This window comes from Dinghuibacter silviterrae, from assembly GCF_004366355.1.
Taxonomy (GTDB): domain Bacteria; phylum Bacteroidota; class Bacteroidia; order Chitinophagales; family Chitinophagaceae; genus Dinghuibacter; species Dinghuibacter silviterrae.
This window is the reverse complement of the sequence record NZ_SODV01000001.1, coordinates 112316-227658: the sequence shown is the minus strand read 5'-3', so window position 1 is coordinate 227658 and position 115343 is coordinate 112316. Positions and strand designations below refer to the sequence as shown.

Genomic DNA, 115343 nt, shown 5'->3' with positions numbered 1-115343 from the left:
CCCCTGGTCACAACGGGTCTGGATTCGGTGGACCATCGTTTTCCCGCCGCGGGATCCTACACGGTCGTGCTCGACATGGTGGACACCGGTTTTTGTAATTCTCCCCAGGCGGACACGCTGGCGCTAAACATCTCCCCCCTCGTCAAGGCGGGTTTTACCACGCCATCCGCCGGTTGCGCACCCTATACCGCCATATTTAACACGATCATCCGGGGCGGCCAGCACTTCATCTGGACTTTTGGTGACGGGTTTGGCTCGACAGAGGTCATGCCCACACACCTGTACAGCAAACCCGGCACGTACCTGGTCAAACTGGTGGTGATCGACTCCAACAGCTGTAACCTCATCGATTCCACCAGCCAGACCATCACGGTAGAAGGGAGTCCCGCGGCGGCGTATACCTGGAGCCCTAATCCGTCCCAGCAAAATACGCCCACCGTGTTCACCAACACCTCGTCCCCCGACGCCACCCGCTTCACCTGGTTTTTTGGGGACGGGGATACCCTGGGGACCACCTCCCGGGACACGGTAGCCCACCAATACAATATTAGTGGTACCTTCAATGTCTGTTTGGTTGCGTACAACACAGCCGGCTGCCCGGATACCACCTGCAGCCAGATCTCAGCCCTCGTTCTGCCGCTTCTCGACGTGCCCAACGCGTTTACGCCGGGCCGGTTCGGGACCAATGGGGTGATCAGGGTAAAGGGATTTGGCATCGCAAAAATGGAATGGACGATCTACAACCGCTGGGGAAGGGTGGTGTTTGTGAGTACCGACCCGGACCAGGGGTGGGACGGGATGTATAAAGGAACGCTACAACCGATGGACGTGTATGCCTATACTTTGAAGGCCACCTTTACCAATGGGGTAAGCACAACGAAAACCGGGGATATTACGTTATTAAGATAGGAATGGAAACCTTGCGTGCTTTATATAAAGTTCAAAAGTCAAGAACTATGGAAAAGTTGATGCGGCATCCTGTCGCTGCTGTGTGCCTGATTTGGTTGGTCTTTGCGCAAGGGCCTTCCCCGCTGTATGCCCAGGACCTTCATTTCTCCCAATATTTCAACGCGCCCCTCCTGGTCAACCCCGCCAATACAGGTTTTCTGCCGGAGTCGGACTACCGCCTGGGCGCCAACTATCGCAACCAATGGAGCACCATCATGCAGGTGCCCTACCAGACCATGAGCATTTTTGGAGATGCCCAGGTTTTCCGGAACCGCATCGAGAATGGCTGGCTTGGGCTGGGGGGTGTTCTTTTGCGGGACGTGGCCGGGAGCGGCAGCCTGACCTCTACCGAGGCCTATGGCTCCATCGCTTACCACCAGATGCTGGGGCTTTCTTCCCTGCTGACCCTCGGCTTCAACGTCGGCTGGGCCCAGAAACGGATCGACGTCACCCGGCTGAAATTTCCAGACCAGTTTGACGGCAAGTTTTTCGACGCCGGCGTCCCCACGGGCGTCGCCCTGGACAATACCCAAACCAGCTACTTCGACATGCAGACCGGTTTGAACTATGCCTGGTTTCCGAACGAACGCGCTTACGTCAATATCGGCGTTTCCGTACAACACATCAACCACGCCCGGGAAACCTTTTTCGAGTCCAGCGACCTCGGCTTCGGGGAGATCCCCCGCCGTTACATCGCCAATATCGACGCCCGCTTCAAGACCAACGACAACATGTGGATCATCAACCCCAATATCTACTACACCACCGACGCCGGCGCCACCGAGATCATGCTCGGTACCAATGCCGAATACAACCTCGCCGGGGATGGGTCCAACCGCCTCATCGGCGGGTTGTACTACCGGACCGGGGATGCGGCCATTGTCATGGTGGGGTTTCAGGTGAAGAACGTAAAGCTGTCTTTTTCTTATGACGTGACGATGTCGTCGCTTAAGAATTACAATGGGTCGCGGGGGGCGTATGAGTTTTCGGCGTTGTATAATGGGTTTTATGATGAGTATAATGGGAACCGACGGGAGAGTTTGTGTCCGACGTTTAAGTAGGTAAAATCCATGCATCGCACCCTCCTTGCTTTATACTTCCTCCTCACCACAACCGTCTCCCACGCGCAGGAACTGGCTTATCGACAGTTCACGGTAAAGGATGGTCTGCCGGGCGCTATCGTCTACCATTGTATTCAGGACCGTAAAGGGTTTATCTGGTTTGCGACCAACCAGGGCGTCTGCCGCTTCGACGGCAGGACCTTCCATACTTTTACAAAGAAAGACGGACTTCCCGACAACGAAATCCTTCAGCTCTACCTGGACCGGTTTGACAACGTCTGGTTTATATCCTTTGTCGGTATTCCCTCGGTCATGCATGGGGATTCCATCATCCGTTTTGATCAATGCCCTGGCGTCAATGCCATTTGCGAGGACCAGCAAACCAATGCTATCCTGCTCATCGCGGACCTTCGTGCGTCCGATCAGGCCGGCTGTTACCGGTCGCCGGACAGCTCCGGCCGGTGGAAATTCAACGGCGATCTTCACCCGAGAGCGCTGTACGCACGGACCGGCATCCTGCGGGCCACCGCACCGGATAAGACCAACTTTTATTTTTCCAGCAGTCCGTGGGACCACCGGGGCAGTGTTCTGGTAGAGAATAGCCATGTCATGAACCGCTTCCCCTTCCAGTGCTCAAGAACCGACCCGCCTTTTACCCGGCAGCTTTTTTTCAGCCTTCTTCCCTCTAACAACTCGATCGTCTTTCTTACCTATGATTCCGCTTATTTGGCCGGTATCTCTCAATTATCCCCGCTTTTCTCCCTCCATACCCTGGGGCTCAACATGGGTGGCTACAACAACTTTGTCAATTGCGTCTATTACGAAAACGACTCCACGCTCTGGCTTTGCGCCCGGAGCCAGGGGTTGCTCCGGCTTACGAATTTCAGGAGCGGGCACCCTACCGTACGCCATTTTTTTCCCCGGAGCGATTGCACTGATATCCTAAAGGACCGGGAAGGTGGCTATTGGGTCACCACGTTGAGCGACGGGATTTTTTATCTGCCCAATCTTTGCTTTAGCACGCTTCCCGGCCCGCCGGACCTTAGGGGTGCCAATGTCCGGAGCCTGCACATTTTGGACAGCCGGCGACTCGTGGCTGGATTCGACGATGGCAACATCATGTTGATCGACAGGAATTCCGGGCACTGGCGACTATTCCCACACTGGTCGGCAGGCAATGAGAACAACCGCATTATGGATGTCAGGCCCTACCTGCACCAAAGCCTGCTTGTTGCCGCTGATATGGGGCTCCACCGCTTGTCCCCGGACGATACCCACACCGTCCTGAGCGCCGAAGCCTATAAAGAAACCTTTGTCAGGCCCGATCATACCATCGTTGCGGGTTGTTCGGCGGGGCTCTACTTTTTCGACGATACCGGACGGCAGCTCAACTGGATCGGGCCCGACCGCGTCACTTGTGTCGCAGGGCTGGGTAATGCTGTTTTTTGGGGCGGGCTCAAAGGCGTATACGCCTGGAACAATGGTCACATTACCCAACCCATCCCGGCATTATCGGGCGTCATCAACCATATCGATATCGCTCCCGACACGGCCCTTTGGGTCTCCACGGAAGACGGGCTTGTCATCTGGAAAGCCGGCGCCGTTCGCCGCATTACAAAGGCGCAGGATCTGGCGAGCGATCTCTGCAAACAGGTCAGCTTTGAGGACAATACCGCCTGGGTGGCCACCGACAAAGGTATTTCCCGTATCGACTATCGCTGGCAGGACACCACCATTCACTATGACATTTCCAACATCACCAATGAGGATGGCCTCCTGACGGATGACATCAACCGAACGGCCATTGCCGGCGGGTACGTATGGACCGCTACGTCAAGAGGCGTCTGCTTTTTCCCGAAAACCTATACCGGTGGCTCCGCCGCTCCGCCGGGTATCGTCATTACCCGCATCATAGAGGGAGGGCAGCCGGTCAATGTATCCGACATTCCCGTGATCAATTATTCCTCAGGGAAGCTGCTGATCGAAATGGCCTGTATTTCTTACCGCAGCGGTTTCCATGTTGGCTATGAATACCGGCTTAAAGGGGCAGACAGCAACTGGTTCCGGCTAGCCGGTAATACCATCGAATTTCCTGCCCTGCCTTTCGGCCGCTTCGTCCTGGAGTTGAGATCCATTGATCGCTGGGGAAGCAGAAGCCATCCCATAACGATCCCGATCGTTCATCCTTATCCTTTTTATTGGTCGCCTGTTTTTCTTTTGATGGCTTATCCCGTTATCGTCCTGCTTATAGGCGCCGGAATCCTTCTCTACTTCCGCCGGCGCCAGCGAAAAAAAGAAAAAATCCATGACCTGGAATTGTCGGCGCTCCGAGCCCAGATGAATCCGCATTTTATTTTCAATTGCCTGACGTCTATCCAATACCACGTCCTCAGAGCGGACGTGATGAATGCGAACGACTATCTTCATAAATTCTCGAACCTCATCCGCCTGACCCTGGATCACAGCAGTTCGGCGGTCATCCCCTTATACGAAGAGATCAAAATGCTCCACCTTTATCTTGAACTGGAGCAACTCCGGCTGGGCCCCCGGATGAACTACCGGCTTGTCCCGCCCGATCCGTCCGTAGCAGAGGGGCTCTCCATTCCGCCCATGATCATCCAGCCCTTTGTCGAGAATGCCGTTCAGCACGGCATCGCCCCGCTAAAAGATCGTACGGGGGAATTGTCTGTAGCCTTTCATCTCTCCCCCGGATACTTGCATTGCACCATCGAGGACAACGGCGGGGGCATCGATTCCAGCAGGGCCCGGCAGCGAAACGAAGGCCATATTTCCCAGGGTTCAGGCATTACCGGCCGACGCATCCAGACCCTAAACGCCATCCATAAACAACAGATTATTTTAGATATATTGGACAAAAATTCGGCTGGCCTTTCCGGCTCCGGAACCATTGTGAACCTGTCATTCCCCATCAATACCGATTGACCATGGCCATTAATACCGTCATCATCGAAGACGAAGAAAAAAGCACGTATGTCCTCCGCGAATTGCTCCGGAAAACGGCGCCCGATGTCGAAGTCACCGGTGTTGCGGGACATGTGGAAGAGGCGATCCGGCTCATCGAAGATCAGGAGCCGCAGCTCGTCTTTCTGGATATCCGTATAGGCGACGGTTTGGGCTTTGACGTGCTCAAGCGGCTGCAAAAACGCGCTTTCGAGCTTATTTGCATCACGGCCTACAATAGTTATGCCCTCGAAGCCTTCCGGTATTCTGCCATCGACTACCTCCTCAAACCCATTGGGATCAAGGATCTGGAGGAATCGGTCGACCGCGTACGGCAACGCCTGAACGGGCGCCAGGACTTGTCAGGGCAGCCCGCCGAAATGATCAGTATTCCCACTTCACAGGGCTGCGATTTCATTGATCCGGAAACGATCGTCTGGTGTCTTGCCCAAGGGTCTTATACCATTTTTCATCTCACCGATGGATCAAAACACACGGCCACACGGAACATGGGTTACTACGAGGAGCTGCTGTGTGCCGGGTGCTTTGTCCGTATCCACCACAACACCATCGTCAATATGCGCCAGATCAGGAGTTATGTAAAAGGCAAGGGCGGATATGTCATTTTGAAGAATGACACCAAACTGGAGGTGTCACAGCGTAGGAAAACCGAATTCCTTGAAAAGATGAAGGCGTGACTAATGGATCGACCAGGTGACTTCCAGTTTTGGCCGGCGCGTGGAATCCGCATTGCGGCTGCCTGCAAAAGCGAGGTCCCGGTAAATTTGCTCCGTTTGCAATTGCATACAGAACCCATAATTCTGTCCGCTGTTGACGATATCCTGCACCAGTTTTGTGACGTCGACCGTGTCATTGTTGTTCCATTGGGAGGTGGAGGCCGGGATCATGGCCTCGTCAATATCCGTGGTGGGCGGCATGTTATTCCATGTGATGGAATCCAGATTCCAGTTGCCAAGGACCCTTTTTAGCCAACAGGCATTACCCAGGTTCCCGTAAGGCGATCCGGGATAGTCGGAATTGCCCTGGACGATCGCCGACGCCTTATTGACGTCAAAACCATAAAGGTATAACCTGGCCGACTTGATCACTGCGCTGTCCGGCAGGCCGTCCAAGGCAACAAACTCGATATAGGAGCGCGTGTTGCCTTGCCCCCATCCCTGGGCATAGTCGGTCCATGAGCCGGCCAAAAAGTCCGGGTCTTGTTTTTGATTGGTGTTGATGCCGGGCGGCGCGTTAAAAACGGAGACGTCCTGGCCGTCATCCGGTCCCGGCTGCACGATCAGGGTTCTTGTGGCCGTGTCGTGGACGGTGACGGTGTCGGTGGTGTGTAGGGTGTTCTGCTTGACACACCTGGTCTGGCTGGACATAATGAGTACACACAGGGTCGGAAGGAGGAGTAGTTTTTTCATAGGGCAAAAAAATACAATTTGAATTTGCCGGGCAAGTTGTAGTTCACAAGTGCACCCATGGGCCAACAAGTGCACCCTGAATAACGGGGTCAACGCAATTAAGTAAACTGAAAATTAATTTTGAAATCCGGACTATTTATTTGGTAGTCCGGATTTTTTTATTTTAGATTTACGAAGTCCAAATTATCTAGCGTACCCTCCTTTTTTTTCCCTGAACCCAAAATGAAACTGCTTCATGCGGACCGGCTCTGCTTTGCTCTTGATATACCTTGTCCTCTTGTGTCATACGCCTGCCTTGGCGTCATTGGCAGGGGACAGCATCCGCCAGGTCTCCGTTCCTGTAGGTTATCTCGACCAGGTTGACAGCAAAGCACAGCGGTTGAACACCACCCTTTCCAAAAAGACGACGCAGTATTTGAACCGGATGGAGCGCTTCGAAGCGAAGCTGCTTGGTAAGCTGCGTACGGTTGATCCCAGTGTTGATACACGTCTGCCGGCTGGTCAGTATCAACAACTGGAGGCGAATATGCAACAGCCTGTCACCAGGGCTGCATCGACTTACGTTCCCGGGCTGGATACACTATCCACGACGCTACGGTTCTTGCAAACGCAGCCAGGTGGCCTTTCGCCAGGAGCCCTTGCCCAAACCGGAGCATCGGTTGGGCAACTCCAGTCACGCCTGGACGAATCCACCCTCATCCAGCAGTATATTACCCAGCGCAAACAAGAACTTGCGCAACTGATCAGTCAATATACCCAACTTCCACCGGGTGTCACCCAGGCGTTTGCGAACTTCAAACAGACGGCGTATTACTACCGTCAACAAGTGGAGCAGTACAAGACTATGCTCGACGAGCCAACCAAGATGGAGCGGGAGGTGGTGACGCTGCTTTCGCGGGTACCGGCTTATCAGGCGTTTCTTGCTAAAAATTCCCTGCTGGCCGCGCTTTTCCGGTTTCCCGCCTGGGATGGGGGCTCACTCCAGGGGTTGCAGACACAGAACCAGGTTCAGCAATTGCTACAACAACAGGTCGGTGGCAACGGGCAGGCCGTTCAGGGGCAACTCCAGGCGGCCCAAAGCCAGGTAGCCTCGATGCAGAACGGCCTGAGTAAATATGGAGCTGGTGGCCAGGACCTGGATATGCCGAATTTCAAACCCAACACCCAAAAAACAAAGACGTTCCTGCAACGGCTTGAATATGGCGCCAATATTCAATTTGGCCGGTCTTCCTATGATTTTCCCGCTACCGGAGACCTCGGGCTTTCCCTTGGCTATAAGTTGAGCGACAACGGTAGCTTGGGCGTTGGTCTTTCCTATAATGTAGGGCTGGGTACCGGCTGGAGCAACATCGCTTTTTCGAACCAGGGGCTTGGCTTGCGCGGCTATATTGACTGGAAGCTGTGGAAGACCTGGTATGTGACAGGGGGGTACGAACTGAATTATATGACGGCGTTTTCGGGGATCGCTGATTTGAGGGACCGGAGCGCTTGGCAACCCAGCGCACTCCTGGGTATCGAAAAGAAGTACAGGGTGTCCTCCAAAGTTCAAGGGAACGTGCAGTTGCTGTTCGATGCTTTGTACGCGCAAGAGATCCCCCAGGGGCAGATGATCCGTTTCCGGGTGGGGTATAATTTTTAAAAGAATCGTTGAATTATATGTTGAAGGCTTACCTGCTGCTCACGGCGTTTGTCGGTGCTTTTTTTCTGGATGGCACGGTGGATGCGCAAAGCTTGTCGCTGGGAACGAGTTTGTACCCGGGCTTTCCTTTTAAAAGCTCGGCCTATTCCGGGTCGAGCGGCCCGTTGTCCAGTGCCCAATTCCAAACGGACATCCTACCCCAGTCCCCCGAAGCGGAGGCCATGGTGAAGTATACGCTTCTGCCGGTGACGTTGTATAGCGGGCTACCCCAGGTGAGCATACCCATCTATGAGCTCAAAACGCCGAACCTGGATATTCCCATTTCGCTTAGTTACAACTACAACGGGTTCAAACCCTCGGAAACAGCCAGCTCCGTGGGGCTGGGATGGAATGTACAAGGCGGTGGTGTGGTGATGCGGCATGTAAAGAGTCGCGTGGACCATATGGATGTGCACGTAGTGGGCAATGACTATGACAACTATGTCAATATGAACTACCTGTCCAATAAGCAGGACTTTTTGCAGACCATGGGCCTGGGAGAGGCGGATGGGGAACCGGATCTCTATATTTTTAATGCACCGGGACTAAGCGGGAAGTTCATTTTGATGCAAGGGAAAGCGTATATGTTTCCCCATCAACAGATCCAGATCACTTCCCTTGGCTATGACAATGGGTTTATCATCACCAATGAAAAGGGCGATAAGTATTATTTTGAAGACGCCGAGCGAAGCCACCACAAACAGACCTCGCAATTCGGGGAATATGTACCCGACCATAATTCCGCCTGGTTCCTGTCGATGATCGTCAGCGCGGACCTAAGCGATACCATTCAATACAACTATACGACCTATGCGTTTCACCAGCCCCCGGTGTATTCGGAGACGCTTACCCTTACCCTGAACCAGAATGTAAGCCCCATTCCTTCGCAGAATTACCAAGAGTCGGCCGCTTCGGGAGACTCAATATTGTCGCTGTCATTAAGCTCCATTGTGTCGAAGAACGCGGAGGTTGATTTTTCACCTGCCGGTACACCCCGGACAGATGTCTGGATTACGGATAGCACCATGTATCCGCTTGGATCAGTCAGTGTTTGGGGAACAGGTAGTGTATTGGAGAGAAATTTTACCCTGCAACATCAATACTTTGCCGGGAAGCTTGGGCTTACGGAAGTGGATGAGACACTTCCCTTGACCGACAGTGGAGATGATACCATCATGCAGCGGTATACGTTTCAATACCAGAGCCCGGATACTAATATATCTACCATACCTGGTTGGAACACGCATTCGGTAGACTATTGGGGGTATTACAACGGCGCTCAGAACGAGACGTTGTTTGCGAATGCCGACGCCTCCTGGGTCACCAACCAGGGGTACACCGGCGCCAACCGTGCCCCCAACTTCAACTACTGCGTCCACAATACGTTGTCAAAGATTACCTATCCTACAGGCGGATACGATACCTTGATCTATGAACAGAATACAACCGGCAACTATCAGGTAGGGCCTTCCTATACCGCTGAAACTTCCAAACTTACCGTTGATTGGTATGACAACAGCAACCTGCCCGATAATCATGGAACAAGATCGTTATCCGGAAGCTTTAGCCTGAACGAAGGTCAGATGGTGCACATCAACTATACGTCGGTCGACAATGGATATCCGCAAACCGACCCATTTCTGACTATTTATAACGCCAGCAATGCCCTGGTTTATGCGTCAAATCCCCGGCCGCCCGTCCTCCCCGGTGTTGACAGCGTTCCCCTTCCACCGGGGGCTTATACCTATGTTGTCACCTGTGATTCCCTGAACGGTTGGGGGGTCGGCATCAACTATAACTCCTATACGGTGACCAATACCCTTGCTTTGGCGCCCGGTATCAGGGTCAAGGAAATCGATTCGTATGATAATAGTCATCCAGCCCCTGTTTTGACGAAATACTACACATACAACAATGGAACCAGTTTGTATAACATTGGAGCTCATGTCAGTTCGGTAAACCAGGATGCCTCCGGTTGCTATGCCAATGGGACGGGTAACTGCCCCACCGGGACCGTCTATAGCGTGTCCATAACCACGTTACAGGGCAGCCTCAACCCGTCGGTAAGCGATCTGATCAACAACCAATTCTGGTATGGTAATGTCGAAGAAACCGATATCAGCGGCGGCAGCAATGGGAAGACTGATTATAGCTATGGGAGCTTTACACCGGTCGATCCCGATGTTTTCCTGACCCAAAAGACGGACTATAAGTATACGTACGGACCCTACGGTGTACAATATGTACCGCTTCATCAAACGATGACCAATTATGGAATAAAGGATGTCATCGACTTTCAGACAATCACGTCTACCGTCACCGACCAGGTATTTCCGGCAAGCAGCTGTTATACCTGCTCCAACGTGGTCGCCACCCCGGATCAAACCCAGCCGGTCGTCGGCGTGCAGAACGTGTATTCCGCCACGCACAACGTGATGCAGTCGGGGTACAAATATGTCCAGTCAACTGTGGACATTGCCTGGGATAGCAGTGGAGCGAACCCCGTGACGAACGAAACGGATTATTATTACGACAACCCAAACCACATTTTCCCTACCCGTCTTATTACGCACAATAGTAAGGGCGAGCAAGTGACAACCCAGCTCAAATATCCCCTTGATTACCCGATAACAGGTATTAACGCGCCGCATACTGTAGATTCTCTTTTCAATTTGGGTGCATGGTATGCAGATTCCATGTATAACAATTGTTACGACAACCTGGTGGCCGCCCTTCAGCCATATCAGCCGTATGTGAACAATGAAACCAATTTTACAAATACTGTCAATTCGTATAACTGCGAGGGGAACTACGCGACCAACTCCCAAAATGCTTTCACAGCACGAAATACACTTTGGCAAAATTATCTGTTCAGTCTTGACTCGGCAGAATGGGCAGATGCCGTGGCATGGCATAAGGGGGTCTATTGGATGCAGGCCAATCATGTCGTCAGCCCAGTGATTGAGAAATACATCAGCGTGCAGAAAAGCGATGGGAATGACTACCTGGTCTCGGCCAGTAGGGACAATTATACGCTTGCTGTCAATACCGCGGGCGATACTGTGGCGAAACGGACGGGGATACAGGAAACAGAATTGACCGCGCCGATGCTTAAGACGGGTTTTCTGGCAAACATTGACTCTAATTATCATAATGAGGTATCTGTTACTTACGACAACACCAACCGGATGTCCTCCCAGTCGAAAGTCAATGATCTGGCTTATAGTTATTTATGGGGATATAGACACCAGCTCGTTGTGGCCGAAGTGGCGGGCTCTGACCCGGCAACGATAGCAAGTTTTGTCAATCAATCTGTATTGGATAACCCTTCGAATGACCAGACCTTGAGGACGGAGCTTAATAAGGTCCGGACCGGGCTAGCCGGGACAAAAGCCTTGGTCACGACAGTGACCTACGATCCCTTGATCGGCATCACCTCCAAAACGGACGCGGCCGGCCGGACTACTTATTACACTTATGATAATCTCGGCCGACTTGTCAACATCAAAGACCAGGACGGTAATATCGTAAAGACCTTCTTCTACCACTATGCCAACTAAGCTTACACTCGTTCTTTTTGTCGCGTGCGCCGTTCTCTTTTCGTCGCGGTTGCAGGCTGGGACACGACCGTTGCACTCAGGACCCATTACCGGGCAAAATCCGGTGACCCAGGGAGATACCTGGACCTATACGCTGACCTCCGGTTCCGCTACCAGCTGGACCTGTAGCTGTGGGACCATCCAGAGCTATACTACGACGAGCTGTACGGTCTATTTTAATCAGACCTCGTGCTCCAGCTCCACCATATCAGCCTTGAACGGATCCACGACGCTGGGAAGCCTGGTTGTTTCGGTCAATTCGGCGCCCGCCTTGGTGCCCGGGTCCATCTCCAACACGACACAGAGTATCAATTATAATACGGAACCGGCACAGATCAATGCATCGGCGTCTACGGGGGGAAGCTGCTCCAGCTATACCTATCAATGGTATTCTTCACCGGACAATACAACCTATACCGCTATTTCCGGGGCTACGGGGCAGAACTACCAACCCCCGGCGCTGACGGCTACGACCTATTATCAGCGACAGACCATTTGCTTTTTTGCGGGGTATACATCGAATTACGCCACTGTAACGGTATATCCACCACTGGTATCGGGAACGATCAATCCGTCGGGTCAGACCGTCAATTACAATAGTGCCCCTGCGACTTTGACAATTTCCCCGTCAGGAGGCAGTGGCAGCTATGCCTACCAATGGTACAGCTCACCTGACGGTAACACCTGGACAGCCGTATCCGGGGCAACAGGGGCATCCTACAGCTCGGGAACCTTAACGGCTACCACTTACTACAACGTGGTGACGGTCAGCAACGGGGATACTGTTACATCCGCTGCTGTTTCTGTGAATGTCCTTCCCCCACTGGTGGCGGGTAGTGCAAGCCCAAGCACGCAATCGATCAACTTTGATTCGGCGGCGGCTTCACTGAAAGCAACAGGTGTGAGCGGTGGCAATGGCAGTTATTCATATCAGTGGTATCGGTCCACTGATACAACGGGTACATGGACGGCAATTTCTGGAGCGACAAGCAGTTCGTTTGCCCCTGGAAATCTTACCAGTACGATGTATTACCACTACCAGGTGACCAGCAACACCGTCGTTGGGATCGGGAATTATGCCGCTGTCAATGTATACCCTTCCCTGGTGCCCGGTACGGTCAGTCCCGCCAGCCAATCGATCAATTACAATACTGTCCCTGGCACATTGTCCTCCACGGCACCTACGGGGGGCAATGGATTCTATACGTATCAATGGCTCGACTCGTCTGCATTAACGGCAGGGGCGTGGACGCCCATCAGTGGGGCTAGCAGTTCAAGCTATACGGCAGGGGCGTTGGTGGATACCACTTATTTCAAACTCGTGACAGGAAGCAATGGGGTTAGTGATACCTCTGTGAAGTTCGTCATCAATGTATATTCCCTGTTGGTTATGGGGACGATCAGCCCTATTTCCCAGGACATTGGCTATAATCTGGGATGTACTTTCACTATGCAGGCTGCCAAGGGGGGAAATGGGAGTTATACTTATCAATGGTATACGTCTACTGATTCGATAAACTGGACCTTGGTAGGTAATATTTTGCATAACGGGACTTCCATCGTCTCCCTTCTGGATTTGACGGCCAAAACATGGGCAAAAGCCGTGGTTACCAGTAATGGGGTTAGCGATACCTCGGCGCCGGTTGTTGTCACGGTTGACCCACCCATCGTAGGTGGAATTGTGAGCCCGGTTCATCAACTAGTTTTTACCAATACCCCTGTTACGATTACCTCGACCGCTCCGTCAGGGGGAACTGGCGTATTTAGCTATCAATGGGATTCCAGTTATGTTCGAGCTGGGCGGACTCTTTGGGTAGGTATGAGCGCGGATACAGGATTGATAGGGCATCCGGGGCCGTTCGCTGCAGCCGGCACGCACTATTATGAGATCATCTACTACAGTAACGGGGCCAGTTTAGTTAGCGCAACGGATACGGTAGTGGTCTACCTACAACTGGTCAGTGGGTCCGTAACACCGTCCACCCAGGTCATCAACTATAACACGGTTCCCGGTACATTGACGGCCACAGCAGCCACTGGTGGTAACGGTACCTATACTTATCAGTGGCGGGATTCTTCGGCGTCCACCGGGGGGGCGTGGGTGCCTGTCAGCGGTGCAACCGGCCTTACCTTTGCACCGGGCGCCCTGACTGCAACGACCTACTACGACCTTGCTTCCACGAGTGTAGGCGCGACGGTCTATTCACCTACCGTAGCCATAATCGTATTTCCCCAGCTCCTGCCAGGTACGATCACATCCGCCGGCGGTACCACCATGGGGTATGGGATCGATCCCGGCGACCTTATGGGAACCGCAGCCAGCGGGGGAAATGGTACCTATACCTATCAATGGAAGGACTCTTCCGCGTCCACCTCCGGCGTCTGGGTGTCCCTAAGCGGTGCGACCGGCCTGAGCTTAGATCCTGGTCCTTTGTATGATTCCACGTACTTTACCTTGCTCGTTACCAGCAACGGCGTCACGGTTAAGAGCAAAGTGCTGGCTCTTCTGCCCGCCCCTGCCAGCAATGGCCCCGGGACAGATACCCTGGTTGCAGGTACTGCGGCTTTTTTGGCCATGCCCGCCTATTCCGCCACCCTGACAGGCGACAGCCTGAATTATATCATTACCCGGACGATCACCAAATCCGGGGTAACCGATACGGTGACTGCCGATGGGTTGACGAGTCCCTACGATGTCCACCAGTCGACCGAATACTTTGACGGTCTTGGCAGGAGCATTCAAGTGGTTAACAGGCAAGGTAACCCCGCCCAAGCGGACCTGGTCAGCACGACTTTCTACGATCCTTTTGGCCGAGTATCCCAGCAATACCTGCCGTATACCGATGGGTTGTCCACGGGTACATTCAGGACCAACGCCGACTCCGTTCAGCCTTCTTTTTACAATAACTTCTATAATCATACCGAGAACTATTTCTATAGCAACGACACTTATGAGGCCTCTCCATTGGATCGCCCGACAAAAGTGACGCCTCCCGGTAACTCATGGACTGGGAGCAACCGGGGCAACAGCACCGCCTACCTCACCAACACGGCTGCCGATTCCGTCCGGATCTGGGAGGTCACTTATGGAGAGACAGATTATCCAACAACCACCGCAATCTATGCGGCCGGAACCCTGATGGTCACCCAAACCATTGATGAAAACGGGCACGCGGTCCGGGAATACAAGGATATGGACGGACACGTCGTGCTCAAAAAAGTCCAGGAGGCCGCTTCACCTTCGATGGCGCACGACGGCTGGCTCTGCACCTATTATGCGTATGATGACTTCGACAACCTCCGGTGTGTCATCCCTCCAAAAGCAGTGGCAACGCTGTCTTCTAACGGTTGGAACCCGACCCCGGTCCAAAACCTCTGTTTCCAATATGCTTATGACGGTCGGAAACGCTTGATCCTCAAAAAAGTGCCTGACGCGGCGCCGGTCTACATGGTCTATAACCTAAAGGACCTCCCTGTATTGACCCAGGATGGCAACCTGAGAGGCCAGAACCAGTGGGAAACTACTAAATACGATACCCTTGACCGTGCTGTCCAGACGGGGATCTATTCCGCGCCGTCCACCTATACCCTGGACCAGATGCAGGCCAATGAGAACGGAGATCAGAACTACCCCGAGAGCTTTACGCTGAATACCCAGACTTATTATGACAGTTACACGGTGTCCGGCCTGCCTGCATTTACCAGCTTGGATGTTTCCAAATTGACCTCCTATACCAACGCATATCCCGACCCCGTTGTCCAAAGCAGCATGACCACCGGTTTGGTCACGACGACGATGGTCCGCGTCCTGGAAGCCCCCACGACCACCTGGTTGACGACTGTCAATTATTATGATGAAAAAGGACGCATTATCCAGGCCATAGCCGGCAATGTCTCGGGCAGCCTCGATACCGCTACGACGATGTACGATTTTACCGGGAGAATGCTCTCCGCCTATGAACGGCACAACAATGCCTTTAGCATGTTGAATCCCCGGATGACGGTATTGAGCGCCTCGGTCTACGATCATATGGGCCGGGTGCTAAAGACAACCAAACAGCTGAACGACAATGGGGTAACCCGGACTATTGATTCGCTGACCTATGATGCAATCGGCCAGCTTGTGACAAAGACCCTTGGTAACAATATGGAGTCGCTAAACTACACCTATAACATCCGGGGTTGGCTGACCGGCATGAACAAAGGCTATATCAAGGGTAGTAGCAGCCACTATTTCGGGATGGAGCTGAATTATGACTATGGGTTCGGCACTCCCCAATACAACGGCAATATCGCCGGGATCAAGTGGAAAAGCATTGGGAACAGCACCCCCAGTGCATATGGCTATCTGTATGACAATATTAACAGGCTGGTGGGGGCCCCCTACCAGGAGAGCAACGATGGTGGCAATACCTATGCGGCCAACCCGAAGGTCGACTTCAGTGTCCCCCAGATTAGCTATGATGCCAATGGCAACATATTGACAATGAATCAAAACGGGCTGATGGTCACTAGCTCGGGTGCGATCGATCAGTTGAGCTATGCGTACAACTTAGGCTCCAACCAGCTTCAGTCCGTCACCGACGCAGCTCCCGTAGACTCCACGTATCATCTGGGCGACTTCCAGGATGGGAACACTATAGGAGCAGATTACAGCTATGATTCAAATGGGAATTTGCGGTTCGATAAGAATAAGAAGATCGATAGTATCCGGTACAACTACCTGAACCTGCCTGAATATATCCACATCACTGGTAAAGGCAATATCAACTATGTTTTTGACGCCGGGGGCGTAAAGCAGTTTAAGATTGTAACTGATTCGACGAGGGGTGGAGCACAGGATACGACGATTTATATTGGGGCCTTCGTCTATCATAGCGATACACTCCAGTTCCTGAGCCATGAGGAAGGCCGTATCCGGTATGTAAATAAGATCAACCAGGTATCGGGGACGTTGTTTTCGGGGTTGGTATACGACTATTTCCTGAAGGACCATCTGGGGGATACCCGGATGGTGCTGACGGAAGAGCAGGATACGACGATCTATGCGGCGACGATGGAAACTGCTCGCGCGTCGATCGAGGATGCGCTGTTCAATAATGTCAACACAACCCAGTATCCGACGCCGTCAGGTTTCGAGCCGACGTCCGGTGGGGACACCAGCAATCATTACGTCAGCCGGGTGAACGGCAGTACCGGTCAGAATCGCGTAGGTCCGGCGATCGTGCTGAAAGTAATGGCGCAGGATACGATAGGGGCTACCGTGTACGGCTGGTACCAGGGGGCGACCCAGCCGCCGCCATCCGGGGAGACGCCGCTGGCGAACGATCTGTTATCTTCATTGACCAGCGACGTAGTGGCCCAGGGAGGTGAACGATTGATCGCGGCAGCTTCCCCTGTGTCGGCAGCATTGGTTCCAGCGCTGGCAAGTTTCTTTAATACAGACCAAGCGCCGGATTACAATGCTGCCCAGCCAAAGGCGTTCCTTAACTGGGTGTTGTTCGACGACCAGATGAACTTTGTATCCGGAGGGGTAGTTCAGGTGCCTTCGATCACAGGGACGATGTCAAAACAAGCCTTGCAGGCGAGCATACCGGTGGTATCCAAAAATGGTTATATTTACATATATGTGAGCAATGAGAGTGCTCAGGATGTGTTCTTTGATAATCTTAATGTGCAGTATAGGCGGGGGCCGGTGACGGAGGAGGAGCATTACTATCCGTTTGGACTGACAATGAGCGGGATCTCGGATCACTCATTAAACTTCGGAGATCCGCAGAATAAATATCTGTTTGTTAAGCAGCTTTTGGATGATGATCTTGGATTGAACTGGTACCAATTTAAATATAGGAATCAAGATCCACAAATTGGCCGGTTTTTACAGATCGATCCGCTGGCTTCAAAGTATGAATATAATAGCACCTATGATTACGCTGAAGATCGAGCAACTAGTGGGATCGATCTTGAAGGGTTAGAGTTTTTGCCAGCTCCAAGCCTCACGACAATAACCAATGCTACTGCAGTTGCTTCTCTTACCAATTCATCAATTACAGATGATAAGTTTAAACAAATTGCTGCCGGAGACGCGCAGGGAATGGCGGAGGGAAGTGCTGCTGGGACGCCTTTAGCGGCGACGATTATGACGGGCGGATTCTTTGGGCCAGAAGCAGCAACGTTAACTGGTTTGACATTTTTGACAGGAGTTCCACTTAGTCCAGCACCTCAGGCGTTTGCAGAGTCTGTGGCGCCGGATGCCTTGGCTGTGAGTAGACCAGTAATGGAAAATTTGGCTTCTTCTGCTACTTCGGGCGAAGCGGCTACCTCAACGGAGGGAGTAAATTTGACAGTTTACGGGAAAACTAATTGGACTGGAGACCAAAACGCAGCCGCAGAGGCTAAAGCGAAATCTTTAACTGATGACCCTACTACTGTTGTTACAAAAACCCCAGTAGAACGGCCATCGAATCTAAGGAGAGAATTTATTAAGGCCGGCGGCGAGGTCTCTAAAGGAGAAGATGTTGATCACGTAAAAGATCTTCAATTAGGAGGGGATAACAGTAAGTCGAATTTGAAAGGGTTAGATAAAAGCGTCAATAGAAGCTTTGGTCCTCAAATTCAGAACCAAATCAAAAGTGTACAGGATGGAACTAAGGTTAATAAGGTCACATTCATACCAGCGTTTAAAAGTAGTTAGTTTATATGTACGAAAAATTCATTAAAGGTAATAAGGTTGAGCGGTTGGAGGGGTTTTTTCCTTCGAGTTTAAAGGAAATGCCAATTGAGCTTAATTCATTGTTTGACGAGTGTGGTGGCAATAGCTTTAATGATGGAGTATACCGGGTATACAATGAAAAACTGGCAATCTATTGGAAAGAGATAATAGAACGACATTTTAGCGAATATAAGGGGAGGATTTGGCCTTTTGCTTCTGATTGGATGGGAAGATTGTTTGCGATAGACTATCAACGAATAAATATCATAGTGGTATTTGACCCTGCAACCGTCGAAGTGTTCGAGGCATCAAATGAATTAAAAACATTTCACAATGTGATGTTGTTGAATAAAGATGATGATCTTTTAGAGGCGGCGAAGTTTCGAGAGGTGATGAGTTTTCTAGGACAAACGACTCTAGCATTCAATAATTGTCTTGGATTCAAAAAGCCACTTTTTCTCAATGGGCCTGATGAGCTGGATAATTTAGAGATCATTGATGTGGAGGTTTATTGGGAATTCCAGGTTCAAATTTATAATCAAATAAAGGACTTGCCACCAGGAACAAAAATTGATTTAACGAGATTTATTCGACGTTAACTTGCCCGCCGAATTCTTTTGATTTGACTATTTTGCATTAAAAATCATCAAATAATAGTTGTTCACTTGTTGGTTAAGGAACAAGAATTTTGCCTTTCAGGAAGGGTGGGGTAGTCAATTTATGACATCACTAAGGCGGTTTTTGGATCGTCTCTCAATGTAGGCAACACTCGGGGCTGCCGACTATCAATGGCGCTGCCGTTTGCCCACAATGTCATGCAGAAATACATCATGGATCATAACGAAAGACCTCTTTTCAAGAAATTGATTCAATCCAACATTGAACGATATGGTTTCCACATAACCATTGTCGGTAGTGGAATACAACCCAGATTTGCCTATACGATAGGATTAACCGAATTGCTCGGATTTGAATTGGTCTTTGCTGGGGGAGTAATTTATCTAAAAGATGAGTTGATAGTTATTTTTAATGAGATTGTCAAGGAGCTAAATGAAAGAAAAGATCTAGATCTCGATGAGATAAAAGTTAAGGAACTAGGAGCATTCTCTCTTTCAACTGTTGACCCCTCATGGAGCAAATTGATGCTTTAGGTGTAATTGACTATTATGAGACAAATGACATAAAGTCATTGCAGATTATTCCAGATTTCCATCATTATACTCTAGATGTACCAGATACGTCGCCAAAATGGGATGTTAATTTAAATCCAATTTGGCAATGGTTGGATCGTAAATGGGACTATAATGTTCCTGAAAATTCAACTGTCGTTACTAATATTAACGCACTATTAGGTGAGGCTATTACGGAGGTGATGCGATGGGAAGAAAATGAGTGGGAAATGTTTGCCGGCCCAGGCCCTGAGCGTGATAAAAAGGATATGCGGGTAGTGCCACTGGGTACCATGCTCGGCATTGATAAAATGCTTCTTCCAGCTATTGACCTAAGGATCGGCAAGGGATTATGGAGAGAAGGCGACAATTCTGAATGGAATGATTGGGGATGAATTATAATGATTGACTAATGGTGACAAGGTAGGTTGTCCATGTCTATCATTGTCAATGCCGATGTCAGAAGTCATTGTTGAAGTTGGGAATTTTCTAAGGTTGAAACGCCACAAATGCCAGCTCCACCTAGTTCATAATTTGAAAACGAAGAGGTGCCGCATTGGATTTTTACCTAAACAAACAAGAGCAACTTTTTATTTTTCCAATTCTTCATTGCCTTTGATAACCTTTCTTAACTCGTCCTGCAAAAAGCCCTTTAGACTAAGGTCCTCATCTAATAGTGCCCAGTGAATACCTAACCCCTCTCCGATAATCTCATACTGCATCAATTGGAATAGATCTGATCCGCGAAGAAGTTTGTAAAAGGAAATCGAACGAGTCAAAACCGCTTTGGTATTCAAATATATTGTCATCACGTCGAGCTCAGGATGAAAATCCAATGCTCGGATGCGTATGCCCTTCGTGAAGATTAAGTGTTCGATGGAATCGGATGCTTTATTCGCCAAAGTACTTATTCATAGACATTTTTTCTATCACCAATGGTGACAACAGTGACGATAAGCTTGGCATCTTGTATTTCATAGATAACACGATAGTCGCCGATCCGTATACGCCAAGCATCGCGCCCTTTTAGTTTTTTACACCCTGGCGGCCTGGGATCGTTTTCCAGTTCGAGCATTTTGTCCTCAATGCGGGTAGCTGTACTGTTAGGTAGCTTGGAGAGTTGTTTTTGGGCGGAGGGCAGGATCAGAACCGTGTAACCTCCTGCTTGCTTACTTTTTACGTCTTTGCTGGATGGCATCGCGAAGGGGTATAGGCTTCTCTTTTTTGGCTTTCACCTTGTCGTAGGCGCGTATATCTTCCAGCTCTTCGAGTTCTTCGAGGATTTGCTGGTACTGCTTGATGGGCAGTACGGCAGAGATTTTTTTGCCCTTGTCGTCAGTTATATAGGTGGCTGAGAGCATAGAAAAGTTTTGTCGATCGTCCCCAAATTTACGAAAAAAGTGTCTGATTTGAAAGACGCCCCGGAAGGGCGCGGAGCTGCGGGCAAAAAATAAGGCGCAGTAGAAACCGCGCCCGTTACAGACATGAGAAAACTAAATCAAATAACAACTTAGATGGCTATACCGTCACCCAGGTTTAAGTGGATGGATTCGTTATTTTGCTGGTATTGTTTGTATTTGTCGTAAACGGCCTTCGGTTGTTCCTTGCCGTTGATGTAGAGGTGGTCGTCGCGGAATTCGATGTGGACTTCTTTGCCTTTTTCGATGAGGTGGTCTTTGAGCATTTCGTCGGTCATTTCCTTCATGCGCGCCTGGACTTCGGCCTGGCGAACGCGGATGCGGGCCTGGAGCTTGGCGATGTCGACCTGGCGTTCGGCCATAGCGACGTCGCGTTGGGCCTCGCGCTGGGCGAGCTCGACCTGGCGCCGGACCATTTCGGTTTGGCGCTCGGTCATGACGGCGACGCGTTCTGCCTGGGCGCGGGCAATCCGGGCGTATTCTTCGGCGGCGCGGGCGTATTCGCGGGCGGAACGGGCGTAGTCTTCTTCGGAACGGGTGTAGTCGTCGGAGGGCCGGTTGTGGTCGGCGGGCGCGGCCGGCGCTGGAATGGCCGGCGCGGCTGAGGCCGGGACGGGGGTGACCGGCGCGGGGTTATGGACGCTGTCTGACGTCTGGGCGACGGCGGAGCCGGTGACCAGGAAACAGAGGGCGATGGGCAAGAGCTTTTTCATGGCAGGAGTGTGTCTTACGAATTTGTTCGTAAACGAATATACGATCAATTTCGTAACCTGAAAAAAAAAAGAAAACAAAAATTTTATCCAAAATTTGGCGGTTGTGGGGCGGCGTTGGTAAAATATTCGACTTTTGACGTCGTTATAATGAATACTTTATGAAAAATCTTCTGTTGCTAGTGACGTTAGCGGCCGCGTTGGGGGGACCCCTGGCGGCCGGCGCCCAAACCACTGATTCCACCCGTACCGATAGTACGTCTTCGGCGGCGCCGGCGGGTTCCCATTGGAGAACTTACCGGGCGGAGACGGGGCCCCGGAGGTATCGCTATAACAGCGATGACGATAACGGGTCGTTTAAACAGCACCTGATGGTGGGTGGGGGTTTGTCCCTGAGCTTTTATTCGGGGGAATTCCTGATCGGCGCGAATCCTTATGTGGGGTATGCGTTCACGAAGTGGCTGGACGCGGGCGTCGCGATCAACTTCCAGTATTATTCGGAAAGCCCGGAAGCAACCTACACGAATGCTTCCTACCATAATACCCTGCTGGGTGCGGGGCTTTTTGCCCGGGTGTACCCGATCAGCTTCCTTTTCCTACAAGTCCAGCCGGAACGGAACGAGATCTGGCAAAAGGAATTCGTGAGCGGGCAAACGACGGCGAGCCTGAGCTACGGGGTGAATAGCTTCCTGGTGGGCGGGGGTGTCAAGCTGGGCCCGCCGGATTCGAGGAGCTGGGGCTTTATTTCGGTCCTTTTCGACGTGGGCGGGAGCTCGCTGTCGCCCTATAACGGTCCGGCCAACAACATCCTGCCTATCCTCCGCTTTGGTTATAACATCGGTCTCTGATGATGGCCGCCTGGCTTTTGGGGATTGTCCTTGCGTACTTTCTGTTGCTGCTCGTGGTCGCCTACCGGACGTCCAGGCACTCGGATAACGACTCCTTTTTTATCGGAAACCGGCGGTCGAACTGGATGCTGGTGGCCTTTGGCATGATCGGGACGTCCCTGTCGGGGGTGACCTTTATTTCCGTGCCGGGGACGGTGGGCGCCACCGGTCCGGGGGGAATACCCCAGGCCTTTGGGTATTTCCAGGTAGTGATAGGCTACCTGTTGGGGTACATGGTGATCGCCTTTGTGTTGCTGCCTTTGTATTACCGGATGCAACTGACTTCGATCTACCGGTACCTGCGGGTGCGGCTGGGGGAAAGTTCCTACAAGACGGGCGCCTTATTTTTCATCTTGTCGAGGACACTGGGTGCGACGGCCAGATTGTACTTGGTAATCAATGTGTTACAGCTATTCCTTTTGGATCAGTGGGGGGTACCTTTTGCGGTAACCACGGTCGTGATCCTGGGGATGATTCTTTTATATACGCTGGAGGGAGGCGTGAAGACGATTGTCTGGACGGATACGTTACAGACGTCTTTTATGCTGATCGGCCTGGTGGTGGGGGTGGTGTATATCTTAGGTCACCTGCACCTGGGCGTCGGGGATGCCTGGGCGGCGTTAAAAGGGCATGGGTACACGAGGGTGTTTACGACGGATGTGCGGAGTCCGTCCTTCGTCCTAAAACAGATCCTGGGGGGCGCCTTTATCACGGTGACCATGACGGGGCTGGACCAGGAAATGATGCAAAAAAACATCAGCGTTCGTTCGGTGGGGGATTCCCAAAAGAACATGATGACGTTTAGCCTGGTGATGGTGCTGGTCTCGGGTTTGTTCCTGGTGCTGGGCGGCCTTTTATACCTGTTTGCGGCGGCCAGCGGGCAACATTTTGCCGGCGGGGACGACATATTCCCGTCGCTGGCCCTCCATTCATTTTCCCCCGCGTTTGCGCTCGTCTTTATCATCGCGCTGATCTCTGCGTTGTTCCCGAGTGCGGACGGGGCGATGACGGCGTTGACGTCTTCTTTTTGCATCGATATTCTACGGTTCCAGGAACGCACGGACATGGACGAGCGGACCAAACGGAAAAAACGGATGCTGGTACACGGGTGTGTGGCGGTTGTTTTCCTGTTGTGTATCCTGGTGTTTCATTGGGTGAACGACAAGTCGATCATCAATGTGATCCTTGCCCTGGCGTCCTATACGTATGGGCCGTTGCTGGGGCTTTTTGCGTTTGGCATTTTTACGGGCAGGCGCCTGAAATACCCGAAGGGCGTCCCCTGGGTATGTGTGGCGAGCCCGCTGGTTTGCTACCTGCTGAGTGCCGTTAGCCCGATCCTTTTCGGGGGGTATAAGATCGGGATCGAGTTACTGGTGATCAATGGTTTTCTAACATTTATAGGGTTATTTTTGCTGTCTGAAAAACCAAGAGTATGAACGAGACGCTGAGGGTGTCCAAACAACGGAAATGGACGGAGTCGGAAGCCCATTCGAGCTGGCAGATCTTTAAGATCATGGCGGAGTTTGTGGATGGCTTCGAAACATTGAATAAAATCGGTCCTTGTATCAGCATATTCGGGTCGGCCCGGACAAAGCCGGGGAGCCGGTATTATGAGCTGGCGGTTCAGACGGCGCACCGCTTGTCGGAGGAGGGTTTCGGGATCATCACCGGGGGCGGCCCGGGGATCATGGAGGCGGCCAACAAGGGCGCCCAGATGGCGGGCGGACGGTCGGTGGGGCTGAACATCGAGCTTCCTTTCGAACAAAAGTCCAACCCGTATATCGATTCGGATAAGTCCATGCATTTCGACTATTTTTTCGTCCGGAAAGTCATGTTTACCAAGTATGCCCAGGCCTTTGTGATGTTCCCTGGCGGCTTTGGGACCATGGACGAGATGTTCGAGGTGGCGACCCTGATCCAGACCCACAAGATCGAGCGGACACCGATGGTGTTGGTCGGTAAGGATTATTGGTCGGGTCTGCTGGCGTGGATCCGGACCAGCATGCTGGAGGCGGAAAACAACATCAAGGCGGAGGACCTGGACCTGTTTGTCCTGTTCGATACGGTCGAGGAGGTGGCGTCTTATATGGTGAGCTATTATGCAAAGAATCCGCTAAAGCCAAACTTCTAGGGCGGATTTTTATATCTTTGTCAAAACCACCCATTTGGAATTCATCCACCCATTGGGGGCCGCCTATGCCGAGCGGTTTTCCTCCCGGGAAACGCCCTTACTCCAGGAGATCGCGGAGTTTACGCGCACGCATCACGCCCAGGCGCATATGCTGAGCGGGCGGGCGCAGGGTGCCTTTCTCTCTTTTATTTCCAAAATTGTACGCCCCAGGCGGGTGTTGGAGATCGGTACGTTTACGGGATACAGCGCGTTGTGTCTGGCCGAGGGCCTGGCCCCTGACGGGGAGTTGCACACGCTGGAGGTCCGCAAGGAAGAGGCGGACATTGCCCTGGGATATTTTGCCCGGTCACCTTGGAGGGACCGCATAATCTTACACGAGGGAAATGCGTTAGATAGTCTCGACCGTCTTACGGAAACCTGGGACCTGGTGTTTATCGATGCCGATAAAACGGCTTATATTGCTTATTATGAAGCTGTTCTGCCAAATCTTCGCCCGGGGGGCGTGGTGCTGGCGGACAATGTGCTTTTTCATGGAGAAGTCCTGGAGGAGCCGGTCAGGGGGAAAAATGCCCTGGCCATCCAGGCATTTAACGAGCACGTGGCGGCCGATCAAAGGGTAAGCCACGCGCTGGTACCGATGAGGGATGGCATGATGTGCGTATATAAAAATTGATTATGAAGCAACTACGTATTTACCTGGCTCTTTTTGGGATGGGTCTTGTCTTTTCGGGCGGGGCGCAGAACATGACGGTGGAGCAGTACGTATCCACCTATAAGGGGTTGGCGATGTCGGAAATGCAGCGTACGGGGGTCCCGGCGTGTATCACCCTTGCCCAGGGGATCCTGGAGACGGAAGGAGGAAACAGCGACCTGCTGAAGGCCTCCAACAATCACTTCGGGATCAAGTGCAAGGCCAACTGGACGGGGGAGACGGTGTACCACGACGACGACGCCGCGGGAGAGTGTTTCCGCAAATATGCCTGCGCGGCGGATTCGTATAAGGACCATTCGGACTTTCTCAAGGGGAGCGACCGGTATGCCTTTCTTTTCCAACTGGATCCGCTGGATTATAAGAATTGGGCCTACGGGCTGAGAAAGGCGGGGTATGCGACGAATCCGAAGTATGCGCAGATCCTGATCAACTACATCGAGCAGTACCACCTCAACGACTATTCGTTGATTGCGATGGGGAAAATGAAGGATACGACGGAGACGCCCTATGTGGCTGCTGCCCCGGCCCCCGTTTTGGTGGCTCCGGTTGCTAAGCGCGCTGTTGTACAGTATCCCCAGGGCGAATTCCGGATCAACGAGACCAGGGTGGTCTTTGCCACCGCGGGGACATCACTTTTGGCCCTGGCGGACGAATACCACGTTTCCCTGTCGTACCTGGTCGACTTTAACGAATTAAAGGACAATAACGAGTTGCCCAAGGACCAGTTGGTCTATCTCCAGCGCAAACGCAAGGTGGGCAGTAAGGAGACGCATACGGTCGCTGATGGGGAAAGCCTTTACGACGTCGCACAGACGGAAGGAATCCGTTTGAGTGCGCTCAGGGAGTACAACGAACTGGACGAGGGCATGGAGCCGGCCGCCGGCGAAACCCTGTACCTCCAGCGGAAGGCGCCGACAAGGCCCCGGCTGAACGCGGATGGCGGGCTTACAAAAAATTGAATCTTTTGGCATGGCTATTCAGGTACACGACAAGAAATTTACCCCTTACCTCAGCACCGGCGACATCGACCAGGAGGTAAAACGGGTCGCTTCGGAGATCAACCGCGATTACCAGGGCAAACACCCCCTTTTTATAGCGATCCTGAACGGGTCATTTATGTTCGCTTCCGATCTTTTTAAGGAATTAACTATTGACACGGAATTATGTTTTATTAAATTAGCATCCTATAAAGGGATGAAGTCCACCGGCCATATCATCACCGCCATTGGCCTGGACACCGAGCTGTTTGGCAGGGATGTGATCATTGTGGAAGATATCGTGGATACGGGGAAGACCCTGTCCGAATTCTTGCCCCAATTGTACCACCAACAGCCGGCTTCTCTAAAGATCGCCGCCTTGCTCCACAAACCGGAAGCCACCCGGTACCCGATCCATATCGACTACCTGGGGTTTTCCGTGCCGGATAAGTTCCTGTTGGGGTATGGGTTGGATTACGATGGACTGGGCAGGAATTTGAAGGAAATATATCAGCTAGCCTAGGAAGGGACGCCTCCGGCAGGCGGACGGCCGCATGGTCGGCGTGCCCGCCGGGTGCAAACTTAAATCTAGGCTGCCATGAGGAAGTGGAAGGGCTTGCTATTTTGCTTACCGGTGATGTGGGTTGCGGCTTACGGCCAGTCTTCCTACATCAGGGGCCAGGTGTTGGACCAGTCCAATCAACCTCTTCTGGGGGTGGAAATCTATATCCCCTCCACTCAGCAATTCATACACACCGGCAGCACCGGCACTTTTGGTTTCCAGACACCTTATTCATCGGACAGCGTCAATTTTACCCTGGAGGGGTATACGCCTTTACACATACGGCTGGCCGGGAACCGGTTTAGCACGGTGGTCATGAAGATCCTGCCGAACGAGGCCCAGGCGAGGCGGCCAAAGCTGCTGTCCCTGGTGGGAAAGCAATCATACGACCAGCGCCGTAGTCTTTGGTCGGGCGGAGAAACGTACGCCAACCAGGTCGAGAATGACCCGATCCTCGCGGACCGGTACCCGGGGACGGGTTTTGCGTTGAACATAGACAAGGCTTCCTACAGCAACATCCGCCGGTTTATCCACCTGCAAATGAGGGTGCCTCCGGATGCGGTCCGGATTGAGGAACTGCTGAACTATTTCAACTTCGATTATACGCCGCCCGCGCCCCCGGGGCTTTTTTCCATACAATCGCAGGTGACGGACTGTCCATGGAACGCCGTCAAAAAACTGTTGATCCTGCATATATGTGGCAAAAAGCTGAACCTGGACAAAATGCCGCCCAGCAACTTCGTTTTCCTGTTGGATGCCAGCGGATCGATGGACATGCCCAACAAACTCCCTCTGATCAAGGCGGCTTTTCGCTCCCTGACGAACAACCTGCGGGACATCGATACGGTCAGCATTGTGATGTATGGAGGTACGGTGGCGCCGGTTCTGACCGGGGTGCCGGGGACCGCCCGGCAAAAGATCCTGGACGCCATCGATGGGTTGGAGGCCAATGGGGATACCCCCGGCGCCGCGGGGATACTGCTGGCGTATACGGTGGCCATGCAGCACTTTATCCGGGGGGGCAACAACCGGGTCATCCTAGCTACCGACGGGGATTTCAACGTGGGTCAGACCGGGGAAAAGGAGCTGGAAGACCTGATCAGCCGTCAACGCAATACCGGCATCTACCTGACCTGTCTGGGCGTGGGTATGGGTAATTATAAAGACTCCAAGCTGGAAGCGCTGGCCAAACGGGGAAACGGGAACTTCTCTTACTTAGACAATACCCAGGAAGCAGAAAAGGTGCTGGTCAAGGAACTTAGTCAAAACCTTTATACCGTGGCCAGGGACGTATACGCTTCGGTGGAGTTTAACAAGGACCTGGTAAAGGACTACAGGCTGGTGGGTTTTGAAAACCGGAAAGACGCCGTTATGGACAGCACCAGCGAGATCGACGGGGGGGAAGTCGGGTCCGGCTTTTCCATGATGGCCATGTTCGAGGTCGAAGGGCGTGGGGACCTGGCGGCACAGGGGCCGCCCCTGGCGGGCCTCCGGCTGACCTATCGTCTCCCCGACGATTCGGTGCTCCGGAGCGCGGTGTATCCCTGTGCCTCGAATTATCGAACCCTGGACAGCCTCGATAAGGCGTATTCGTTTGCGGCGGCGGTTGCCCTGTACGGGCTGATCCTTCGGGAGTCTAAATATGTCCCCGGGGCGTCCTTTACGGATGTGTTGTTCTTAGCGAACAAGGGGCTCGATCCCCAGAATTTCCTCGAAACCGACTTTGTCCAGCAGGTGGAAAAGACGATTAAGGTGTATGGGGTCAAGCACAAGCGCAAGGGGGAGGACTAGCGGCTGCCGCCAGCCGCCGGCGCTACGGTATCGCCCTCAGGCTGACGCCCGCACTTCTCGCGCTACACTGCGGCGCATAAAAGCTCTCCAGCGTGGCCATTCCCCCGCTGAATGTTCCCTCCATATTGACAAACTGGTCGTACTCCAGCACGGACGTGCCTTTGGGCAGCCAATCGAAAAAGAAGCTGGTGCTCAGGTCGCGTGGGCTGAGGTAATAGCTGAGGCCATTCCCGAAACGGTAACCGCTGCGCGTGTCCACCGGTTCCAGACAGGCGGGCCGGAGGTCCTTGAGGTGTACGAACTCCAGGGGCCGGTCGCTTCGGAGCACCAGGCGAATGCGTACCCGGTCGCCTAGGTGGATGGCATCGCCATCGTTGAGGGCGCGCATGGTGGCGCCTTTTAGGACGAAAAGTTGCTTTTGCACGGACACGGTGGTTTGCGCGTTCCCCACGGAGTCGAGGTCCCGGAAGTATTGATAGTAGACCGCGCCCCAGCCGTGGGGGGCGTCTTTGACGTGTACCTGGATGTTGCCCATGGAGGGCGTCAGGGCGTTGCCTTCCCATTGCTGTTTGAAAAGGCCGGGGCCGGTTTTTTGATCCATCCGAACGTCTCCGAGGCGGGCGGTGAGGACAGGGCTTTTGGCGGCTTCGGCGCTTTGGTTGATCAGCAACGCATAGCAGGCGTCCGCCGTGGCAGGGCCGGTAGGCCATGCCTGGGTTTGTTTTTGGGCAAGGAGCCAGGCACAAAGCTGGTCGATAAAAACCGGGTCTTTATGGGCTGTGGAAAAGGCGGTGATCAGCAGCGCCTGTGTTTCGACGGGCGCCTGTGTCCAGGACCATCCGCCGTCGTTCTCCTTCCAGTAACGGCCCCGGTCAGGCGACAGGATCGACCGTTGTTCCAGCGAGACGAGAATGTTATTGGCGGTGGCGGTGTCGCCCCAGCGATCACTGGCAAGGGCGATCAGGGCCTGATCATACAGGCTGGCGTGGACCCATCCCGCGGCGGCCTGTTGAAGACAGGTGTCGAGGGCGGCCCGGGTGGCGCTGTCAGGGGGGAAGTCTTTAAAAAATCCGCGGGCGTACAGATAGTGGAGGTCTTCTTCGGTCTTTTTACCATCGGCACGCAGACGGGCATCCAGGTAGTTCAGGGCTTTTCGAATGAGGGGCGCTGAACCGGGGACGGTCAAGCCCATGGACGACAATTTGCCAAAAAGGGTGAGGATATATTGTGTGGCGTAACGGCTTTCCGCCCCGCCTTCGAACCAGGGAAACGCCCCGGAGGGGAATTGCTGCGTCTCCAGGGTATGCAGGGCATCCTTCTGGTTGTGGGAGAGCCGGCCGGTGTCCAGAAAGGCCGAGAGGCGTTGAATGGACGCGGTTTCTTTCCCTGCGTCGAGGACCCAGGGCGTTTCTTCCAGGAGGGCATTTTTTAATTCGGTATCCTTATATAAAGGCGAGCTGTCCGCCGCCATGGCTGGCAGGCTTTTTTGAATGTCCGGAAGCCTTTGCAGCAATCCCTCTCCCAGGGTATTGGTGTACAGGCGTTCGGCGACCGTTTGCGGACAGGCGTTTTCGGTACCCTCCAAATAGGGAAGGGCCCGGAGGACATACCATACGGGGTTGGCGGTGTATTCAAGGGTAAGCCGGTAGGGTGAAATATTTTGCAACAAGGGAGTCACCTGGATAACCGGCGTCAAGGGATAGGTTTCGGTGAGCAGGATGCGACGGTTGAGGACGGGGATCGGCCCCTGCTCGCCATCGCTATAGTCACCGGCGGCGGCGGTCAGCCGGTAGACCAGGGGATGGGTGAACCTCACCGGGATAGCCAGGTGGAAACGCAAGGCTGTGTCGGAGCCCGCCTGTAGCGAAAACGGCTGGTCACCCCCCAGGCCCTGTACGGGTTGCATGTCCAGGGCGTCGAGGACGACGAGGCTTGCCCGCCCATCGAGAGGCCGGTCACCCGTATTGACAACTTTTGTGCTCAACCAGGCGTCGTCTCCTTCCCGGAGAAAGCGGGGGATGTTGGGCTGGACCATCAGGGTTTTCTGGGTGACCTGGGTTTGCTGGTCGAGGCCGAAGACGAGGTCGCGGGTATGAGCCAGCGTTTGGAGGGCCCACCGCGTAAGGGCATCGGGTAGGGTAAATGTAAAAGAGAGGCGGCCGGCGCTATCAGTATGCAGGTCGGGATAGAAAAAGGCGGTTTCGTTAAAGTCCTTGCGGAGCGGGACAAGGGGGGCCGGGGGCTGCCCGGACGTGCCGTAACCGATGGTCACCCTGTCTTCCCGGAGGGAGAAATGGTAGTTCTCCGGCAAGGGCGCAAACTTCTCCTTCATCAAATTCCACTGAAGGAGCTTATCGTTTCGAAGGAGCCGGGGGCCGGGGAAATCATCATACACCGGAAGGACCGGGGGCTGATACCCGAAACGGTTCTGCGAACGCACGCCATAGCCGGTTTCAAAGCCATAGGCCCTCCAGACCGGGCCGCGTCCGGTTTCTGCAAGGACGGGTAGCGACCAGGTATTCGGGGCAAACTGGTCCAGGGACGCATCGTACATGGAGGCGAGGACTTCGGCTTCGACAGCCTCGTGCTCCGGACCCCGGACACTAAGACTGAGGTGCTCAGCGCTACCTGGTTCGAGCTTGTCGCGGAAGGTGTCGTAGTGTATGGAAAGCGCTTTTTTCCGGGCGGGAAGGGTGACGACGGTGGTATAGACACGATTGCCGGCGACATAAGCCAGACCAAAGGAAGAGGCGCCCTGCGGGAAAGATAGGGTCGTGACTTCCGGGGATAAACGGATGTGTTTAATGTGGATGTGGCCCCCGGCGGACACCTGCTGGATCGCAAAGCGGGGGCCGCCGGCTGTCCCGGCAAAGTAGGTCACCGAGTCCTTTCCTTGCAGGTTACCGGACATGGTCCATGCATAAGTGGGGTAGGGAACCCGGGCTTCCCGGGGATTGTATACTTCCAGGAAGCTGCCGGTGGTGACGGTCCGGCCTTCGGGATCGGTCGCGGATACTTCGACCTTGTACACACCGGAAGGAAGGCTCCCCTTCCAGAGGGGCGTCACCGGCCCTTTCCCGGTTTTGAACTTATATCGTTGGACGGTTTCCGCGACGGGCCACCGGCCCCGGTCGGATTCCTGACCATAGGGATCATGGGGAAAGAGCCGGTGGAAGGTGTCCTCCGGAAGCGTAAAGACGTCGGGGGCGGCCCAGAGCCGGTCATGGGTCAGGCGTTCGGGCGGGGTCAGGCGGGAAATGGTGACCAGGGCGAGGGTGGGGCGGGGTGTTCCGGACAAGTTGGTGCATTGGATATCCATCTTGACCAGGCTGTCCGCGTTGACGGCGTTGGGGAGCTTTAAAGACAGGATGAGTGAATGATAGGCTGCCTGGAGTGTAAAAGTAGCGCTGTGTGTCTCCCCGTTGATGTCCGTGACATCGGCGTTGACGGTATAGGTGAACGTGGGATCGAGGTCTTTCCTGATCCCCGGGCCCGGCTCCAGGGGAAAATGTATCAAAAACGAACCGTCAGGACCGGTCTGGGTGCTGTCCCGGATCAGGGTTGTCGCCGACGGGCGTCGTATGGGGCCAAAAGAAGGACGGTCCCAGCGAACGGGGTAGTAGGCATAACGGCTGACTGTATACGAAACCTTTGCGCCGGACACGGGGTTACCGGCATAAGCCATGGCCGAACCGGTTACATCCAGCGTGTCGCCCAAACGGTACTCCCGGATGGGTTTGACAAAGGTGACCTCGTACTTCGGCCGTTTGTATTCTTCTACGGTCACGTTGGTCTGGCTTTGGGCGGCGGTGATGGTATAGATCCCGGTCCGGCCGGCGGAGGGCAGGACGAAGTGACCGTGCACCGACCCATATTCTCCCGGCTCCAGCCAAAGCGAATCGATTTTGAGACCCAGGGACTCCAGGTAAAACGGCACGGCTTTACCAGGCCGGTACGGTACTTCCCTGCGGGCGGCTGTATCCCGGATCATGCCGATGGCTTTAAAAAAGACAGTCTGACCCGGGCGGTATACGGATCGGTCGGTATAAAATGCAAACCGCGCAGCGGGGGCGGCATCCCTGACCCTGACTGGTGTCAGAAGGTCGCCGTTATCGACGGTGAGGCTGTCGTCCCCATAACGAATCTGCATGCGCAGCGTGCCCGTATTCAGTTTCCCATCCCATCTGAAGTGCCCGTCACTGTCGGTGACATAGTCTTCCACCTTCCCCGCACGGGTGTTCCAAAGGTGTACCCGGGCGCCCGCGAGCGGTTCCCCGCTTTCCCTGTCGAGCACAAAGAAGCTATAGGTTCCGGTTTCTATCCAGGCGATGCCGGAAACGGTAAAAGGAAGTGCATGCATGACCAGGCTGTCCTTCCCGAAACGGTCATTCGTGGCGGTGAGCAGGACGTAATCCCCCGTGGGTAGCGCCGGAAGGGCGATTTCCGTACGGTGGGGCTGGTGGTCGTGCGGGTCGGGCAGGCGCTGGGTCCAGGTTCGGAAGGGCCTGACGCTGTCCAGGTCTTGAGGCTTTCCATCCCTCAGGGTTTGTGTAACGGAGGCGGTTACCCTAAGCAGACGGAGGTGGAGCAACGGGCAGTTTGTGAACCCGACAGAGGCTAATATGGAATGGTTGGGGAGGTTGACGCGCCCGGTGAGGACATCGAGTTCGGGCTGGCGGATCTCCCGGGCCAGGAGGCGTGCGCCCCGGCCGGCGGTGCTGGAGGGGAAGGTGGACACGAGGGCGTCGCATAAGGCGAGGGCTTCGTTGAGCTGCCACCGACGGCTGGTATCGGGAGCACCTGGGGTGTAGGCCGAACCCTGTTGCCGGAGCCATTGGGCCAGGAGATAGAGTGGCATGGCTCCCGCTTCCCGGTGGAGATAAAGCGCGCACAGGTGTCTCAGGGCACCCTCGTAGCGATCATCCGCGTCATCCAGGGAGGAAGCCTGGCGGGCAAAATCCAGGCGATGGATGTCGGCGTCAGCAAAGGCATCGGGTTGGGCATCCCGCGCATGAAAACGCAACAGGGCCTGGTACAGGCGGAGCGCCTTATCCGGTGTTTGGAAGGTATGGGTCATAAACACGGACGCTCCCGCAAAAAGAACAGTATCGGGGCTGAAACGAGTCTCCTGGGAACTGTAAAAACGAATCGCCCTGTTGGTCAGGAGGTCCAGGAGGGTGGGTCTCAACTTGCGGTCGTTTCCTTTGTCAAGGACCGGCCCGACCTCAGACAGTGGCGTTCGCCCCAAACGGAGCGTATCCTGGAGGGAGGCGGAAAAAAGGCTGTCGATCCGCTGGCTGACATCCGTGACCTGGAAGCGATGGGTCTGTAGAAAATTCCAGTAGGCCTGGGCAGTAAGACTTTGTAGGATCGCCCGGTAGGGCTGCGGAAAAGAATCTATGGACGTTTCCAGGAGATGGATCGCCGAACTGTCTGCATTTTCTGTCAGCGGTTGGTCTATCCTGACGGTATAGAGCAGGGCCCGGATGGCCTGCGGCTGGTTGTGTTCTCTCCTGGCCCTGGTGTATAGGTCCTGGACGAGCGCCAGGGCGTCTTTGGGTCTGTCGAGGGTGTCGGCCAGGCGGTCAACCTGTTTCCAGGCCTGGTCGTAGGAAGTCTGGGCGCTGGAAGCCGTGGCGGCGAGCAGCAAGCCAAGCAAGAGGGCGGAACGAAGGTGGGTCAGCATAGAACTAAGTTATATAAAAACAAAAAAACCGCCCGGAGGCGGTTTGTATCAACGTTGGGTGGCGTTATTTTTTCTTGAAAACCCCGGCCATGGTCTTTCCGATGTCCGCGGGGCTGGCGACCACGTGGATACCACAGTCGGCCATGATTTTCATTTTGGCGGCCGCGGTGTCGTCGGCACCGCCGACGATGGCCCCGGCGTGACCCATGCGGCGTCCGGGAGGAGCCGTCTGGCCGGCGATGAAGCCGACGACGGGTTTGGTGCCGTTCTCTTTGATCCAGCGGGCGGCTTCTGCTTCCATGCCCCCGCCGATCTCGCCGATCATGACGATGCCTTCGGTTTCAGGGTCCTTCATCAGCAGTTCCACCGCCTCTTTGGTCGTGGTACCGATGATGGGGTCGCCCCCGATGCCGATGGCCGTGGTATGACCCAGACCGGCCTTGACGAGCTGGTCGGCGGCTTCGTAGGTAAGGGTCCCCGATTTGGAGACGATACCGATGGTGCCTTTTTTGAAGATAAAGCCGGGCATGATCCCCACTTTACATTCCCCGGCGGTGATGACACCAGGGCAGTTGGGCCCGATCAGGCGAACCGGCTTGCCTTCGAGGTAGTGGCGGGCTTTCACCATGTCCTGTACGGGAATGCCTTCGGTGATGCATATCACCAGGCCGATGCCTGCTTCCGCGGCTTCCATGATGGCGTCGGCGGCAAAGGCAGGGGGTACGAAGATAATGCTCACGTCTGCGCCTGTTTCCTTGACGGCATCCGCCACCGTATTGAAAACGGGACGGTCCAGGTGACGCGTGCCGCCCTTGGAGGGGGTAACCCCGCCGACGACCTGCGTGCCGTATTCGATCATTTGGGTGGCGTGAAACGTGCCTTCCGTACCGGTGAATCCTTGTACGATAATCTTGCTGTTCTTATTGACCAAGACGCTCATGTGGAGGAAATTGAGTGGATAAAGCCCCGCAAAAATAGGGGAAATTTCATTTCTCGCCTCTTTCTATCTCGATCATGCGCATCGCCTTGGCGTCCTTAAGGAATTCCGATGCAAATATGAAGTCATTGAGCTTTTGGTTCTTGTTGTAGATGATCTCTTTGTTATTTCCCTCCCATTCCTTCTGTCCCTGGTACATATACAGGATATGATCCCCGATCTCCATAACGGAATTCATATCGTGGGTATTGATGACCGTGGTGATCTTAAACTCCACGGTGATCTCGTGGATGAGCTTGTCGATCAGGAGGCTGGTTTGGGGGTCCAGACCGGAATTGGGTTCGTCGCAAAAGAGAAACTTCGGTTGCAGGACGATGGCCCGGGCGATGCCCACCCTTTTTTTCATACCCCCGCTGATCTCCGCGGGGAATTTCCGGTTGGCGTCCTTGAGGTTTACGCGGTCAAGGGTTTCGTTGACCTTTTTGCACTTTTGTTTATAGGTCAGGTTGGTGAACATGTCCAGGGGGAACATCACATTTTGCTGGACGGTCTGGCTGTCAAAAAGCGCGGACCCCTGGAAGAGCATGCCGATCTGCTGGCGGAGTTGTTTGCGCTCGTGCTCGTCCATCTCCGTAAAATTCCGCTTGTCGTAGATGATGCTGCCGGAGTCGGGTTCGAACAGACCCACCAGGCACTTCATCAGGACGGTTTTCCCGCTCCCGCTGGTGCCGATGATGAGGTTGCACTGCCCGCTTTTAAAGGTGGCGCTCACGCCGTTGATGACCGTCTTGTCTCCAAATCCTTTCTTTAAATCAATGGTTTCGATCATAGATGATGATTGAGTTGCGGCGGCGCCTTATTGTAGCAAAAGCGACGACACAAGGTAGTCCATTCCCAACAGCGCGACACAGCTGACGACGACGGCCCTGGTACTGGCCTTGCCGATTTCCAGGGCGCCGCCCTCGACGAAATAGCCGAAGTACGACGGAATGGTGGAAATGACAAAGGCGAAAGCATAGGCTTTCATTACGGCCACGAATACGTTATACGGCTTGAACATCTGGAGCAGTCCCTTGTCATATACGGTGGGGGAGATGATGCCTGCCGCAGACCCCGCGAGCCGGCCGCCGAGGATGCCCAGGACGGCGGCGACAATGACCAGCATGGGGATCGTCACCATGGAGGCGGCGATTTTTGGGAAAATCAGGTAAGAACGGGTATTGATGCCCATGATCTCCAGGGCGTCGATCTGTTCGGAGACCCGCATGTTCCCCAGTTCGCTGGCGATCTTGGAGCCCACGACCCCGGCCAGTACGATACAAATCAGGGTGGGTGCGAATTCCAGGATCACCGTGTCGCGCACGATCTGGGCGATGGTGGCCTGCGGGATGATGGGGCTTACCAACTGGTAGGCCGTCTGGACGGTAGATACCGCGCCCATAAAGATCGAAATAATGGCCACGATGCCCAGGGACCCGATCCCTATGTCGTTGCACTGACGCATGAACTCCTTCCAGTACATCTTTGCGTTCTCCGGTTTGGAGAACATGCTTTTAAGCATCAACAGGTAACGGCCGAAATGTGCGAAAAATCCCATCTGGTGTTATTTATACTGTGCGGCGCGCCCGGGAGGGCGCGCCGCGGGTGATTATACGTCGTGTGCTACTTTTTGAAACTTCTTCCACCACTTCGACCGGCTCACTTCTTCCTGAACATTGCAATCCTTGCATTTGAGCTGGGCGTCCACCACCGAAATGATCACCATGTTGACGATGGACTGCACGGAGCTGCCCAACTGGAGGACGTGGACGGGTTTATTCATACCCAGGAGAATCGGGCCGATGGATTCTGCACCGCCGATCTCCTGAAGCAGGTTATAAGCAATATTGCCGCTGGAAAGATTGGGGAAAATAAGGGTGTTTACTTCCCCGACGTCTATCAGCTCGCAAAACGGGTAATTGTCCTTGAGGATCTCCTTGTTAAAAGCCAGGATCCCCTGCATTTCCCCGTCGCAGATGAGGTTGGGGTCCCGCTTTTTGACGATCGCCCTCGCTTCCCGGACGAGGTTGGCCTCGGGGGAATTGCTGGAACCGAAGTTGGAATAGGACAACATGGCGATCCGGGGCCGCATGTTGAAGGTCCGGACTTCCTTGGCCACCATGAGGGTGATGTCCGCCAGCTCTTCCGCGGTGGGGTTGAAGTTCACCGTGGCATCGGCAAGGAAAAGCGGTCCTTTTTTGGTGAGCAGGATGTACATCCCGGCGATCTTTTTCACGCCGGCTTCGGTGCCTATGGTCTGGAGTGCGGGCCGTATGGTCTCGGGGTAGTTTTTGGTCAGACCGCTGATGACGGCATCGGCCTCCCCAGTGTCCAGCATCATGCAACCGAAGTGAATACGGTCCTTCATGCTTTTAAAGGCCTCGTACCGGTTGAGCCCCTTGCGTTGCCGCTTGGCGAAAAACAGTTCCCCGTATTCTTTCCGTTTTTCCGCGAGGTCCTCGTGCCGGGGGTCGATGATGGGCATGTTGTCGATGTCGATCCCCGCCGCATCCGCGATTTTGCGGATTTTCTTTTCCTCCCCCAAAAGGATGGGATAGGCGATGCCCTCGTCCATGACCTGCTGGGCGGCCTTGAGGATGCGGATATTGTCGGCTTCGGCAAAGACCACGCGTTTGGGGTCCTTGCGCGCCTTGTTGCCCAGGATACGAAGCAGGTGGTTGTCTAGGCCCAGCCGTTTGTTGAGGGACAGGCGGTAGGCGTCCCAATTCGTGATGGGGGACTGGGCGACACCGCTGTCCATGGCCGCTTTTGCCACCGCGGGGGCCACGGTCGACAGGAGCCGGGGATCGAGGGGCTTGGGGATGATATAGGTGGGGCCGAAGAGCATGTTGCGCTCGTTATAGGCCAGGTTGACGATGTCGGGCACGGGGCTTTTGGCCAGCTCGGCGAGGGCATGGACGGCCGCCAGTTTCATGGCTTCGTTGATGGCCGTGGCGCGGACGTCGAGGGCGCCGCGGAAGATATAAGGGAACCCTAGGACGTTGTTGACCTGGTTGGGATAGTCACTGCGGCCTGTGGCCATGATGAGGTCCTTGCGGGCCTCGACCGCCAGGTCATACGGAATTTCCGGGTCCGGGTTGGCCATGGCGAAGACGATGGGGTTTTTAGCCATGCTCCGGACCATGTCCTGGGAAACGACCCCGCCTACGCTGAGCCCGATAAAGACGTCGGCCTCCTTCATGGCGTCCGCGAGGGTTTTGGAAGACGCGCCCTCGCCTTTGATGGAGAATTTCCGCCGGACGTCATCCAGGTCCGTACGCCCATCGTGCAGGGGGCCGTCCTTGTCGAACAGGATGAAGTTTTCATATTTCGCCCCCAGCGAGACATAGAGCTGTACGCACGCCATGGCGGCGGCCCCGGCCCCGTTGACCACGAAACGAACCCTTTCAATCTTCTTTTTCTGGACCTCCAGGGCGTTGAGCAGGGCGGCCCCGCTGATGATGGCCGTCCCGTGCTGGTCGTCGTGCATGACCGGGATGCGGAGCTCCTCCCGGAGCCGGCGTTCGATGACAAAACATTCCGGGGCTTTGATGTCCTCCAGGTTGATCCCTCCGAAGGTCGGCTCCAGCGCCTTGACGATCTGTATGAATTTCTCGGGATCGTGTTCGTTGATCTCGATGTCGAAGACGTCTATGTCCGCGAAGATCTTGAAGAGAACGCCCTTGCCTTCCATGACGGGTTTTGACGCTTCGGGACCGATATTCCCCAGACCCAGGACCGCGGTCCCGTTGGTGATCACCGCCACCAGGTTCCCTTTGGCGGTGTATTTATAGACGTTCTCGACGTTGTCGTGGATGTCTTTGCAGGGTTCCGCTACACCGGGAGAGTAGGCCAGGGAGAGCTCCCGCTGGGTTTTTGTGCCTTTGGTCGGCACCACCTCTATCTTACCTGGACGCCCCTTGGCGTGGTATTCCAACGCCTGCTGACGCCTGAGCTCATTATTCTGCATATATGCGCGCAAATTACAAAATTAGGGCCTGGAATTTGGAAATGTCGATTTGCGTATTATCTTTGTAGTGTACTAGTACGATAGTACACTAAAACAATAGTCATGATCGATATTCAAAACCTGCACTTCGGGTACAAGAAAGGGAAGGTCTTTAACGGACTGAGCCTGCAACTGCAACCGGGGCACATTTACGGCCTTCTTGGCAAGAACGGGACCGGGAAGTCCACGCTCCTGCGGAACATTGCCGGGCTGTTATTCCCCGACAAGGGCTCGGTCCGTGTCCTGGGGCTGGACCCCTCCAAAAGACAACCGGCTTTTCTGAACCGGATTTTCCTGGTGCCGGAGGAATTCTATGTGCCCCCGGTGCGTCCGGCCCGGTTTATGGAAGTACTGGCTCCTTTTTATCCCCATTTCAACAAAGAATACTATACCCGGTTATTGCTGGAGTTTGAGATCCCTCTTGAACGGTCATTGCAACAAATGAGCTATGGGCAGAAAAAGAAGGTGCTCATCAGCCTGGCCCTGGCCTCCGGCGCCCAGGTGGTGTTGATGGACGAACCGACCAACGGGTTGGACATCATTTCCAAAAGCCAGTTCCGTAAGGTCCTGGCGGGGACGGCGGACGAGGAAAAGTGCATCGTGATCAGCACTCACCAGGTGCGCGACCTGGAGAACCTGATCGACAGGGTGACGATCATCGATGAAGGGAAAATCCTTTTTGACCAGACCCTGGACAACATTCAAACCCACCTACAGTTCAAGATCTCCTTTGACAGCGAAGAAACCAGGGGCGCGCTCTACAGCGAAAGTTCGCTGAAAGGGAATGCGCTGGTCGTAGCCAATACGACCGGGGAAGAAGGAAAGGTCGACCTGGAGCTTCTTTATAAAGCCATCATCATGAACCGCCCGGCCGTGCTGCACGCATTCCAGGCCTGACACAAAAAATCAATATGCAAGCAACATTTAGTTTTCAACGCCTCGGGCTGCTGATCCGTAAACAATGGGCAGAGCGTGCGCGTCTGTATAGTCTTATGATGGCGGCCGTCACCGGGCTGCTGATCATCGCGTTTATCCTTTGGTGGTGCGCCAGCGATCAGACGCTGTATGTCGAACCCCTGTTCATATTTTTCTTTGTCGGTCTTTTTCTGGGGGGGTGTATTATGGCGGGCATGTCCTTTTCCGAGCTTTCCGGGCGCACCACGGGGATCTACTATCTGGGTGTTCCCGCCACCCATGGGGAGAAGCTGGTCTGCGGCATCCTGTTCTCCCAGGTTTTCTTTAACGCAGCCTACATACTGATCTTCTTTCTGATCCGCGCCGCGGCTTTTGGCCTGGTGGCCACGAATCCCCGCCTTCACCTGGCACACCTGCCGAATTTTGTCGGAATTGGAATTCCTCTTTTCCGGTGGTATCTCTCTCTCCTCTATGTAGCGGTACAAACACTTTATCTCCTGGGATCGGTCTATTTCGAACGCTTTGCCTTTGTAAAGACTACCGTGACAGGGGCCGTTACCATCGTCGCTTTTGTCCTGTTCATGGGCTATGTGGTCTTGCCCATAACCAAAGGCGAAAACGTGAGTTTTGCCGACCTGGGGGTGGTGCGTATGAACAATGGGTATGGGGAGATGCTGTTTACGTTTCCCCTGTGGTTGTCCAAGGTGCTTCTGTTCGTGGGGCGTTATATATGGGCTCCGGTGTTTTGGGTCGCGGCATATTTCAGGTTGAAGGAGAAGGAAATCTAAAGATTAAGTTATGCAATTCAATTCGTCACAATCGATATACCTACAGATCGCGGACTTCGTGTGCGAGCGGATCCTGTTGAAAGAATGGAAGGCGGAGGACAAGGTGCCGTCCGTCCGGGAGCTGGCTGTCCAATTGGAAGTCAACCCCAATACGGTGATGCGGACCTATGACTGGCTCCAGCAATCGGGGATCATTTACAACCAGCGCGGGATCGGTTTTTTCATAGCCCCCGGCGGTCTGCAAAGCGCGCTCGCCGTCAAGAAAAAGGAATTTATGGAAAACGACCTGCCCGTGTTCTTCCGGAACCTCTATCTACTGGGTATGAAATGGGAAGACCTGAAGGAGCCGTTTCAACAATTCAAACAACAATTTTCATCCAAATAGCCATGAAGAAAAGTAACATCATTCTGCTGGCCCTGGTCCTGGTCGTGTGCGGGACCTTTGTCTCCCTGGCGGTTGCCTTGAGGGTCAAATTCGATCACAAAGACTATAAGATAGCACAGGCCTTTGATACGGAGTTCGAGGATGTGGCCGCGGGCGCATTTTCCGTCATAGAGGCGGAAAACCTTGACGGAATCGAGATCAACCAGGGGGACCGGGATTCGATCGGTCTGCCCACCCGGCCGGAAAAAAGACCCTTGTATAAGGTTGTCGGGGACACCCTGAAGCTGACACCCGGCAGAGGGCCGGGCAATGACAATATCCGGTTGACCGTGCATGACTTAAAGGGCCTTTATATACACCGGGTAAACTCTTGCCATGTTTACAATATTCAAGGTGACAGCTTGTATACCCTGGTGGATGGAGGGAACGATATATCCATCGAAGGCGGCGTTGTGGGAAGCTTTCGGCTGCAATTGTCCGGTGGCGGTATCGGGGTGGACCATATCACCTGTAAGACACTGTCACTGTACGCAGACAGCGTTTCCCGGGTGAGCTTGAAAAACTGCATGATCGAGTGTGTCAGGGGGCGATGGGATGGCAGGGAGCAGGTGGAAATGGATGGAGGCACCCTGTCGTTTATTCAAAAAATCGAACGCATTCAATAGCCATGGAAAAATATATCCTCGAAACAAAAGGGTTGACCCATCATTTTGGCAAACAGCCGATCCTTACCCGCCTGGACCTGCGGGTGCCCCCGGGAAGCATCTTCGGCTTCCTGGGGCCCAACGGGGCCGGGAAGACAACGACCTTGCGGCTCATCCTGGGGTTACTGCGCAAACAGGAAGGCACCGTTCTTTTCTCCGGCCGCGAGCTGTCTGGACACCGTGTAGATGTTTTGAGCAAGGTCGGTACCCTGATCGAACAACCTTCTTTGTATGCACACCTCTCGGGCACCGAAAACCTGCAGATCTACAGGCGTATTTATGGTGCTTCCGCCGCGCGGGTGGGAGAAGTCCTCGAATTGGTCGGCCTGGCGGGTGACGCCGCCCGGAAAAAAGCGGGCCGGTACTCGCTGGGGATGAAACAGCGCCTGGCGATCGCCATCGCCTTGCTGCCCCGGCCCGAGCTGCTTATCCTGGACGAGCCCACCAACGGGTTGGACCCCGGGGGTATCGTCGAAATGCGCGAGCTCCTGCAGCGGCTCAACCGGGACATGGGTGTCACGGTGCTGGTCTCCAGTCACCTGCTCGCCGAGGTAGAGAAACTGGTCACCCATGTGGGGATCATCAACCGGGGCCGGCTCGTATTCCAGGGGACCCTGGAAGGGTTGAAGATGCTTCAGAACGGCCCCGCGGGCTGGATGATCGAAACCGAGGACCCGCGCCTGGGTCTGGGGCTGCTGACACCCCACTTTAACGCTTCCGTCTCGGGTGAGCGCGGCCTCGTGCTGAACATTACCACCCGCGAGGAGGCCGCTGCGGCGAACCGCCTGCTGGTACAAGCGGGGTTGCCGGTGTACCAGCTTTATCAACAACAGAATAATTTGGAAACCTTATTTATGGAACTTACACACGCAGCCGTATGAGTACCTTCCTGATCAGCCTGCGGACGGAATTCATGAAAATCCGCCGCTCCAGCGCCTTTTGGCTTGTCATTGCGGGAAGTGCTTTCCTGCCCTGTATTTTCTTCTTGATGTACGTGACCAAGCCGGACGTGTTTATCAAACGCCTGGGGTCGAACCCCTGGATGGGTCACATCCTTCAAGGGTTCGAAGGGGCCTCTTTCTTCCTCTGGCCCATGTTCATCACCGTGGTGGCAAGCCTGGTGACACAAATCGAATACCGCAACAACACCTGGAAACAGGTGCTTGCCTCTCCCCTGAAGCTGGGGGACGTGTACTTCGCCAAGTACCTCGTCATCCAGTGTATGATTCTGGGCGCGTATATGTTGTTCGACCTCGAAATGATGCTGTCCGGTCTTGCCGCGGAGGTATTTTACCCGGGTTATACCTTTGCCCACCACCCCGTGCCCATCCGGGCGATCCTCCAACTGGACGCCAAGTCCTTTATCGCGATCCTCGGGATGACCACGATCCAGTATTGCATTTCCCTGCGCTTCAAGAACTTCATCGCCGCCATCGGAACCGGCCTGGCGTTAATCATCGCGGGCCTCATCATGATCCCCTGGGACAAGGTGGTCTATTTCCCCTACGCCTATTCCGCCCTCTCGTTTATGCGTGGCAGCGCCACCGGCGATTTCAAAATCCTCAAGCACGAGTACTGGTCGCTCGGCTACTTTGCCGTATTCCTGTTGGGCGGGTTTGCCGATTTCGTCTTCCGCCGCGAGCGCGGATAAGGGTTCTCCGGTTTCCGGTTGACCCCGGTGCACCTACCGTAACCACCTTGAGCGTCCCGCAAAGGGGTATGTCCATTTACCTCTTTTCCGCAGAAGAACTGAACGACGCCAATCGCTCTTAACCTCTGCGGAAAAGAGGTAAATGGACATACCCCTTTGCGGGACTAGCGGGTCGGTCTGGGACCGGGCGGGTACTACTTGGGTTTGATTTTGATTAGATTATTAGACTTCGGCATTCGCCCCGAGCCACGCCATGGTCCCCACGCCGATGGAGATGGCGCGCTCGTCGATGTTGAAGGTGGGGGTGTGGACGCCGGAGGTGAGGCCGAGGGATTCGTTGCGGGTACCCAGGCGGAAGAAGCAGCCGGGGATGACGTGGGTGTAGTAGGCAAAGTCTTCCGAGGCCATCCGGAGTTCCGTTGTCTCGACTTTGGCGTCACCGAGATAGGTGGCTGCGAGCGCCTTGTTTTTCTTTGTAAAGGCTTCCTGGTTGTAGAGTACCGGATAGCCGACGTCGATGTGCAGGTCGAGTTCTCCGCCCATGCTGTGGACGAGACCGGTGGCTTCCCGGCGGATGAGGTCGTGGGCCTTGAAACGCCATTGTTCGTCCATGGCGCGGAAGGTACCCATGAGCTTGACCTCCGAGGGAATGACGTTGGTGGTATGACCGCCTTCTATGGAACAGATGGAAAGGACCGAAGGGGAGAAGGGGTCCCGGTTCCGGCTGATGATCTGTTGCAGGGCCACCACGAGGTGGGAAGCGATGAGGATGGTATCGGTGGTCAACTGGGGGGTAGCGGCATGGCCGCCCTTGCCCCGGATGGTCATATAGATTTCGTCGGCGCTGGCCATGACCATGCCCGGGCGGAAACTGAGCAGACCGGTGTCAAGCACGGGGTGGACGTGGAGTCCGATGATTCCTTGCGGCTTGGGGTTTTCCAGCGCGCCTTCCTTGATCATCAGGCTGGCGCCGCCCGGGTTTTTTTCTTCGCCGGGTTGGAAGATGAGTTTGACGGTGCCCTCCCACTGGTCCCTGGTCTCCTGCAGTATTTTAGCGGCGCCCAACAGACAGGTGGTATGGACGTCGTGTCCGCAGGCATGCATCACGCCCTCATGGGTGGATGTATACGGGACCTGGTTGGCCTCTGTGATGGGCAGGGCGTCCATATCTCCCCTGAGCGCGATCACCCGTTTGGTGGGGTTTCGCCCTTCGATCAGCCCTACGACGCCGGTGACGGCCATTACCTGGAACGGAATGCCCCAGGCCTTTAGCCGGTCCTGTACAAAGGCGGAGGTTTGGAATTCCTGGTAGCTCAGCTCCGGGTGGGCGTGCAGGTGGTGGCGGATGGCAATAAATTCATCCGAATATCGGTCGGCTAGTTGTTGGATTTTCTCGCGTAGCATAGTTACATCGGGCTGTTGTCAGTCGCCTCTTTGAGCCATTCCGGCTTTGGTTCGATAGCAGAGGGGATCACAAAGCTCCCCGGGAATTGTTTGTTGAGCTGCTGGAGCCCGGCGTCGGCTTCCTCCCGGTCCCTGAAATTACCCAGGCGGACCTTGAAATAGGGTTCCTGGTAGAGCAGGTATACTTTTTCTTGCGGGAAAAGCTGGAGCAGCCGGGTTTTGGTGGTAATGGCTTCCGAGCGGTCGGTGGTGTTGAGCACCTGTATGCGGAAGCCATGGGAGTATTTCCGGGTCAGGTTGACCTTTTCATTGTAGTCCGCCTGTTTCCTGATCAAAAGGTCTGTACGGGTATCCCGCGCGACGATAATGGTGCCCCCGCCGATGGTGTCCGTGCGGAAGGCGGGCCCCCCGGGCGAAGCGCCGGCCGCCGCCTGCGCAGCCACACCGGTGGCGGCCAGCAGCATCGGCAAAAGAAGCGCAATTCCTGCTTTGGGCATAACGGAAGAATTATGAGGGTTGAACGATGGCCACTCCGGCGCTCGTTCCTATACGGGTCGCGCCGGCGTCGATCATCGTTTTGGCCTGGGCGAAGGTACGTATTCCGCCCGAGGCTTTGATATGCACGGATGAAGGTAGGTGTTTTTGCATGATTTCCACCGCCTCCACCGTAGCCCCCGTTTCGGCGTAGCCGGTGGACGTTTTCAGGTAGTCGATCCCCGCGGCCCCATAAAGCTCGCAACAACGGATCAGCTCATCCCGCGTAAGGACACCGCTTTCGACGATTACTTTTAAGACCTTCCCCTTGCCATGGACCAGGGGGAGGATGGTGCCGATTTCGCCGGCCAGGTATTCCCAGTCGTTGTTTTTGAGGGCCACAAGGTTGATGACCATGTCGAGTTCGTCGGCCCCGTCAACGATGGCGAGTAAGACCTCGGAAACCTTTGCTTCTATGGCCGAATACCCGAAGGGGAAACCGATGACCGTGGCGGTCTTTACGAGCGAACCTTCGAGCAGGGACCTGGTCCTCCGGACAAAAGGCGGCGGGATACACACGGCGGCGAAACCGAACGTCCGGGCTTCGGCGCACAGCCTGTCGGCGTCCGCCAGCGTGAGGGTGGGTTTCAGCGCCGTGTGATCGATGTACGAGGCGATGTTATGCATCCTTCCCGTGACAGTTCTTGAATTTTTTTCCGCTACCGCAGGGGCAAGGGTCGTTACGGCCTACTTTGGGGCCGACCTTTACCGGCTCCGGTTTGGGCGCGGGTCCCGCGGGATCGTAATATTCGGGTTCCCCGGGATGTCCCCCCGTGGGCCCGCTGGTGACCAGTTCGTCTTTCCGCTGGCGCAGTTTGCTGAGGTCCACTTTCGGCGGCTCCTTCATCTGGGGCGGGCGCTGTGTGGGTGATTCAGAGACGATGTTGGCGTGACAAAGGAAAGAGACGATGTTCTTATTGAGCTCCGTATCCATTTGTTTGAAGAGGCTAAAGGCCTCCACCTTATATATAACGAGCGGATCTTTTTGCTCGTATACCGCACTTTGCACGCTTTGTTTGAGGTCGTCCATCGCCCGGAGGTGTTCTTTCCACGAGTCGTCGATCATGTTCAGGGTGATCGTCCGCTCCAGGGAATTCATAAGTTCCTTGCCACCGGTGTTGAGGTTCTTTTGCATGGAGCTGAGTACCTGCATACCCCTCTTCCCGTCGCTAAAGGGCACATAGACGTTCTCGATGTGCGGCCCCTGCTTGCTATGGATGGACTGGAAAACGGGTAAGGCGTGTTTGCTGACGTCGGCGCTCTTGGCGAAGTAGTTAATCCTGGCTTCTTCATAGAGCTGATCGGACAGCTTTGCGTGGTCGACACGCGTAAAAGACTCTGCGTCGATATGGGTATCGATGGCGAAGTCCATGATGGAACCCATCTTGAAACCCTCGTAGTCGTTGTTCTCCTTGAAGGAATTGACGAGCCCCTCGGCGCAGCTGTAAAAGGCATTGTCCAGGTCGAGGGCCAGGCGCTCCCCAAAGAGGGCGTGGTTCCTCCGCGCGTAGATGACCCCGCGCTGCTTGTTCATGACGTCGTCGTATTCCAGGAGGCGTTTGCGGATACCAAAGTTGTTCTCTTCGACTTTTTTCTGGGCGCGTTCGATCGACTTGGTGATCATGCTGTGCTGGATCACCTCGCCTTCCTTGTACCCCAGCTTGTCCATAATGCCGGCGATCCTGTCGGAGCCGAACATACGCATCAGGTCGTCTTCCAGCGACACGAAGAACTGGGAGGAACCGGGGTCGCCCTGACGGCCGGAACGGCCCCTGAGCTGACGGTCGACGCGGCGGCTTTCGTGGCGCTCGGTACCGAGGATGGCCAGGCCACCGGCATCTTTAACGCCGGGTCCGAGCTTGATGTCGGTACCGCGGCCCGCCATGTTGGTGGCGATGGTGACGTTCCCCGCCAGACCGGCTTCGGCCACCACCTGGGCTTCCCGGGCGTGTTGTTTGGCGTTAAGGACGTTGTGCGGAATATTTTGCTGGCGGAGCATCCGGCTCAGGAGTTCGGACACTTCCACCGAGGTCGTACCGACCAGGACCGGACGGCCCCCCTCGCGCAGCTTTGTAATCTCTTCGATGACGGCCTTGTATTTCTCGCGCTTGGTTTTGTAGACCAGATCCTCGGCGTCCTTCCGGATGACGGAGACGTTGGTGGGGATGTTGACCACGTCCAGCTTGTAGATGTCCCAGAGCTCGGCGGCCTCTGTTTCGGCCGTACCGGTCATACCGGCGAGCTTGTGGTACATGCGGAAGTAGTTCTGGAGCGTGATCGTGGCATAAGTTTGTGTAGCGGCCTCGATCTTTACATTTTCCTTTGCTTCGATCGCCTGGTGCAGACCGTCGCTGTAGCGCCTGCCTTCCATGATACGGCCGGTCTGCTCGTCCACGATTTTGACCTGCCCGTCGATGACAACGTATTCGTCGTCCTTATCAAAAAGGGTATACGCCTTGAGGAGCTGCTGTACGGTATGAATGCGGTCGGCCTTGGCGGCGTAGTCGTTGAGCATGGATTCTTTCTTCGCCAGCATTTCCTCGGGGGCCAGACCGGAACGCTCGATGTCGGCCAGGGTCGTCCCTATGTCGGGCAAAATAAAGAATTCGGGGTCTTCACCGGACTGGGTGATCATCTGGATACCCTTGTCGGTGAGGTCCACGCTGTTGTTCTTTTCGTCTATGCTGAAAAAGAGCTCGTGGTCGACCTTGGGCATTTCCTTGGACTGGTCGGCCAGGTAGTAGTTCTCGGACTTTTGGAGCTTGACCTTGATACCGGGTTCACTGAGGAACTTGATCAGGGCGCTGTGTTTGGGCAACCCTCTCCAGGCCCGCATAAGCGCCAGGCCTCCGGACTTGGGGTCGTCGTCACCTTCGGCGAACTTCTTTTTACCTTCGTTGAGGAACTGGTTCACCACCCGGCGCTGAGCTTCGATCAGCTTGTCCACCCTGGGCTTCAGGATGTGGTATTGCTGATCGTCTCCCCTGGGGACAGGGCCGGCGATGATCAGCGGCGTACGGGCGTCGTCGATGAGGACGGAGTCCACTTCGTCCACCATGGCGAAGTGGTGTTTGCGCTGCACCATTTCGTCCGGCGACTGGACCATGTTGTCCCGGAGGTAGTCAAAACCGAATTCGTTGTTGGTGCCATAAGTAATATCGGCCAGATAGGCCTTCCGGCGTTCGGGTGTGTGCGGCGTGTGTTTGTCGATACAATCGACGGTCAGCCCGAGGAATTCGAAAAGGGGGCCGTTCCATTCGCTGTCGCGGCGCGCCAGGTAGTCGTTCACCGTTACGATATGGACGCCTTCCCCCGCCAGGGCGTTGAGGTAGGCGGGTAGGGTAGACACCAGGGTTTTCCCTTCCCCCGTGGCCATTTCGGCGATCTTGCCGGAGTGAAGCACCATGCCCCCGATGAGCTGCACGTTATAGTGCACCATGTTCCAGACGATGTCACTTCCCGCGGCATTCCAGCCGTTATTATAAATGATTTTGTCCCCTTCCAGGCGCATGTTGGCCCGTTTAACCACCAGTTCCCGGTCGAGTTCGGTGGCGGTTGCCTCCAGGGGGGTGCCGGACGCCAGGCGGCGGGCCGTTTCTTTGACGACCGCAAAAGCTTCAGGGAGGATTTCCTTGAGGATATCCTCGATCTTCTTGTCGCGTCCTTTGCGCAACTCGTCGACTTCCCCGTAGAGCGCGTCTTTTCCGTGTATATCTTCCGCAGGCAGGTCTTCGGCCCGCTGGCTGAGGGTTTGTATTTCCGCGTCAGTTTCGGCCAGGTGGGCCTTGATGCGTTCTTTGAATTCCTGGGTTTTATGGCGAAGGTCGTCGTTGGAGAGCGTCTGATACTGGGCAAAATATTCATTGATCTTGTCCACCAAGGGTAGGAGCTCTTTTGTATCCCGCTCGCTTTTATTGCCTCCAAACAGTTTTGCTATATAGCCTAACATATACCGGTTTATATTATTTAATGAACCCTTCAAATATGGTGCTTGAACCGCTCGACAGCCATAATGACAGGAAGGCAAAGGTAATAATAAATCATGACGGGCCCTGCCTACTCACCCCCGCTCGAAACGGGTTGGCCCGCTCATCAATTTGACCAGTAGGGACGCGGGGTTTGAGCTAATTTTGACGATATAATTCGTAATTGCGAAACATAAATATGAAGAAAATTTTACTTCTGATAGTCATTGCCTTTTTAGGGTCCCGGACGGTGTCACACGCCCAGGTGGAGCCTGTGAACCCCGCCAACGCGCCCTCGGCGGGCGGCCCCATTACGGGGATCATCCGCGACTCGGTAACGAACCGGGCCCTGGAAAAGGCCGTGGTGTCCTACGTGGAAGCGGGGAAAACGGATACGGCCCACACGTTGACCGATGCCCAGGGGCGTTTTTCTTTCGAGCGCACGCCTGTGGGTGATTTTATATTGATTATCAGTTATATAGGGCATCAGACAAAGGGGGTTCAGTATCCCGCGACGATGGCCGGCAATGTGGGCATCATCCCCATGTCGGAAAAGATCAAAGAACTTGCAGAAGTGGTCATACAGGCGCCCCCGATCAAGGTGATGCAGGATACAGTGGAATACCGTGCGGATGCCTATCCTGTCCGTAAGGACGCGGTGGCGGAGGACCTGCTCAAAAAGCTGCCGGGGGTAGAGGTGGATGCCCAGGGGAATGTGACCGCGCATGGACAGACGGTCACCAAGATCCGGGTAAACGGCAAAGACTTTTTCGGTGGCGACCCCAAAATGGCCACGAAGAACATCCCCGCGGACGCCATCGACAAGATCCAGGTGATCGATGACCAGAGCGACCAGGCCAAGTTCTCGGGTTTTGACGACGGTGACCGGACCAAGATCATCAACATCACCATCAAAAAAGACCGGAACCAGGGTTATTTCGGCAGCGCCACCGCTGGCGCCGGGATTGAATCGGGGAACGAGATCAATACCCCGTATGAAGGATACCTCCGGGCTTTCCGGTTTAACAACGCCGAACAAATGGCGCTTCTCGGGAACGCCAACAACGTCAATATCCCCACGTTTAGCCAGGCCGGCGCCAGCTTTCAGGGCGGTGGCGGTCGTGGGGGTGGTGGCGGCGGAGGTGGAAGCACCTCGCCCTCGGCCAACCTGACCCAGAGCAATTCGGGGGCCCAGGGGTATAACGATGCCAAAACGGCCGGCTTCAACTACGCCAACGACCTTACACCCCACCTCACCGTTTTCGGCAGCTACCAGTATACGAAAACGCAATCTACGGTCCTTACGAATTCCTTTACCCACCTGTTGGGGGACAGTATCGCTCAACCCTATTTCAATTCGGCGTCGAATTCGCTGACCGACCAGCAAAAACACAGCGTCATGCTCAACGTCGGCTGGGGCTTCTCCCGCCACGACTCACTGTTGTTCCGCGGATCTTTCAACTATTCGACCAACATACAAAACAGCAATACCCAGACCACCTACGAAGACAGCACGCAGAAGAACCAGACGTCCAGCATCGGCCAGATCTATAAAGGGAACAATTCCACGCCCGCCACTTCCGTCACCCTGTTGTGGATGCACAAGTTTAACAAGATCGGGCGTACCCTGTCGGTCACGGCCACGGACAATCCCAGTCCCAGCACGGAAACCGATAGCAACTATTCGGTCCAGGATAACTACCTGACCAACCTTTCGGATACGATCCGGCAGGTCTCGTTTTTCAAAACCAACAACTACAGCTACAGCGGCCGGGTATCCTATACCGAGCCCCTGAGCCTGAAGTCAGGCCTGGAGCTGAGTTATGCCTACAGCAGCAGCGAAAATGTAAGCAGCAAGAACGTCTACAGCCTCGACCCCAAGATGGTGGAGACCTTCGTGGACAGCCTTAGCAACAATATGGACAATACGCTGGTCACCAACAAAGTGGGGCTGACGTTCCGGCACAAGGAGCGTAAGTTCAACTATCAGATCGGTGCGTCCCTGCAACCTACGCTCCTGGATACCAAGACGACGATCGACGATACCCTGCACCACTTTGAACAGCACGAGCTGGTCTTCGTGCCCATCGGCAGCCTGGCGTATCAGTTCAGCACCACCAAACGGCTGCGGATCTTTTATACGGGAACGTCCCAGCAGCCCACCCCCACCCAGTTGCAACCCGTGCCCGACATCACGAACCAGCAGAACATCAACCTGGGGAACCCCAACCTGAAACCGGAGTTCGACAACCATGTCGTGATCAACTATAACAATTTTGACAACCTGTCGGGCCGTGCCTTTTTCCTGAACATCAATACCAACATCGTCAACAAGAATATCGCCACCAATACCATTTACACGCCGGGGGCAAAAAATACCGTCTACTATTACATGCCCGTCAATGCCAATGGCTACTATACGGCGGGCGCCAACGCTTATTTTTCCCAGCCCTTCAACAACCGGGAGTTTATCCTGACGCTGAGCAGCAAGGTGAACTTCACGCACGACCCGGAGTACCTCAATGGCGCGCTTGACCTCGGTCAAACTTGGCAGCCCACGGAGACCATTCGTTTCGAAATGGACAAGGGCGACTGGCTGGAGGTGATCGGGGGTGCCAGCTATGCCCTCAATTCCACCTCCTATTCCCTGAAAACCCAGGGTTCCGCCGGTGGAACCAATACCCAGACCCAAACCTGGAGCCTCGCGCAGTCGGCCCGGGTAGACTTCCTGAAGATCTTCTCGTTCAGGTACGATTATATCTATACGATCCCGCAAGGGTTTTCGTCAGCCATCGGCAACAAACCCGTGACACTGATCAACGCGGTCCTGGAGAGCCGGTTTATGAACCAGCGTCTGATCGCGGCCGTGTCCGTCAACGACCTGCTCAACGAGAACGTGAATTATAACCAGACCTTCAGCAAAACCCAGGTCACACAGTCGCAGTCGAATGTGCTGCAACGGTTCGTGATGTTCACCCTCACCTACAAGCTGGCGAAGTTCAAGGGCTCCCAGGCCACCGGTGGTATGATGATGCCCCGCGGCATGCGTGGTGGTGATGGCGGTGGTGGATTTGGCGGCGGCGGTGGCGGGCGTCGCGGGGGGTAACTTAGTTTTTTGTTTTCATAAAATAGATAGTAGTGAGATGACCCGGCCTTTCTAGGCTGGGTCAATTTTTTGGCGCCATGCGTTGCGGGACCCGCTGGGGTGACTGGGGGCAGTACACCAGGGGTGCCTGGGTTAGTTTGAATAATAGGCACAGGCGGACTCGTCGCAGACGACGCCGAGAGCCTCGCAGGAGTTGTAATTGCAGGAGTACATGGGGTTGGGGCTTGTGGGCCAGCAGGCGTAGAATGTGCCTACGCCGGTGAGGCATTGCCAGAGTTGAAGCTGGCTGAGACCGCCGCGGATTTTTTTCATGTCGGCGGCGGAAAGGCGTGTGCTGGAAAGGGGGGTGTTCTTGAGCATACGATAGATTTTTAGGGTTTTTTGAAATTAGGATGCGCCGCCGCCGCAGCCGATTTCGGCGGGCTCGCAGCCGCCCGCATAGTCGCAGGTGGAAAAGCCGCAGGATCCGGCGGGGTTGGTGAGGCCGTACCAGCAGACAAAGGTGCCGCCGCAATTCCATTCGGAGGCGGCGGGAGCGACGCCGCCCATGATGTTTTTCATTTCGGCTCTTGATAGGTTGGAGGTGGGGATGGTCTGGAGCATATTGTGTTTGTTTGGTGCTTGTTTGGTAGGATTAATTAAGATAAGGAATATTTACAAAAAAGCGCTAAGTTTATTGGAACTAGCACCTTACCTATGGCCCAATCGTTTAATACCAAGCTGTCCGCAGTGGCAGCCAGCTACGCCCGGCTTCTGGGCTTGAAAATAACCGAGACGTCATTAAAGAGAGACCTGGAGGAGAATCCCTACTATCCCAGCCTCCTTGGCCTTTCGGATACCTTTGACCGGTATGGGATACCCAACGCGGCGTACAGGGTAGAAGACCTGGCGATGGCGCCGGCCCCATTTGTCGCGTATGCGCAAACGGAGGGGAATGTACGCGACTTCGTCCTGGTGACGCGTCAGGATGGGGCGTCGGTGTCGGTTGTCTATGACAAGGGTGGCAAGGCGGTTTCCCTGTCCAAAGAGGATTTCCTGAAAAAATTCCAGAAGGTGGTGTGGATGGCAGAACCGGGCGATTATCCCGGGGAGCCGGACTTTGCAGAAAAGCGCGCCAGGGAAAGGAACCTTCAGGTCAAAAAAGGAGTAGCCATAGCGGCAGCGGTCGTGGGATTGCTGGCTTTGGTATGGATGAACGGGGTTTCCCGGACGGACGCACTCCCCTATGGGTTCTTGTTGCTGACAAAACTTTTTGGCGTTGCGGTGTCGGTTTTGCTGCTCCTGTACGAAATGGGGAGCGGGGGAGACTTTGTCAAAAATATTTGCCAGGGCGGCGGGCAGAGGGATTGCGGTGCGGTGTTGGAGAGCAAGGGCGCTTCGGTGGCCGGGCTGACGTGGAGCGAAGTGGGTTTCTTTTATTTCGCGGCGACCTTATCGGGGTTGTTGTTTCCGGGTATCCCTTTCCAGGAAAAGACCTCATGGCTTTGCTGGGGTAGTTTCCTGGCCGTCTTATACGTGCCGTTCAGTATTTATTACCAGTGGAGGGTGGCGAAGCAGTGGTGTCCCTTGTGTCTGAGTGTCCAGTCCGTCCTTGTCCTGGAAGCGGTTTGGGCGTTTCTGGAGTACCAGGCACCGGTGAACGTTATAGCAGCGGTCCCCGCCGTTTTATTTTGCGCCGTCTGGCCGGTGGTGGGCTGGTTCTTTTTAAAACCCTTGTGGCGGAAGGCTAAGGACAGCGATCAATACCGGAGCTCTTTCCGGCGGCTGAGGGCCAACCCCGATCTGTTCCAGGGCTTGTTGCAACAGCAGCCCCAGGCGCCGGAGGGGTTGGAGCATTTGGGCATCGTGCTGGGCAACCCTGACGCGTCGATCAGGATCACCAAGGTGTGCAATCCATATTGCGGACCTTGTGCAAAAGCGCACCCATTGCTGGAGCAGGTGCTGGAACGAAACAGGAACGTCCAGCTCCGGATGGTGTTCAGCGCCAAGAATGACGCGAATGACAAGAAGACACCGGTGGTCAAGCATTTCCTGGCCCTGGCACGGCGGGGGGAACCGGGATTGATCCAAAAAGCGCTGGACGACTGGTACCTGTCGCCTCAGAAAGATTACGATAAATTTGCCGAAAAATATCCCCTGTCGGAAGGCGAGGGGAAGGAAGAGGCGGCCATAGAGGCCATGAGCCAGTGGTGCGAAAAGGCGGAGATCGCATTTACACCGACCCTTTTTGTAAACGGGCACCGGTTGCCGGAGGAATATGGCGCGCAGGAGTTGACGGAGATCTTTTAAAAAAATGGCCCCTTGTGAAGGGGCCTTACATTACGCGGAACAGGCGTCTGGCCCGGCACAGTTGGAATTGAGGTAAGTGCAGTCGAAGAATCCGCAGAGATTGGGATTTTCGTAAGAGCATACCTCTTGATCGGTGCAATACCACCAAAATAGAGGTGGTTCCAGGCCGCCTTTGATGCGTTGCATGTCTTCCCGGGTAAGCGCAGCCCCGGCAATGATGTTGTTCTTGTTCATGGCTGTGGGTATTTATAATAAGATAAGGATCATTTACGATATTTTAGAAGAAATATGTTCACGGTGTATCGACAGCTCAACCAGATGGACTGTGGTCCTACCTGTTTGAGAATGGTGGCAAAGTTTTACGGGAAGCACTATGGAGCGGAATATATCCGGGAGTTGATGGGCTCTAATAAGGAGGGGACCTCTTTATATGCGATCAGTGAGACGGCGGAAAAACTAGGCTTCAGGACGAGGGGGGTGCGGATCGGTCTCGAATCGCTCGCTGATGCGGCTACGTTGCCGTGTATCCTGCACTGGAACCAGGACCATTTTGTGGTATTGGTCCGGGTAAAGGGGTCGTCCATAAGGGTGGCGGATCCGGCGGCGGGTTTGCTGCAGTATACCCGGGAACAGTTCCTGGACCGTTGGGCGACGCAGGATACGCAGGAGGAAGGCCCCTCGGGGATTGCCCTTTTGCTGGAACCCGCTCCGGGTTTTTATTCGGAGGAAGGACAAAAGGAGAACGGTTTAAATTGGGGGCTGGTCCTGCGGTACTTACACAATACCAGGGGGCGTATCGTGCAGGTGCTGGCGGCACTTGGGGTAAGCTCGTTGTTGCAGCTTGCGTTGCCCTTTCTGACGCAAAGCATCGTGGACGTAGGGATCAATACCCAGAACCTGCAGTTTGTCACCATCGTCCTGATCGCCCAACTGATGCTGGTGTTTTCCCGGACGGTTATCGACTTTATCCGGAGCCGGTTGCTGCTGGGCATTTCGATGATCGTCAACCTGTCGGTTTTATCGGATTTCTGGATCAAGGTGACCAAGCTGCCGATGTCCTATTTCGACAGCCGGCATAGCGGGGACACGCTGCAGCGGCTGGGCGACAGCCGGCAAATCCAAAGCTTCCTGACCGGAAATGCACTGAATACGTTGTTTTCGATGCTCAACCTCGTCGTTTTTTCGGTGGTCCTGATCATCTACAACGTGGAGATCTTTTTCATTTTTGCCGCGGGCAGTGTGCTTTATTTCTTTTGGATAAAGACGTTTATGGGGGTAAGACGGCGGCTGAACTATAAAACCTTTCACCTGTCTGCGGGAGAGAACAACGCGACCCTGCAACTGATCCAGGGGATGCCCGAGCTAAAGCTGCATCAGGCGGAGCAGGCCAAACGCTGGGAGTGGGAAAACATCCAGGTGCGGATCTTCCGGTTGACGCTAAAAACCCTCAATTATAACCAGCTGCAACAGGCGGGCGCGGTTCTGATCAGCCAGGCCAAGGACGTTTTTATCGTTTTTGTCGTCGCGGGTGAAGTCATCCACGGCAAACTGACGTTGGGCGCCATGCTGGCGGTGCAGTACATCATTGGACAACTGAGCAGCCCGGTGGAACAACTGGCCGGTTTTCTGCAGGCGGCCCAGGATGCCAAGATCAGTATGGAACGCCTGGACGAGGTCCACGGGTTAGAGGAGGAGGAAAAACAGGGGGTGCACTATGACCGTTCGCTACCCCGTCGAAAGGACATCCAGATCCGCGGATTGTCGTTTGCTTATCCGGGTGCCGGGAATGAACCGGTGCTCCGGGACATCGACCTGGATATCCCGGAAGGCCAGGTAACGGCGATCGTGGGGATGAGCGGGAGCGGGAAAACCACCCTGATGAAGCTGTTGCTGAAATTTTATGAAGGGTATACGGGGGATGTGCAGGTGGGAGACGTCGGGTTCCAGCGCCTGGCGCCCTCTGCGTGGCGAAGGGCGTGCGGGGCGGTCATGCAGGAGGGCTTTATATTCAGCGACACGGTAGCCCGGAACATTGCCCTGGGGGAGGAGTCGATCGACTACGAACGGTTGGATATGTGTTGCCGGGCCGCGAACATACAGTCCTTTATCGAATCCCTTCCCAGGGGTTATTATACCATGTTGGGCGCGGCAGGCGTCGGGGTCAGTACGGGTCAGAAACAGCGCATCCTGATTGCGCGCGCCCTGTATAAGGACCCGAGTTACCTTTTCTTTGACGAAGCAACCAATGCGCTGGATACGGCCAATGAATCCACCATCGTCGAAAACCTGGCGGTTTTTTTCAAAGGACGTACCGTAGTCGTCATTGCCCACCGGCTCAGCACGGTCCGGAATGCGGACAAGATCGTCGTCATGGACCAGGGACGGATCGTGGAGGAGGGTACGCACGAGGCCCTTTCGCGCGCGCGGGGTAGTTACTACCGGCTGGTCAAAAACCAGATTGAACAATAAAACGTCGCTATGCCATCCCCTATAAGAAGATCGGAGGAATTGGACGAGATCATCTCCAGCCGGCCCGGGTTTTACGAACGCTGGGCCCTTTGGGGCTTTTTTATCTTATTGGCTGTTTTGGCGGGGGGTGTCGGGTTGATCCATTACCCGGACATCGTCCAGGCCGATGCCACCCTGGCGGCCACCAATGCCCCCAAGGAAGTGGTACCTCATTCCAGCGGCCGCCTGGTGCGTTTGCTGGCGGCCAACGATGACCTGGTCCGGGAGGGAAGCGCCATCGGATGGTTGGAAAGCACGGCGGATCACGCGGCGGTGTTCCGGCTGGATACGCTTTTGGACAGCTGTCTGCATTTGTTGAACACGGATCGTACGGATAAAGCGTCCGCGCTTTTCAGGGCGCCGTTTGGAAACCTGGGAGAGCTGCAGACCACGTATCAACAATTTATACAAGCGTATCAGCAGTTCAACGACTACCTGGTGAACGGGTATTACATCCATCGCAAGGAAGGCCTGACCCGCGACCTGGAGTATCTCCGGCAAATGCACGGCGTCCTGGAGGACCAGCAAAAACTGACGCGTAAAGACCTGACGCTTTCTCAGGAAGCTTACGACGCCAACAGTTCGCTCTACCAGGAAAAAGTCATTTCCCGCCAGGACATGCGGGACCAGGAAAGCAAATTGGTGGGCAAACAGCTGACCCTGCCGCAAATCAGCTCCGCCCTCTTAGCCAATGAAACCAGCCAGGTGGACAAGCAAAGGGATATAGATGAGCTGGAACACAGCATTTCCCAGCAGAAGGTCCTGTTCCAGCAGGCCGTCCGGACGTTGAAAAGCGGTGCGGAGGACTGGATCCGGAAATATGTGCTGACGGCCCCCGTCGGCGGTCGGGTGGTGTTTATCGTTCCCCTGCAGGTGGACCAGTACATCCAGGAGGGCAAGGTGCTGGGGTTCGTGGACCCGCTCAACAGCCGTTTTTATGCGCAGGTCAACCTGGGACAGGCCAACCTGGGGAAGCTGGAGGTGGGGCAGCGCGTGCAGCTTCGTTTCGATGCCTATCCATACCAGGAATTCGGGTACGTGGAAGGGCGACTCCAGTACATCTCCAAGGTGCCTTCGGACAGCGGGTTCCTGGCCAATATCGAGCTAACCCATGGACTCCTGACCGCTTATGGAAGGCCTATCCAATACAAAAACGGCCTCCGTGCACAGGCGCTGATCGTTACCAAGGATATGCGGCTGGCAGAGCGTTTTTATTCCTCCGTTGTAAAACGGATAAGCCGGTAATGTTTTTCCGTATAAAGACGGATTGAGCGGGAAAGAAGAGTTCGGTATCTTGTCTGCCTGGTTTTCTATGAAGACAAGTATACTGCTGGTGCTAACCGTGATAGGTGGGCTGATCGGGTGGAGGGCGTCGGCCCAGACCTTGTCGGGCACGGTTACCGATTCGGTTTCGCACAAACCCCTGGAAAGGGCGGTGGTTTGCGTGGTGGCCCAGGGCAGGAGGGATTCCCTCCGGGTGTCTACAGATACATCAGGGATCTACGAAATAAAAAAGGTTCCCCCCGGGGACGTCTTCGTCGTGGTGAGCTTTATAGGCTATCGCACGCAGACGCGTTTGCTGCGGGCGGGAACCAGGGGGGACCTGGGCAATACCGCCCTGGTCCCCCAGGTGCGTGAGATGCAGGAAGTCGTGATCGAGGCGCCTGCCATACGGCTCAAGGAAGACACGGTGGAATACCGGTCGGATGCCTATCCTGTACGAAAGGACGCCGTGCTGGAAGACCTGCTCCGGAAGCTGCCCGGTATACAGGTAGACCAAAACGGCAATATTACCGCCTACGGCCGGCCCGTGACAAAGATCAGGATCGGCGGGAAAGACTTTTTCCTGGGGGACCCGAAACTGGCCACGCAAAACATACCCGCGGAGATCATCGACAAAATACAGGTGATCGACGACAAAAGTGAGCAAGCTAAACTGACGGGGTTTGACGACGGGGAAAGGGAACAGGTGATTAACCTCTCCATCAAAAAGAACCGGATGGACTCCTATTTTGGGAACCTGACCGCCGGGGCCGGAAACGATGGCCGTTACCTGAGCGCGGTGCGGGCTTTTCGCTTCGACCAGGATCAGCAACTGGCCTTGATCGGGGGCGCCAACAATACCAACGGGACCAATATTACATCGGGGGCGACCACCTCCGGCCCCCCGGACAATAATGCCGCTTCGATGGGCGTGAACTTTTCGGGAAAGCTGGCGGCTCACCTGACGCTCACCGGCAGCTACAATTACAGCACGAGCCATTCCATTACGGATCAGTGGTCCAGGCGGGAATATTTCCTGGATACCTCGTATATCTATCTGCAGGATGTGCACTCGGACAGCCGTCAGCAGACCCATTCTATCCAAATGGCTTTGGGTTATGGCGTGGGCAAAAATGATACCGTGATTTTTCGCCCCAGCCTGAACTATGGCATCAACCACCGGCAGACGGCCAACGCCTTCAGCTTCGAGGATGCGGCCGGCGATACGACGAGCCAGGGGACCCAGGCGTACAGCGCGGACAACACATCGCCCAACCTTTCAGGAACGGTGACCTGGCTGCACCGGTTTGGAAAACCGGGGCGGGCCCTAACCGCCAATGTCAGCGCGGGACCCGGTCCCGTCCGGGAAACCGACAATAATTTCTCCACCAACCACATTTACACGCCTTCCCTGTTGGATACGATTTGGCAGACCAGCGACATCCATACCCGGAAACAACAGTATTCCGCCAGCCTCAACTATGTCGAACCCCTTGGGAAGAACAAAAGCATGGAGGTGTCGTATAACTATAACCGCAACGAAAACCTGTCCGCGAAAGACGTTTACGACATCAGTGCGCTCAATAAATCCCTGAACGACAGCCTCACCAATTCGTTTGACAATGTGTTGGTCACCCACAGGATCGCCGTGAATTTCCGCCAGGGGAATAAAAAGTACAACTACCAGGTGGGGCTGGGGGTTCAGCCTACCCTCCTGGACAGCCGTTCGGTTATCATGGACACGCCCCGGACGTTCCGGCAGCCCTCTCTGGAGGTGGTGCCCGTCGCCAGTTTTTACTACCAGTTCAGCGCCAACAGGCGGATCCACTTTTATTACAATGGCGCTACCCAGCAACCCAGCATCGCGCAACTTCAACCCGTGCCGGATTATACCAACCCACTTTTTGTGGCCGAAGGGAATCCCAACCTGAAACCCTCGTTCAACCACAACTTCCGGGTCAGCTATAACGACCTGGACCGGCTTACGGGGCGCTCGTTTTTTCTAAACGGGTACTCCACCGTCCAGCAAAACGCGATCGTCAGCAACATCACCCTGCTCACCGGCGGCAAACAGGTGGTCCAGCCGGTGAACATACAGGGCAATTACTCGATCGGGAGTTCCTATAACTACTCGCGGCCCTTTTGGGGTCGACAGTTTACCCTGTCGGCCAACGGCAGCCTGGGGTATAACCAAAACGTCAGCCTCCAGTCCGGGGTGCGCAATACCGGAAAAAACTGGACGGGTGCGCAGGGGTTGCGCCTGATGGTGACCATGGGCAAATGGCTGGACCTGACCTCGGAGGGGGTATATACGTTTAACAACAGTGTGTATTCCCTGGCGGCTACGGCTGCCAACCGTGTATCCTCCTGGGCCTTTAGACAGGAAGGACGCGTGGATGTCATCGGGGACCTGTCGTTGCGGTATACTTTTTCCTACACCATCAACGAGAATGTCCCCCCTGGCGTCAGCCCGACGATTACCCTGATGAGCATGGTCCTGGAAAAGCGTATTCTCCATGAAAAAGGCATCCTGGCCCTGTCGGTCAACGACTTGTTCGACAACGCCGTGGGGTATTCCCATGGGTGGGGCCAAGGGTATACGGAAGACGATCAAAATACGGTCATGGGCAGGTTTGTCCTGGCTTCGTTCACCTGGAAGTTCCAACAAATTCGCGCGGGTGCAAAAATGCCGGGCGGCGTAAGCAGGTGACGGGTGTAACAAATTCGTGGTTTTTGCATCCTATATTGTGTATGACGCTCCCAACCATGAGACCACTGTTCACCTGCATCGCTTTTCTCGTTGCCCACCTCGCCCTGGGCCAGACTCCTGTATCGGGTGTGGTACGGGATTCCGCTTCCGGCCAGTCCATGGAAGGGGCGGTAGTGACTTTTGTGGACCTGGGCGGGAAGGATTCCACCCGTACGCTGACCGATAGCCGGGGCCGGTTTTTTATCCACAGGGAGGCGAAGGGGGACTTCGTCCTGATGTTTAGCTATGTGGGCTACCAGACACGGGCATACCAGTACCCGGCCTCGATGCAAACGGATGTGGGCGCCATCGACCTGGCGCCTTTTATTGTGCGGATGAAGGACATCCTCATCGAGTCACCGCCCATTGTTCTGAAGACGGACACGATCGAATACAGGGCGAGCGCCTACACCGTAAAAGAAGATGCGACGGTCGAAGACCTTTTTAAAAAAATGCCGGGGATACAGGTAGGCGCGGACGGGTCGGTCACGGCGGGCGGACAGACGGTGACAAAGATCAAGGTCAATGGGAAAGACTTTTTTGGGAGCGATCCGAAAATGGCGACAAAGAACCTGCCGGCCGACATCGTGGAAAAGGTCCAGGTGATCGATGAAAAGAGCGACCAGGCGAAGTTTTCGGGTTTTGACGACGGGCAGCGGACAAAGATCATCAACATCACCCTGAAAAAAGGGGTCAACGGGGGGTATTTCGCCCGGGCTACGGCCGGGGGCGGAACCGACGGTCGCTACCAGGCGAGCCTTACGGCCAACCGGTTTAACAACGACCAGCAGTTGTCTTTGATCGGTAACTCCAATAACATCAACAGCAACCTTTTCTCCTTTAATACGCCGGGGCTGTCTTTGGGTATGGGGGGATTTATGAGCAACTATATGAACACCATGTCCAACACGGGAGGGGCTAATTCCCTAACCAACATGGCCAACAACGGGGACATGGGTTTTATGTCGGCGGGGGGTAACAGCAACCAGACGGGGGTAACGACGGCGCACTCGGGGGGCGTGAACTACGTGGACCAGTGGGGAAAAAAGCTGAGCGTGTATGGCAGTTACCTGTATGGATACGGGTCCACGGTGATGGATCAGCAGACGGCGCAGCAATACTTTTTCCCCGATTCCACGTATTACCGGAATCAACATCAGCACACCCGGACGATCCAGCAAAACCACCGGTTCTACCTAAACATCGAATACACGATCGACTCTGTGAACTCGATGAAGATCAGCCCCGTGCTGACCTACGCCACGATGAACCAGGACAACAATATGGACTTTACCAGCCTGGATGCCCAAAAGGTGGTGTCGGGTGGCGGGATCCAGGCCTACCAGGGGTCCAACAGCAGCCCGAACCTAAGCGGGACCATTCTTTTCCGTCACCGGTTCGAACGGCCGGGACGGACGTTTTCCGTCAACGCCAACCTGGGTACGTCGACAACGAGTGAGCAGGACGACAACCTGACCACCGGGCAGGGGGTGGTGGATTCCCTGCACCAGCACTATAACCTGCACACGAGGACGAGCAACAACGGCGTCCGTTTTTCTTATACGGAACCGCTGTCCAAAGACAAATCGATGGAGGCGTACTATCTGTATAACAACGCCACCAGCTACAACGACAAGCGCACCTACCTGGTGACGGACACGGGAAGCTTTTTTAGCCCCCAGTTGAGCAACGCGTATACCTCTCACTTTATCACCCACCAGGCGGGGCTCAATTTCCGGGAGAATAAAAAGAAATACAATTATACGATCGGCTTTGGATTGCAGCCCACCTCTCTGACGGGGGGATCGGACCTGAAGGATACCCTGCCGGCCACCGCGCAAAGCCGCGTGAACTTTTTGCCGCAGGCGACCTTTACGTACAACTTTGCCCGGACAAAGATTTTCACCTTCCGCTACAACACCGCGATCAGCCAGCCGTCCATCACCCAGCTCCAGCCCCTGGCGGACTACAGCAACCCCTTGTTCATCACGTACGGGAACCCGGACCTGAAGCCACAGTATACGCACACCTTCAGCGCCAACTACAACCAGTTCAACCTGGGTACCGGCAAAATGCTGTTTACCTTTCTCAACGCCAGCATTATCCGGCACCGCATCGTCAACAACACCATCATCTTAGCCGACACCGGGCAGGCCAACCGTCCCCAGAACCTCAACGGCTATTACAACGTCAACGCCCTGTATGTGTTCTCCGAGCCCTTCAAGCACCGCACGTGGGTGTTGACGTTTATCGGGAACGCGACCTATACCAACGACGTCAGCCTGGTGCAGAACCCCGACCACGCCAGCTTCGTAAGTAGCCTCCCCAGCACCGGGCACAACTGGGTGGTGTTTCAAAGCGCGACCGTGGAATATTACCGCAAACAATGGCTGGAGCTGACGGCCGGGGTCAATTATACCGGCAACTGGACACACTATGCCCTGGACACCATGGGGACCGGGACCTTCAGTACCTGGGCCTTTACGCAAACGGGCCGGGTGGACTTTTTAAAGACCTTTAGTCTCAACTACGAGTTCCGGTATAGCCTGAATGAGGGGCTTCAGGCCGGGATCGGTAAAAACATAGCGCTGATGAATGTCTGGCTGGAACAACGCGTCCTCAAAAGAAAAGGGGTGATCCGGCTGGGGGTCAACGACCTTTTCAACAGCAACGCGAGCATCTCCCGGACCTCCACCGGGACGTACACACAGGATGTCCAGAGCAGTGTGCTGAACCGCTATGTCATGCTGAGTTTTGCTTATAAATTCCAGAAATTCAAGGGTATACAAAAAACGGTCAAGCCTAGGGACGGGGTAATGGTCATGCCACAGTAAACCCGAATGTTTGATTTTTGTAATCAATGGTTTGATCCGGGCGCGGGGGCCGGCTTATTTTTGCATCATTATGCTGACCAATAAGCTGAGGTACATCATGGCGACGGGATGCGCCATTCTCGTAGGAAATATCTATTACTGCCAGCCGCTTTTGGGCGAATTGTCCCGGAGTTTTGCCGTTAGCGAACGCTCGGCGGCCTTTGTCAATATTTTCACCCAGGCGGGTTACCTGCTCGGTCTTTTCTTTATTGTTCCCTTAGGCGATATGATCAGCCGGAATAAGCTCATTGTATGGATGCACTGGTTTGCGGCCGTGGCGATGCTGGGCGCGGCCATGTCGCCCACCATCGGCTGGTTGAAGGCGGCGTCCCTGGTGGTCGGGATATCCACCACGGCCTGCCAGGTATTCATCCCCTTTGCCGCCCAACTGGCCAAAGAAGAGGAACGCGGGCGGGTCGTGGGCTCCATGATGGGCGGCCTGCTGACGGGGATCCTGTTGTCGCGGACGCTGGCGGGTTTTGTGGCCCAGGAATTGGGCTGGAGGGGCGTATACTACGTGGCTTCGGGGTTGATGGTGGTGATGGCATTGCTATTGAACGCCACTTTGCCGTCCGAGCGGCCGTCCTTTAAGGGTTCATATCGGGAGTTGATGACATCCCTGTGGCACCTTTTAAGGACGCAACCGGTTATCCGCCAAAGTTCGCTCATCGGGGCCTCGCTGTTTGCGGCGGTCTCCGCCTTCTGGGCGACCCTCGCTTTTTTCCTGGAAGCCCCGCCTTTCGGGTACAGCCTTTCGGTGATCGGCTTGTTTGGTGTGATCGGGGCCGGTGGCGCCCTGGCCAGCCCGCTGGTGGGCCGTATCGCGGACAGGCGCAGCGCCGTTGTCCCCATCCGGATCGGGATCGGGCTGATGATCCTGGGGTTTTTGATCCTGTTTAGGGCCGATTGGAGCGTAGGCATCGTCGTGGCGGGGGTCATTTTACTGGACATCGGCGTGCAGTGCGCACACGTCCCCAACCTGGCCCGGAACTACCGGTTGCTGCCGGAAGCCAGGACGCGGTTGAACACCATCTATATGACCTCGTACTTCATTGGGGGGACCCTGGGGTCGACCCTGGGCAGCCTGGCCTGGAATGCGGGGGGCTGGACCGGGGTTTGTCTGTCGGGGCTGGGGCTGATCTCCGTGGCGGCGGTGGCCGTCCTGTTGGAATCGTTCGGGAACGGACCCGTGGCGAGAATATCCCGGGGAAGAGCCGTTTTGTAGGTATTTCCCCTGTTTTCGCTTACCTTTGCCCCCAATTTTTACCAGTTATGAGTGGTCAGTTAAAAGAAGTACGCCTCCGCATCAAATCCATCCAGGGAACCCAGCAGATCACCAAGGCATTGAAAATGGTGAGCGCCGCCAAGCTGCGCCGCGCCCAGGACGCCATCCTCCAGATGCGTCCCTACGCCCAGAAGCTGCAGGAAGTGCTGGCCAATATCGTGAGCAACACGGATGGAGATCTGGGGCTGAACCTGGCGACCCAACGGCCGGTAGAACGCGTATTGTACATTGTCATCACATCCGACCGCGGTACCTGCGGGAGCTATAACTCGAACGTGATCAAATTGGCCCGCCAGTCCATGCAACAGAAATACCCGGCTGCCTTAGCCGCCGGAAAGGTCACGGTCTGGGGTATTGGTAAAAAAGGCTTTGAATATTTCGAGCGCAACCGGTTCAAGGTGAGCGCCTCCTACAAAGACATTTTCCTGCACCTGTCCTTCGAGCAGGTCCAACAGGCCGCCCAGGCGGCCATGAAGGCCTTCCTGGACAAGGAATTCGACGCCGTGGAGATCGTCTATAGCGAATTCCGCAACGCTGCCACCCAGGTCTTCAAGGTGGAGCCTTTCCTCCCCATCGCCAAGGTGGAGAGCAAGGCCGGCGCCAAAAAGGCGGACTTTATTTTCGACCCTTCCAAAGAAGCGCTCGTGGCCGAGCTCATGCCGAAGATCCTCAATACCCAGTTGTTCAAGGCCGTCCTGGACGCCAATGCTTCGGAGCACGGGGCCAGGATGACCGCCATGGACAAGGCCACCGAAAATGCCAACGAGCTCTTGCGCAACCTCAAGATTTCGTACAACCGGGCCCGCCAGGCGGCCATTACCACCGAACTTACCGAGATCGTCAGCGGGGCAGCCGCCTTACAAGGCTGATGCAATTATGGAGCTAAGCCAGATCATTCCCCATATCGAAGTGTTGATCTTTGCGAGCGACAAACCGTTGACCAATGCCGAATTGCTCGACCTGGTCAACAACGCCCTTGGCTTTATCGAAGACCGGGCGGTGCCCGAACAGGTCGAGGCGGCGCTGGAAGCCATCCGCGAGAAATACGCTTCGGAGTTTTATCCCTTCGAGGTCCGGGAAAGCGGCGGTGGCTGGCAGTTCCTGACCAAAAAGGAATACCACAAAACGGTGGCGCTCCTGGTCGGGGACAAGTTCCTCAAACGGTTGAGCGCCGCGGCCCTGGAGACACTGGCCATCATCGCCTATAAACAGCCCATCACCAAAGGAGAGATCGAATCGATCCGCGGTGTCAACAGCGACTATTCCGTGCAGAAGCTCCTGGAGAAGGAGCTGATCGTCATCTCCGGCAGGAATGAGGAGTTGCCGGGTAAACCCCTGGTGTATTCGACCTCGCGGACCTTTATGGACTATTTCGGGTTGAATTCGGCCGCGGAGCTGCCTACGATCAAGGAGGTCCTTTTGGAGCAACCGGTGTTGCCCTTTGTCGTGACGAATGACCATCCTGTTGAGACCGATCGCCTGGAGGAGGAAGACCGGTTGTCGGTGAGCGCCAGCGGCGACCTCGTGGCGGGCGCAAAGGGCGACGAGCCCGAACAGACCACTGAAGAAGAACAACAACCAGATCCCGAGTCCTGACTGACAAATTTTTTCCCAATGACCAACGAACAACTGATCCATATTGCCCGTGAATACGGGACCCCTGTATATATATACGACGCCGATAAAATTGCCATCCAATATGGCAAGCTGCAACGTGCTTTTTCGGCTTGCAGCGCGCGCTTTTTCTACGCCTGTAAGGCCCTGACCAATATCAATGTACTTCGGTATATGCGCGCTTTGGGCGCCGGGCTGGATTGCGTCAGCATCAACGAAGTGAAGCTGGGTCTCCTGGCCGGTTTCGAGCCCGGGAACATCCTGTTCACGCCCAATTGCGTGGACCTGGAAGAGATCGTCCAGGCCAAGGAACTGGGCGTGCTGCTGAACATCGACAACATCTCCATCCTGGAGCAGTTTGGCAATAAGTTCGGGGGTTCTTACCCGGTGTGTATCCGGCTCAATCCCCACATCATGGCAGGTGGGAACTATAAGATCTCCACGGGTCACGTGGACAGCAAGTTCGGGATTTCCATCCACCAGATCCGGCACATCGAGCGGATCGTCAAGACGTTCAAGATCCACGTCAACGGGCTGCACATGCATACCGGCAGTGAAATCAAAGACGTGAACGTTTTTCTCCAGGGGTTGGAGGTCATGTTCGAAGAGGCCCGTCACTTCGACCGGCTGGAATTTATCGACCTGGGCAGCGGGTTTAAGGTGCCCTACCAGGAAGGCGAGCCGGAAACCGACGTGGACACGCTGGGTAAAAAAGTATGCGCGGCCTTTGCCGCCTTTTCAAAAGAATATGGCCGTTCCCTGGAAGTCTGGTTCGAGCCGGGCAAATACCTGGTCAGCGAGTCCGGATACCTGGTGGTCAAGGCAAACGTGATCAAGCAAACCACGGCCACTGTCTTCGTGGGGGTGAATTCCGGGTTTAACCACCTGATTCGTCCCATGTTCTACGATGCCTATCACCGGATAGAAAACCTGTCCAACCCCGGTGGCGCGGAACGCATATATACCGTGGTCGGTCATATCTGTGAAACGGATACCTTTGCCTGGGACCGCAAGCTCAACGAGGTGCGGGAGGGCGACCTCCTGGTCTTCTATAATGCCGGGGCCTACGGGTTCGAGATGTCCTCGAACTTCAACTCCCGTCTGCGGCCGGCGGAGGTGATGGTGGAAAAGGGTGAGGCCCGGCTGATCCGGAAGCGGGATGTGTTCGAGGACCTGTTGAGGGGTCAGGTGTATGAGGCGCCGCAACTCAGTGCAACCGAATGATATGAAAAGATATGTATTGCTGGCCTGTGTGCTGGGTGTCTTCGGAGCGCTTCAGGCCCAGGACCTGAGCACCTTCCACGCCTATCACCCGGAGGAGGATGCTGCCGCCGGTCTTCAACGGGCGGTGAAGTCGGCGTCGGCGGCCCACAAGAATGTCTTTGTCGAGATCGGTGGCAACTGGTGTGTATGGTGCGCCCGTTTTGCAGAACTGAGCGGCACCGATCACCAGATCGATTCCGCGCTCAACACGGATTTCGTCGTCCTTCATGTCAATTTTTCCAAAGAAAATATGAACCTGCCGTTGATGGCGAGGCTCGGGTATCCCCAACGGTTTGGATTCCCCGTTTTTGTCATCGTCAATGACCGGGGTACCGTGGTCCACATCCAGAACTCGGAATACCTGGAGCAAGGGAAGGGATATAACAAAAAAATGATCTTATCTTTCCTGGACGATTGGTCGCCACGCGCACTGGATCCAGCCTCCTATTAGAAAAGCGATGAACAGCTTTCCCACCACCCCGAAAGAGCGTTTTCTCCGGATGATTTCCAGGGGCTGGTCTTTCTCCTTTTTCCTGTTGCGGTTTATGCCAAGCGCCCTTTTTGCCGGCGTGCGGATCAGGGGTCTGGGGGATGAAGAATGCATGGTGTCGGTCCCTTATTCCTGGTTTACCCGGAATCCTTTCCGGTCGACGTATTTTGCCTGCCTGGCGATGGCGGGCGAGATAAGCACGGGCATCCTGGCCATGCTGCACGTCCGGGATACGGACCGCGCGGTGTCCATGCTGGTGACCGCCATGGAATCGAAATTTCATAAAAAAGCAAGGGGCGTCACCCGTTTTATCTGCAAGGACGGGCGGTTGCTGCAGGCTGCCGTACAATACGCGGTGAACCGGGGTCAGCCACAGACCTGCAAGGCCTATACGGTGGGAATCGACGCCTCCGGGGATTGCGTAGCGGAATTCTGGATCACCTGGTCTTTCAAACAAAAACAGCATTGACATGAAGATTGGTTTTCACGGGGCGGCGCGGACGGTGACCGGCTCCAAACACCTCCTGACCCTCGACAACGGAAGGCAGGTATTGCTCGATTGTGGGATGTTCCAGGGCATGGGCAAAGAAACAGACACGCTCAACGGGGTGTTTGGTTTTGACGCACAAACCGTGGACTACCTCATCCTGTCGCATGCCCACATCGACCACTCGGGCCTGGTGCCCAAGCTGGTCAAGGACGGTTTCAAAGGCAAGATCTTTGCGACCTCCGGCACCCGGGACCTGTGTGCCGTGCTGTTGGAAGATTCTGCGGAGATCCAGCGGGACGATACCCACTTCGAGAACAAGAAGCGCGCCCAAAAGGGGTTACCCCCGATCGAACCGTTGTATGGTATCGAAGACGCACGGAAGGCCATGGATCTCTTCCAGGTGGTGCCCTATGGGTCGTTTTTTCAAATCGAGCCTGGTCTGGAATTGTTGTATACCGACGCCGGACATATCATCGGGAGCGCAGCCGTTTCCTTGAAGATCACTTCCGGCGGTCGCGAAACACACCTTACCTTCAGCGGGGACGTCGGCCGCTACAAGGACCTGATCCTGAAAAGTCCCCAGGCCATTCCCCAGGCGGACTATATTCTGATCGAGTCCACCTACGGGGACAGTCTTCACCTGCAGGTAGCCGACGCTGCTGAAGTGCTCCTGGACTGGATCACCAAGACCTGTCTCCAAAAGAAGGGGAAGCTCATCATCCCCGCGTTTAGCGTTGGGCGCACCCAGGAGTTGTTGTTTATGCTCAACCAACTGGAGCTCGATCATAAGCTGCCTTCCCTGGACTACTACGTGGACAGCCCGCTCAGTTATGAAGCGACGCAGGTGGTCAAAAAGCATCCCGAAAACTTCAACGACTATATCACGGGCGTCCTGAAAGTCGACAGCGATCCCTTTGACTTCAAGGGGCTTCAATACATACAGGACGCGGAAGCCTCCAAGGCCCTGAACGGGCGGACCGATCCGATGGTCATCATTTCCGCCAGCGGGATGGCCGACGCGGGCCGTGTCAAGCATCATATTGCCAACAATATCGGGGACCAGAAAAATACCATCCTCATCGTCGGATATTGTGAACCCCATTCCCTGGGCGGACACCTGATCGGGGGCGCCAAAAAGGTGCACATCTACGGGGACGAATACGCCGTGGTGGCAGAAGTGGGGCAGATGCGCAGCATGAGTGCCCACGGGGACTACCAGGACCTCCTGCACTTCCTGGCGGGGCAGGACCCCACCAAGGTGCGGAAAGTGTTTGTCGTGCATGGGGAGTACCCGGTGCAGCAGGGGTTTCAGAAGCACCTGGCGGAGAAGGGATTTACCAACGTGGAAATTCCCGAACGGCACCAGGTGTTTGAGCTCTAGCGCTTCCACTCCCCGTTGACGAGCCGCCAGATCCCCAGGGGATTGGCGTCCTGAAGTGCCTCCGGGAGCAAGTGATCCGGGAATTGCTGGAAACATAACGGGCGCATAAAGCGCTTGATCCCGTCTTCGCCCACAGAGGTAAAACGGCTATCCGTCGTGGCAGGGTAGGGGCCTCCGTGTTGCATGGAGGGGACGACCTCGACGCCCGTGGGGACACCGTTCCAGATAAACCGTCCACAGCGTTGCTGGATGGTTTCCACCAACCCGGGGTGTGCGTGGAACTCGGACTCCGTCGCCACGAGGGTGCTGGTCAGTTGTCCTTCGATATGTTGGGCCACCGCGAGCATTTCCCCGGGGTTTTCACAGACGACCAGTAATGAATAAGGACCGAAGACCTCCTGGTGGAGGAGGGGGTTTTCAAGAAATCGCGCAGCGGTAGTGCTGGCCAGTGTGGGGAGGCCTTCCGGTCCCTCGATACCCGTGGCCAGGGTGTCGACACCCGCCTGTTTGAGCGCAGCCGCTCTTTTCTCCGCATAGGCTTTGGCAATGCCCGGGTGTAGCATGGGCGCGGAGGGCACCTTTGCGATGGCCCTGGAAAGCTCCTCAACAAATATGTCCAGCCCCTGGCTTTTGATGCCGATCAACAAACCGGGGTTGGTACAAAACTGGCCGACACCCTGGGTGATGGAGGCTGTGTATTGAGCCGCCACCGTTGGGGCCGATTCTTCCAATTTGCCGGGAAGTAAGAAAACGGGGTTGATGCTCCCCATTTCGGAGAATACCGGGATGGGTTTGGGGCGCAGATTGGCCCAGTCAAACAAGGCCTTGCCCCCGGCGGTGGATCCCGTAAAACCGACAGCTTTTATAAACGGGTGGGTGACGAGGGCTTTCCCGATTTCGAAGGAGGCCCCGTGTACATGGGCAAAAACCCCGGCGGGCATACCGCTCTTTTCCGCTGCTTCCAGCACGATCCCAGCGACCCGTTCTGAGGTAGAGGCGTGGGCGGGGTGCGCTTTGACGACCACCGGGCAGCCGGCGGCCAGGGCGCAGGCGGTGTCACCGCCGGCCGTGGAATAGGCAAAGGGGAAGTTGCTCGATCCAAAAACGGCAACGGGTCCCAGGGGCACCATCATCTTCCGGATATCTACCCGCGGTGCGGGTTTGCGGTCGGGCAGGGCCGTGTCGATCCGGGCTTCGAGCGCGTGTCCCGCCAGGGCACCGTCTGCGTAGCTGCGGAGCTGCCAGCAGGTTCGGGCCACTTCACCGGCCAGGCGGTCGGTCCCCAGGTGGGTTTCCCCCGCGGCCAGCCGGACGAGGGCGTCCCTGTCCGCTTCGAGACCGGTGGCGACCCGGTGGAGAAAATCCCTCCGGGCGCGAAGGGAGGTGTTTTTGTAGGGGACAAAGGCCTGGGTGGCCAGGGTCAGTGTCCTGTCCAGGTCCGGTAGGGAAATGTCGTTATAGGTCACAGGCATATTTTCTATAAATTTAGCCTACAAAACAGGTACCAAGTGGCAGAACGTACAATACTCATCACCGGGGCCGCCGGCGGGCTCGGAAAGACAGTGGTCTCTTTCTTTCTGGACAAGGGTTTCCGGGTGATCGCAACCGTTCGGGAGGAGCTGGAAAAGAAAGCGCTGGGGACGCACCCTCTCCTGGATGTGCAGGTGGTAGACCTCTCTGAGGAGGAGGAAGCGCAGTCCCTCGTAGAGGAATCCTTAAGGACCTACAAAACCATCGATGCCGCCCTGATGCTGGTGGGTGGTTTTGCCATGGGGGGCGTGGCCGATACCAAAGGGGCCGACGTCCGGAAAATGATAGGACTCAACTTCGAAACGGCCTATTATATCGCCCGCCCCCTGTTTGCGCAGATGCTGCGCGCGGGTAAGGGCAGGCTTATCTTTATCGGCGCCCGCCCGGCCCTTGTCCCCTCCCAGGGGAAACACGCGCTGGCATACGCCCTGAGCAAGTCATTGCTGTTTCAACTGGCTGAAGTACTCAACGTAGAGGCCAAGGGAAAGGACGTCGTAGCGCACGTGGTCGTGCCCTCGACCATCGATACACCCGCCAACCGAAAAAACATGCCTGACGCCGATCCGAAAACCTGGGTCACTCCCTCGCAACTGGCAGAAATCTTTCACTTTATCTGCACCGATGCCGCCGCCCCCCTGCGGGACCCTGTCTGGAAAGTGTATAACCAGGCATAACTGGATAAGATTGTAAATTTTGATTATCAAGTAGATGTATTAACGAGCAGCGTATCGGGCGCTGTTTGTGTCCTATAATTATTGCTAGGACCCCAAAAAGATCCTTTGATTTCATTTTTGACGGTGTTATTTTTATAACAGCTTCTGTGTAGTCTAGATCATTTCAAAATTCTTCTTTTCTAGATTTTACCCCAACCCGCTCCCTATTCGCAGCCCTATCCCCTTAACCCGCCCCCGCTTGCTTCCCCCTTGCGTCGATTCACTAGAGTATTGAAACCTAGAAACCTAGAAACCTAAACCAAACGAGATATGAGAAAATTCTTACTTCTCCTGGGGGCGATATGCCTCCTATGCTCCGTGCTATACGGTCAGGCATTGGTGACCGTGAAAGGAAGGGTACTCGACGACAAAGGTCAGCCGGTACCGTTCGCCAGCATCAAACTCCGTCATGGCAAAACAGGCGTAGCCGCAGACAAAGACGGCAACTTCACCATTTCAGCACCCAAAGGTGAAGCCCTTCTTATTACGGGAGTCGGCATAGCGCCCTCGCAATATACCGTTACCGGGACCACCGGTGCGGCGGTTATTACCGTCGCCCGGGAAACCAGCAGCCTGTCCGATATCGTGGTTACGGCGATGGGGATCAAACGTCAACCAAAGGAAATCGGCTATAGTACGGCGACGGTCGGGGCGAAAGACCTTAATGTCGGGAGCCCCGTGGACCTTCAATCAGGTCTTACGGGCAGGGTAGCGGGGTTGCAGATCACGGAAGTGAACAACAGCGTCAACCCGGACTTCCGGATCATTCTTCGCGGGGAACGCCATATCACCGCGGACAACCAGGCCCTGATCGTGCTCGACGGTGTGATCGTCACGGCCGACATCCTGGGCAGCCTCAACCCGCAGGACGTGGAAAATGTGACCGTTCTGAAGGGGGCCAGCGCCTCTGCCTTGTATGGATCTGAAGCTTCCAACGGTGTCGTCATCATCACCACCAAACACGGAAGCCCCGACGGCAAACCCCGGATCACATTCAGTTCGACGGTGCAGGCCCAGCACCTCTCTTACTATCCGAAGCTGCAAAACCAGTTCGGCGGATATGGAGGGGAAGCCTCGGTCTGGTACGGGGGGCCCAACGGGACGTTCTACTGGGCGGTCAATCCGCTGACCAATATGACCCAGATGGTGCCGTATGAAAACGAAAGCTATGGTCCTCCCTTTAACGGAGCGCTGTATGTGATGGGTGGTCCGGACGCTGCCGGGCAATACCTGAAGCTCCCTTATTCTGCGGCCAGCAAGCCTCCTTTGCTCGCCTTTACAAAAACGGGCGTCACCACCCAGAACAATATCTCCTATTCCGGAGGGGACGCTAAAAATAACTACTTCATCTCCGCCCAGGACGTAGAAACCAGCGGGGTGGTTCCCAAGGACAAGTCCCGGAGGGACAACCTCCGCTTCGCGAATATGCGGACCTTTGGCAAGTTCTGGGCGCAGTACGACCTGAACTTTTCGGAAGTGTACTCCAATACGGTGGGTGGGGACCCGATCTCGGGTAACCCCATCTTCTGGAACCTCCTGAACCTGCCGGTGAACCTGCCGATCAATGACTTCAAAAACTGGCAGACCAACCCCTTCGCCAACCCGTTCGAAGCCTGGCCCAATTCTTACTATACCAACCCCTGGTACCAGATCGACGCTTCCAGGGTGATCACCAAGACGGACAGGATAACAGGTAATGTGGCCCTGGGGCTGGACATCCTGCCCTGGTTGAAGGTATCGTACGGATTGGGTGCAACGATCGACTGGGAAAACGGCAAGAACACCGTCGCCGGGTATACCGTACCCGCGTATTATGCCACGCCCGCGGGCCTGGGTCCCTGGGGGTCCTTTGCCAACACAGCGACCACGCCTTTCAAGAACGGATCCCTGACGGATTATATCCAATACAGGAGGCGTCTCCAACAAGACATCAAGGTGAACTTCAACAAGAATTTTGGGCGGTTCTCGATAAACGCCTACGTGGGTAACACGATCTGGGACCGGTACCAGAGCAACCAGTCGGACGCTTCCAGCCAGGCGTTTATCCCGGGTTTCTATAACATCAGCTACACCCTTGGCTCGCCCACCGTGGCCCAAAGCATATCGGAAAGCCGCCTGATCGGTGTGTTCGGAGACCTGACCCTTGGATGGGGCGGGTACTTGTTCTTACACGGCTCGCTGCGCAACGACTGGACCTCGCTCCTTTCGGCCGGCAAAAACAGTTATTTATACCCCGCCGTGGACGGATCCTTTATCTTTACGGAGGCCTTTCCCACCCTCAAATCGAGCCTTCCCTGGCTAAGCTCGGGTAAGATCAGGGCCAACTACAGCGTCACCGGTGAAGTGAGCGTAGGACCCTATTCGATCTCCAGCACGTTTACCGTCCCCGGCAACTTCCCTTACGGGAACCTGGCAGGTTTGCAGAATTCCAACCTGTTGGGCAACCCGGACCTGGTCCCTGAAAAGTCCGCGGATGAAGGGGTCGGCCTGGACCTGGGTTTCTGGAACAACCGGATCAATGTCGTGGCAGACTACTACCATACGCTGACAAGGAACCAAACCTTCCCGGTCGGGCTTGCCCAGGAGACGGGTTTTACAAAGGCTTATGTGAACGGGGGTGAAATGCTAAGCCAGGGTGAGGAGGTTTCCGTCAACATTTCCCCGCTGGTGACCGGTCGACAAGGGCTGCGCTGGGACATCGGCGCCAATGTATCCTTTAACCAATCGAAGGTGCTCTCCCTATATGGCGGCGGCAAGCAGTTCCAGATTCAGGACAACAGCGGCAACTCGACGACGTCCTACGCGGTCGTTGGACAACCCTACCCGGTTATCGAGGCCGCCGACTTCCTGAGGGATCCGAAAAATGGAAAGATCCTGGTCAACACCCAGGGGATGCCGGAAGAAAGCCCCAACCTCGTGATCGCGGGCCGTTCGACACCGGCGTATATCCTGGGGATCACCACCTCTCTCTCCTACAGGCACTTCACACTCTCCCTGGTGGCCGACTACCGGGGTGGGTACAATGTGGTGGAAGCGATCGGGGGCTCTCTGGACTTCACCGGGGTGGGCGTTGGTTCCACCCAGGCCGGGCGGCAGCGTTTTATTTTCCCGAACTCGGAGATCGACGAAGGGAACGGGAAGTATGTGCCAAACACCTATCTGTCCGTAGCCGATGGCAATTACGGACTTTGGGTAGGCAACCCGAACTATGCCTATGCCTCGGGTCTTTATGGCTATACGGCCCACACCAACTTCGTCGTCAGCGCGGCGGCCTGGAAACTCCGGACAGCCTCCCTTTCCTACGACTTCAGCCATTTCGTCTCTACCCACACAAGCTTTATACGGGGGGGGACCTTTGCGCTGGTGGGGTATAACCTCCTGATGTTCGTGCCCAAGCAAAACATTTATGGAGACCCGGAATTCAACGCGGACAATTCCAATGCATCGGGTTATACGGACCAGAACCAGTTCCCGGCCACCCGGAATTTTGGAGCAACGCTCACCGTGAATTTCTAACCATAAACCGGATCGAATCATGAAGCGAATACATTATCTATATACGATGGCCCTGGCGGCGCTTATTCTCGGCAGTTGCGGGAAAGGTTACCTGACCAACCTGGCGGTCAACCCCAATCAACCGTCAACTTCCCAAACCAGTCCCAGCCTGGTTTTGTCCGCCGCCCTTGCTTCCACGGTAGCAGAAGTCCAGGGAGGCGATTACAATGCCCAGTCCACCTGGCTGGGGAACATCAACTACAAGGGGGGATACGCCATCAGCACCAATACCCTGACCTATATCCTGACCAACGGGGCCTATAACGGATGCTGGGGGAACCTGTACTATAACCTCACCAACTACAACTTTATCGTGCAGAAGGTGGCGGGCACCCAGAACAACGACGACTACACGGCCATCGGCAAGATCATGGAGGTCTGGGATTTCGCCTACTTAGTGGACAATTTCAACAACGTTCCCTATTCCCAGACCATGAAAGCGCCCACCGTCAATACGCCGGCATACGATACGGCGGAGACGATCTATACCAGCCTGGTTACCTTGCTGGATACGGCCATTAACCTGATCAATGCCACGTCATCGAACACCACCGAAAGCAACCCGGGCAGCTTCGATGTCCTGTTCGGGGGGAACATGAGTTTGTGGGCGGCCTTCGCCAATACGCTAAAATTGCGGCTGCTGCTTCAGCAAAGCGAGATGAGCGGACGTTCCTCCTATATCACCCAGGAACTTGCGGTAACGGCGTCCACCCCTTACCTGGGACCCGGTCAAAATGCGTTCATCCAGCCCGGGTATGCCAACCAGAACGGGCCAAACGGTGGGAACCAACAGAACCCCTTCTATGGCTTTTTAGGCTATACCATCAATGGCTCCCCTACGGGTTTTTATGCGGAGCAGGGCGCCTGCCAGGCGGCCATTGACTTCCTTAACAAGACAAACGACGCGTTTCGGCTGCCGCTGGAATACGACTCCGTACCCGGCGTGTCGCCGGCGTCTTATTCCGCCGCCTACTTCGGTATCCTGCCGGCGGGAAATATCTCCAGCCTGGGACACTATGCGGGTAATCAATCCGGCCAGGGCTTTCTGCAGGGGCCAAAAGTACCGGCCGTCCTGATGAGCGCCGGGGAATCCTTGTTGATGCAAGCGGAGGCCGCCGAAAGGGGATGGATCTCCGGGGGGGATGCAGCCGCTGAAAACTTCTACCAGGAGGGTATTACAGAATCTTTCGAATACCTGGGCGGGGTCTACAGCGGAAGCGGATCCGCCTCCACCGCTACGGCGGCGGCCCAGGCCTACTATGGCCAGACGGGCGTCCAGGACGTATCCTGGTCGGGGACAACCAACCAGAAGATCCGGGCCATCATCATGCAGAAATGGATTGCCTGGGCCGTGCTGAACCCGATGATATCCTGGAACGATTACCGGCGTTTCCAGGACATGACGAACCCCGACGGCACCACGGGCTGGCCGGACGTGCCCCTTTCCCAGGACCCGAACAACAAGGCCACCCACCTGCCTTACCGGGTCCTTTATCCCAACAGCGAATACCAGCTGAACGCCACTAACGTGGGCGCCCAGGGAACAGTAACCGCAGACAGCAAGATATTCTGGATGCCTTAAAAAATTTACCACTATGCAAAAACGAAACATACCTACGATATACTGGAGCTTGCTGATCATGGCAGGGGTTGCCCTCGGGGGCTGTTTGAAAAACAATAAGTATTATATCGACTATTCCACAGTAGGAACCCTGATCGAGCTGCCCATGGCGGCCCCGGCGTCGACCCTGCCCCCCAATATCCTGCCCAACGGCTTTGCGATCACCGATTACGGCGCTTATGCCGATACGGTCACGTATAAGTCGGACACCAGCGGCACGCCCATCTACGTGAATGTGGCATCGCCTTCGGTGCCCGGTTCCCAGAATACGGCTACCCTGGCCATAGACACCGCCGCCCTCGATTCGATCAATGCCGCGTTGGGCGGCGTGTATCCGGGGTATACCAACCAGACGAACGGCTATGGTCCCAACGGCAACTATGCCGGGTGGTCCTTTAACGGCGCCCCGATCACTTCCCTGTCTTATGAATTGCTTCCGGCTGCCGATTATACCGTCAGTTCCTGGACGGTGACGATTCCCGGCGGGCAACGGACGTCCCCTCTATGGGTCACGGTGAACACGTCGGTCATAGATACGACCACCGGTATGTATACCGACGCCAATGGAAACCCGGTCAGGGCGTTTAACCATAACTACATCCTGCCGGTGACCATCAAAAGCGCTTCTCAAAAGATCAGTAATTACAACACGGTCCTTGTCAACATCCAGATCGTGTCGCCCGCGTCCTACAACTATCCCCAGTATTAGGGGACAGTGAAAAAGAAGAGGCCGGCTCCCGTATGGGGCCGGCTTTTTCTTTTTCACTAGATAATCTAAATGTGCTTCGCTTATCTAGTGCTTATCAGGCGTCTAGGTATTTATACTTAGAAAAAAATTTGGCTCGCGACGGCCTCAAATTTTTGCTACAGTTGGTATTGTTTGAAGATTTTTGAAAAAAAGATCTGTTTTGTCAGTTTAAAGATTTTTTTGCTCTTCAATGTGATATTAAAAATATATGTAAATTATCTAAAAATATTTTATAACAATTTGATATTGTTGATATTATATTCTAAATAACTAAGATAAATCCTTTTAGCTTGGTTGATTTTTTAGATATATTTTAATTAAAAATTATGTGTTGTAAAAATCTTGACCCCACCTGAAAACATATTTTTTTGTTAAAGAATTATTTTACGATAATTTGCTACTGGATAATTTCAAAAAATCACAGACATGAGAAAATTAATTACACTCTTATCGGTGTTAATGCTGTATTCTATTGCGGCACTAGCTCAAACCAAAACGATCACCGGTAAGATTGCCACCAAGGACGGTCAGCCTATCGAGGGCGCGTCCATCCGACTGCAGGGTACCAAAACCGGTACCGTTACCAATGGAAAAGGAGAATTTAAGATCAATGCCAAGGAGGGTACGGTACTCCTTATCTCGGCCATTGCCTTCAACGCCGAAAAAATCACCGTCGGCTCCTCCGACCGGTACACGGTCGTCCTGAACCAAAGCATCAGCACCATGGATGAAGTGGTGGTGACCGCGGGTGGTTTGAAGGCCAGGAAAAAGGAACAAGGCTACAACGCCACGGACGTAAAAGGAGAAGAACTGGTGGCGACAAAGCCGGTCGACGTAGCTGCTTCGTTGTCTGGTAAAGTCGCCGGTCTGGAAGTCAGCGACGTCAGCGGCGGGGTCAACCCGAGCTATCGTCTTGTATTGCGCGGCCAGCGGTCGCTGCTGGGGAACAACCAGGCGCTGATCGTCCTGGACGGCTCGGTGGTACCCAATGCGGTGTTGGGCAACCTGAACCCGCAGGACATCGAAAACATCGAGGTACTGAATGGCGCCAGCGCCGTGGCCCTCTACGGGTCCGATGCCTCCAACGGCGCCTTGATCGTTACGACGAAGAAGGGCCGTAAGGGCGCAACCTCCGTCGGCATCGCTCAGACCTTCACCGCCCAAAGCGTCGCCTTTTTCCCGAAGCTGCAGACCGAATTCGGCGGCGGGGGTAACGGCTATGGCGTAAACCCCGACGGTACCCCGGTTTTTTCGGACCTGGAAAACCAGTCTTATGGTCCCCGGTTTAACGGGTCCACCGTAAAATTGGGCAACCCCCTGGAGGATGGCTCCCAACAGTATGTAAAATATTCCGCCAATAACGACCGGAAGAAATTCTGGAATACCGGGATCACCAACCAAACGGATTTCAACCTGACTACCGGTGGCGACAACTCCACCATTTACCTGGCCGGCCAGTATGCCAATGTCACAGGGATCATGCCCGGCGACGCCTATAACAGGGCCACCCTTCGTTTGAACGGCACTCAGAAACTGGTCAACCACGTATCCGCCCAGTATTCGCTCGGCTATACGCAAAACCGGTACAACATCACTACACAGACAAACGACATTTATAACAACCTTTTGAACATCCCGGCCAACGTGCCCATTTTGGAGTTCAAGGACTGGCAGACGAACAAGTTCGCCAACCCGAACGGGTATGAAAACCCCTGGTACCAGAACCCCTATTTCGAAGCGGCCAACAACCGCGAACACACCCGGAACGACTATTTAATCGGGAACGTTCAACTGGACTGGGCGCCGGTATCTTTCCTGAACTTCACCTATCGCCTGGGTCTGACCACGGATAACATTTCCGATCTGCAGACCGTCGACAAGTTCACCTATACGTCATACGCCATCACCGAGAGCGGTGGTTCCAAATCGAACATCGCGGGTGGTGTGACGCAAACCAACAGCTATTATACCCGTCTGACGTCGGACCTGTACTTTACGGCAAAGAAAACCATCCGGGACTTTTCCTTTAACCTGGTGGGCGGTACTTCTTTGCACAACAACCGGTCTGACTATACCAGCGCTTCGGTATCGGGTCTGAATACCCCCGGTCTTTTCAACTTCTCGAACTCCTATAACAAACCTACCGCCAGCAACGGTTACTATCAGGCACGCCTGGTGGGTGCTTATGGAGACTTCAAAATCGGGTTCCATAACTACCTGTTCCTGGATGTCACCGGACGGAACGACTGGGTCTCCATCCTGAACCCGCCGAACAACTCTTTCTTCTATCCTTCGGTAGGGCTGTCCTTTATGGCAACGGATGCGATCCGCGCGCTGAAAGACATCAAGGGGCTCGACTACCTGAAACTCCGCGGAAGCTGGTCCAAGGTCGGCCAGGTGAACCTGACCTCCGACCCGAACTCGACCAGCTTCGGTGCCTATTCGCTGATGACCACGTTCGCACAGCAACTGGGTTTCCCTTACAACGGCGTTCCCGGTTACACGATGACCAATACCGTCGTACAAAACCCGTTGTTGCCTGAAATCACGAAAGGGTACGAATTCGGTGGCGACTTTGCCTTGTTCAACAGCAGGGTAAGCGGCAGCGTTACTTACTACGCCACCCATACGACCAACCAAACCATTCCCGCCACGATTTCCATCACCAGCGGCTTTACCAATTTCCTCCTGAACTCCGGGGAAGTATCCAACAAGGGATTGGAGACCAAGCTCGATGTCATTGCGTTTAAAAGCAGGAATTGGACGGTGGACGTAGGCGGCAATTATTCTCACTACAACAACCAGGTCATTTCCATCAACAGCGCCCTGGTCGGAAACCTGCAAATCGCCGCTTATGGCGCCGCCGGTTCGTTTGCCGTGCCGGGGTATACGTTCCCCGTCATCATGGGAACAGACTACCAGCGTGACGCTTCAGGCCATGTCATTGTGAATGCCCAGAGCGGCCTGCCCCTTGTCAACAACAACATCAAGATACTGGGGAGTGCAGCCGTTAAGGACCAATTGGGTCTGAACCTGAACTTGTCTTATAAAAATGTCCACTTCTTCGTATTGTTCGAGTACAGGGGTGGCAACAGGATCTTCAACAACGGCGGTCCCACCTACGACTGGTCCGGGACCAGCATCCGTACGGTTACCTTCAACCGTCAGCGCTTTGTATTCCCGAACTCCGTATACGAGGACCCCAATCACCCGGGCACCTATATCGCCAATAAAACCGCGGTTATCCAGAACGGTAACGGGAACGACGGTTTCTGGACCGACCAGACCGAAAACATGGGGGTCACCAGCAACTACGTGACGTCCGGTGCATTCTGGAAATTACGCCAGATGAGCATTTCGTACGACCTGCCCCAGAAATGGGCGTCCAAGACCCGTGTCCTAAAGGGTGCTACCATCGCGCTCCAGGGTCGCAACCTGTTTGAGTGGCTGCCCAAATCCAACATTTATACCGACCCCGAGTTTAGTGATGCCGGTTCTGCGAGCAACGGTATCGGGGTAACCAATCTGGAGAATCCCCCCGTTCGTTACTACGGCGGATCGATCTCCTTAACCTTTTAATTTACAGGAAGTATGAAAAAATCAGCGATTATCATAATAGCGTCGGCTGCGATCACGGTGATGGGCGCCTCTTGCAAAAAGTATCTCAACATCAATACCAATCCGAACTCCCCCACGGCCAGCAAGCCGGACTATGTATTGCCCGAGGCGATCGTCTATACGGCAGCCAATGCTTCCGGGTTTAATACCTACGGGGCGGAAACGGCGGGCATGCAGGCGAACGCCGGTGGCTACGGCGGTTTCGGCGACTGGTGGACGTATGACTGGGGCACCAGTGACTATACCAATCTTTGGTCGGGTACGTATGACGCCCTTCAGGATTTTCAATACGTGATCAATGAGACCAAGGACAGCGCGGACATGGCCTACTATACGGCCATAGGTGACATCATGAAGGCCTATAACTTCGAACTGCTTGTAGACGCCTACAACAATTGTCCTTATTCCCAGGCGTTGAAAGCGCCGGCCATCGTCAGCCCGAAGTATGACAGCGCGTCCGCGATCTATGTCGGCCTGGCGAACCTGCTCGACACCGCCATCAACCTGATCAACAACGCGCCGAGCGACGTCGTCGCGATGCCCGCTTCGTCCGATCCCATGTTCGGCGGCACGATGGCGACCTGGAAACAATTCGCCAACACGGTGAAACTGAGGTTGATCATCAGGGCATCTTCCGTCATTTCTTTCCCCAATACGACCTTTGATGCGGCGGGCTTCCTGACAACGGACGCCATCGTCAATCCCGGCTATAACAAAGGGTCGGGTTCCGGTGGTGCTACCCAGCAAAACCCGAATTGGGATTCCTGGGTCGCCCACTATGACAACAGCACGGCCAACCGCGCCTGGATGGCTTGTCTTTATGCTTTTGGCTTCTATAACGGGCAAAAGCTGAACGACGGCGCCAGGATGAGGGCGATCTATTACGACTGTGACTCGATCAACCCCGCCAACGGCTACTATGCCTACGCCAATCAATTGGGGTATGGCGGTCCGATTTCGATCTCCTTCGCGCCCTCCTTTACCAATGCCTGGTATTGCACGTCCTTTGGCCAATCGCCTTCGAGCATCACCTCCACCAACAGCCTTGGTGGAAACATCGGGATCATGAAAGATCCTACCCAGGGGCAACCGCTTATCCTGGCGGCCGAAAGTTATTTCCTTCAAGCCGAGGCCAATTTGAGGGGTATTGTCACCGGGTCCGCGCAGACCAATTTCAACGCCGGGATCGTTGCTTCGTACAATTACCTATATGAACTGGCCAACGGGAGCCTCGCCGCAGGGTTTAACCCGGCGGACAGCGCTGTCGCTTACCAGGCGGCCAACGCCACGAGCTATCTGGCCAACTATGGCGTGGCCACCAGCGACGCGCAGCGTCTGGAGGCCATCATCACCCAGAAGTATATTGCCGTCAACATGATCACCTCCCAGGAGGCCTGGAATGAGTACCGGAGGACACGCTACCCCGTTTCGTCATCCTTTACTTCCAACCCTTACACGTCCATGGTGTCCACCTTGTCCCAGGCGACCCGGCCGGATAAGCTGCCGACGAGGATCATGTATCCCAATACGGAATATTCCTCTAACGCGTCAAACGTGCCGGCCTCGGTCAGCCCGTATACTTCTCTCATATTCTGGGCACTGCCGTAAATCCGGTCTTTTTGTAATGATAAAAACGCAAATTATGAAGATGAAACTCAATATAACATCGGTGATGTTGGCGCTCGGGATAGTGTCGGTTCTGACGTCCTGTCTTAAAGACACGAAGACGCCGGCTGATCCCTCGTTGGGCACCAATAACGTCGTGGAGTTCATGAACAGCTCTGTTCCCATTTCCTACACCAGCATCTATCCCCAATACGACAACGGCGTTACCCTTGTCGGAGACACGGGGGGCTTCAATGTCAATGTCAACTGGACCGGGGCCCAATACGATGCACCCACAGACATCACCGTAAGCATCGCGATCGATACGGCGGCATTGACTGCCTTTAACAACGACCAGGGCACCAGCTATATCCTGCCCCCTACCGATGTTTTTTCGGTGCCCTCCAGCATCGTTATCAAAAAGGGCACGCCCAGCACCATCACCCGGTTTACGGTAACGGGCGCTTCCGATTACGATTATACGAAGAGCTATTGCCTTCCGCTGACGATCACCAGTTCCTCCTACGGGGTTGTCAGCTCTAACTACGGCACGGCCATGTATACGTTCGTCCTGAACAATAAATACGCGGGGACGTATACCACGACCGGTTATTTCTTTCACCCGTCGTCACCCCGCGCGATCAGCGGCGACTACCGGGTGTACACGACCGGGGTGACGACCAATAAGTTCCCCATAGGCGACCTTCCTGCTGGTGGTAACCCCTATTACTTTGTGGCCAGTACCCCCGATGGCGGTGGCGCCCTGACCGGCTATACCGCGGCCGGGAATGCGCCCGCTTCCCCTGCTTCAGGGTTCATGACCCTGGACAACCCGGGTAACGTTAACTATTCCGGTGCGGCGCCGAATGCCCCCGGTACCTCCCCCTACCTGTCTTCCACCTATAACAACTCCTACGACGCTACCAAAAAGATCTATTGGTTACACGTCGGTTATGCCGGTGGTGCTACGGGGCAGACGGGATATACCCGGCAGGTCTATATGGAGATGGTGTCCGATCAGTAGTATCTTCTCCCTATATTAGTACATGCAAAAAGCTATCTTTTCCGATAGCTTTTTGCATATATGGATTATATGAAAGTATTTTTATCGATATGCATGGTCCTGGCGCTGGCGGCTTGCAGGCATAAGTCTTCAGAAAGTGCTGTCTTGCACCTGAGGGGCGCTTTCAACCGGCAGTACTATGTCGAAGCGCTAGGTTTGAATGGGGAAAAATCCACCATCCTTGATTCGGGAAAAGCGGCGAGCAACAGGGACTCCATAGCGATCGAACTCCCCCCCGGTGAAGAAAGGCTTTTCCGGGTGGTGTTTGCCGACAAGGATATCGACATTCTTTTTGTCAATGATGCCAGGAATATCGATATTTTTTGCAACTATGGAACCGGTGTCTATTCCTTTGGACAATCCCCGGCCAGCACCGAATGGCAGGATTTTCAAAAGGACCAGGCGAAGTGTGTCGCGAGCGAACGGTATGGCCGCGACCTGGTGTTTGCGGATACCGTCAGGAACCCGGCCCTGTTCTTAGCGGCGTACGGGATGCTGGATTTTGGGGCTGATTACAAGGGTTTGGACAGTTTTATGCACCGGGCAGGGGTGCGTTTTCCCCGGCATCAGGGTATACAGACCCTGGTAAAGGCTACCCTGGAGTACACCCGGTTATTCGAGAACCCGCTCCGGGTAGGGGATAGTGTCTCCGAATTGACGCTTCCGGATATAAACGGGCTGGAATTTTCAACGTATTCCATCACAAATAAGTATATTTTGATCAATTTCTGGTCACCGTTGGACATGCGGAGCAAGCCTTATCTCGATGCCGTGGAGGAGGAGGGCAGGAAAATGGACGGCCGGCCGCTGGCCGTCTTGTCTGTTGCATTGGATGACCGGTTGGATGCATGGAAAAATATGGTCACTACAGGCAGTTATAGCGGTGTACAATTGATCGATGAAAATATATGGAAGGGACCTTCGGTGAAGGCGTTCCGGTTTGACAGCATCCCCTTCAATTTTTTGATCGGTCCCGATAAAAAAGTCATCGCCAAAGGAATTCCGGCAGATTCCCTGCAAAGCGTACTACATCGTTTCGTATCACATTAATCGTCATAGACATGAAATTCATTATGCTCCTCCTTTTATTATGCGGTATCACCACCGGCGCCTGGGCCCAGGAAACGGTAAAAGGCGACCCGGGTTCCGAGAAACTGATCAGAACGATTCGCCGGGGTGTTTCCCGTTACCTGTGGGAGATCTATGAGGCGGATGCCTATAGTCACAAAGACAAGGATGGCCTGTATAGCGTGGAAACCAACAAAAAGGAACAGCTCGTCAAGGGTCACTACAAGGACAACAAAAAGGTAGGCGTATGGGAATACTACGACGGGGGCGTCCTTGTACAGCAATACGATTTCAGCAAGGATACCTTACTGTTCGATACCACGGACGTCAATACGTTCGTCGCCACCCAATATTCGGTGGAAGCGATCACGGATGAAACGGATACCGTGCTGCCGCCCCGGAAGATAGGGGGTGTGAACTATGGCTTCCTGCTGTTGTTCGACCCCCGGGACTATCCGCCGGACCTGAAGGGCATTTCGTCCGACGTAAAAATGACTTATATGTTTACCATTTCGGAGACGGGAAAACTCCTCAAATGGAAGGTGATGTACGTCGGTCCCACCGTGCAGGAGATCATCCAGGAACGGGAGATCAACCACCTGCCGGCCGACGCTTACGAATTCACGGCCGCCCGGGTCAATGGCAAGCCCGTCCGCAGTACGATCGTATACAGCGTACCGATCACGGTGGATCACCGGCCGGGGATGGGCGGTTCGAATGGGAATGTCACCCGGCATTCGGTCCAGGAAAATTAATGGCCGCGAAAATTAGTGGCCGCCGCCGCAACAAAAGGCGCCGGAGGCCCAACATTTCAGCGCCGGGAAGCGTTTATAACGCAAAATGCTCGTCATGATGAAACGCCTCCTTTCGTTTGCTTGTTTGTTGTTGTTCTTCGGTTCCTGTCTCAAGACGCCCTCCAATACGAACAATTCCAACCAGCAATACGCCTATATCTCCTTTTTGCACCTGGCCTACTACTCGCCGGCGGCGGAATTGTATTTCAATGACTCCCTGGCATCTACCCTGTTGAATCCGCTCCAATTTTCCGGTTCTTACGGCCATTTTTACCCGGTTACTTATGACGTCAAGTTCAAGACGTCCACGGGTACGGTCCTGGGCGACATACCAAGCTCCGCCTATGATACCGCCCAATTTTACACGCTGCTCCTGTATAATGATTCCGTGAATGGATCCGCCAAGGTGGTCAAGATTCAGGATGACTTCTCCGCCGTCGCCTCCGGCCAGGCGTACTACCGCTTTTTTAACATGAGCCCCAGTGCAGGCGCCGTCGACCTGTACCTGGCCGGCAACAAGGTTCAGTCCGCCCGGACCCCGGCCGACAATATCACCCAGCCGGACTTTAACGCATTTAATGCGTATGCGTATGGTTACTATACGGTTACGGTCAAAAAAGCGGGTACGGATACGACCCTGGGGAGTGCGTCGCAGGTCGGGTTCCAGAGCGGAGTGGCCTATACCATTTTTATCGACGGGCCGAAGGATAGCTTGTACTTGAATGTACTGACGGCGCAGTACTAGCCCTTGTCCCAAATGCACCGCTAAGTTGTCCATTTTTGCCGCTACCAGGCCGCTTACGTGCCGGTACTTTTGTACAATGACGCAAATACACGCCTATATTCACTTCAACGGCCGTTGCAGGGAGGCGATGACGTTTTACAAGGAGTGTCTGGGGGCCGATCTTGAACTGGTAGAGGGCGGACAGCGTATTGTCCACGCTTCCTTAAGCAAAGGCGACCTTTTGCTGATGGGGTCCGACATGCATGGCCCCTACACCCTTATCCAGGGAAATTCTATTTCCCTGTCCCTGAATTGCGGCAGCGAGGAGGAGATCCATGTTTTTTTCCAACGATTGTCCATCAATGGTGAGGTCGTTTGCGACCTTATGACCCAGACCTGGGGCGCCCTTTTTGGGGTGGTCAGGGATAGGTTTGGGCTCACCTGGATGTTGAACTATGACCGGCAGACGCAGCCTTAAGCACCGAGGGTTTACCTATTTTGTCGCCGTTTACACCGATCTTGTCTATTTTTTTAAAAAGTTTGCATACTTCTATTATTTTTTTATAAAGTTTCTCTACCTTAGTTAAAGTATTGAGAAATCTAAGAGCGTATATTCGCTCAATGGGTGAGAAGCATTTGTCATATCGAAAAAGTATAATCCAGCAATTATATTTTTCTGAGTCGCTTTCCTGCGCAGAGCTAAGCGACCGAGTTGGCAAAAGTCTGCCCATAGTGACCAAAATTCTCAATGAACTGGTGGAAGAAGGCTATGCGGTGGACACCGGCCTGGCGCCTTCCACCGGGGGAAGGCGAAGCCTGAGGTACGCCCTCAGACCCGATGTGATGTATGTCGTGTCGGTCGCGGTGGATCAGTTTATCACCCGGATCGTCCTCCTGGATATGTATAACAAACCCCTGGGGGCGTTGGAAAAGTTCGAACTGCCCCTGGAAGATAATCCCCGCTCCTTACAGGAGTTGACGGACCGGATCGATGACGTGATCCGGGCATCGGGGGTGGACCGGGGAAGGATCGCGGGGGTTGGCATCGGGATGCCGGGGTTTGTGGACCCGATCAAGGGGGTGAATTTTACTTTTTTGGCGGCGCCTTCGGGTACGCTGACAGCATATATGGAAGACAGGCTCCAACTGCCTGTTTTTATTGGTAACGACTCCAGCCTTATCGCCCTGGCGGAACTAAAGTTCGGTGCAGCGCGAGATAGGAAAACGGCGATGGTGATCAACATAAGCTGGGGCATAGGGCTGGGTTTGGTGCTGAATTCGGAATTGTTCAGGGGGGAGAATGGATTTGCCGGTGAGTTTAGTCATCTACCCTTGTTCCTTAACGGCAAGATCTGCAGTTGTGGAAAAAGGGGATGTCTGGAAACGGAAGCATCATTGCTGGTGGTGTTGGACAAGGCAAGGGAAGGATTGAAACAAGGCAAACAGTCCTTGATCAGGAGGTTGTCGGAAAGCCACCACGAAGAGGATATGGAGGCCGTCACCGAGGCTGCGCGCCGGGGCGACCAATTTGCCATAGGTCTTTTGTCGGAAGCGGGATATACCCTCGGGCGGGGAGCGGCGGTGCTGATCCACCTGCTGAACCCGGAAACGATCATCCTGAGCGGCAGGGGCGCTTCACCCGGCATCCTTTGGCAGACACCGATCCAGCAAGCATTAAATGAACACTGCATACCCCGCCTTGCATCCGGCACGAGCATACAGGTCTCGACGCTGGGCTACAATGCGGCCATCATCGGGGCAGCTGCCCTGGTAATGGATCATCACTACTGATCCCAATCGATCTTACATTTTTTTAGATACCTACGGGTAAGGGGAGCCCTTTGTCCCTATGCTAAAACGGTTTTGCTGTATAATTAAAATCAATCCAACTGTTATGGGAAAATCCAAAAATTTCCTTTTGCTTTTTGCGCTCCTATGTCTGGGGAGCCTGGCAGCCTTCGGGCAGAAGAGGACCGTCTCGGGGACGGTGCGGGATAGTGCGGGAGCTGCCCTCCCGGGCATTTCCGTGACCCTGAAAGGAACCAGGACGGGCGCCGTCACGGACGCCAATGGGCACTACCAGGTGCAGGCTTCCGCGAAAGACGTCCTGGTATTTAGTGGCGTAGGATATGCCGCCCAGGAAGTAAAAGCGGGTTCTCCCGATTTATCTGTCGCCCTGGGTGCCGCGCATGCGGAGCTGGGTGAGGTCGTGGTGACCTCTCTCGGCATTAAAAAGCAAGCCCGCGCGCTGGGGTATGCTGTAAGTACGGTTTCTGCCAAAGACATTACCGAGAGCGGGAGCACCAACTTTGCTTCCGCTTTGTACGGGAAGGCCGCCGGGGTCAAGATCTCTACGGCACCCGGGGGTGCGAGCAGCGCGGTGTCGGTACAGATCCGCGGGGTGTCTTCCATCGGTTTGAATACCCAGCCGCTGTACGTGGTGGACGGGGTACCTATCCGGTTGTATAATGACCTGTCCGGCAATTCCGGGAACGGGTCCAACAACAACGGGTACTGGAGCGATCAGCGCATCGAGGCCAACGGCGTGCTGGACATCAACCCGGATGATATCGAAAGCATTACCATCCTGAAAGGAGCAAGCGCATCCGCCCTTTATGGATCCGAAGCAACGAACGGGGTCATGGTCATCACGACGAAGAAGGGTTCCAAATCCCGCGGGCTGGGTGTGGACTTCAACTATACAGCCACCATGGAAAAGCTGGCTTACCAACCGGACTATCAGAACGAGTATGGCCCGGGGTATGACGCACAGACCAACGTAGCCAACGGCATCGCCGACGCGACCGGTTGGGCCACCGCGGACACTTTCCACCACCCTTATTGGCGCTCTTATGCGGAATTCGGTCCGAAGTTCGACGGTTCCACCGTACGCTACTGGGACGGAACTTTCCGCAAGTATGTCGCGCACCCCAACAACTTCAAAGACTTTTTCAGCACGGGGTATAATTCCACCGCCAACGCGGCCATTTCGGGTGCGGGGGACAACGGAAACTTCCGGTTGTCCTATACGCGTTTCGACTACAAGAGCATCATGCCCGGGACAAACCTGAACAAGAACAACTTCAACTTCAACGGGACCCTGAAGCTCAACAACCGGGTCAGCGTGGACCTGGTATCGACCTATAACAATACGTTTACGCACAACCGGACCTACCAGATGGGGCAGATCTTCGGTTCCTACGGCGGTTTTTTCAGCCGGGCGGACGATATGAGTGCGTATTTCGATCACTACCAGACGACGGATGGGTATAAATATGTCCTGCCCTCGAACAACTCTTATGACCAAAACCAGAAGCTGGCCTACAACATCCGCGCCACGAACCTCCTGGATTACCTGTGGACGCAGCTGAGGGACAGCTACAATGAATCCCAGAACCGGTTTATCAACAGCCTTACCCTGAATGTCGGGCTAACCGATGACCTGAAGATCCGCGGCCGCGTCGGTGGTGACTTCACCAGCCTGGGGATCGAAGAGAAAGACCACAACACACAACCTGCATCGCTGGGGTATACAGGTTATTACGGGGTGACCAGCAATACGTTCAACATCTTCTATGGAGATGGTTTGATCACGTACAGCCCCAAGATCAACAACGACCTGAGCCTGAGCGCCAGCGCCGGTTATACAGCCCGTAAAATGGTCTATCATTACCAGAACACGGGGACCACGAACGGTTTGCAGGACGAGGATTTCTTTAGCATCAGCAATTCCGCCGGCGCCGTTTCCTCCAACGCTTACCGTCAGGAACAGGTGGATGTGGCCGGCTTTGGTATACTGGACCTGAACTACAAAAGTTTCCTGTACCTGGAAGGGACCGGCCGTTACGAGTCGTCCTCCACCCTTCCCGCGGCCAACAACAGCTATTTGTATCCCTCCTTCAACGGCGGTTTTATTCTTAGCGACGTTGTCAAGCTGCCGACGTTCTTCAACTATGCCAAGCTCCGGGGCTCCTGGGGGTTGGTGGGGAACCATCCCGGTATTTACCAGGCCAACGTCGCCTACAACCAGTCTGCCCTTACCTATAACAACACCAACCTGTTGTTCCAGGCTTCCAACAGCAGCGGTTTCGGGAACAACAGTATCACCAGCGAACAGAAACGCGAGGCCGAATTCGGGCTTGAAACACGGATGCTGAACGACCGGATCGGTTTGGACGTATCGTATTACAACAACAAGGTCAACCACCAGATCCTGACGTTGTCGACCGCTACCTCTGTCGGGGCTTCTTCGGTCCTGGCCAATGCGGGCAACCTGTCGAACTACGGGATCGAGGCAGCTATCACCGGGCAAATCATCAACAGGCGCGACTTCCGCTGGACGAGCCGGTTCAATTTCGCCATCAACAAGAATAAGCTGGTCGCGCTTCCGAATGGTTTGAGCACGCTGGATTTCAGCAGCCAGGACGGCGGATACCTGATCATCCGCGGCAAGGTGGGTGATCCCCTGGGGAATATCTATGTACATCCCAAGGCAACGGACGCCAAAGGAAACGCCGTCATCGACGACTATGGTTTTTATACCGTCAATACCAATGCCTATCAGTACGCGGGGAACATCATGCCCAAGGTCGTAGGCGGTTTTTCAAACTCCTTCTCCTACAAGGAATTCTCCCTGGACTTCACCCTCGACTATCGTTTTGGGGGTAAAATGGTGTCTATCCCCACCTATTATCAGATCGGGTCCGGGATGTACAAGAACACGCTCCAATATCGTGATGCCGCGCACGGTGGTATTCCCTATGTCGTCAACAGCGACGCCAACGCCGACTATACCGCGTCTTCTGCCGGTACCCGGACCGATGGCGTGATTCTCCCCGGTGTGACCTCCAGCGGTGCCACGAACACCAAGGTCATCACGGCGGCCATGTACTACGAGAATGCCTACAACTGGGAAACGGCCGGTTTGTATCAGAACGCCGTATTCGACAACAGCTATATCAAATTCCGCGAGGTTACGCTGAGCTACAACCTCCCCAAGGCCATCACTTCCAAGATCCATTTCCAGGGTTTGCAGTTGTCGCTGATCGGCAGGAACCTGTTCTATCTCTACAAAACGCTGCCCCATGGCATCGATCCGGAAGCAACCGTTGGTTCCTCCTGGCTCAGCCAGGGTCTCGACGGCGGTGCCGCTGCCCCGACCAGGAGCATGGGTGTTAGCTTAAAGGCCAGGTTCTAATTTTTTTATTCTAAACAGAATATCATGAAACGACTTTTGATAAGTGCCTCTTTTCTCCTCGTCCTGGCCGGGTCTTTCAGCTCCTGCAAAAAGACCATTGAGGGCGACTACCTCAACCCGGAACTGACGACGACCGGTGACCTGAGCAAGCTGTTGAGCGGTATGTACCTCAACAAGCGGATACACCCGTCTTACTGGGACTATACGACCTTCCTGCTGCCGACGCTCGGGGCGTATTCCCAATTGTCGGTCAACGCACCGGCAACCCAGGAGTATGTGCCCTCCATGACGTACAACCAGAACCGCTGGGATGATTACTATTCCGGTTCCGTACCGTCTTCCGGTTCCTCGTACGACTACAACTATAACGGTCCCGGCATCATGAGCACCTACCGGGAAATGCAAACGACTTATGCCGCCCTGTCTGCTACGGAACAGGCCAAGCAATACGTTTACCTGGCTTGTGCCCAGGTCGTTCTTGCGGACCAGACCGCTCAAATGGTGGATCTTTGGGGGGATATTCCCTTCTCCCAGGCCGGCTCCCTGAATACCAGCAGCCGTTCGGTCTCTTATGCGAAATTCGACGACGCGGCAGGGCTCTATGACACCCTGATCGCCAACCTGAAGACGCTCAATACTTTCTTCGATACGGTCTCCCTGTCCACGGAAGTGTCTTCGAACCTGCAAAAACAGGACATCCTGCTGGGTGGCAGCCTTACCCTTTGGCGGAGGTATGTCAATTCCCTGAGGTTTCGTCTCCTGATGCGGATCTCATATCAGAATACGTCGGAGGCGCAGACCGAGGTAACGGCGATGCTGGCCGACCCTACGACCTATCCGATGATCACGGACAATACCATGAACGTGACGCTGAAGGAAAGCCCTACCACGCTGAAGAGTGATCTGCTGAGCGCTTTTACGGCCAATCCCTACGCCCCGGCCTATCTCCTGGACACACTGATGGCAGCCAACAATGACCCGCGTACCGCCGTCCTTTGGGACTCGGTAAGGGGCCAGGCTTATCACGGGTTCCCCACCAATGGGACGGTGTCCGATTATGACAATGGCGGATGGGCTACGTTCGATTCCGCTACGTTCATGTATAACTACAACGTGCCCGGCGTACTGTTCACCGCCGCCGAAGTCAGCTTCCTGACTGCCGAAGCGAACGAACGCTGGGGCGCGGGTTCTACTTCCGCCGCCACGGCTTATGCCAACGGGATCAACCAGTCTGTCGCCTTCTACTACGGGATCAACCAATCCAAGATCCTGAGCGCGGGCACCTGGGCCTCCCTGGCGTCTCCTTCCCAGGCCTCCATCGACGCGTATATCGCGGGATCCAATATCGCCTATTCGGGAACCCAGGCGCACAAGCTCGCCCTGATCGGTACTCAAAACTGGTTAAACTTTTTCATCCTCCAGTCCGGCCAGGCCTGGGCGGAGTTGAGGCGGACCAAATACCCCGCCCTGACCTTCCCAACGGCCAGCTATGGGGATGCACCCCAGCCGCCTACCCGTTTGTTGTATCCCACCACCGAGTCGGAGTACAATGCTTCGAACTATGCGACGGTGTCTTCCAAGGATACGCGGACGACGAAGATTTTCTGGGATGTACGATAGTTAAGGTTCCGATAGTTCGGCCGAATGGCCGCGCCGCCGCAGGCGGTGTTAATAGTAAGAGCAAACAACGAGAGGCCCCGGCTTTTGCCGGGGCCAATTTTTTTAGTTCAGGTGCTGCTTCTTATACTGCTGTGGGCTCAGCCCCACTTCTTTCTTAAACAGGCGCGAGAAATACGGAAGGTTTTCAAACCCCAGGCTGTAGGCGATCTCCGCCACCGTCTGGTCCGCACCCCTGAGCAGGTTTTTCGCTTCCCCGATCAGGAAAAGATGGATGAGCTCTATGGCGGTCTTCCCGGTTTCGGCCTTGAGGAGGTCGCTGAGGTAGCGGGGGGAGAGGTGCAGCCTGGACGCCATCAACCCCACCGTCGGTAAGCCTTCCTTACCGTGCGCCGCCAGGACTTCCTGGAATTTTGATACGGTTACCCCCGAAAGGGTCGTACGCGAAATGAACTGCCGCTTGTAAAACCGCTGGGCGTATTTCAGGATCGAGCTGATGTGGGTCAGGATGATGTCCCTGCTGTATTCGTCCTCGTTGTTGCGGTACTCCGCTTCGATCTGGTCGAACAGTTCCCAGATGATCTTTTCTTCCCTGGGGGACAGGTGCAAGGCCTCGTTTGTTTCGTATTCGAAGAACGTATACTTTTTCAGCTCATTGAAAAGGGTGTGCCCGGTCAAGAGGTCTTCATGCAAAAGGATCATAAAGGCATCTTCCTCCATTTGTACATCCCTGAATTGCATCACCTGTCGTGGTTTGACAAAAAACATGGACCCGTTCTCATGGTCATAGGTTGTGCGCCCATAGCGGATGACGCCGGAACGCAGCTTTTTAAAGGCGATCATGTAGAAGTCACCCGTGAACTCCTGTTCGCCAAACGGACAGGCCACCGTGCCGTTACAGCGGATGATGCTTAGCAGGGGATTTTCCGGGGGCGGGAAACCGTTTTGGCGGTGCATGTCCGTCAGGGTCTTGAAGTGGATCATGGGATAAAGGTATTGCGTTTTATAGGGCGCCACAGACGCCCTGCCCGAAGGGCCATCATTAGCGGTGTTGCCGCGGCGGGCTAAATTGTCCGCTTAGCCCGCCGCGGCAACTCTACCCGTGGGCGGCGACGGCAACGTCGTTCCATTCCTCCCAGGTCGCGAGGCGGTTTTTGTAGGCTTCCTGGGCCCAGGGGAGCGCCTTTTTGCCAAGGAAAAGACGCAAGGGGGGATGGGGGGCGTCGACCAGTTTCAAAATAGCCGTGGGCGTTGCCTTGGGATCACCCCAGATGTCTTCCTGGGCGAAGCTTTCGGACGCTGCTTTGTGTATGGGCTCATAGGACGGGATGGGCGTAGACCGGGCGGCGGAACCCCCGATAAAGTCCGTGGAATAGGCATTGGGTTCCACCAGGGTCACATGGATGCCGAAATGCCCGACCTCCGTGGCGAGGGTTTCGCTGAGGCCTTCGATCGCGAATTTGGTCGCGTTATACAGCCCCATGGTGGGCACTGTCGTAATGCCTAAAATGCTGGAAACCTGGATGATGTGACCACTCCCCTGGCGGCGCATGAGGGGGAGGACGGCCTGGGTAGCCCACAACAGCCCGAAAACATTGACTTCCAGCTGGGCACGGGCTTCTTTCTCAGAGGCTTCCTCCACGGCGCCGAAAAGGCCATAGCCGGCGTTATTAATCAATACATCTATTTGACCGAAGTGATCCGCCGCTTTGGAGACGGTTGCAAAAACGGCGGCTCTGTCCGTGACGTCCAGTTGCAGGGGGAGCAGGGTGTCCGGGTACTGGCGGGCGAGGTCCTTCAGGCTGTCGAGGTTTCTTGCTGTAGCGATGACCTTGTCGCCCCTCTCCAGGAAGGCCTGGGCCCATAATTTGCCAAAGCCCCTGGAGGCACCGGTAATAAAGATTGTCTTTGCCATGTTCTTATTTTTTGACAAAGCTACCGGCGTCTGCAGGGGCGGGTGTTATACGGAAGTGGGGGAATGTGATACATTTCTCCCGAAGGGCCTCCCTAAAGGCTTCCCTAGGGTCGATAGGGTCCTTTGGTCTCGCCCCAGCCCCATTTGGGCATAGGATCTGTATCGTTGAGCGGGTTTTCGGTCAATTGGGAGTTGATGACGGCGATACGCGTACCCCATTCCAGGTAGCCTACCAGGGCGGAACGGAATTCCGGGTCGGCGGGTAGGCCGTTGTCGTCGGCGGTGTCCAGAAGGAGCTGTATCCAGCGTTTCCGCTTGGTGTCGTCCAGCATTTTGCCGATGTGGTGGGCGATCATGATCGCGTGGCTGCCACCATCATCTTGCGTATACCGTTTGGGCCCGCCAAAGACTTCAGCGACGAAGTGGGCGACGTGTGTTGGATGATCGGGGGACATATTCCGGAAAACGGGACCCAGGAGGTCGTCCTGCAGGACTTTGTCATAAAACCGGCGGAACAGGTTTTGAAAAGCGGCCTCGCCGCCGGCCCAATCATATAAGGTAGGTGTCGGTTCCATGACAGAAATTTAAGACATTTACGGGATGATACGAAGGCTGGCCATACAGGAGGTCATAGATTTGGGGTTGCCGATGGCGGACGTACGGACCCCTGCGGAATTTGCGCAAGGACATATACCGGGCGCCTTTAACCTTCCGCTTTTTAGCAACGAGGAACGCGTGCGCGTGGGAACGACCTATAAACAGGAGAGCCGTGAAGCGGCCATCCTGCTGGGTTTTGACCTGGCTGGCCCGAAGTGGTCGGGCTTTATAAAGGAAGCGCTGGACAAAGCGCCCGGTCGAAAAATTGCACTGCATTGCTGGAGAGGCGGGATGCGTAGCGGGGCCATGGCCTGGGCGCTGGACCTGTATGGTTTCCAGGTATACCTCGTGGAAGGTGGGTATAAGCAGTACCGTCGGTGGGTGTTGGACCAGTTTGAACGCCCGTGGCCCTTGTCTGTGGTGGGCGGTATGACGGGGTCGGGAAAAACAAAGATTTTGCAGGAGCTCCGCGGGATGGGGGAGCAGGTGATCGACCTCGAAGACCTGGCGCAACACCATGGGTCGACGTATGGGACGCTCAACCGCCTGGTGCAGCCTTCCCAGGAGCAGTTCGAAAACGAATTGGCAGACCGGCTTCGCGGGTTTGACGATGCCCGGGTGATTTGGGTCGAGGATGAAAGCCTGACGATCGGAAAAAGGCTTATCCCCCGAACCTTATGGAACCGGATGCAGTCGGCGGTGTTGTTTGACGTCCAGGTGGCGAGGGAGGTCAGGGTCAGGAATTTGCTGGCGGAATACGGTTCGCTGGACCGGGCTTTTTTGGTGGAATGCACCGAGCGGATATGGAAACGCCTGGGGCCGGAACAAACGAAACGGGCTGTGGCCGCGATACGGGAGGGGCGGATGGCGGATTTTATCCGGGAGGTCTTGTTGTATTATGATAAAACCTACCGGACGGGTCTGGCCGGGCGGGACCAGGAACGGGTCGTGCCGGTGCCGGTCTGGGGCAAAGACCCGGTGGAAAGCGCGGAATGGGTTTTAAATGTTGCACAACAAAGTCTGGATCATGGAATCGACCGATATTAAATTGACACAATTCTCACACGGCGCCGGTTGCGGTTGTAAGATCAGCCCAGCCGTCCTGGACAAAATATTACACACCAGCGTGCCGGTCCTGTCCGATCCCCGCTTGCTCGTAGGAAACGACCAGCGGGATGACGCGGCGGTGCTGGACCTTGGCAACGGGAACGCACTCATTTCGACCACGGATTTCTTTATGCCCATCGTGGATGATCCCTTTGACTTCGGCCGGATTGCCTCCGCGAACGCCATCAGCGACGTGTATGCCATGGGCGGCAAGCCGGTGCTGGCTATTGCCATCCTGGGATGGCCCGTGGACAAGATTCCGCCTGAGGTGGCGGGGCGGGTACTGGAGGGGTCGAGGGCGGTGTGCGCGGAGGCCGGGATCACCCTGGCGGGTGGGCACAGCATCGACTGCCCGGAGCCGGTTTTCGGTCTGGCGGTCAACGGCATGGTGGGTCTTGGTCAATTGAAACGGAATTCGACCGCGGTAGCGGGTTGCCGGCTTTACCTCACCAAACCTTTAGGGGTAGGCATCCTGTCCACCGCCCAGAAGCGGGGGCTTTTGGCGCCGGAGGACGCTGCTATCGCCCTGGAGAGTATGGTCCGGTTGAATAAGGTGGGGGAGATCTTTGGCGAGTGGGAAGGCGTGCGCGCCATGACGGACGTGACGGGCTTCGGGTTGCTGGGGCACCTGGTGGAAATGTGTGCCGGCAGCGGGGTTTCGGCGATCGTTGACTTTTCGAAGGTGCCTGTGATCGGGTCGGTGCCGCACTACCTGTCTTTGGGGTGTGTGCCCGGGGGGACGGGGAGGAACTGGAAAAGCTATGGAGACCGGATCGGACCGTTGACAGAAGAACAACGGTGTGTGCTGGCGGATCCGCAGACGAGTGGGGGCCTGCTTGTGGCGGTGACGGATGGGCCTGCTTTTGAGCGGTTGCTTACGGAGTATGGATTGCCGGGCGAGTCTATCGGGTGGTTGGAGGAGCCTGTGGGGAAGACTTTGATCAGGGTGATTTAAAGACTTTGGAAAAAGGCCGGTGTATACGCGTCGGTGGATATGGGGTGGAGGGGCGTCAGCCAGTTTCCCACAGGTACCTTCCCGGTACCGGGCCCCCCGGGTACCTTCGCCGTGCAGGGGCCATAAGTGATGACCCGGATGCTCCGGTGGCGGGATTCGCCTTTTAAGCGCTCCAGGACGTTATGAAGGAGGTTCCCGGTGAAAGGCGTGAACATAAAGAAAACGGTTCCCTGGCTCAGGTCGGCTTCGCGGACGTCAGCGTTGTCAAAGGACACGCCCGGCAGTCGAAGGCTGTCGGCCATGTCCTGCGCGTAGGCGCAAAGAGTGGGGTCATATTCGATGCCTCGTGCGTGTACGCCCGTCAGCAGGTGGACGAGAAGGACTACCTGTCCATTGCCGGACCCCAGGTCGATAAAAACGTCTTCCGAGGCCAGATTTATTTTTCCCACCATATCGAACACGATCCTTGCCGGGGTCTTTTGAAAATACACCATGTCCGGTTCCAGTGTCATGGTCTGCTCCGGCAAGGGCCGGTAGGACAAAAGCCGGTTGACAAAAAGGTCGAGGTTGTCGTAACCGGTGCCGGTTTCCCGGGGATGGACATAGGTATCGACCAGGTCGCGGAGCTCGTATGTCCCATTACGGATACCGTTGCGCAGTTTTTCAAAAAGGCATTCATCGATGCGTTCCAGGCGGGCCCGAAGGGTGTCTGCCTTTTGCCACAGCGATCCTTCGAGGGGCATCGCATCGAGGTCCTCCAGGACGTCGGCCCGGCGGTCGAAGTGGATCTCTTCCAGGAGGGAAGTATCTTTGATCAGGGCTTCGATATGGGCGGCCAGATCTAGCATTGTGGATACAAAATTCGTGTTTAAATTGTTCTTATGGCATACGATCAAAAACTAGCCGAAAGGGTTCGCCAGAAACTGGCGTCGCTTTCCAACGTTGAGGAAAAACCCATGATGGGTGGCCTGACCTTTATGTACAACGACAAGATGTGTCTGGGTATCATAAAGGACGAATTGATGTGCCGGATCGACCCGGACCTGCATGACGCCGCCATCGCAAAAACCGGTTGCAGGACCATGGACTTTACGAACCGGCCGATGCGTGGCTATGTGCTGGTGGAACAAAGCGGGTTAAAGACGGAAAAGGACTTTGACTATTGGGTGGGTATCGCGCTGGACTTTAACAAGAAGGCGAAGGCGTCGCGGAAAAAGAAGTAATTTGTATCTTTAGAAGGTGCGTAGACTTTGTGCCATATTGCTGTTTTTGCCGATCGTCGCGATGTGCGTGGCTTGGACGCGGGTGGGGTCGTTTTGTGTAACCGAGTGCGTCCTGTCGGATGGGCACGTCGCGACAACGCACGAGTGCCATGGGTGTCACAAGGACAAAAAGAAAGCCGAGGCATCGGCTTGCGTGGACTGTCCGTTGTGTTCGCTGGTGACCTTTCAGCCGTTTTTCCATTTTACGTATCTGACCTTGCCGGATAGGATAGCCTATCAGGTGATGCCCGTCTCCGGTCTTTCCGATTACTTCCGGCAACACTGGAAGCCGCCGGCCGGTCTTCCCTTTTCCTGAATAAGCAAAATCATTTTTCACCGTTGAACTCATTTTTTATGGAAAATATAATGAGCCTGGCATGTATTGGCCTGTTGATACTCTGCCCTTTTCCTTGTTGCCCGCATCCTTGCGCCTGCTGCCATAAGGCGGCTTAAGGACCGGTTACATGGCATCGCTTGATAACAGACCCCCGCGTGAGCGGGGGTTTGCTTTTGCCCGTCAGCTAAACGACTGACGGAAGGCCAGGGGTGTTTGGTTGGTCTTGGCCTTGAAAAGTTTGCTGAACGACTGGGAATGGACGAATCCGAGCTGGAAGGCGATTTCGCTGATGGAGAGGTCGGTGGTGGATAATTTTTCCTTGGCCTTTTCGATGAGCTTTTCGTGGATGTGTTGCTGGGTATTCTGACCGGTGAGGGTTTTGAGCAGGTCGCCGAGGTAACTGGGGGAAAGGTGTAGCTCACCGGCAATATATTGTACGCTGGGGAGGCCGTTTTCTGTCAGGGATTCGCTGTCGAAATATTCCGAAAGCAGGTTTTCGAGACGGTCGAGGATCTTGTGGTTGGTGATCTTGCGGGTGATAAACTGGCGCTGGTAAAAACGCTCCGAGTAGGTCAGCAGCAGGTCAAGCTGGGCAAGGATGATGTTCTGGCTGTATTTGTCGATGTTGGACTGGTATTCCTGACCGATGTTTTGCATAATGCCGATGATGGTGGATTCTTCTTTGTCCGACAGGAACAAGGCTTCGTTGACGGAGTAGTCGAAAAAGTCGTATTGCCTGATGGCTTTGGCCATCGGTGTGTTCCAAAGAAAATCGGGATGGACGAGGAGCATCCATCCCGAATGTTGCAGCATCTGGTCTTTGTCCACCTCAATCCGGAACACCTGGCCCGGGGCCATAAAGGTCATGATGCCTTCGTCGAAGTCGTAGTCCTGCTGGCCGTATTTGATCTTGCCGTTGAAGTTTCTTTTCAGGGCGATGCAATAATAATCGATCAGGAAATGTTTTGGTTCATTGTCGCCTTTTATGTCTTCGAACCGAACGACGCTGACCAGGGGGTGTTCCGGTTTGGGAAGCCCCATCAGACGGTGGTATTGGCTGATTGTTTGGAGCCGGATGACCATGGTACAATGTTACTCAGTTTTGCTGGTAAACCCTTGCAAATTCTTTTGCAAAGCCGGTCAGTTTTTCGCTGCCGAAGACGGCCGGTCTGTGCAGATTGAAATCTTCGGCCAGCTTGCCCGTGCGCAGGCTTTCAAACAACTCCACCAGGTGATCGGCGGTGTTTTTCGGCAGCCCGTTGGCCACATAGTTTTTATGCATTTGCTCATCGGAGACGACCTCCCATTTCAGGTCGGGTTTGCCGATGGCCGCTCCCAGGATGCTGGCGATTTCCTGGCCGGTGGCTTCGTCGCTGGCTACATACCGTACGTTGCTTTTACCATGTTGCGGCACGAATTTTTCCGCTGCCGACACAATTTCTTCCGCTACGGCGGCGGCGATGTCTTTCGGAGAGACCATCACGACCTTGTCCTCGCCGTAGTTGGCCCTGATCACGCCGTCCGTTTTGATCTTTTGTAAAAAGACATACAGGTTGTAATAGAAGTAAGTGGGGCGCACAAGGGTAAGGGTTATACCCGGGATGTCCTTTAGGATATTTTCCGCGTGGTGGGAGCCCAGGATGATCCCCGTCCCTTTATCCAGGTCGGCGCCGTACGAACTTAAGTAAACCACGCGGCGTACGCCGGTCTGCCGGATGGCCAGTGCATAGTTGCCCGCCACCCTACGGTAATAGGCGATGGGGTCGGGTTCGGCAAAGTTGGGTGGGTTCATTAGATAGACCGCGTCCGCGCCGGTAAAAGCGGCAGTGAGAAAACGGACGTCTTCTACGGAGCCGATGGCCGCGGTGGCGCCCAGCGCCTCGATGTCCTTTTGCTTGTCTTGTTTACTGCTGATGACGGTTACCTGATGGCCTTGTTGCACCAGGGTTTTGGTGAGGGGTTGGCTGATGTTCCCAAGGGAACCTGTGACGGTAATTTTCATAAAGCTCCTTTTGATGAAGCAAAGTTCAGGAGCGTTCAGGAGACAGCCGTAGCCGAATCAGGGGTTGTTGTAGCCAAAAACCAGGATATTGGATCCAGAGGTAAGCGGATTAAATTTTCGTCAAGATAGAACAGAATCAGCGTGCGGCGTGATAACATTTGTTATCAAATACTCCGGACTCCGTTCTTTCCCGCCAGTTTATTTTTGATGCGGCTGAGGTGTACGGGGCTGATCCCTAAGTAGGAGGCAATGTAGTGTTGGGGTACCCGTTGCACGATATGCGGTCGTTCCCGGAGGAGGTTTTTATACCGCTCTTCGGGGGTGTCCCTGATACGGGACAGGAATTCGGTGATGTAGTGGTGTTGCCGCTCATAGGCCATGTCGACGAGGGCCTTCAAAAAGGCGGTGTTTTCCGCGAGGTCGTTGATCGCGTACATATAAATGTTGTGGGGGATGCTCCAGACGACAACGGGTTCGATGGTTTCCAGGGCGAACATGCTGGGGGTGCGCCGGTAAAAACTTTCCTGGGAAGCGACGCCTTCGTATTCAAAAAAGAATTGGACGGTCGTTTCCTTGCCGTGGGCGTCAAACGACATCCGAAGACAGCCTTTTTCGACAAAATAAAAGTTTTGAGCGACCTTGCCGGCCTGCAGCAAAACGGTCCTCGCGGGAAACTCCTGGGGATGTTGCAGAGCCTTGCACTTTTCCAAAAAGGGCATCAGAGCCGAATGCCGGTCATTGCTAAAGATCAAGCTGGAATTATTACGTGTTGAAGATACGAAGATCGCTGGCGCCTATATCACTGTGGATAGAATGCTACAGCAGCGCTTTTTTGAGGGCGGCGAGGTGCTGTTTGCGGTTGGACTTTTTGAAGGTAATATCCTGGCATTGATTGAATTCGGCAAACTTTATCAGTGCGTCGGCGATCTTGTCGGGTTCGTGGAGGGGCACCGGTTCGAAGTGGAGATTGTGGACGGCGAGTACGCGTTGCTTGCGCTCCGCTTTTGAATCCATCCGGGCGACGAAGGTGTCCCCCACCAAAATGGGTAAAGAGAAGTATCCATATTTCCGTTTGGGCTCGGGTACAAAACATTCGATCTGGTAGTCGAAGTTGAAAAAGTCCCGTAGCCGGTGCCGGAAGACATTCAATACGTCAAAGGGCGAGAGAACAAAAGCGTCCCCGGACAACTGGATCTTTTTGTTTTTGTAAACGGGTAACATATAAAGCGGGGCGGTCTTTTGGTCTTCGATGGTTACGGTAAGGACCTCTCCTTCTTCGACGAGCTTTTCAAGTTCTTTTTTGACCAGGTGGTTTTTTACGTGACGGGCGCGCCAGGCGAGTTCTTTGGCGTAGGCGATACCCAGCGACTGCAGGGTGCGCCGGATCACGTGTCTTGCATATTCCTCCGGTGTGGGCTTTGTTTGATCGATGTCGTCCGGAACCAGGTTGGCAGGCAGGTCGTATACCTTCTGAAAATCCCTTGTGCGCGTGGTCATCAGGCGTCCGTCGAGGTACAACCGTTCGAGCGCGACCTTTGAGGGGCGCCAGTCCCACCAGCCGGAGCTTGCTTCCATGCGGTCGTTTTCAAAGTCTTTCACCATCAGCGGTCCTTCGCGTTCGATCCTGTCCAGGACGCGTTGCATCAGATTGACCTCGGCGGTTGTCAGGGGCTTCCTGGCGGAGGCAAAGCCCTCTTTTACGGCCAGGGAAAAGCGGTAGTCGTGCATGGGCATAAAGCCCGAGTCGGAGGTGAAAAATTCGAAGATCCTCCCGTCGGCTTGCAGTTCCTCCAGCCATTCCAGCTTATAGCCGGGTACCCGGGTGGCCAGGGCGTGGTGGTGGGCGCGTTCCACGGTATAGTTGGTGTCGAGCTGGACGTAGCCAAGGTGGTCGATCACTTTGTAGACGGCTTCGCGGCCTTTTCCGAACTGCGCAGGTCTGGCCAGGCCGGCGGCATGGAGTATAATTTTCCGGGCCTGCGCTTGGGAAAGGACGTGCGGGGTCATGAGGCCAAGTTACCGAAAATCAGCGGCGTTTTTCGGAGGATGCGCGCACGATCAATTCGGAGCGCAGCAAAATCGTATTAGCGATGTGCATGGAAGCATTCCCGTTGAGGTGGTTGATCAAATGCCGGGCGGCGGTTTCGCCCATTTCGTAGCCGGGATAATTGATCGTCGTCAGGTTGGGTTCGACCACGGTCGACACGGGGTCGTTGTTGAACCCGGCAAACGCAATGTCTCCGGGTATGCGTATGCCGGCCTGTTTCAAAGCCAGCATACAGCCGACGGCGCAGTTGTCGTTGGCGACGAATATGGCGTCGGGTCTATGCTTCATCTGCAAAATATGTTGGGCGGCGGCCGCCCCGGCTTCCTGGCTGAGGTCGCTGTAGATGATGTATTCCTTGTCGGCTGCGATGGAATGGTCGGCCAGCGCGTGGGTATACCCCGCGAGGCGATCGACGTAGACGTTGCTGTCCGAAGTAGCGGTGATGTGTGCGATTTTCCTGCAGCCCTGGCTGATGAGGTGGCTGGTGACGCCGTAAGCGGCTTTCCGGTTATCGATTAAGATATTGCTGCTGTGCACGTGTTCCGAAACACGGTCGAAAAAAATCAGCGGTATATTTTTTTTATGGAAAATATCGAAGTGGGAAAGGTCGTCCGTATCATAAGCCAGCGACACCAATAAACCATCTACCCGGTTGTTGAACATGGTTTTGGCATTCATCTTTTCATTGTCCGTTGATTCGGAGGACTGGCTGATGATAAGGTTATAGCCTGCCTGGTTGGCCACGCTTTCGATACCCGCGATGACCGTGGACATAAAATAGCTGTTTAGCCTGGGCACGATGACACCAATCGTTTCCGTGCGCTGGCTGCGGAGGTTTCTGGCAAAGTGATTGGATCGGTAACCCATTTGCTCTGCCAGGTCAAATACCTTTTTCTTGGTTTTTTTGCTGACGACCGGATCGTCTTTCAGGGCGCGGCTTACGGTGGCTGTCGATATATTCAGTTTACTCGCAATATCGTAGATAGTGATTTCTTTATTATCCAACATAATCGGCTTCGTAGTCTTGTAAAGCTATAGAAAAGTTTTTTTAAGAAAAAAAATTGTAATCGCTTACATTTTTCGAAAGCTTATTTATATTTGAAGTGTCAAATCTACGTTTAATGATCATAAACGTGTTGATGTTTTGCCTGCTATATGAAAGAAATGATTGACTTGCATGTGATTATATACAGCTCCCCTCATTTTATTTTCATACCATAAGGCGAAACCCGGTGAAAACCCACGCGGTGCCTGTCATCGGTTCATTTTTATTGTATCTGCTGTTTTGGCACAATATGTCTCATAAAAATGTAATCGATTTCAATGCCGTGCGGGGACACTTTTGCAACTTCAAAAAACTAATTTGTAATGAGCAAACTAGCGATTCTTGTCCTTCTTTTCCTTTCGTCCACCGCTGCTTTTGGCCAGAATGTCCTTAAAGTAAGGGGGGAGGTCACCGGTGAGAACGGTCAACCCGTTCCAAGGGCCTCCGTGGTTGTCAAGGGAACAGGGACGGGTGCTGCCTGTGACAGCACCGGTAATTTCGTCATTATGGCCCCTTCGGGGGGTACGCTGATCATATCCTCGATAGGGTATGCGCAGGTCCAGGTCCCGGTGAACGGCCGCAGCAGGATTTCGGTGACCATGAGCCTGCAAAACAACAGCACCAACGAAATCGTGGTGATCGGTTATGGCAGCCAGCGCAAAGGAGATGTGACCGGCTCCGTCGCTTCCATCAACGGGGACAACCTGAGGGCGGTCCCTTCGGCCAATATTTCGGATGCGCTTCAAGGGCGGGTGGCCGGGGTCGAGCTGGCGTCCACGGACTCCAGACCGGGCGCCGCCATGCAGATCCGCATCCGCGGTACGCGGTCGCTGAATGCCACCAACGACCCGCTGATCGTCCTGGACGGTATTCCTTTTCCCGGTACGATCACGGACATCGATCCGAGCGAAATCAAAAGCATCGATATTCTAAAGGATGCCTCGGCAACAGCCATCTATGGTTCCCGCGGCGCCAACGGCGTTATCCTGGTGACGACCAACAAGGGCATGGCGGGGCAGCAGCCGCGCCTGAGCTATAGTGGGTACGCCGGTTTCAAAAAGGCGATCAAATACCCGCTGATGAACGGCCCCCAGTTTGTAAAGCTCCGGGACGCGGCCGGTTTGTATAACAAATCCTACGGGACGGATGAAGACAGTACCAAAAATATAGACTGGCAGGACCTCTTGTATACAACGGGTCTTGTGACGAGCCATGACGTGAACGTGTCGGCCGGTACTGATAAAGGAAGCTATCAATTCGGGGGAACCTATTACCGCGATGAGGCCGTCATCCCTATGCAGAATTATACCCGGTATTCGTTTCATGGATCGGTCGACCAGGGGGTTGGAAAATTTATCCGGATCGGGTTTAGCTCCAACAGCAATTATGCGGTGACCAACGGCAGCGACCTGAACGCGGGGACAACGCTTAGCACGACACCCATCGCCAACCCGTACAATGCAGACGGGTCGCTGAAGAGGGTGGTCAATATGGCCCTGGATCAGAACTGGGTCTATACCAAACAATCCCTGGATGCTTTGGGTGACCAGCACATCGACCTGACCAGGGCGTTTAGCTCGTATAATGCGCTCTATGGTGAGTTGAAGATTCCCGGCGTTCCGGGGCTGAAGTACCGTGCCAATATCGGCGTCAACTATCGCCAGAGCAACTACGGGAACTACACGGGGGAAGGCGTGTTCAGCTCGTCGGCCACCACACCGTCCACCGCGACGATCAGCAATTCCCATACGACCAACTGGGCGATCGAAAACCTGCTGACATACGACCGCACTTTTGCGGAGGTACACAAAATAAACGCGGTCGCGCTGTATTCCACGGAACAAACCACTGCCTGGAATTCGCAGGTGTCGGCCATGGATATACCCAACGACGCCTTCCAGTTCTACAACCTGGGACAGGCCGCCGGTCAGATCACGGTCGACCCCAACGCGCAGGCGTATTCGCAAAAAGGGTTGATCTCCTATATGGGCCGTGTCATGTATTCTTATAATGACAAGTATATGCTGAGTGCCACGCTTCGCTCCGATGGGTCTTCGGTGCTGGCCACAGGACATAAATGGCATACCTATACCGCGGTGTCCGGTGGCTGGGACCTTACCAGGGAGTCGTTTATGCGCAATATATCCGCCATCAATCAATTGAAGCTGCGTGTCGGGTATGGCGGGACGTCCAACCAGTCCATCAATCCTTACCAAACGCTGGGGCAACTGTCTACCTATCCCTACAATTTTGGACCGAGCGATTATGTCACGGGGTATTATGTGTCCCTGCTCCCCAACCCCAGCCTGGGCTGGGAGTACTCCAAGACGTGGAACTATGGGGTAGACTTCTCCCTGCTCAAGGACCGGTTGTCCGGTACCGTCGAGTATTATTCCCAAAAGACCAACGACGTGTTGTTGTATGTCAGCCTGCCGGCCACCACGGGTGTAAGTTCGGTGTTGCAAAACATCGGCAACACCCAGAACAAGGGGGTCGAGCTGTCCCTCAACGGCGTCATCCTGCAAAACAAGAACGGCTGGACGGTGGAAGCCGGGGTCAACGTCTATGCCAACCGGAACAAGCTGACATCGCTGGCATCCGGTGAGACGGAGGACGTCAACAACTGGTGGTTTGTAGGGCACCCGATAGACGTGATCTACGACTACAAGAAAGTCGGTCTTTGGAATACCACCGATAAAAACTATCAATACCTGCAGGACTATGAACCGGGTGGGACCGCGGGGATGATCAAGGTTCAATACACCGGTACGTACAACCCCGACGGTTCTCCGACAAGGGCCAACGGCGCGGCCGACCGGCAAATCCTGAACATCCAGCCCAATTTCCAGGGTGGTTTCAATACCCGCGTGGCGTATAAAAAGGCCGATCTGACCATCGTCGGTGTCTTTCAGGACGGCGGTACGCTGATCAGTACACTATACGGATCGTCCTCCTACCTCGACATGTTGTCCGGACGCCGGGAAAATATCAATGTGAACTACTGGACACCCACGAATACCGGCGCGCCATTCCCCAACCCCGCAGGGCCCATCAACAGCAACAACCCTAAGTATGGGAGTACGCTGGGCTATTTCGACGCCTCTTATATGAAAATCCGGACCATCTCCTTAGGGTATAATTTTGCCGCCGATTGGATGAAGCATGCCGGCATTCACAAACTGCGTGTGTATGTGACGGCCCAGGATCCGTTTATCCTGTTCTCGCCCTACCACAAGCTGTCACATATGGATCCCGAAAGCAATTCTTACGGTACACAGAACCAGGCGGTTTCTTTTTATCCCAGCCGTCTGCTGGTCGTTGGTACCAATACGCCCAACACACGTAATTATCTGGTGGGCGTCAACTTAACCTTTTAAAAAAGAGGACAATGAAAAATATATTTATTATAGGCTTCGTTTTGGGGGGCATCGTCTTGCAGGGGTGTTCCAAAATATTGAACGAAGAGCCAAGGAGTACCTATACGCCTCAATACTTCCAAACCACCAACGGGGTCATCGGCGGGATCACCTCCCTGTATGCCAACCTGCGCTACATGTATGGGAACGGCTACTACCTGGATGCCTGCCAGACCGGGACAGATGAAGCGACCTACGGGCAGAATGCGGACCAGAATTTTAAAGACCTGGATCTTTCCGGTGTGGGCCAGGTAACGGGGACGACCAGCCGGTCCGACGTATTATGGAACAACGTTTTCCCGAATATCAACACCGCCAGCGGTATCATCGAAAACGGGCAGACAGCGGGGGTATCCGCTTCGCTGATTGCCGAAGCCCGTTTTTTCCGTGCGTTCGATTATTTCCTGCTGGTGCAGACCTTTGGGGGCGTGCCCCTGGATTTGGGTTCCGGTATCCTGAAGTTCAATACATCCGCCATTCGCACTTCCGTCCGGAATACGGTGCCCGATGTTTATACCAAAGCCGTTTTCCCTGACCTGGATTCTGCGGTGGCCGAATTGCCGGTAGCCGGCCGCGTGACCGGTGGGGTTACCCAGACGCTGGCGCGCTTATACCTTGCAAAAGCGTACCTGACGTATGGATGGTGGCTGGAGAACCCCAACAATATTCCCACGTACCCGCTTTGTGACCGGACCGACCCCGACGGCCATAATGCGCAGTGGTATTATCAACAGGCGTATAACGTGGCGTCGGCGGCCATCAGTGATCCGGGGCCTTTCGGGTTGCAGCCGACCTTTTATAACGTGAATGTAGCGACCAATGACCGGAACAATGAAATCCTTTTGTATGCCGACCATACCCAGTCCAGCCAGCAATACAACGGGGGCAGCCTGACCTACAGCAGCGGTTCTTCCCCGGACAACTTTGCGGGGTGGATGGATCAATGGAACTATACGAATATCCGGAGCGCCACCAGCCCCAGTTGGTCGTCCGTCGTCAGTTCCGTGCAACGGGCTGCCACCCAGGACCTGGGGCGCCCCTGGACGGAAATGGTTCCGCCGATCGCGATATTTGAAAATACTTTTGCCGACAAAACCAACGACTCACGGTACGACGGCACCTTTACAACGGTGTACCGCACCAATTTTATCGAGGCGGGGATCAAGGTCAACGGGGCCGTACCGGTCAGCCTGTACAATGCCAACGGGCTGCCAGTCGCCGAAGGGGCTCCGATCCTGACCTTCTTAAACGACGACTCCCAGGCATCAGCCATCGACTATTCCAATTCCGTGTACAAAAGCAATGTGGGCGCGGGCGTACTCCCCGGACGTGCCGACTTCGTGGTGTCGCCCGCCGGGTATAGCCGGATCATGTACCCCGGAAACTGGAAGCTCGGACCCTACCGGACCGACAACAACGGCGGGTTGGGACAGCCCAATGCCGGGAGCACCCGCCCGTGGAATATCGCGAAGTTTTCCGAACTGTTCTTTATCGCCGCCGAAGCAGCCGTAAAGGGCGCGACGCCAACGGCGATCGGCGGCACTTACGCCAATGACGGTACCGCCAGGGGTTTGATCAATGTCATCCGGGCGCGTGCAGGCCATTGGAGCTGGAGTCACGCCGCCGGTGCAGCCCTGGTCCAGGACAACAGCGCGGCCATGATCGCCGCCACACCCGCGACGGTCGACATCAACTATCTTCTTGCGGAACGCACCCGGGAATATTTTGGGGAAGGCTACCGCTGGTATGACCTGGTGCGCACGCAAACCTGGGCCCAGCTTTCTTCCAGTTATACCATTTGCGGAAGTACCTTTGGGGACCACACCCAGGTAACGGTCACCCGGACCATTCCGACCAGTTACTTTATCCGGCCCATTCCGCAAGGCCAATTGGATGGTATGCAGATGAGCGACTCGGCCAAGGCGGCGTATCAGAATCCAGGTTATCAATAAGTATTCGATCATACTGATTGTAGGGTTTATCATAGCCGCGGCTCCCGTCCATGGACAAAGGCAACGCCTTTGCATCGACGGGGGCTGGCGGTTTATGCGCTATACCGGCGCGCCGGACAGCCTGGTGTATGATGAACGGCCTGTTGTCACGGATCGTACCGATGGCCGGGTGGCCGATACAAGGGCGACGGAGTCCGGTGTTGCCATTGCTTCCGGGCGGGCGCTCAAAGCCTGGATCCTGCCGTCGGGGAATGATTTTATCGCGGATCCTGCGGCGCGGCATGTGCGACCGCCGGGGAATCCCGGTGGTGATTTTTTATACGTGCGCCCCGATTTTGACGACCGTCGCTGGTCCCTGGTTGACCTGCCGCATGATTGGGCGATTGGTGGACCTTTTTATACCACTCCCGATGCGGTCGTTGGGGGGGGGATGGGGCGGTTGCCGGTAAATGGCGTGGCGTGGTATCGTAGAAAGCTGGTTGTCCCTGCCTCTGCCCGGGGCAGGCGGTTGTATCTCGACATCGACGGCGCCATGAGTTATGCCATGGTGTGGTTGAATGGTCACCTGGTGGGCGGGTGGCCTTATGGTTATAACTCTTTTCGCCTGGACCTGACGCCTTATGTTCGTCCCGGGGGGGATAACCAACTGGCGATACGGATCGATAATCCGGCGAATTCGTCGAGGTGGTATCCGGGGGGCGGGCTTTACCGGCATGTGTGGCTTGTTACGTTGGCCCCGGTGCACGTGGCACAGTGGGGGACGTTTGTCAGAACCCGCCGGGTGAATGCGTCCTCGGCGGTGGTCGATCTTTCGGTTCAGGTGGACAATGCTTCTGCGGTTTCTAAAAGGGTTCGTGTGGTCACGGAGGTGTTCGCCTCCGGGCGGCCCGTTGCGGTCTTTTCTCCAGGCTTGTTGACGTTGGGCGCCGGTGAGAAAGGCTCGCTGGTGCGTTCGGTGACGATTCGCAAGCCTTTACTATGGGGGCCGCCTCCCGCGCAACAGCCTTATTTGTACGAGGCGGTGACGCGTGTCATCGTAGACGGTGCGGAGGTCGATACCTATAGGACCCGCTTTGGTATCCGTTCCGTCACGTTTGATCCTGTGCGGGGTGTACTGGTCAATGGAGTACCTATCCGGATACAAGGCGTCAACCAGCATGCCGACCTTGGCGCTTTGGGGATGGCGTTTAATTTCCGCGCCGCGGAAAGACAACTGGACCTGTTGCGCGAGATGGGATGTAATGCCATACGGCTGGCGCACAATCCGCCCGCACCGGAACTGCTGGACCTGACGGACCGCATGGGTTTTCTGGTCATTGATGAAATATTCGACTGTTGGTACAAGGGGAAAACGCCCCTGGACTTTCATTTGATCTTTGGGGACTGGCATGAGCCGGATCTTCGCGCGTTTATACGGCGGGACCGGAATCACCCCTCCGTGATCGAATGGAGTTTTGGCAACGAGGTCGGGGAGCAGTATACAGGCGAGGAAGGCGCGGCGGTGGCCAGGGAATTGCACGATATTGTACGATCTGAAGACAGCACGCGGCCGGCGACTGCCTCTATGAACTATGCGAAACCGGATATGCCGTTTCCGGGGGTTATGGATGTGCTGAGCCTGAACTACCAGGGGGAAGGGATACGGGATGCGCCGGCGTATGCGCGGCTACGGGGGATTAAAACGGCACCGTTGTATTTTTCGTTTCGGAGGCAGTTCCCGTTCAAGATGATTCAAAGTAGCGAGACAGCGTCTACTTTAAGTACCCGTGGGACCTTTATTTTCCCCGTGGATTCCGGCATCAGTGCGCCGGTGAGCGACAGCACCGGCGGTGATGCTTCTTTTAAATATGTAAGCGCCTATGACCTCTACACGGCGGCGTTCGGTGCTTCACCCGATAAGGTGTTTGCTGCCCAGGACCGTCATCCTTTTGTAGCCGGGGAATTTGTTTGGTCGGGTTGGGACTATCTGGGGGAGCCGACGCCTTATTACTCCGCCCGCAGTTCCTATTCCGGGATCATCGACCTTGCCGGCTTCAAAAAGGACCGATTTTACCTGTATCAGTCCCGCTGGCGGCCCGATCTCGCCATGGCGCATATTCTGCCGCACTGGACATGGCCTTCACGGGTAGGGCTTGTCACGCCCGTGCACGTGTATACATCGGGGGATGAAGCGGAGTTGTTTTTAAACGGGCGGTCGTTGGGGCGGCGGAAAAAGGGCGCTTTTGAATACCGGTTGCGCTGGGATAGTGTGATATACGAGCCGGGGGTGCTTCGCGTTGTCGCGTATAAAAACGGGAAACCATGGGCGACCGACACTGTTCGTACCGCCGGGGCGCCGGCAAGGTTGCAGTTGATCGCCGACCGGTCTTCGACGAGGGATCTGTCATTTATTACTGTTCGCGTGCTGGACAGCAACGGAGTTCTTGTGCCGCAGGCTTCTTGTGACATTCATTTCGAGGTGTCCGGACCCGGGGAGATCGTGGCGACGGATAATGGGAACCCCGCGGATATGGTGGCCTTTCCTTCTCCGGAGCGGGCCGCCTTTAGTGGGCTGGCGTTGGTGATTGTCCGGGGGCGGAAGGGCAAGATCGTCGTGACGGCGAAGGCTTCCGGGCTGGTTAGTGCTTCTGTAACAGTTGAAGTAACTGACGGTCCAGCTGATGTCCATGCCAGTCCTCATATGCTACGTCGGTCCGACCGGAGTCCAGAATACCAAAATCCCCGATAAAATTCCACAAGGCGAAGCCGATGCCACCGGCGGAAAGAATGTCGAGGACATCGGAGAACCAGGCGATAAAGACGTCGTGCGGGGTTTTGTTCCAGCAACCGCATTCGCCGCAATGGACGCCGACGCCTTGCTCCACCAGTTTTATCCAGGGTTGGTAGTACTTAACCAACATATCCCGGCTCAAGTATTGATTTCCGACCTGTCCCGGCCATAACGGTACCGGACAATGCTCGGGGTCTTTGTTGGCCCAGGGGGCTTTGTAATGGGAGATCTGATGGGGGTTATAGCCGCGACAGCTCTGAGCGATGCCAAGGTCTTCCAGCTCCGGAACGACCAGGTTGCCACCCCAGTTGCCTTCGGCGATGATCAACCTTTCCGGGCTCTCTTTCCGGATGGCTTCCGTGGCGGCGCCCATCACTTTACGATAAACGTCCCCGGGAACAGCGGTGCCTGCGGAATGCTGGTCGTTCATGTCCGCCCGCATCGCCGGTTCGTTGAGCAGGTCGAAACTTATTTTGTCCTTTGGGATACCCCGATACCGGTGCGCCCAGAAATTCCAGTGGTAACAATAGGCGTCGAGCGCGGCTTGATCCTTCCATAAGTTATACGGTTCATGAAAGCCGGCATTGACGCAATAGCCGGGCGCCCTGTGGAGGTTCAGGCTGACGTGCAAGCCATGCTTGTTGGCCATCGTGACCAGCTGGTCAACTTCCTGGACCTTTTGTTCATCGATATGGTACACTTCGTCGGTGGTGATATCCCTGCTCCTGTCGAATTGAAGGTAGTGGGGATAGGCCATGGGGATGCGGACATAATCGAATCCCCAGTCTCGCATCCAAAGGATATGGTCTTCGATCGTGGGATGCCCGTAGGGAGCGGGGTTGGGCGAAAAAAAGTCCAGGAGGTTGAACCCCTTCCATTTCGGGAGGGGGTTGGTTTTCCCGGTGCCGGCGGCCAGCGCCTCGTGGTCCAGGAATGCGAGACCGCCGGCCAGCAGACCGGCGTTTTTGATAAAGTTTCTGCGACGCATGGGCTAAATGTAAATTGATTTTC

The 115343-nt window shown here is 55.0% G+C and carries 85 protein-coding genes (1 of these 85 cut by a window edge); 57 read left to right on the top strand and 28 right to left on the bottom strand.

Annotated features, from left to right (window positions below; genetic code table 11):
• The 4 genes in view from EDB95_RS01005 to EDB95_RS00990 are tightly spaced (at most 47 nt apart) and all read left to right on the top strand, a layout consistent with a single transcriptional unit that may run on beyond the window.
• Window positions 1–909, top strand: partial view of a DUF7948 domain-containing protein gene (locus tag EDB95_RS01005; RefSeq protein ID WP_133989707.1) — the end only. Its footprint begins 2667 nt before the window's first position; only the last 909 of its 3576 coding nucleotides appear in the window; its start codon lies off the left edge, out of view; the stop codon is at window positions 907–909.
• 47 nt (window positions 910–956) lie between these two features.
• The gene (locus tag EDB95_RS01000; RefSeq protein WP_133989705.1) at window positions 957–2009 is read left to right on the top strand and encodes a PorP/SprF family type IX secretion system membrane protein; all 1053 of its coding nucleotides are present in this window, start codon (window positions 957–959) and stop codon (window positions 2007–2009) included.
• A 9-nt stretch (window positions 2010–2018) separates the two neighbouring features.
• On the top strand, window positions 2019–4952 hold the full coding sequence (locus tag EDB95_RS00995) for a sensor histidine kinase (RefSeq protein WP_133989703.1): 2934 nt from the start codon (window positions 2019–2021) through the stop codon (window positions 4950–4952).
• A 2-nt stretch (window positions 4953–4954) separates the two neighbouring features.
• The gene (locus EDB95_RS00990) at window positions 4955–5668 is read left to right on the top strand and encodes a LytR/AlgR family response regulator transcription factor (RefSeq protein WP_133989702.1); all 714 of its coding nucleotides are present in this window, start codon (window positions 4955–4957) and stop codon (window positions 5666–5668) included.
• On the opposite strand, the gene EDB95_RS00985 is transcribed toward EDB95_RS00990, so the two are convergent.
• Window positions 5669–6400: a DNRLRE domain-containing protein gene (locus EDB95_RS00985; RefSeq protein WP_133989700.1), complete on the bottom strand. Its 732-nt coding sequence runs from the start codon at window positions 6398–6400 to the stop codon at window positions 5669–5671.
• Window positions 6401–6635: 235 nt separating this feature from the next.
• Here EDB95_RS00985 and EDB95_RS00980 point away from each other — a divergent pair, with 235 nt between their 5' ends.
• From EDB95_RS00980 to EDB95_RS00955, 6 genes are all read left to right on the top strand, one after another.
• Window positions 6636–8039, top strand: coding sequence for a hypothetical protein (locus EDB95_RS00980; RefSeq protein ID WP_133989698.1), 1404 nt, complete (start codon window positions 6636–6638; stop codon window positions 8037–8039).
• A 17-nt stretch (window positions 8040–8056) separates the two neighbouring features.
• Window positions 8057–11638, top strand: coding sequence for an RHS repeat domain-containing protein (locus EDB95_RS00975; protein WP_133989696.1), 3582 nt, complete (start codon window positions 8057–8059; stop codon window positions 11636–11638).
• Complete coding sequence (locus EDB95_RS27480) at window positions 11628–18371, top strand: DUF6443 domain-containing protein (RefSeq protein ID WP_211352030.1); 6744 nt, start codon at window positions 11628–11630, stop codon at window positions 18369–18371. The genes EDB95_RS00975 and EDB95_RS27480 overlap by 11 nt, the downstream gene beginning before the upstream one ends.
• Window positions 18372–18376: 5 nt before the next feature.
• Entirely contained in the window at window positions 18377–18988 is a 612-nt protein-coding gene (locus tag EDB95_RS00965) for a T6SS immunity protein Tdi1 domain-containing protein (protein WP_133989694.1), read from the top strand.
• A gap of 216 nt (window positions 18989–19204) precedes the next feature.
• Entirely contained in the window at window positions 19205–19540 is a 336-nt protein-coding gene (locus EDB95_RS00960; protein ID WP_162852440.1) for a DUF4262 domain-containing protein, read from the top strand.
• Complete coding sequence (locus EDB95_RS00955; RefSeq protein WP_133989690.1) at window positions 19519–19953, top strand: hypothetical protein; 435 nt, start codon at window positions 19519–19521, stop codon at window positions 19951–19953. The genes EDB95_RS00960 and EDB95_RS00955 overlap by 22 nt, the downstream gene beginning before the upstream one ends.
• Window positions 19954–20148: 195 nt before the next feature.
• Here the strand turns inward: EDB95_RS00955 and EDB95_RS27965 are convergent, their stop codons facing one another.
• The 4 genes from EDB95_RS27965 to EDB95_RS00935 all read right to left on the bottom strand — a co-directional run bounded on the left by EDB95_RS27965 (window position 20149) and on the right by EDB95_RS00935 (window position 21689).
• On the bottom strand, window positions 20149–20394 hold the full coding sequence (locus EDB95_RS27965) for a DUF2442 domain-containing protein (protein ID WP_394346382.1): 246 nt from the start codon (window positions 20392–20394) through the stop codon (window positions 20149–20151).
• A gap of 71 nt (window positions 20395–20465) precedes the next feature.
• Window positions 20466–20756: a type II toxin-antitoxin system RelE family toxin gene (locus EDB95_RS00945; protein WP_133989688.1), complete on the bottom strand. Its 291-nt coding sequence runs from the start codon at window positions 20754–20756 to the stop codon at window positions 20466–20468.
• Window positions 20728–20919: a hypothetical protein gene (locus EDB95_RS00940; RefSeq protein ID WP_133989686.1), complete on the bottom strand. Its 192-nt coding sequence runs from the start codon at window positions 20917–20919 to the stop codon at window positions 20728–20730. Before EDB95_RS00940 ends, EDB95_RS00945 begins: the two co-directional genes overlap by 29 nt.
• Before the next feature lie 149 nt (window positions 20920–21068).
• Window positions 21069–21689, bottom strand: a complete 621-nt coding sequence (locus tag EDB95_RS00935) for a hypothetical protein (RefSeq protein WP_133989684.1) — start codon at window positions 21687–21689, stop codon at window positions 21069–21071.
• Window positions 21690–21847: 158 nt separating this feature from the next.
• Here EDB95_RS00935 and EDB95_RS00930 point away from each other — a divergent pair, with 158 nt between their 5' ends.
• The 7 genes from EDB95_RS00930 (at window position 21848) to EDB95_RS00900 (ending at window position 28746) form a co-directional block, all read left to right on the top strand.
• The gene (locus EDB95_RS00930) at window positions 21848–22534 is read left to right on the top strand and encodes a hypothetical protein (protein WP_133989682.1); all 687 of its coding nucleotides are present in this window, start codon (window positions 21848–21850) and stop codon (window positions 22532–22534) included.
• Window positions 22534–24009 (top strand): sodium:solute symporter, encoded by a 1476-nt coding sequence (locus tag EDB95_RS00925; RefSeq protein WP_133989680.1) that lies wholly within the window; start codon window positions 22534–22536, stop codon window positions 24007–24009. The genes EDB95_RS00930 and EDB95_RS00925 overlap by 1 nt, the downstream gene beginning before the upstream one ends.
• Complete coding sequence (locus EDB95_RS00920; protein ID WP_133989678.1) at window positions 24006–24704, top strand: LOG family protein; 699 nt, start codon at window positions 24006–24008, stop codon at window positions 24702–24704. The genes EDB95_RS00925 and EDB95_RS00920 overlap by 4 nt, the downstream gene beginning before the upstream one ends.
• A 34-nt stretch (window positions 24705–24738) precedes the next feature.
• Window positions 24739–25377 (top strand): O-methyltransferase, encoded by a 639-nt coding sequence (locus tag EDB95_RS00915; RefSeq protein ID WP_133989676.1) that lies wholly within the window; start codon window positions 24739–24741, stop codon window positions 25375–25377.
• Between the two features lie 2 nt (window positions 25378–25379).
• The gene (locus EDB95_RS00910; RefSeq protein ID WP_133989674.1) at window positions 25380–26375 is read left to right on the top strand and encodes a glycoside hydrolase family 73 protein; all 996 of its coding nucleotides are present in this window, start codon (window positions 25380–25382) and stop codon (window positions 26373–26375) included.
• Between the two features lie 10 nt (window positions 26376–26385).
• Window positions 26386–26916: a hypoxanthine phosphoribosyltransferase gene (gene hpt, locus EDB95_RS00905; protein WP_133989672.1), complete on the top strand. Its 531-nt coding sequence runs from the start codon at window positions 26386–26388 to the stop codon at window positions 26914–26916.
• A gap of 75 nt (window positions 26917–26991) precedes the next feature.
• Window positions 26992–28746, top strand: coding sequence for a YfbK domain-containing protein (locus EDB95_RS00900; protein ID WP_133989670.1), 1755 nt, complete (start codon window positions 26992–26994; stop codon window positions 28744–28746).
• 22 nt (window positions 28747–28768) lie between these two features.
• On the opposite strand, the gene EDB95_RS00895 is transcribed toward EDB95_RS00900, so the two are convergent.
• The 5 genes from EDB95_RS00895 to EDB95_RS00875 form a co-directional block, all read right to left on the bottom strand.
• Entirely contained in the window at window positions 28769–34432 is a 5664-nt protein-coding gene (locus EDB95_RS00895; RefSeq protein ID WP_133989668.1) for an alpha-2-macroglobulin family protein, read from the bottom strand.
• A 64-nt stretch (window positions 34433–34496) separates the two neighbouring features.
• Window positions 34497–35372, bottom strand: coding sequence for a succinate--CoA ligase subunit alpha (gene sucD, locus EDB95_RS00890; protein ID WP_133989666.1), 876 nt, complete (start codon window positions 35370–35372; stop codon window positions 34497–34499).
• Between the two features lie 46 nt (window positions 35373–35418).
• Entirely contained in the window at window positions 35419–36198 is a 780-nt protein-coding gene (locus tag EDB95_RS00885) for an ABC transporter ATP-binding protein (protein WP_133989664.1), read from the bottom strand.
• A gap of 27 nt (window positions 36199–36225) precedes the next feature.
• Window positions 36226–36966: an MlaE family ABC transporter permease gene (locus tag EDB95_RS00880; RefSeq protein ID WP_211352028.1), complete on the bottom strand. Its 741-nt coding sequence runs from the start codon at window positions 36964–36966 to the stop codon at window positions 36226–36228.
• Window positions 36967–37017: 51 nt separating this feature from the next.
• Window positions 37018–39378 (bottom strand): NADP-dependent malic enzyme, encoded by a 2361-nt coding sequence (locus EDB95_RS00875; protein WP_133989662.1) that lies wholly within the window; start codon window positions 39376–39378, stop codon window positions 37018–37020.
• A 102-nt stretch (window positions 39379–39480) separates the two neighbouring features.
• Between EDB95_RS00875 and EDB95_RS00870 the strand changes: the two genes are divergently transcribed.
• The 6 genes from EDB95_RS00870 to EDB95_RS00845 are packed head-to-tail and all read left to right on the top strand — an operon-like array spanning window position 39481 to window position 43860.
• Window positions 39481–40314 (top strand): ABC transporter ATP-binding protein, encoded by an 834-nt coding sequence (locus EDB95_RS00870; RefSeq protein ID WP_133989660.1) that lies wholly within the window; start codon window positions 39481–39483, stop codon window positions 40312–40314.
• Between the two features lie 14 nt (window positions 40315–40328).
• Window positions 40329–41120, top strand: coding sequence for a hypothetical protein (locus EDB95_RS00865; RefSeq protein ID WP_133989658.1), 792 nt, complete (start codon window positions 40329–40331; stop codon window positions 41118–41120).
• A 10-nt stretch (window positions 41121–41130) separates the two neighbouring features.
• A complete protein-coding gene (locus tag EDB95_RS00860; RefSeq protein ID WP_133989656.1) occupies window positions 41131–41505 on the top strand; it encodes a GntR family transcriptional regulator in 375 nt (124 codons plus the stop codon).
• Between the two features lie 2 nt (window positions 41506–41507).
• On the top strand, window positions 41508–42170 hold the full coding sequence (locus EDB95_RS00855; RefSeq protein WP_133989654.1) for a DUF2807 domain-containing protein: 663 nt from the start codon (window positions 41508–41510) through the stop codon (window positions 42168–42170).
• A gap of 2 nt (window positions 42171–42172) precedes the next feature.
• On the top strand, window positions 42173–43090 hold the full coding sequence (locus EDB95_RS00850; protein ID WP_133989652.1) for an ABC transporter ATP-binding protein: 918 nt from the start codon (window positions 42173–42175) through the stop codon (window positions 43088–43090).
• On the top strand, window positions 43087–43860 hold the full coding sequence (locus EDB95_RS00845; protein ID WP_133989650.1) for an ABC transporter permease: 774 nt from the start codon (window positions 43087–43089) through the stop codon (window positions 43858–43860). The genes EDB95_RS00850 and EDB95_RS00845 overlap by 4 nt, the downstream gene beginning before the upstream one ends.
• Before the next feature lie 222 nt (window positions 43861–44082).
• Here EDB95_RS00845 and EDB95_RS00840 read toward each other — a convergent pair whose 3' ends face one another.
• The 4 genes from EDB95_RS00840 to secA are packed head-to-tail and all read right to left on the bottom strand — an operon-like array spanning window position 44083 to window position 49747.
• Entirely contained in the window at window positions 44083–45264 is a 1182-nt protein-coding gene (locus EDB95_RS00840; protein ID WP_133989648.1) for a M20 metallopeptidase family protein, read from the bottom strand.
• Window positions 45265–45266: 2 nt separating this feature from the next.
• On the bottom strand, window positions 45267–45761 hold the full coding sequence (locus tag EDB95_RS00835; protein ID WP_133989646.1) for an SPOR domain-containing protein: 495 nt from the start codon (window positions 45759–45761) through the stop codon (window positions 45267–45269).
• A 10-nt stretch (window positions 45762–45771) separates the two neighbouring features.
• Entirely contained in the window at window positions 45772–46425 is a 654-nt protein-coding gene (gene deoC, locus EDB95_RS00830) for a deoxyribose-phosphate aldolase (RefSeq protein ID WP_133989644.1), read from the bottom strand.
• Window positions 46418–49747: a preprotein translocase subunit SecA gene (secA, locus tag EDB95_RS00825; protein WP_133989642.1), complete on the bottom strand. Its 3330-nt coding sequence runs from the start codon at window positions 49745–49747 to the stop codon at window positions 46418–46420. The genes deoC and secA overlap by 8 nt, the downstream gene beginning before the upstream one ends.
• 215 nt (window positions 49748–49962) lie before the next feature.
• Between secA and EDB95_RS00820 the strand changes: the two genes are divergently transcribed.
• Window positions 49963–52869, top strand: a complete 2907-nt coding sequence (locus tag EDB95_RS00820; protein ID WP_133989640.1) for an outer membrane beta-barrel protein — start codon at window positions 49963–49965, stop codon at window positions 52867–52869.
• Between the two features lie 132 nt (window positions 52870–53001).
• On the opposite strand, the gene EDB95_RS00815 is transcribed toward EDB95_RS00820, so the two are convergent.
• Complete coding sequence (locus EDB95_RS00815; RefSeq protein WP_133989638.1) at window positions 53002–53229, bottom strand: hypothetical protein; 228 nt, start codon at window positions 53227–53229, stop codon at window positions 53002–53004.
• A gap of 27 nt (window positions 53230–53256) precedes the next feature.
• Entirely contained in the window at window positions 53257–53472 is a 216-nt protein-coding gene (locus EDB95_RS00810) for a hypothetical protein (protein WP_133989636.1), read from the bottom strand.
• A gap of 93 nt (window positions 53473–53565) precedes the next feature.
• Between EDB95_RS00810 and EDB95_RS00805 the strand changes: the two genes are divergently transcribed.
• On the top strand, window positions 53566–55158 hold the full coding sequence (locus EDB95_RS00805; protein ID WP_133989634.1) for a vitamin K epoxide reductase family protein: 1593 nt from the start codon (window positions 53566–53568) through the stop codon (window positions 55156–55158).
• Between the two features lie 30 nt (window positions 55159–55188).
• Here the strand turns inward: EDB95_RS00805 and EDB95_RS00800 are convergent, their stop codons facing one another.
• The gene (locus tag EDB95_RS00800) at window positions 55189–55392 is read right to left on the bottom strand and encodes a hypothetical protein (RefSeq protein WP_133989632.1); all 204 of its coding nucleotides are present in this window, start codon (window positions 55390–55392) and stop codon (window positions 55189–55191) included.
• 54 nt (window positions 55393–55446) lie between these two features.
• Here EDB95_RS00800 and EDB95_RS00795 point away from each other — a divergent pair, with 54 nt between their 5' ends.
• From EDB95_RS00795 to EDB95_RS00745, 11 genes are all read left to right on the top strand, one after another.
• The gene (locus EDB95_RS00795; RefSeq protein WP_133989630.1) at window positions 55447–57627 is read left to right on the top strand and encodes a peptidase domain-containing ABC transporter; all 2181 of its coding nucleotides are present in this window, start codon (window positions 55447–55449) and stop codon (window positions 57625–57627) included.
• Window positions 57628–57636: 9 nt separating this feature from the next.
• Window positions 57637–58911, top strand: a complete 1275-nt coding sequence (locus tag EDB95_RS00790) for an HlyD family secretion protein (RefSeq protein ID WP_133989628.1) — start codon at window positions 57637–57639, stop codon at window positions 58909–58911.
• 67 nt (window positions 58912–58978) lie between these two features.
• Entirely contained in the window at window positions 58979–61639 is a 2661-nt protein-coding gene (locus EDB95_RS00785; RefSeq protein WP_133989626.1) for an outer membrane beta-barrel family protein, read from the top strand.
• Between the two features lie 41 nt (window positions 61640–61680).
• Entirely contained in the window at window positions 61681–64512 is a 2832-nt protein-coding gene (locus EDB95_RS00780; RefSeq protein ID WP_133989624.1) for a TonB-dependent receptor, read from the top strand.
• 70 nt (window positions 64513–64582) lie between these two features.
• The gene (locus tag EDB95_RS00775; protein WP_133989622.1) at window positions 64583–65776 is read left to right on the top strand and encodes an MFS transporter; all 1194 of its coding nucleotides are present in this window, start codon (window positions 64583–64585) and stop codon (window positions 65774–65776) included.
• Window positions 65777–65823: 47 nt separating this feature from the next.
• Window positions 65824–66705 carry an ATP synthase F1 subunit gamma gene (atpG, locus tag EDB95_RS00770; protein WP_133989620.1) on the top strand — a complete coding sequence of 294 codons (882 nt, stop codon included), beginning with the start codon at window positions 65824–65826 and terminating at the stop codon, window positions 66703–66705.
• 7 nt (window positions 66706–66712) lie between these two features.
• The gene (gene scpB / locus EDB95_RS00765) at window positions 66713–67432 is read left to right on the top strand and encodes an SMC-Scp complex subunit ScpB (RefSeq protein ID WP_133989618.1); all 720 of its coding nucleotides are present in this window, start codon (window positions 66713–66715) and stop codon (window positions 67430–67432) included.
• A gap of 18 nt (window positions 67433–67450) precedes the next feature.
• The gene (gene lysA / locus EDB95_RS00760) at window positions 67451–68674 is read left to right on the top strand and encodes a diaminopimelate decarboxylase (RefSeq protein ID WP_133989616.1); all 1224 of its coding nucleotides are present in this window, start codon (window positions 67451–67453) and stop codon (window positions 68672–68674) included.
• A 1-nt stretch (window position 68675) separates the two neighbouring features.
• Window positions 68676–69164, top strand: a complete 489-nt coding sequence (locus EDB95_RS00755; protein ID WP_133989614.1) for a thioredoxin family protein — start codon at window positions 68676–68678, stop codon at window positions 69162–69164.
• Between the two features lie 7 nt (window positions 69165–69171).
• Window positions 69172–69672, top strand: a complete 501-nt coding sequence (locus tag EDB95_RS00750) for a DUF4442 domain-containing protein (RefSeq protein ID WP_246073425.1) — start codon at window positions 69172–69174, stop codon at window positions 69670–69672.
• Window position 69673: 1 nt separating this feature from the next.
• Window positions 69674–71074 carry an MBL fold metallo-hydrolase RNA specificity domain-containing protein gene (locus EDB95_RS00745; RefSeq protein ID WP_133989612.1) on the top strand — a complete coding sequence of 467 codons (1401 nt, stop codon included), beginning with the start codon at window positions 69674–69676 and terminating at the stop codon, window positions 71072–71074.
• Here EDB95_RS00745 and EDB95_RS00740 read toward each other — a convergent pair.
• Window positions 71071–72546, bottom strand: coding sequence for an aldehyde dehydrogenase (NADP(+)) (locus EDB95_RS00740; RefSeq protein ID WP_133989610.1), 1476 nt, complete (start codon window positions 72544–72546; stop codon window positions 71071–71073). The two genes, EDB95_RS00745 and EDB95_RS00740, sit on opposite strands and share 4 nt — an antisense overlap.
• Before the next feature lie 36 nt (window positions 72547–72582).
• Here EDB95_RS00740 and EDB95_RS00735 point away from each other — a divergent pair, with 36 nt between their 5' ends.
• The 14 genes from EDB95_RS00735 (at window position 72583) to EDB95_RS00670 (ending at window position 94930) form a co-directional block, all read left to right on the top strand.
• Window positions 72583–73278, top strand: a complete 696-nt coding sequence (locus EDB95_RS00735; protein ID WP_162852439.1) for an SDR family NAD(P)-dependent oxidoreductase — start codon at window positions 72583–72585, stop codon at window positions 73276–73278.
• 309 nt (window positions 73279–73587) lie between these two features.
• Window positions 73588–76833, top strand: coding sequence for a SusC/RagA family TonB-linked outer membrane protein (locus EDB95_RS00730; RefSeq protein ID WP_133989606.1), 3246 nt, complete (start codon window positions 73588–73590; stop codon window positions 76831–76833).
• Window positions 76834–76852: 19 nt separating this feature from the next.
• Complete coding sequence (locus EDB95_RS00725) at window positions 76853–78454, top strand: SusD/RagB family nutrient-binding outer membrane lipoprotein (RefSeq protein WP_133989604.1); 1602 nt, start codon at window positions 76853–76855, stop codon at window positions 78452–78454.
• A gap of 13 nt (window positions 78455–78467) precedes the next feature.
• Window positions 78468–79202: a DUF1735 domain-containing protein gene (locus EDB95_RS00720; RefSeq protein ID WP_133989602.1), complete on the top strand. Its 735-nt coding sequence runs from the start codon at window positions 78468–78470 to the stop codon at window positions 79200–79202.
• 465 nt (window positions 79203–79667) lie between these two features.
• Window positions 79668–82820, top strand: a complete 3153-nt coding sequence (locus EDB95_RS00715; protein ID WP_133989600.1) for a SusC/RagA family TonB-linked outer membrane protein — start codon at window positions 79668–79670, stop codon at window positions 82818–82820.
• 12 nt (window positions 82821–82832) lie between these two features.
• Window positions 82833–84467 carry a SusD/RagB family nutrient-binding outer membrane lipoprotein gene (locus tag EDB95_RS00710; RefSeq protein ID WP_133989598.1) on the top strand — a complete coding sequence of 545 codons (1635 nt, stop codon included), beginning with the start codon at window positions 82833–82835 and terminating at the stop codon, window positions 84465–84467.
• A 40-nt stretch (window positions 84468–84507) separates the two neighbouring features.
• Window positions 84508–85488 carry a DUF1735 domain-containing protein gene (locus tag EDB95_RS00705; protein WP_162852438.1) on the top strand — a complete coding sequence of 327 codons (981 nt, stop codon included), beginning with the start codon at window positions 84508–84510 and terminating at the stop codon, window positions 85486–85488.
• A gap of 69 nt (window positions 85489–85557) precedes the next feature.
• On the top strand, window positions 85558–86577 hold the full coding sequence (locus EDB95_RS00700) for a TlpA family protein disulfide reductase (protein ID WP_133989594.1): 1020 nt from the start codon (window positions 85558–85560) through the stop codon (window positions 86575–86577).
• Between the two features lie 11 nt (window positions 86578–86588).
• On the top strand, window positions 86589–87350 hold the full coding sequence (locus EDB95_RS00695; protein WP_133989592.1) for a hypothetical protein: 762 nt from the start codon (window positions 86589–86591) through the stop codon (window positions 87348–87350).
• Window positions 87351–87444: 94 nt separating this feature from the next.
• Window positions 87445–88134, top strand: coding sequence for a DUF4397 domain-containing protein (locus EDB95_RS00690; protein WP_162852437.1), 690 nt, complete (start codon window positions 87445–87447; stop codon window positions 88132–88134).
• A 76-nt stretch (window positions 88135–88210) separates the two neighbouring features.
• Complete coding sequence (locus EDB95_RS00685) at window positions 88211–88591, top strand: VOC family protein (RefSeq protein WP_133989588.1); 381 nt, start codon at window positions 88211–88213, stop codon at window positions 88589–88591.
• 254 nt (window positions 88592–88845) lie between these two features.
• Window positions 88846–89904, top strand: coding sequence for an ROK family protein (locus EDB95_RS00680; RefSeq protein ID WP_246073423.1), 1059 nt, complete (start codon window positions 88846–88848; stop codon window positions 89902–89904).
• A 103-nt stretch (window positions 89905–90007) separates the two neighbouring features.
• Window positions 90008–93310, top strand: coding sequence for a SusC/RagA family TonB-linked outer membrane protein (locus EDB95_RS00675; RefSeq protein ID WP_133989584.1), 3303 nt, complete (start codon window positions 90008–90010; stop codon window positions 93308–93310).
• A gap of 24 nt (window positions 93311–93334) precedes the next feature.
• Complete coding sequence (locus EDB95_RS00670) at window positions 93335–94930, top strand: SusD/RagB family nutrient-binding outer membrane lipoprotein (protein ID WP_133989582.1); 1596 nt, start codon at window positions 93335–93337, stop codon at window positions 94928–94930.
• A gap of 102 nt (window positions 94931–95032) precedes the next feature.
• Here the strand turns inward: EDB95_RS00670 and EDB95_RS00665 are convergent, their stop codons facing one another.
• From EDB95_RS00665 to EDB95_RS00655, 3 genes are all read right to left on the bottom strand, one after another.
• A complete protein-coding gene (locus tag EDB95_RS00665) occupies window positions 95033–95911 on the bottom strand; it encodes a helix-turn-helix domain-containing protein (RefSeq protein WP_133989580.1) in 879 nt (292 codons plus the stop codon).
• Between the two features lie 112 nt (window positions 95912–96023).
• Window positions 96024–96842 (bottom strand): SDR family oxidoreductase, encoded by an 819-nt coding sequence (locus tag EDB95_RS00660; protein ID WP_133989578.1) that lies wholly within the window; start codon window positions 96840–96842, stop codon window positions 96024–96026.
• Window positions 96843–96946: 104 nt separating this feature from the next.
• Window positions 96947–97417, bottom strand: a complete 471-nt coding sequence (locus EDB95_RS00655; protein ID WP_133989576.1) for a group II truncated hemoglobin — start codon at window positions 97415–97417, stop codon at window positions 96947–96949.
• Window positions 97418–97442: 25 nt separating this feature from the next.
• Between EDB95_RS00655 and mnmH the strand changes: the two genes are divergently transcribed.
• Together mnmH and selD are read left to right on the top strand one after the other, a co-directional pair.
• Entirely contained in the window at window positions 97443–98486 is a 1044-nt protein-coding gene (gene mnmH, locus EDB95_RS00650) for a tRNA 2-selenouridine(34) synthase MnmH (protein ID WP_133989575.1), read from the top strand.
• Window positions 98467–99501: a selenide, water dikinase SelD gene (gene selD / locus EDB95_RS00645; protein WP_133989573.1), complete on the top strand. Its 1035-nt coding sequence runs from the start codon at window positions 98467–98469 to the stop codon at window positions 99499–99501. The genes mnmH and selD overlap by 20 nt, the downstream gene beginning before the upstream one ends.
• Here the strand turns inward: selD and EDB95_RS00640 are convergent.
• Window positions 99498–100349, bottom strand: a complete 852-nt coding sequence (locus EDB95_RS00640) for a class I SAM-dependent methyltransferase (protein ID WP_133989571.1) — start codon at window positions 100347–100349, stop codon at window positions 99498–99500. The genes selD and EDB95_RS00640 overlap by 4 nt on opposite strands.
• Before the next feature lie 33 nt (window positions 100350–100382).
• Between EDB95_RS00640 and EDB95_RS00635 the strand changes: the two genes are divergently transcribed.
• Entirely contained in the window at window positions 100383–100724 is a 342-nt protein-coding gene (locus EDB95_RS00635; protein ID WP_133989569.1) for a TfoX/Sxy family protein, read from the top strand.
• A gap of 16 nt (window positions 100725–100740) precedes the next feature.
• Window positions 100741–101079, top strand: a complete 339-nt coding sequence (locus EDB95_RS00630) for a hypothetical protein (protein ID WP_133989567.1) — start codon at window positions 100741–100743, stop codon at window positions 101077–101079.
• 201 nt (window positions 101080–101280) lie between these two features.
• Here EDB95_RS00630 and EDB95_RS00625 read toward each other — a convergent pair whose 3' ends face one another.
• From EDB95_RS00625 to EDB95_RS00605, 5 genes are all read right to left on the bottom strand, one after another.
• Window positions 101281–102183 (bottom strand): helix-turn-helix domain-containing protein, encoded by a 903-nt coding sequence (locus tag EDB95_RS00625; protein ID WP_133989566.1) that lies wholly within the window; start codon window positions 102181–102183, stop codon window positions 101281–101283.
• Between the two features lie 13 nt (window positions 102184–102196).
• On the bottom strand, window positions 102197–103102 hold the full coding sequence (locus EDB95_RS00620; protein ID WP_133989565.1) for an NmrA family NAD(P)-binding protein: 906 nt from the start codon (window positions 103100–103102) through the stop codon (window positions 102197–102199).
• 164 nt (window positions 103103–103266) lie between these two features.
• Window positions 103267–103854 carry a Crp/Fnr family transcriptional regulator gene (locus EDB95_RS00615; RefSeq protein WP_133989563.1) on the bottom strand — a complete coding sequence of 196 codons (588 nt, stop codon included), beginning with the start codon at window positions 103852–103854 and terminating at the stop codon, window positions 103267–103269.
• Window positions 103855–103918: 64 nt separating this feature from the next.
• Window positions 103919–105109 (bottom strand): winged helix-turn-helix domain-containing protein, encoded by a 1191-nt coding sequence (locus EDB95_RS00610; protein ID WP_133989561.1) that lies wholly within the window; start codon window positions 105107–105109, stop codon window positions 103919–103921.
• Between the two features lie 19 nt (window positions 105110–105128).
• Window positions 105129–106157 (bottom strand): LacI family DNA-binding transcriptional regulator, encoded by a 1029-nt coding sequence (locus EDB95_RS00605; protein WP_133989559.1) that lies wholly within the window; start codon window positions 106155–106157, stop codon window positions 105129–105131.
• 360 nt (window positions 106158–106517) lie between these two features.
• On the opposite strand from EDB95_RS00605, the gene EDB95_RS00600 reads away from it, so the two are divergent.
• Genes EDB95_RS00600 through galB form a run of 3 tightly spaced genes read left to right on the top strand, consistent with a single transcriptional unit; the run spans window position 106518 to window position 114290 of the window.
• Window positions 106518–109571, top strand: a complete 3054-nt coding sequence (locus tag EDB95_RS00600; protein ID WP_133989557.1) for a SusC/RagA family TonB-linked outer membrane protein — start codon at window positions 106518–106520, stop codon at window positions 109569–109571.
• Window positions 109572–109582: 11 nt separating this feature from the next.
• Window positions 109583–111562, top strand: coding sequence for a RagB/SusD family nutrient uptake outer membrane protein (locus EDB95_RS00595; protein ID WP_133989555.1), 1980 nt, complete (start codon window positions 109583–109585; stop codon window positions 111560–111562).
• Window positions 111540–114290, top strand: coding sequence for a beta-galactosidase GalB (galB, locus tag EDB95_RS00590; protein ID WP_317129031.1), 2751 nt, complete (start codon window positions 111540–111542; stop codon window positions 114288–114290). Before EDB95_RS00595 ends, galB begins: the two co-directional genes overlap by 23 nt.
• Here galB and EDB95_RS00585 read toward each other — a convergent pair.
• Window positions 114181–115320, bottom strand: coding sequence for a glycoside hydrolase family 5 protein (locus EDB95_RS00585; protein ID WP_133989551.1), 1140 nt, complete (start codon window positions 115318–115320; stop codon window positions 114181–114183). The two genes, galB and EDB95_RS00585, sit on opposite strands and share 110 nt — an antisense overlap.
• Between the last annotated feature and the right edge of the window lie 23 nt (window positions 115321–115343).

Coding starts and splice junctions, on each gene's coding strand:
- EDB95_RS01000 (WP_133989705.1), top strand. CDS start 957: ATGGAAAAGTTGATGCGGCATCCTGTCGCTGCTGTGTGCCTGATTTGG.
- EDB95_RS00995 (WP_133989703.1), top strand. CDS start 2,019: ATGCATCGCACCCTCCTTGCTTTATACTTCCTCCTCACCACAACCGTC.
- EDB95_RS00990 (WP_133989702.1), top strand. CDS start 4,955: ATGGCCATTAATACCGTCATCATCGAAGACGAAGAAAAAAGCACGTAT.
- EDB95_RS00985 (WP_133989700.1), bottom strand. CDS start 6,400: ATGAAAAAACTACTCCTCCTTCCGACCCTGTGTGTACTCATTATGTCC.
- EDB95_RS00980 (WP_133989698.1), top strand. CDS start 6,636: ATGCGGACCGGCTCTGCTTTGCTCTTGATATACCTTGTCCTCTTGTGT.
- EDB95_RS00975 (WP_133989696.1), top strand. CDS start 8,057: ATGTTGAAGGCTTACCTGCTGCTCACGGCGTTTGTCGGTGCTTTTTTT.
- EDB95_RS27480 (WP_211352030.1), top strand. CDS start 11,628: ATGCCAACTAAGCTTACACTCGTTCTTTTTGTCGCGTGCGCCGTTCTC.
- EDB95_RS00965 (WP_133989694.1), top strand. CDS start 18,377: ATGTACGAAAAATTCATTAAAGGTAATAAGGTTGAGCGGTTGGAGGGG.
- EDB95_RS00960 (WP_162852440.1), top strand. CDS start 19,205: ATGCAGAAATACATCATGGATCATAACGAAAGACCTCTTTTCAAGAAA.
- EDB95_RS00955 (WP_133989690.1), top strand. CDS start 19,519: ATGGAGCAAATTGATGCTTTAGGTGTAATTGACTATTATGAGACAAAT.
- EDB95_RS00945 (WP_133989688.1), bottom strand. CDS start 20,756: ATGCCATCCAGCAAAGACGTAAAAAGTAAGCAAGCAGGAGGTTACACG.
- EDB95_RS00940 (WP_133989686.1), bottom strand. CDS start 20,919: ATGCTCTCAGCCACCTATATAACTGACGACAAGGGCAAAAAAATCTCT.
- EDB95_RS00935 (WP_133989684.1), bottom strand. CDS start 21,689: ATGAAAAAGCTCTTGCCCATCGCCCTCTGTTTCCTGGTCACCGGCTCC.
- EDB95_RS00930 (WP_133989682.1), top strand. CDS start 21,848: ATGAAAAATCTTCTGTTGCTAGTGACGTTAGCGGCCGCGTTGGGGGGA.
- EDB95_RS00925 (WP_133989680.1), top strand. CDS start 22,534: ATGATGGCCGCCTGGCTTTTGGGGATTGTCCTTGCGTACTTTCTGTTG.
- EDB95_RS00920 (WP_133989678.1), top strand. CDS start 24,006: ATGAACGAGACGCTGAGGGTGTCCAAACAACGGAAATGGACGGAGTCG.
- EDB95_RS00910 (WP_133989674.1), top strand. CDS start 25,380: ATGAAGCAACTACGTATTTACCTGGCTCTTTTTGGGATGGGTCTTGTC.
- hpt (WP_133989672.1), top strand. CDS start 26,386: ATGGCTATTCAGGTACACGACAAGAAATTTACCCCTTACCTCAGCACC.
- EDB95_RS00900 (WP_133989670.1), top strand. CDS start 26,992: ATGAGGAAGTGGAAGGGCTTGCTATTTTGCTTACCGGTGATGTGGGTT.
- EDB95_RS00895 (WP_133989668.1), bottom strand. CDS start 34,432: ATGCTGACCCACCTTCGTTCCGCCCTCTTGCTTGGCTTGCTGCTCGCC.
- sucD (WP_133989666.1), bottom strand. CDS start 35,372: ATGAGCGTCTTGGTCAATAAGAACAGCAAGATTATCGTACAAGGATTC.
- EDB95_RS00885 (WP_133989664.1), bottom strand. CDS start 36,198: ATGATCGAAACCATTGATTTAAAGAAAGGATTTGGAGACAAGACGGTC.
- EDB95_RS00880 (WP_211352028.1), bottom strand. CDS start 36,966: ATGGGATTTTTCGCACATTTCGGCCGTTACCTGTTGATGCTTAAAAGC.
- EDB95_RS00875 (WP_133989662.1), bottom strand. CDS start 39,378: ATGCAGAATAATGAGCTCAGGCGTCAGCAGGCGTTGGAATACCACGCC.
- EDB95_RS00870 (WP_133989660.1), top strand. CDS start 39,481: ATGATCGATATTCAAAACCTGCACTTCGGGTACAAGAAAGGGAAGGTC.
- EDB95_RS00865 (WP_133989658.1), top strand. CDS start 40,329: ATGCAAGCAACATTTAGTTTTCAACGCCTCGGGCTGCTGATCCGTAAA.
- EDB95_RS00860 (WP_133989656.1), top strand. CDS start 41,131: ATGCAATTCAATTCGTCACAATCGATATACCTACAGATCGCGGACTTC.
- EDB95_RS00855 (WP_133989654.1), top strand. CDS start 41,508: ATGAAGAAAAGTAACATCATTCTGCTGGCCCTGGTCCTGGTCGTGTGC.
- EDB95_RS00850 (WP_133989652.1), top strand. CDS start 42,173: ATGGAAAAATATATCCTCGAAACAAAAGGGTTGACCCATCATTTTGGC.
- EDB95_RS00845 (WP_133989650.1), top strand. CDS start 43,087: ATGAGTACCTTCCTGATCAGCCTGCGGACGGAATTCATGAAAATCCGC.
- EDB95_RS00840 (WP_133989648.1), bottom strand. CDS start 45,264: ATGCTACGCGAGAAAATCCAACAACTAGCCGACCGATATTCGGATGAA.
- EDB95_RS00835 (WP_133989646.1), bottom strand. CDS start 45,761: ATGCCCAAAGCAGGAATTGCGCTTCTTTTGCCGATGCTGCTGGCCGCC.
- deoC (WP_133989644.1), bottom strand. CDS start 46,425: ATGCATAACATCGCCTCGTACATCGATCACACGGCGCTGAAACCCACC.
- secA (WP_133989642.1), bottom strand. CDS start 49,747: ATGTTAGGCTATATAGCAAAACTGTTTGGAGGCAATAAAAGCGAGCGG.
- EDB95_RS00820 (WP_133989640.1), top strand. CDS start 49,963: ATGAAGAAAATTTTACTTCTGATAGTCATTGCCTTTTTAGGGTCCCGG.
- EDB95_RS00815 (WP_133989638.1), bottom strand. CDS start 53,229: ATGCTCAAGAACACCCCCCTTTCCAGCACACGCCTTTCCGCCGCCGAC.
- EDB95_RS00810 (WP_133989636.1), bottom strand. CDS start 53,472: ATGCTCCAGACCATCCCCACCTCCAACCTATCAAGAGCCGAAATGAAA.
- EDB95_RS00805 (WP_133989634.1), top strand. CDS start 53,566: ATGGCCCAATCGTTTAATACCAAGCTGTCCGCAGTGGCAGCCAGCTAC.
- EDB95_RS00800 (WP_133989632.1), bottom strand. CDS start 55,392: ATGAACAAGAACAACATCATTGCCGGGGCTGCGCTTACCCGGGAAGAC.
- EDB95_RS00795 (WP_133989630.1), top strand. CDS start 55,447: ATGTTCACGGTGTATCGACAGCTCAACCAGATGGACTGTGGTCCTACC.
- EDB95_RS00790 (WP_133989628.1), top strand. CDS start 57,637: ATGCCATCCCCTATAAGAAGATCGGAGGAATTGGACGAGATCATCTCC.
- EDB95_RS00785 (WP_133989626.1), top strand. CDS start 58,979: ATGAAGACAAGTATACTGCTGGTGCTAACCGTGATAGGTGGGCTGATC.
- EDB95_RS00780 (WP_133989624.1), top strand. CDS start 61,681: ATGACGCTCCCAACCATGAGACCACTGTTCACCTGCATCGCTTTTCTC.
- EDB95_RS00775 (WP_133989622.1), top strand. CDS start 64,583: ATGCTGACCAATAAGCTGAGGTACATCATGGCGACGGGATGCGCCATT.
- atpG (WP_133989620.1), top strand. CDS start 65,824: ATGAGTGGTCAGTTAAAAGAAGTACGCCTCCGCATCAAATCCATCCAG.
- scpB (WP_133989618.1), top strand. CDS start 66,713: ATGGAGCTAAGCCAGATCATTCCCCATATCGAAGTGTTGATCTTTGCG.
- lysA (WP_133989616.1), top strand. CDS start 67,451: ATGACCAACGAACAACTGATCCATATTGCCCGTGAATACGGGACCCCT.
- EDB95_RS00755 (WP_133989614.1), top strand. CDS start 68,676: ATGAAAAGATATGTATTGCTGGCCTGTGTGCTGGGTGTCTTCGGAGCG.
- EDB95_RS00750 (WP_246073425.1), top strand. CDS start 69,172: ATGAACAGCTTTCCCACCACCCCGAAAGAGCGTTTTCTCCGGATGATT.
- EDB95_RS00745 (WP_133989612.1), top strand. CDS start 69,674: ATGAAGATTGGTTTTCACGGGGCGGCGCGGACGGTGACCGGCTCCAAA.
- EDB95_RS00740 (WP_133989610.1), bottom strand. CDS start 72,546: ATGCCTGTGACCTATAACGACATTTCCCTACCGGACCTGGACAGGACA.
- EDB95_RS00730 (WP_133989606.1), top strand. CDS start 73,588: ATGAGAAAATTCTTACTTCTCCTGGGGGCGATATGCCTCCTATGCTCC.
- EDB95_RS00725 (WP_133989604.1), top strand. CDS start 76,853: ATGAAGCGAATACATTATCTATATACGATGGCCCTGGCGGCGCTTATT.
- EDB95_RS00720 (WP_133989602.1), top strand. CDS start 78,468: ATGCAAAAACGAAACATACCTACGATATACTGGAGCTTGCTGATCATG.
- EDB95_RS00715 (WP_133989600.1), top strand. CDS start 79,668: ATGAGAAAATTAATTACACTCTTATCGGTGTTAATGCTGTATTCTATT.
- EDB95_RS00710 (WP_133989598.1), top strand. CDS start 82,833: ATGAAAAAATCAGCGATTATCATAATAGCGTCGGCTGCGATCACGGTG.
- EDB95_RS00705 (WP_162852438.1), top strand. CDS start 84,508: ATGAAACTCAATATAACATCGGTGATGTTGGCGCTCGGGATAGTGTCG.
- EDB95_RS00700 (WP_133989594.1), top strand. CDS start 85,558: ATGAAAGTATTTTTATCGATATGCATGGTCCTGGCGCTGGCGGCTTGC.
- EDB95_RS00695 (WP_133989592.1), top strand. CDS start 86,589: ATGAAATTCATTATGCTCCTCCTTTTATTATGCGGTATCACCACCGGC.
- EDB95_RS00690 (WP_162852437.1), top strand. CDS start 87,445: ATGATGAAACGCCTCCTTTCGTTTGCTTGTTTGTTGTTGTTCTTCGGT.
- EDB95_RS00685 (WP_133989588.1), top strand. CDS start 88,211: ATGACGCAAATACACGCCTATATTCACTTCAACGGCCGTTGCAGGGAG.
- EDB95_RS00675 (WP_133989584.1), top strand. CDS start 90,008: ATGGGAAAATCCAAAAATTTCCTTTTGCTTTTTGCGCTCCTATGTCTG.
- EDB95_RS00670 (WP_133989582.1), top strand. CDS start 93,335: ATGAAACGACTTTTGATAAGTGCCTCTTTTCTCCTCGTCCTGGCCGGG.
- EDB95_RS00665 (WP_133989580.1), bottom strand. CDS start 95,911: ATGATCCACTTCAAGACCCTGACGGACATGCACCGCCAAAACGGTTTC.
- EDB95_RS00660 (WP_133989578.1), bottom strand. CDS start 96,842: ATGGCAAAGACAATCTTTATTACCGGTGCCTCCAGGGGCTTTGGCAAA.
- EDB95_RS00655 (WP_133989576.1), bottom strand. CDS start 97,417: ATGGAACCGACACCTACCTTATATGATTGGGCCGGCGGCGAGGCCGCT.
- mnmH (WP_133989575.1), top strand. CDS start 97,443: ATGATACGAAGGCTGGCCATACAGGAGGTCATAGATTTGGGGTTGCCG.
- selD (WP_133989573.1), top strand. CDS start 98,467: ATGGAATCGACCGATATTAAATTGACACAATTCTCACACGGCGCCGGT.
- EDB95_RS00640 (WP_133989571.1), bottom strand. CDS start 100,349: ATGCTAGATCTGGCCGCCCATATCGAAGCCCTGATCAAAGATACTTCC.
- EDB95_RS00635 (WP_133989569.1), top strand. CDS start 100,383: ATGGCATACGATCAAAAACTAGCCGAAAGGGTTCGCCAGAAACTGGCG.
- EDB95_RS00625 (WP_133989566.1), bottom strand. CDS start 102,183: ATGGTCATCCGGCTCCAAACAATCAGCCAATACCACCGTCTGATGGGG.
- EDB95_RS00620 (WP_133989565.1), bottom strand. CDS start 103,102: ATGAAAATTACCGTCACAGGTTCCCTTGGGAACATCAGCCAACCCCTC.
- EDB95_RS00610 (WP_133989561.1), bottom strand. CDS start 105,109: ATGACCCCGCACGTCCTTTCCCAAGCGCAGGCCCGGAAAATTATACTC.
- EDB95_RS00605 (WP_133989559.1), bottom strand. CDS start 106,157: ATGTTGGATAATAAAGAAATCACTATCTACGATATTGCGAGTAAACTG.
- EDB95_RS00600 (WP_133989557.1), top strand. CDS start 106,518: ATGAGCAAACTAGCGATTCTTGTCCTTCTTTTCCTTTCGTCCACCGCT.
- EDB95_RS00595 (WP_133989555.1), top strand. CDS start 109,583: ATGAAAAATATATTTATTATAGGCTTCGTTTTGGGGGGCATCGTCTTG.
- EDB95_RS00585 (WP_133989551.1), bottom strand. CDS start 115,320: ATGCGTCGCAGAAACTTTATCAAAAACGCCGGTCTGCTGGCCGGCGGT.